This is a genomic window from Pleurocapsa sp. PCC 7319, assembly GCF_000332195.1.
Taxonomy (GTDB): domain Bacteria; phylum Cyanobacteriota; class Cyanobacteriia; order Cyanobacteriales; family Xenococcaceae; genus Waterburya.
In genome coordinates this window covers 2,816,665-2,932,007 of the sequence record NZ_KB235922.1, presented here as the reverse complement: position 1 = coordinate 2,932,007, position 115,343 = coordinate 2,816,665, and the positions used below count along the sequence as shown (strand labels likewise).

The following is a 115,343-nucleotide window of genomic DNA, read 5'->3' as shown; positions in this document are numbered from 1 at the left end:
AGCACATACGCAGCAATCAGTCCAATGTTTAGAGCTTGACGCTGTAATTTTGGATCTTCTACGCTTTTGGCGATCGCTGCTAGGGCGATCGCATTATCAGCAGATAATACTGCTTCTAATACCACCAAAATCAGCAGTATTAAATAGACTTCAACTCCAGCGTTAGTAAAATAATTAACTATGTTTTCCAGCATTCACGATATATTTTGTGTTTAAATATCAGATTTAAAATCTTCATTTTGTATTTTGTCAGGATCTGCAACGAGCCAAAATTAAATATCTATTAATCTCGTAATTTTCACCTATTTTCTTCTTAAGTTTCCTTCTTAATTATGTTGCATGTTGTTACAAGATGTTTCGCATGGGGTCGATTATGACGCAAATTAAGGATGGAATATCTTTTTATCAGATTAGAAGGAGTAAAATTACTATGCCCATTACAGACACTCAAATCTTTGTAGCTCTTATTGTTGCTTTGTTCCCTGGATTCTTGGCTATGCGCTTATCCTTAGAACTATACAAGTAGACTCTATCTACCATCTACCGAGCTATTTATAGCTAGTTAGTGTATTTTAGGGCGCTTCAGATTGGCAATAATCAATAAAAGTTGTTAATCTGGAGTCCTCAATAATTTAAAGCTTAAATAGTTCAATATGAATCCTGACAGGCAATCAGGCAAAAAAATTCGTCGTCAGAGCAAAAGTTATCGTTATCGTCGCAACCCATATCGAGGAATAGCTGCGGAAATTAGTCTCAAACTAATATTAAGTTGGATAATTGCTATTGGCGCGATCGCTTCTTTGTTTCGACTCTTACCTTATCATCTTTCTCAGCAAGCTAAGTTGAAAGAGCTAAGAATACAAGTCAATGAAACCGATGCTCGAGTCACCAAATTACGAAGACAGCTCAATCACAATTTTGATCCGCAACGAACTCAAAGTCTGATGGAGCAATATAGCACTTTAACTACTCCCAACCAAAGTCGTATTCACTGGCTCCCTGAAGAGAAAGAAAATTAAAGCTCGTATTTTGATTATAGCCTTTCTCAAATCAGTGAGGTAAAAATATAAACATAGTCAAAAACCCCTGTTCCCTGTTCCCCAACTCACCAAGGTGGATCAAATTAATACAAGAAACGCTATAAATATCAAACAATCAAATTCTTCATAAAATTTTTAAAGGACAAAGCAATTCATCTAACCAAGTCATTGCCTTTAGTCTATAGTTAGCAAGTTTTGGCAGAGGAGCTAAAATTTTAATAGCTTTCTGATAGTCAGCAACTGCACAATTCCAGTCTCCTCTCAAATGGTAGGCTCTTCCTCTTTCAAGGTAAATTCGCTCCAGAAGTCCCGAATTACCAATAATCAGCGCAATATCAAAATTCTCAATTGCCAGCTCATACATCTTTAATTCACGAAAGGTTATGCCCTGATTGATCCAAGCACGAAGATTGGTAGGATTAAGATCTAAGGCCAGGTCATAGTCGGCGATCGCTTCGGCTAAATCTCCTAAGGCTGCATGGCAGTTAGCTCGATTGTTATAAGCACTATCAAGATTAGGGTTGATTTCTAAAGCTTGAGTCAAGTCACAGAGAGCTTCCACAATTTGATTATTGCGAAAGTACATTAACCCTCGATTGTTATAGTCTGCTGCATTATCAGGACATAAAGCAATTAGTTGATCGAGAAGAGTAATTGCCAATACATAGTCCCCCTGAGAAGCTTTTTCTTTGACACGACACCGCAACTGTTGTTCAAAATTTAAGCAGTTGAAGTTAGATAGAGAACATTGAGATCGTGATGCTGGCGTCGATTCCTGAGACGACGATAAAGTTGCTGTTTGGTATTGTATTGGAGAAACAATAGGTTGATTAAAATCGGTTTTCATAGCATCAATTAAACCTTTTCTTGTAGATACTTTACTATCTAGCTGCATGACTCAGATATGCTGGTGTGTAACCAATCGAACTGTCTCATAATCTTGTAAGCTTAATCAATCAAGTTCGTGATTCTTTATACAGAGAATAATGACGAATAAATAGTTAAATGTCCTCCTGATAATCACTTAGATTAATCTTGAGTTTGTTATAATTTTTGAAACAAAATATTTGCTTTCATCACAATTCGCAATTAAGTGACGTTAAGCGGTTCGTTTTTGCACTACATTCGGTACATATCGATTATTTAATCTTTAAAGCTTAACTAGCTAGCGATCTAGTTGGCGAAAGACTTCTAGATTAAACTTTTAGATTGAATAGTGTAACCTAGGATAATCACCCTAGATGTACTAATAGAACCAAATCATTTAAAATAACTGTTTAATTATATGACTAATGCTACTTTGTTTGCTCAAGCGTCAGATTTATCTCAAGAAGATTATTGTGTTTTGGGTCTAGCCACCTGTTTTGTACGAGAAGACGGTGAAATAGAGCAGCTAAAAGTTTTAGAACCAATTCCTTCTGCTGCTCTGGAGGCAATTCTCAAAGGCATTCCTACGTCTTATGAACTAGCCTGTGCTAAGACTTTGGGTGAAATTTTCAGTGATGATACAGTTAATATTCCCTCAGAGTTGAACGTTGAGCCAGAAATTCGTTTGTGCGATCGCTTTGCAGAAAGAGTCGCTGCTGCAACTCGTACCTACAAAAGTCGTCCTGAAGCTAAGGAACATATTCCTTTAGGTACAGTAAATCGAGATTTTAATTACTCTTTAGAAAGAAAAAGAGTGCTTAATACTACTAATGTAGTCAGCACTGAGGATAATGTTAAGCAACATTCTCACACCCATAAAGTTCTCTAAGTTATCTCTAAACAAAAGTAATCAGCGATCGCTCTCTAGAATTCACCCCAGGCGATCGCTTTAGCTATAGTAATTCTGGCTAGGTGGTATCAACCAAAATAATTGAATTTCAACCAACTATTCCAATAACCAACCAAATAACTCGCCTAAAGTTAAGTGAAAAGCTTTCGCAAAGTCTGGCACGGGTAAAACATCTGTTGCCACTTCCAAAAATGCAGGTTGTTGCTTAGGAAAATAAACCAATACAGACTGTTCCCCCGGATCGATCAACCATCCCAACTTTGTTCCGTTATCTAAACAATGAAGAATATTTTTGGTCACTCTTGTTTGACTTTGATCGGGAGATAAAATTTCAATCGTCCAGTCTGGTGCAATTTGAAAAGAATCGCTGATCTCATCATTATCATCGCGAGAAATAGCTTTCCATGTAAATACTGTGACATCAGGTACAGTAGAACGTCCACCGAAAGTATATCTTAACTCTGGAAAAGCTCTGGCAATTTTTTGCGGTTTAAGTATGCTATTCAAAGCCGTTGTAAGTTCTCCTTGAATCGTACTATGTTTTCCTTTGGGCATTGGCTTCTGGATTACTTTGCCATCGATATATTCCCTTGCTGGTTTGGTTTCTGGTAATGCCAAAAAGTCTTCAAGAGTGATTAATTGAGATGGAGTCGTAACCATAGCTTTATTGGAGAATCTGGCTGATTTGATTTTATCGCGATCGCTTTCGTCAAATATATCTAGAGCATAGTTACGCCCAAAGTTAAGTAAATCAAGTTTGATTGGAGCTAATAGCTAATAGCTATTGGCTATTAGCTGGGGCTACGCCCCTTTATCGGTTTGATTCCTGCTAAATCGAGAATTTCAGGAATTAAGTCTTCTCGTTTAACTGCCATCAGATGTACTCCCTGACACATCGATTGAGCTAACTTCACCTGTTCGGCAGCAATTTTAATGCCTTCGTGTAAAGGTTTTTCGGCGTTGGCTAAACGTTGAATGATGGAGTCAGGTATATTGACTCCTGGGACATAATTGTTGATAAATCGCGCATTTTTAGCTGATTTTAGCAAAAATATCCCTGCAAGAATTGGTTTATTATCAACGCAGGCAATTTGGTTCATAAACTTGTCGAGTTTATCAAAGTCAGTAATCATCTGACTTTGAAAAAATTGTGCCCCTGCCTCTAGTTTTTTCTCAAATCTTCTTTGCAATCCCGACCAACTTTTGAGTTGCGGATCGACAGCAGCACCAGGAAATAGACTTAAAGCTTCATCGGGTAGGGGTTTATCATTAAAATCCACGCCGGTATTAAGCTTATCTATTAATTTGAGCAGCCTGACCGATTCTAGTTCAAAAACCGCCCGAGACTTTTTATGATCGCCAGCTTTGATCGGATCTCCTGTGAGTGCCAAAATATTGCGAATCCCTAAACTATATGCACCCATTAAATCGGCTTGTAAGCCAATACAGTTGCGATCGCGACAGGCTACTTGACATACTGGCTCAATACCATGCTGCAAGAGAATTACTGAGGCAGCGACTGAGGACATCCTTAATACGGCACGACTACCATCGGTAACATTAACTGCATGAACTCGGTTCTTTAACTTCGCCGCCACTTCCAACATTCTCGCTGGGTTTCCGCCTTTAGGAGGAGCGACTTCCGCTGTAACTAAAAACTTTTGGTCAATTACTGCTTGTCGAAAATTACTCGTCATTAGGATTACTAATTTTTGATTTTTAGTATATTAGTAAATTGAGCTATTGACATCTACAAAGGAGGCAAAAAACCCAGAGCATCTTTAACCCTAGTTAATGTCTGATTGGCTACAGAACTAGCTTGAGCCGCACCTTCTCGTAAAACAGAATTGAGATAATCTTGATTAGCCATTAATTCATGATATTTATCTTGAATTGGTTTGAGAGCTTCAACTGCAGTTTCTGTAAGTAAAGGTTTAAATTGTCCCCAACCCATATCCTGGCATTCTGCCGCCACCTCAGCCTTGGTTTTTCCAGCTAAAAGCTGATAAAGAGTAAGTAGATTATGACATTCAGGACGTTCTGGATCGTCGAAAGCTAATCCCTTAACTGGATCGGTCTTGCATTTTTTGATTTTTCTTTTAATGGCATCAGGTGGGTCTAGTAACTCGATTCGACTCAGTTCTGAAGGATCGGATTTGGACATTTTCTTAGTGCCATCTGTCAAACTCATTACCCTAGCTCCTTCAGTACGAATCATTGGTTCAGGTACTTTGAGAACCGGCTGTTTTTTCTTACCAAATTTGTCGTTAACCCGACCTGCGATGTCCCTAGTGAGTTCCAAATGTTGTTTTTGATCTTCTCCCACGGGAACTGTATCCGCATCGTAGAGCAAAATATCTGCTGCCATCAGTACGGGGTAATCGAGTAACCCAACGCCAACATTTTCTCCTTGCTTGACAGCTTTTTCTTTAAACTGAATCATTCTTTCCAACCAGTTTAGAGGAGTGACGCAGTTGAGTAACCAAGCTAGTTCGCTGTGGGCACTGACATGAGACTGAACAAAAATAGTCGAACATTCTAAATCAATACCACAAGCCAAATAAACTGCTGCTAAATTATAGGTATTTTGTGCCAAAGTTTTAGCATCATGAGGTACTGTAATAGCGTGTAAATCAGCAAAAAAGAAGAAATTATCATAATCTTGCTGTATTTCTACCCAATTACGAATTGCACCTAAATAATTGCCTAAATGTAAGTTGCCAGTGGTTTGAATTCCAGATAATACCCGCTTTTTACTCATGTTTTAGAAAAATTTTTGCCATAAATTATTTCCCTCTTCCTTACTGAAAACAAGGGAATTTTCTCATGATGATCAGTATTACATGATTTTGCATGGTTAACTAAGATCGTGCTCAAGGATATAAAAACTATAGATTTGGCTAAATCAGCAACGCCAGATTTTCAATGCTCAGTCGTTAATTGCCTAATAGCTTCAAATAATCCGATCGCCACACTCACGGAAAGATTTAAACTCCGCACATTAGGCTCGGCAATTTTAATCTGTACCTTATGGTCGCAAGCATTCATAACTTCTGGAGGTAAACCGGCGGTTTCGCGACCAAATAGCAACCAATCTGTCTCCTGATATTCACAGTCAAGATAATTGCTATTCCCCCGGACACTAAAGCCAATTAATCTACCTCCTTTTTGTTGATGTTGTTGCCAAAAAGCAGCTAAATTCTCGTGATAGTGCAAATCCACATAAGGCCAATAATCTAAGCCGGCACGTTTGAGATAGCGATCGCTAATTTCAAATCCTAACGGTGCAACCAGATGTAACTCTGTTTTAGTTGCGGCGCAAGTACGGGCTATATTACCGGTATTGGGAGGGATTTCAGGATGAACTAGAACAACGCGAACCATCTTTCTTCGGCAAGTGGACTCTCACTTTTAATGATGAGGGGAATTGCCGTCCTCCAATTGTGTTGTGTACAAGAATCTGGTATCATATTTGTAGTAACCTAATAGAAAAGGTTTTGTTCTACTGGCAAGCTGAAAAGCCTCTGCAGACGATGGTAGACGTATTTTCAAAGTAAGCTCAAAGGTATTACGCCTGAGAGTCTAGGGTTGTCTTGACAGTGCCAGGTTGTCTCTGGGGACAGAGAGAGAAGTAGTCTTAGAACTACCGCCAAGCCTCCGAGATTTTTAGGAATCTCCCACGTCTCGTAGTGAGAGGATGTCAATTAAATTCAGTAACCAGTAATCAGTAATCAGTAATCATCAAGCTATTAAAGCAGGTTGACACAATGCATATTCTAAATCTCTTTCTTGCCGGGCAATATTTTGAATATCTTGTTGAATAATTGCCGAGAGTTCCATACCCTGACGATGCAATTTCAACCACTGTTGGGCAGTACTTCCCTGACGGAGAATTTTTTTCAGGGGAGATAAGAAACAGCTAAAACCCCGTTTTTGGGCAATGGGATAAACTTGAGCGTAAATTTCGTCGATCCAATCTCGTGCCGTAATCTTGCGACCATCTTGCCAATGGCGCAGTTCAGCATCGAGACTATTGCGTGCTGCTGCTGTTTCATTTTCGTCAGTCAGAGCCACTAAATCCGCCGCTAAATCGTTGGTTGACAGGCGACTTTGTTGAAGAGGATCGAGTTCGGGATTAGCCATCATCTGCATAATTCTCGCTTCTAGTAGAGCCGTAATCGCCAATAAAGCCAGAGGATCGACCACTAAATCGCAAATTCTCAATTCCAAACGGTTGAGATTATAAGGACGGCGATCGCCATTAGGACGAACAGAACTCCAGAGATGACGTACATTACGCATTGTTTTGGCAGCTAACTGTTCTTCTGTCCAGCGAATAAAATGACTATGACTGTCAAACAAAGGAACATTTTGTGGAGTCTTAGGGAACATTTGCCAGCGTGTAGAATGATCACCTGTCACTTGACCATCAATAAAGGGGGAAGAAGCACTGAGAGCTAAATATAATGGAGCCTCAACCCGGACTAGACGACAGGCTTGCATCAATATTTCGGGGTCGCTAATGCCCACATTGATATGGATACTGGCAGTGACTACACTGGTGCCGTAGGTTTGTTCAATATAGCTGTGGTAAGGATTATTGGGATCAGAACGATAAAAGCGATCGCTTCCACCTAGAGACATGGTGCTACCAGGTATTAGGGTATAGTCTCCTAAGGTTTGCAAATAAGTCCTTAAAGTTTTTCTTGGTTTGAGTAAAGCACATAAAAGGCGATCGTAACCACAAAAAGGTGCAGTCGTATATTCAACGTTGCGACTATCAGGTTCTCGCACAAAACCATCTAAAGCTTGAACGATTTTATCTGACAGTCCAATGATTTTTCCATCTGGAGTGCCAGTGTACATTTCTACTTCAAAACCTTTAGACAGTAAACTCATCTTTTCTTGTTAATTGAATACTAGTTCAGCTGCAAATATGTATGAGTTTAATCTATTCTCGATTAAATCTAACAAGGAAAACTTACATAAATCGAAACTTTCAATAAAAAATCTCGATAGTTATCCACCACTTAGCACAACACATACGCTTAACAGTGTAAACGATCACAGAGGGTTGATAATCTAAAGACTATGATCCGAAAAATACACTTTTTATAAGTTAAGATTGCAAACTGATACCACAAAATAAATTAATAACAAAATTTTATGGCAACATTATTAGCAGCTCAACCCAAGAAAACTAGGTGCTATCAAACAGATCAACAGGTCAAGTATTTACACTTAGAAGCAGAAGTCGATATGCTACTTCAAAGATTAACCAAGTTAAAAGAACAAAAACAACTGTTAGAAGAAAAAATCTCTGATTAATCGCCGAGCCAGTCGATTTTAATTGCAGACTAGGTCTTAAGATAATCTAATGAGGATCTAAACAATCCTGACTCCAAAATCTAAGGAAGTAAATATGACAATACATCCTCAGCTAGCCCAAGCATTGGCTCAAAAAAATGCTCTTAAGGTAATTAGTGGCTTAAATAATTTCGATTCTGAGCGAGTATCAGCAGTGGTTAAAGCTGCCGAAGCTGGCGGGGCAACCTTTGTTGATATTGCGGCTGACCCTACTCTGATTGAGACAATTCGCAATTTGACCGTTCTGCCCATTTGCGTTTCAGCAGTTGAACCAGAATTATTCGTCAGTGCTGTTAACGCTGGTGCTGATTTGATTGAAATAGGTAATTTCGATAGCTTTTATCGCCAGGGAAGAAGGTTTGAAGCTTCAGAAGTTTTAGAGTTAACCCAGCAGACACGCTCGCTTTTACCTCACGTTACCCTTTCTGTGACTGTTCCCCACATTTTGGCTTTAGATAAGCAAGTTCAGTTAGCAGAAAAATTAGTCGATGCTGGTGCAGATATTATTCAAACTGAAGGTGGCACCAGTATTCACCCCAATAATCCAGGTATTAGGGGCTTAATTGAAAAAGCCGCCCCAACCTTGGCAGCAGCACATAGCATTTCTCATGCAGTTAATATTCCCGTACTATGTGCTTCTGGATTATCCAGTGTTACCGCGCCTATGGCGATCGCTGCTGGAGCATCTGGAGTTGGTGTTGGTTCGGCAATTAATCAGTTAGACAATGAAGTAGCTATGGTTGCTGCTGTTCGTAGTTTGGTTGAGGCTTTAGCTCAGCATCAATCATCTGTTTTGAATAGTTATGAATAGCCGACAGCTATCAGCTATCAGCTATCATCTATCAGCTCTATATTTCAGATAAACAATCTTTGAGCGCATAAGCGACCTGTTCCTGTTCGGCTTCGGAGATACCAGGAAATATAGGTAAAGATAGTACTTCGCGGGCAGCTTGCTCAACTATGGGCAGCTGCCCTTTTTGATAACCTAAATCCTGGTATACAGGTTGTAAATGAAGAGGAATGGGATAATAAATCATCGAAATAACACCTTTATCCAGTAATTGCTCACGAATTCTATCTCTTAGAGTTACAGAACAACTATCAGGGTCTATTTTTGAGTTTAGATGTTCGTCAATACAGATCGAATATTGATTCCAAACACTATCTCCTCCTGCTATCCCTTGAGGTAATTTAAGAGGGCTAATAGATTGCAAAAGTTCTTGATAATAATGAGCTGCTTTTCGTCGTTGCTCGTTCCAAAAATCAAGATAACGTAATTTAATTGTCAGAATAACTGCCTGAATAGCATCTATGCGACTATTCAGTCCAATGTAATCGTGACGATAGCGAGCAGGAGAACCATGTTCTTTGAGGATTCTTATTTGTTTGGCGATCGCTCGATCATTGGTTGTAATGGCACCACCATCACCACAAGCCCCTAGATTCTTAGTGGGGAAAAAGCTAAAACAACCTACATGACCAATGCTGCCAACTTTACGCTCTTCCCAAGCAGCGCCAGCAGCTTGAGCGCAATCTTCAATTACATACAAATTATGGGATTGGGCGATCGCCATTAACTCGGTCATATTTACAGGTTGTCCAAAAATATGAACGGGAATAATTGCTTTGGTCTGGGGTGTAATTACTTGCTTTACCCGATCTAAATCAAAGTTAAAAGTATTAAGATCAATATCAACAAATATCGGCTTGGCACCAACTCGAGTGATTACCTCCGCTGTAGCAAAAAAGGTAAACGGACTAGTAACCACTTCATCTCCTGCCTTGATATTCAAAGCTTTTAGAGCTAGAAACAGAGCATCTGTTCCAGAATTACAACTAACACATTCAGCAACATCTAAATAATTAGCAAATTGCTGCTCAAATGAGGTAACTGCTGCTCCGCCGACATAGCTCCCAGAGTTAAGAATTTCGAGAACTGCTAGATCGGCTTCTTCTTTAATATGTTCATATTGTCGAGTTAAATCGACAGGGGGAATTTTTTTCACTCGCTTAAATTAATAGTATTACTTATATAAGTAAAAATGATGATGTAATTTCAATATAGAGTAGCGCGAAATACTGAGATTTAGTTGGTCAAATTTGTCAATTTAATGATATCAATTGCCAAGATTAATCGAGATCTATGAGTCAACGAAAGGATAAGGGATAAAGGATGAGGAATGAGGAGTCGCTTTTTAGCCCATGTATTCATCCCTTAAGGGCGAAAGCCCTGGTAAAGTAAAATTATCCTGTTATGGACCTCTACTTTTTCTTCCGCAATAACATCATAAAGTTATGGAATCAGCAGAAAATCGAGAACAGCCTCAACCAGCTTATCAGCAGACAGGGAAATCCAGTAATCCTCCATCTTTATCAACAACCGAAACTTTCCAACTCTTAAACGATAGTCTCAACCGACTTGAATTATCAATCAAGAGAATGAGTAACCATTCCGCAACTGATTTACCTTTTTCTAATGCCAACAATACTTTCCAGAAAAATTTTAGTTTAGTTGCTCTTGGAGTTACAGCGATCGCCATAGTGGTCGCAACAGTATTTTGGTTATGGTTGCCACAACGACAAGTTTCTTTCTTCTCAATGCCTGAGGCAGCAGCAACAGAAATTATGCTCGATGAAGAGATTACGACTAATCCAGAACCGACCGAAACTTCGACAATTAGTTCTGACAATAGCATCAATATAAATACTGTGACGAAAGAGCAGCCAGTGGCAATAGAGTCAGCCAATCCTGAATTAGAAACTGCCGATGAAACCGCTATTCCTCAAGATTTAGTGTCACCAGGAAAATCCAAAAAACTGAATTTAGAGACAATTGAACCGAAGCTAACTTTTACTCCTGAACAAACCTTAATTGCTGCCTTGCAGACCAGGGTCGTAGAACTAACCAAAGACTATACTGAAAAATTTGTCAATTCAATTGAAGTAGATTTACCTAAAAGTAGCCTTTCCGTGGAAGTGAAAGATAATTGGTATGAACTCAAAGATTCTCTGCAAAATAAACTAGCCAACGACATTTTAAAACGCTCACGCAAATTCCATTTTGACAAACTAGAACTCAAAGATTCTCAAGGAACATTGGTAGCTCGTAATCCTGTAGTCGGCGATCAAATAATCATTTTGCAAAGTCATAAGAGCAATAAAAAACCGGCAACGGACGATTAACAATCAATTTATTTTGCCTTCATCCTTCATTTTTGCCCTCATCACTATAAACAGTACAATGTCTCTGGAGTAATTTTTAATAAGGATAAAGTAACAGGTGGTCAAAAAATTGAGTAACGAAATCTTGATTAGTCTTACTGTGGTTGCTATTTGCGGATCGGTACTGCTCTTTTCTGCTTTTATGGGCAATCGTCCCACACAACAAGCGATCGCCTCCGAAATACAACAGTCTACAGCCAATTCTCCCCAACTAATCGCTCAAAATAATATTTCAGAAGAGGAAAATAATTCCATGGATTTATCCAACGCTATCACCAAAGATTCCGGATTAAAATATATTGTGATCAACGAGGGTGATGGCGCATCTCCTCAAACAGGAGAAAATGTAACCGTACACTACACGGGTACTTTGGAAGACGGTAGTAAATTCGATAGCTCTCGCGATCGCAATCGTCCTTTTTCCTTCAAAATTGGTGTTGGACAAGTAATTAAAGGTTGGGATGAGGGCGTTGCCGACATGAAAGTTGGCGAAAGACGTACTCTGATTATTCCTCCCGAATTAGGCTACGGTGCTAGAGGTGCAGGTGGTGTAATTCCTCCCAATGCCACTCTAATTTTCGATGTAGAATTACTGAAAATCGGTTAAGTACTTAAATTAACGTGAGTTCGGAATTCGGAATTTGGAGTTAGGAGTTATGTTTTTCTTAACGAAACAATCAGGACTTTAGAGATCTATAAATTAAAAAGTTGCGAAATATTTAAGCTTTTTTGCTTTGTCGAACTCTTAGGAAACAAATTGTTTCTTTCAGACTTAACGAATCCAAATTCGTTGGACGCTCACGTTAAATTAAAATCTCAGTAGTGTTCTACTGTCCAGGTTGATCACTGAAAGTAATTAATACTAGTAATTAAAAGTTTTTGGCAGTGTGCTTAGAGTTATCAAACTGATAGCGTTGTTTATAGTTAGTTTTTCCATAAAGATTGAACGTAATTGTCGGTTCGTCGCTAACTGCTTCCACGCTATGAATGGCATCAGGCATAAACCCAATGATGTCCCCAGGTTGCAAGGTTTGCTCTCCGACTAACTCCAAACGATCGGGAAATTCAGTAGTGGGAGATCGTCGCCAAAAGCGGTTTTTTTCTGCCCCGTCTATTAATGCCACTACTCCCCAACTAGCATGATTATGAATGGGAGATATTCCCCCTGGTTGCCAGGCTACCATCTGGACGGTTAAAGGATATTCTGGTTCTCGATAGAGCATTTTTACTGACCAACCAGTTTTGGGTGATGGTTGATCGTATTCCATTTGTAACCAATATGAACTGGTTAGTAAATGTCTGACTAGAGGAATAATTGCTTTAAGGCGATCGCTATCGTTGGGAATACTGAGCAAAATGTCATCAATGTCAGTGAGAAAGCGATACAGTCTGTAAGGTTCTATGGGTAATGTGGTTTCTTGAGGATAATAGGCTTCTGTTTGACTGTCATTACGAACGATCCAGTTTTCACAGTCTGGGTTAGCTTCAATAATAGTTTTACTAGTATCAATTGAAGGATTTTGAGACATGATGTTTAGCAGGCTATTTTTGCGGGTGATTTTAGCTTACATATTTAGAATGATTTTTTCCTGAGATCGAGATCTTCTCAAGATTCTTAGATATAACCAATGTATCTCTCAGATAAATTTCATGTTCTGTGAGTTAGATGGTCGATGTCACACAATCGATCGCTTAGAACTCAACTAATATTATGCAACTTAAGTATATTGCTACAATTGCTACTGCTTCTATTTTAACTATTGGTGGTACTGCTCTATTTTCTGATATTTCTGTAGCCTCTGAATTTGATAGTACAACTTCCACTGTAATCGCTGGTAACCCCTGTGCGGCAGCTGACCCTTGTGCCGGAAGTAACCCCTGTGCGGCAGCTGACCCTTGCGCCGGAAGTAATCCTTGTGCGGCAGCTGACCCTTGCGCCGGAAGTAATCCCTGTGCGGCAGCTGACCCTTGCGCCGGAAGTAATCCCTGTGCGGCAGCCGATCCTTGCGCCGGAAGTAACCCCTGTGCTGCTGTCGATCCTTGCGCCGGAAGTAATCCCTGTGCGGCAGCTGATCCTTGCGCCGGAAAATAATTTTTATTCTTTAATGATTCGTTTCGACTAAACTCCCGTTGTTCAATTTGGTTCAACGGGAAATTCTAATGTTTTGTTATTTTTGTCTGCGTGAAGTGGTGACAGTCTTTCAAGTTGACACTCCCACTGCTTCTAGCTGTGGGATTCTTGATTCATCCCAAGATAGCTAGATCTGTCAAAGACACATCCCCACCAGAGCTTGATCCACAAGCAAACACGGTCTGCCCGACCGCTAAAATATTTAGTGCAGCATTTTGATCTCTCAAATTTAGAGAGCCGCAACTAGGACAAGTCCACTTTCTGCTCTCCAGTGGCAACTTATCTAAAACATGACCGCATGGATGACAACGTTTCGATGATGGAAACCATCGATTGATTGCTCCAATCTTGCGGTCATGCCACCCCGCTTTGTATTCTGTTAAACTTGACTAACTCCGAACTCCGAATTCCAAACTCGTTTCCTATCCATCATCTAAAAATTGACCGACTAGTAGTCTTTTCTGTCCAGCTTGGTGTCGATTCAAGTTAAGCTAAAACAATAGATAAATCAGTAGACACAAGTATTATTTATGAGGCTTCGTTTTTTAGCAGTACTATTAGTTTCTGGCCTTCTATGGCTAACTAGCTGGACTATAACTCCCACAGCAGAAGCAATGACTTCAATTAAGCTGTCTGATCTTTCTTCTGAACCTTGTGCGGGAGATGAGAACAAGGGAAGCGTTACTAGTGGTGATATCAGACCAGCTAACTGTTTTACTATTAGAGGTAAAGCTAAGAACATATCTGGCAAAACCGTAGTTGATGCAGACGTGTTTGGACGGATTTACGATGCAAATGGCAATCCCACCTTTGAGAATCGGGGGCGTGTCGGCACAATCGAAGAAGTGCCACCAGGAACAAGTGATTTTGAGATTAGAGTCAGTGTTCCTGCAAATCAACCAGCTCCTTTGAAGCTAAAACAGTTCAAAGCATCTGGATTTGCAGGAAAAGTTCGTCCTTACTATTACGATGATTTTGAGAGTGATTACTAAAATTAAAATCCACCGGCAAAAGATGCCGCAGAAAAAGATGCCAAAGAACTTTGAACAAATTGCAGTAGGATTAGTGCCAAAATAGCTGAAATATCAATCCCGCCTAATGGTGGGATGATCGAACGAAAGATATTTAGATAAGGATCGGTAATTGGGCTTAGGAAAGAAATAATTTGACCTGCCCATTCAGCAGTCTGAAACCAAGACAGCAAAATTCTGACGATCAATAACACCCAATAGATTTGCAAAAAGCTAATAAGACTAGTAATTACTAAATTCATAAATTTAATTAACTCCGAGGTGAATTTATATTGGATTGGTGTATTTATCTTAACTTTACTTATTCTAGAGGAAAAGCTATTAAGATTGAAATGTTGTCCTAGCTAGTGATTACCGACTATTATCTTTGAAATTCATTTTTATCAAAAAAACTTTTGACTCTTAACTGAGAGCTTGATTCCCTGCTTCAATTTGTCTAGTAACTGTTAATGCAGAGTAACTAACTCCCGCAGTTCCCTCTCCTGGGTGAGTGGAATCTCCTACTAACCAAAGATTTTTTACTGGAGTACGATTAGCAAAACCAAAAGGACCAAAAGTAGATATGCGTTGTCCTAATCCACCGACAATGCCCTTGGCTCTAGCAGTGTATTGAGCAAAAGTTCTAGGAGTTGCTGCTTCTGTATAGATAATATTTTCAGAAGTGAGATTAAAATATTTCCCTAAACGAGCGATCGCCTCATCAGTATACTTTTGTTTAATCTGGGCATAGATTTGCTCATCTTCCTGCCACCACAAATCGACATCGGTAAAGGAAGAAGCAATGATGGTTGCCTGCCCTTCTGGAGCGCGTCCATCTCCTGGTTTACTGACCGAAACAAACAGAGAATTATTTTCGCCAATGACTTCATCCTGATTATAGAGAAATTGTAGATGGGGTGAACAATCTGCGGGAATAGCCTCTCGTTTTACTCCTAGATAAACTACAAAAGCTCCTGATGGTTGAGTCAGTTTATCTACTCGACGTTGATAGTTGTTAAATGATTTCTCTTGAGCTGTTAGCTTAACTAGATTCTGAGCTGTAACATTCGCTACTACTTGATCGGCTTCTTCTGTCCAAGTTGCTCCAGTTTTTTGGTTACAGATACTTACCCCTGTAACCTTTCCCGATTTTGTGTGGATTTGTTCAACACTATGACGCATCAACAATTTACCACCATATTTTTCTAATCCCTCCACCAGGCGATCGCTCAATACCTGCATACTTCCTTGAAGATGAAATAAGCCTTGAGGTGCTTGGGAAACTGCTAACGCAGTTGCTGCATATAGTAGAGCTGTTTCGTCTGCTCCTACTTGAGAATAGAGCTTCAACTGAAGATCGAGAAAGGTTTTAAGTCGTCGATCTTGATGTAAGCCGTATAGCTTCAGGGCATCACCAACGGTCATTAAAGCAAAAGGCACGGTAATCAGAGTATCTGGTCTAACTGCCGAGACTAATTGCCACAAATCCCAAAGATTACGAGGGGGTAACACAGGGTCTCGTCCTTGAAAGCGCCAGCTAGCTTTAAATAAATGACTTAATAAATTCCAAAATGGCTCACTACCAGGGAACTGTCTTTGCCTTTCTTGCCGCCACTTATCAGGATCGCGCCAAACGTTAATTGGCTGAGATTCTCCTGGTAAAAAAACAGCACAAGCAGGATCGCAGTAAGTAGCAGTAGGTGGTTTAATATTTAACTCTTGAAAAATACGCTCATGTATTCCCCCAGTCTCTAAACCTGCCACTTGAGTTGCTCCCACGTCAAAAGTAAAACCCCGTCTTTTAAAAGTAGAAGCACATCCCCCAGGTACAATAGCTTGATCGAAAATCTTTACCTGATAACCCCGCTTGGCTAGCAGCGCTCCTGCTGTTAAACCTCCAATACCCGCTCCTACAACTATTACTCGGGATTTTTGCTTACTTTCTGGAGTATTTGTGGAGGGTGTACGGAGTTCAATTACCATAGAAGTTATTTGATTTATATTTCTTAATATTTGTTACATTTTAAAATAAAAAGCGATGCAGCGCATGGTGGTGGCTGCATCAAGAATTAATATTAAGGAACTTATTCCCAGAAAATTCGGAAAATAAATAAATTAGGGTTGTGTAGAGATACTTCTATTTTAGGACTCCAGCAAGTATATTTTTAACTTGGTCTCCGCCTTGATTTTGTACGAAAGACAAGATAATCGGCACAAACTTAGAAGCCATACCTGGATTCAAACCCAGTTGAGTAAAACCGCCAGCTAAAGCAGCAATATTTGCCAATTGACCGCTACTACCCATCGCACCAGCAAGACCACCTATTGCGCCAGCAAGACCACCACCACCAGCAGGGGCTTCACCAATAAGATTACTTACAGCAGGTACGGCACTAGCCAATTGAGCAAATTCGCCATCACCTAGCTTTTCCTGAGCCATTTTAAAAATCAGTCCGGCACCCCCTTTCGCTTGGCTTTCATCTACTCCCAAGCTTTGGGTTAATTGTTGAATCAGTTCCATAGGACATTAAACAAAAATTCATTCCCATTTATGATGCCAAACTACTAGATCTATTGAAAGAAAGAAATACTTAAAAAGAAACTAGATTTTTGATAAGTTTTAGAATGTGTCAAAATAACAATCAATTAATAAAGTTTCGATTAAATTTAACTAACTTAGGAACGTCTTATCAAAAAATTTTCATCTCTTTGGTTAGATGAATTTTGAACTATGAGCAATTCCTAATTTGTTTCAGTAAAATAATCTCAAATATAAATTTACAACCGGAGAAAATTATGAAAGTTAAATATCTTGGAACTTTGTTTGCTGCTTCTGTTTTAAGTCTAGGCTTAGTCACTTCTTGTGCAACTCCTTGTGCCGGAGAAACAGACGCTGGTGGTGAAGCAACTGAAGTCGATCCTTGTGCTGGCGTTGACCCCTGTGCTGGTGCTGACCCCTGTGCTGGTGCTGACCCCTGTGCTGGACAATAATAAATAATTCAGAATGGAAAACTTAGCAGAGGAATCTGGAGGATAAACATAACAGCTTAAACTTATCCCCATGTTTCCTTTTTTTTGTCAATCAAATAACATGAAGTTCAGTGTTTTTTCATTATTGGCGGTTAGACTTGACAGATGAAAGTGCTATAGAACAATGTTCTATCATTTTTGAGAATTGTATTAAAAATTCTAATCGTCAGTTATGAAACACTTAAATATTTTTAGTAGTTTTCTGTTGTTACTTGCCCTCACTGCTTGTTCTGAGGGTGGTCAGGTTTCTGTTGACGCTGATCGGCAATCCTCTAGCTCCAGTCAATCTGAGTCAACAACTGAACCCACAGTAATCGATTTAACCCAGGTTGGCTGTCAGTTCTTAGAGGTTGAATCGAAAAACTATCAATATCAACCAACTAGCGCTGAAGATTGTAAGAAAATCAATTCCGAAACCTTAGCCGCCAGAGAGTCAGAATTTAAATCCTTGGATCTAAAACCGGGAAAATATATTTTTCGCGTTACTAATTCTAATGTGCCTTATCAATTAGGTTTTTATCTTAGAGGAGAAGGACTTAAAAAAGTCAGCTTGCCTAAAGTTAGTGGTGGTGGCTTAACTCAAGGCACCACCAAGGATTACGAAATTACTCTCGCTCCTGGAAAGTATGTCTTTAGTTGTCCCTTAAACCCTACTCCTGATTATCCAATCGTAGTAAATTAGGCTGACAATTATGCCAAGTTTCAGAAAGTAGTGGGCTATAACTAATTTAGTTTCGAGAGCAATTGCATGAATGTTCAACGTTGGATTACCAGAAGAGAACCAAACTGGAAACGTTTAGATGGCTTACTACAGCAAGTAGAAAAAAAAGGGATTAAATCTCTTTCTGCAAGAGAAATTGAAGATTTAGCCAGCTTATATCGTTCAGTATCAGCAGATTTGGCTAGAGCTAGAACCAATAAGATTGGTAACATCTTAATCCAAGATTTGCAAAAGTTAACTTCTCGGGCTTATAACCAGATCTATCAGGGTTCACAACGGCAAGAATGGCAACAAGTCAAAGAGTTTTATCTCTGGGAGTTTCCCAAGGTAGTCAGAGAAACTTGGAAGTATACTGCGATCGCCACTGGAATTTTTGGGCTGATGGCGATCATTGCTTGGTGGTATGGTTGGCGAGATCCCGTATTTATTGACATTACTGTACCAGCACATCTGATTAAAAAGGTACAGGAAGATAGAGAACTATGGATGGGTTCAATTGTGGGGCTGGAACCTTTAGCCTCCAGCAATATTACCATTAACAATTTATCAGTTTCTTTTGGAGCGATCTCTGGTGGTATTACAGCAGGACTCTATACAATTTTTATCATGGCTTACAACGGTTTATCTATCGGTGCTGTAGCCACCTTAGTAGCCAAAAATAATCTGGCATATCCTTTTTGGGCATTTGTGTTGCCTCATGGCTCTTTAGAATTACCTGCAATTTTTCTGGCAGGTGGCGCAGGACTACTAATTGGTAAAGCGATGATTTTTCCTGGTAAGTATCGTCGAATTGACGCTCTCAAAAAGAATAGTATTAAGGCAGCACAACTTTTATTTGGGATTATCCCCATGCTAATTGTTGCTGGAACGATTGAAGGGTTCTTTTCTCCTAATCCTCTAATTCCTAATCCAATTAAATATTTAGCGGGAATTGGTTTGTTTTGCCTTTTGGTTTTATATTGTTCTCGCCAAAAAATATCTAATCATGAGCAATCAAAGTTTTCTTAAATATTTTGTGGCTATAGGGATTTTGTGCAATTTACCGTGGATAGTTGCAGCAGAAACCAAGGTAGACGAAACGAAGGATTCTCAGTCTCAGAATATAGATATTAACAGAAGATTATCTTCTCCATGGGAAAATGCCACCCTAACCCATACCTTAGAATCTCCAGTTAAAATCAACTCAATCAAATTTGGTCCTGATGGTCAGTTGCTAGCCAGCGTTGGCGAAGGTCAAATTACTATTTGGCAAGTAAACAGTGGACAGATACAGCGCATTTTGCCCGGTCATTACTCAACCGAACTAGGCATGGAAATTGCGCCAACGGCGATCGCCTTTAGTCCTGATAGTCGATTTTTGGCAACTGCTACCTGGAGTCAGGGATTATTAATTCCCGATAGCTCGATTGTGGTCTGGAATACAACTACAGGAGAGGAAGTTCTTAGTCTGGAAGCTCAAGCTGGGTGTCGACAAATTTTATTTGATGTTGAGGGAAAAATTATCTATGGTGCTTGTGATCTGGGAGTAACCGCCTGGAGTTTCCCCAAGGGAGAAAAGTTATTCAGTTTTGCTACTAAACACCCCCTAGAAGCGATCGCTCTTAGCCCTGATGGTCAAATAATGGCAACTGTGGATGCTAATGTCACAGGAGGAGAAGCAGGAGAACAAAGCAACAAAATTCTACTGTGGCAGTTAGCTCCAGAATCAATCACTTTATTCAATACTCTTGCGGGTCATGCTAACGACATTGCTCAGTTAGAATTTACTCGAGATGGCAAAAGGCTGGTTAGCAGCAGCTACGATGGCAAAATAAATGTCTGGAATTGGCAGCAGGGAAAAACATACAGGAATACTAATAATCTCTACAGCGATAATGGACTGTTTAGCCTTAGTGCCAATAGTCGTCTTATAGCAGGCAATTTTCATAACTCAGCGATGAGCAATCTGATTACAGGATTACCTCTAAGGAATGTAATCGCTAAACCCAAACGGGGAAAATTAAACCCTATTGCTTTTAGCCCCCAAGAGCGATTACTGGCGCAAGTGGAAAAGTCTCAAAAATTTACTGGTTACGTAATTAATCTCTGGCGAACTGATAGTACTCAAGCAAAAAAGTCACCAGGGAAGAGAAAGGGCTATATGCCTATTCCCATTACCGAACATTGGGGAAAACCAGAACAGTTTAGCACCGAAGAAACCATTGAACCCAAAACTGATAATCCGTCCTCAATCGGCAAAGCTCCTCAGGCGATCGCTTTAGCTGCTTTAGGTTTAACTGAAACTGTGGAATCTGAACAAGAACAAGTTGAACTAGACTATCCCAGCGACAACCTAGCGATCGTAACAATTACTCAAACTAATCTAGCTGATGATTCTGTAGCAGCTAAGCAATATTTAGTAGAGTTTGCTCCTTATGGCGATCAAGCCGATCAACAATGGCAGGTAGTATGGGCTGGTCAAAAGATTAAATGTCGAGCAAATCGCGGTCATCAAGACTGGGGTACAGATTTGTGCCAATAATAGTAAGGTTGATTATTTTGAGATAGCTTTATGCCGAAATATATTATGTGGGGTAGCTATTGCGAAAATGCTTTAGAAAAGAGAACACCCTATCGTCAAGCACATTTAGATGGTCTTACTAGTCAAAAAGAACGAGGAATATTGATTACTCTTGGTCCGACTAAAGATAATACCAAAGTTTTTGGTATCTACGAAGCTGATGATGAAGTTACTATCAGTCAACTAGTAGAGTCCGATCCTTATTGGCAGAATGGCATTTGGACTGAATACGAAATCAAAGAGTGGATTCAGGCTTTTTGATCGAGCCTTACAATTAATTAGAGAAGCTTGCCGACTACCACATCTCATGAGGGGCTGTGGGCGTAATCGCATTGCGCCCTTTATAAGCCCCGTCCCACGCTGACACGCTATCGCACTACAGACGTGGGGCTTCCCGCCGACAAAGCTAAAAAGCTTCTCTTGATTCTAATTAAACTTAATCCCGATCTCACCAGTGGCTACCAAAGAAAATAAATTCAATGCTGAATTATTAGAAATTAAAACTCTGATCGGCGATCGCTTCAATTAGATAGATCGCAAGCTCGATGAAACAAAAGCTGAGTTAAAACAAAGTATTACTGAAACGAAAGCTGAGCTAAAACAAGATATTAGCGATATCAAGGGAGATATCAAAGCTCTGCATGTTGAAGTTAAAGGACTAGAAAAACGGTTGTCCAATGTTGAAAATTCTGCCAGCAAAATTCCCTAAATTACTGGAAAATTTGGAGAGCTTAAGAATCGGAGGCAGACAGCTTTTGTTATTATCGCTGTTGTTTTACTAATAATACCGATTTAATAGGTCGCTTGATTTGATTACCTTCTTTGTCTACCCTGCCATAAAAAGTTTGACCGTTGTAGTAAAGAGAAGCTGAACTTCCCCCATCAAGATTCATCGCTTTTGTTGCCCCTAGACCAGATAAAAAATCAGCTAGTTCTGGTAGAGATATGCCTGAATTTAGAGGTTGATCGGGATTTTGTGCCACCATAGCCAATATTATGTCGCCTTCACCGGTAATAGCGATCGCACTCCTAGCATTTAAACTATCACTGCCAATCGCGTCTCGGATTTTTTCGTCATTCTGATAAGCAATAAAAGCCTCAGCTACAGAGGTATCAGTTGGTAATAAACCAGGTCCTCCTCCCAGAGAATCTAATAGTTCACAATTAGCTGGTACAGGTGCAGAGTGTAGCTGAATATCGTATTGTGTCTTTTCTCCACAACCATAGCGACGGAATTCAGCACGATTAAATATTTTTCCGAGATATGGCTTTAAATCTGGATTATCTACCAGTCTTTCATTGAAGCGGGGGTCGGCGACTATTTGTGATTGTTGACTAATAAATGAAGTAGTTTTTTGATTAATCGGATCAAAATAACCACCGTTAATGGCAGCAACTACCCGATCTGAGTCTAGTGTTACAAAATCTGAAAGAGATTGTAGTTCTCCTGATAGTCTAGGAATTACAGAATAGTTACTGTGATGGGGGATTGTAATTGTATGAATAGTATGTTGCGATCGCTCTATAACTTCATAACGAACCCGATCATTGGAAGTAGCTGAATTGACTGAGGATAACTTACTTGCATCTGCAAATAAGATTACGCTTAAACTAATAAACGCTAACAATATCCAGCCCGCTTTTTTCATACTATGATGCTCTCTTGATAGCTGCCACTTTGCCAGGATAATAAATCAAACCCACCCCAGCTCTATTTTTGCGTGTAACAATAGCTTTGGATGCAATCAAGTTCTTCAAACAAATTTGAATCATTGATATTGGACGATTAATTATTTTACTAATTTCTTTAACCGTAATACCAGTATTTCTAGATTGAATTATTTGCAAGATTTGTTCGTGAGTGCTGATACCTGGAGTAGCACTAATAATCTTTATTTCTATCACGGATTATATTCCCTTGAACATGGGACGGGGAGATGACCAACGGTCAGAGTAACCTATGGTTATAGCTATCTCCGCAGTTATATCTGCAATTTTTACTAATGACCAGAGTGATTATACCTAGTGCAATAATCTTCATCTAAGCTTCATCTGCTTGTATCTAAGTAATTTATTTACGAATATAGAAAAATATGATCCCAAACATAATCGATCGCTTGTTTGGCTTCTGCTAAGGGTAATACTTGACAACGATTATGGCGATCGCGTTTTAAAAGGGCAACTTGCTTGACAGCGTATGTAGTATCTTCGCTTCGTTTGATTTCAGCTTTGATTGCTGCCAAATTACGTAGAGGATTTTCAATATCGAAATCTATTTTCGTGCCCAACTTATCCTCCATCCAGGACTCAATGTGATCGTCTAGTTCTAAAGCTGTTAAGGGAGTATCACTAGTTAATAAATGATAATAAGCCAAAATAATTTCTTTACATTCTTCTTCCTCGGCAGCATCTATCAGGGAGTTGAACACACCACTATTGTTAGCAATATTACGATAAAAAAGAGTTTCTGTAATACTCTTTTGAAACTTGATTTGTTTACTTTTGTAGCTGGTATATTGTTTAAAAGCAAATCCTCCCAAGGTAACAACTAAAGACAAAATAGCAATTAATAATGGGGCAATATTGCGGACTTCTTCTTCTTGTACTTTTAATTCGTCAATTGGCTGATGTCCTAATGTAAAGTAAACTAAGACTCCTAAAATCAAGATTATCTGCGGTAATATTCTTAGTATTAAGGGAATTGCTGCCCCCAAAGCAGGTACTCCAAACAACAATCTATCTTTCCAATTCATACTCATTTTGACATTAGGAAAAATAAATTCTAAGTCTAATTTAGATAAATTCTTATAGAGGTAAATATAAATTTTGCCTGGTTTAAAATCAAGCTCTTCTTTGGCAGCTGGTTTATCTTGAAAATGTTTTTCCTCTTTAAACTTGATTAATAAAACTACTCGTTTATAAATATCAACTTCTTGCTCAACTTTTTTAAAAAACCACTTTTTAACTGTGATTTTTTCTGACGAATCGCCACGACAATAGCAAACCATATGGTCAAAGTCATTAAAATCTACTTCTGTTCTAAGATCGAAAATTGATCCTTCGCTTAAAGCTTGTTGTAAAGTTGATTTTGATAGAGGATAGTAGTTTGCTTGTTCTAAGATAGTTGTAAAAGTACTAATAAATTCAACTTCGTTTTCTCTAATACTTGAGCGAACATCTAATTGCTTTATTGGTTGATAGTTATCAATATCTGGATCGAAGGAAACAAAATTAAATTTTAAAGTTTCCAGAGAACTATGTAATTTAAAGTGATAATAAGCCGCTAAAATCTGGCAAAAATCACGAAAACTTTGTTGCTCTGCGATCGCAATTTTGCCGTCCGCAATACATAGCTCAACAATTTCCTGACGACTATAGGGAATAAATGCCTCTCGATCTTGATACACTGCCATTACGTCGTTGCTGATTTAAAGTGTGAACATCGATAATGATACCGCTCGTAGTTTTAAGCTGTAAGCTATAATCTATAAGCTTTTTGGAAATATTGATTCAGAGTAATGATATCAAGTATTAAGCGAATTAACTATGTATAAAGAACAGAAAGTATCAGAATTTGATGCTCAAATGATGCGAAAGTGTTTGCAGTTAGCACAGGGTGCAGCAGGAAAAACATCCCCCAACCCTTTAGTAGGTTCAGTCATAGTTAAAGATGGCAAAATTATCGGCGAGGGTTTTCATCCAGGAGTAGGTCAACCCCATGCTGAGGTTTTTGCCTTAAGAGATGCGGGAGAACAGGCTCAAGGTGCGACAGTATACGTAAATTTAGAACCTTGTAATCACTATGGGAGAACTCCTCCCTGTTCTGATGCCTTAATCAAAGCTAAGGTAGCCAAAGTAGTCACGGGAATGGTAGATCCCGATCCTCGCGTTTCAGGAGGGGGAATTAAAAAATTACGGGATGCGGGAATAGAAGTGATTGTGAGCATTGAAGAAGCTGCCTGTCGTCAACTCAACGAAGCATTTATCCATCGCATACAGCACCAACAGCCTTTTGGCATTCTTAAATATGCGATGACTTTAGATGGCAAAATTGCTTCTACTACAGGACATAGTGCATGGGTAACAGGAACAGCTGCCCGTCATCTTGTACATCAGGTCAGAAGTACTTGCGACGCAGTAATCATTGGCGGAAATACGGTTCGTAAGGATAACCCCAACTTAACTACTCATGGTGTTTCAGCACATCAACCCCTCAGAGTAATTATGAGTCGTAGCTTGGATTTACCCAGAGAATGCAACCTATGGCAAACAGATATTGCACCCACTACAATCTTTACCGAGTTTGACAGTAATTCCACACTGAAAAAAGAACTGATCAATAAAGGAGTAGTTATTATTACGGTTGCTGCACTCTCTCCCAAAATGGTGATGGAATATCTATATCAACAAGAACTATCTAAAGTTTTGTGGGAATGTGGCGGGACTTTAGCTGCTCAGGCGATCGCTGATGGCTCAATTCAAAAAGTAATAGCTTTTGTTGCCCCCAAGATCATCGGCGGAATAACAGCCCCATCTCCTGTAGGCGATTTAGGCTTAACAGCTATGACTGATGCACTGCAATTAAAACAGATGACAACGCAGGTAATTGATTCCGATATTGTGATTGAAGGATACTTGTAATTTATTCATTTGTCATAAGCTGATTTAATATCAAAAAAGGAATTTCTGGTAAGTGCCGATATAAAACTTTTAGATGATTAATTTATATATTGACCATGAAATACAAAGGACATACAGCTCAAATAGAGATTGATGAAACAGCAGGAATTTTATTTGGAAAGGTATTAGGGATTAAGGACTACCCCTGTTAAGGTGAGCGTTTGTACTAATGAAATATTCTACTATTCAACGAAATAATAGGGTTTTAGCAACTTGATATTCAAAACTTTCCTTGACAACATACGAAAAACTTCAAGATGAAACTTGCATTTTTTAGCGATCGCATCTTGAAACTCCTATAAATTCGAGGTAGTACATTTGCTCACCTTAACAGGGGTAGGATTAAGGACGTAATTACTTTTAAAGGCATTACTGTTGCCGAATTAGAGCAAGAATTTCATAATTCGGTAGATGACTATCTAGAATGGTGTGCTGAATTAGGAGAAGAACCAGACAAACCTTTTTCTGGCAAGTTACCATTTAGGACAACAGTTGAGCGTCATCGTAAAATTTATTTAGCAGCTAAAAAAGCCAATAAGAGTATCAATTCTTGGATGGATGATATCCTCGCAAAAGCTTTAAATTAGAAACTAAGAGTTGCTCGATTCCTGCTCTAGTTTCTGTTGGGTTTTAACATAGCTTTCCAATACTGCATTGATTCTTGATTGATAGCCTTTTTTCCCATTAGCTTGAAAATATTGAAGTACCGAGCTTTTTATTCGCAGAGTAACAGGCTGAGTTAAATCAGGAGTAACAATATGCGCATTTTGCCAAAAGTCATCATCTAATTCTGGAATATCAGAGTAGTCAATATTTTCATCAGAGAGAGCATCTAATTGAGCTTTTTGCTCTTGAGTTAGCTGAGGTTTATTGTTTGGGTCTGGAGTGTAATTAACGGTTGACATAGCGTTTGACTTCTTTTTTATTTGCTTTACGTGCTGAAATAAGGCGAATAATAGAAGAGCGCATAGTAAAAACGATAACGTATACACGCTTATCTATCTGAGCCAAAGTAATGTAGCGAGTTTCTCCATAATTATATCGATTATCAATGATAGTTAATCTGTTTTCATCATCAAATGCTCTAGTCGCGAAAGGAAAACTTACTATATGTTTTGCTTGATTACTTTCTGCTTTTTGCTCGTCCCATTGAAACATAAGTAAATATCAATACAAATTGTAAGTACAATTCTAAAATTATTTTAATTAAAAAAAGTCAATAGAAAGATAGCGCGATCGCTGATGGAGCAATTCAAAAAGTAACGGCATTTGTCGCCCCCAAGATCATCGGCGGAACATCGGCACCATCTCCTGTAGGCAATTTAAGCTTAACCACTATGACCGATGCTCTTCAATTAAAACAGATGACAACTCGTGTAATTGATTCGGATATTTTGATTGAGGGGTATTTATAAACTATGTCTAGTTAGATAATTGGATTTTTAACTATGAGGAATAAGTAAATAGACAAGAATACATATATTTTATTTTACTTTTATTTTTAACTTTATCCACCCTTCAAAGTTGAAGCATTTAAATTTAATTCACTTTATATAATCTACATTTAAATTAGTTAAAAGCTACAGGTAATAGATAATAGCTTTTTTATTAAAAGTATTTTGCCTGGAATTCATCCTGGCTTTATCTAAAAATCAGTGTCTTTACCAATTTACAGTCTTTGATTTTGCTATTTATATTGGGGTGGTAATAGTATAAACGGCGATAGTTATAAGGTATTGAAAAATAATTGTACTAAATACATATCTATTTTCTCCTTTTCAATGGCGATCGTTTAAATACTAACCAAGTATTTTTAGTTTTATATTAAATTAACTTTCCGTAATATGAAAAATAAAGAGTTTCGCAAACTTTTAAAAAAAAATAAATCTAATGCTGGTTTTACTCTAACTGAGCTGCTTGTTGGCTTGGTAATGAGTGTTTTTGTAATTGGTGCATTAGGCTTTGGCTTGATGCAGGTATTAAGATCTAGTCAAACTGAAAGTACTAAAATAGCAGCACGTAACGAAACTTCTCGCGCTTTAGAATTTATATCTGATGAATTAAGACGTGCCCAATCAATTGAAGTTGATATGACTAGTGGCAACATAAGCACCGTAGCTCCTAACTATACTGTGCCAACAGGAGGTACAGTAAGGTTAGCATTGGAAATACCAGGAACATCAGAAAGAGTAATCTATTCAGTTGCACCACCAAAAAGTGGGTCTCCCTGGAAAGGACCTTTAGTAATTTATCGCTGGGGTCCAGAATTAGATGCAAATGGTAACTATAGTACAACTGGTGCAGGACGTGTGGATAATCCCACTGGTTGGACTAACGAAGCATTAGTTGATAAAGTCGATGATACGGATCAAATTCAAGCCTGCGGTGGAAGCAGCACAACTTACCAAGGCTTCTTCGCCTGCGTAGTAGATGATGATGGAGATACAGATGCTGCTGGCAATCCTATAGTTGAAAATGCAACAGATACAGATGGAGATGGAGATATAGATGCTGATGATACTACAGATCTTAATGGAGATGGCAAAATAGACGCTGGAGATGGGGCAGACGTTGACGGAAAATCTATTACAGCTCAACTTTTCTTTGCTGGAGAAGTACTTGATAGTAGCTATTTTGCAGATACCCAAGCCGTAGCCAGAGCCAGAACTGCACCAGACAGTAATTCTGAGGATTTAGACTCTTACACCATGTCTCTCAAGTCACTAAATCCACAGTATGGTCGAGAAATTGGTCCTAATAGACCATGTTGGAAGGTAAGAAATGACTTTGGTGAAGGCATAAATCCTAGCTTTGATCCAAATGAAGCGTCTCCTAATCCAAATGCACTAAGCAATATATTTACCTGGATTCATGAAGAAAATAGACAACCACAGCCTTTAAAAACTGATACTACTAAACCATTTACCATGGTTGCTAGTGCCTTTGCAGCAGAAAATCCTAAAGGATCTAACTTTGGTGATACATGTCTTGCTAGAGGGAATAGATATAAACAAAAACTTGTATCTATTAACAATGATGGATCTAATCCTGTTTATGAGTACGTCGATGCAAATGGCAATGTTGTAACTAACCCCAATGAAGTTACAGCAGATGGGACAGAGGAAATTCATACATACGAACAAAAAGTTTGGCATACAATTGAGTTTCCCCAAACAGGAGATGATGCTACTGAAATAAGTCGCAAGCAAGCAACTTTCAATGGCGAAGCAACTGATAATGCTGATGTAAAAGGAGATGGTACCGTCTATATGTTTAGAAATGATAGTAATGTTCCAGACATTGGAGGCTATGATGTTGACGCAGATGGAAATTATGAACCTGCTGACGGCGATCAACCATCGATAAGAGAATTTTTACAAGACCCTAATGGAGATGGGAATACAAGTGATGCTTATGTTGACAGCAACGGTGACGTTATTTCTTCTAAACTTAAGCCCGATCAACGTATAGTTGCATTTGAAATAGGTCAAGATAATAATCTATTACCTGATGGTACAACAGCAAACCCTGGATTCGATTTGCAAGATAGTATGTTTATAATAACTTCAGATGCCTTTAAATCACCGTAATGACTAATAATGATCAATAGGCCTTTCTATCACTCTTTTTTCAAAACTTGTTTTTAATCTTCTTAAAATCGACTCAATCATTAAATCTTTGAGTCGATTTTAATTTTATGCTTTCTTAATCAATACTAAGACCATTACAGAAAGCGACGGGGAAAGCCCATTTCTTTTAGATGTGGGATGATGAGTCGCCCCATCGCTTGCTAATGGCTAATGGCTAATGGCTAATCGCTAATTGTCCCATTAGCAACGAACCCAAGTTTTGCTAGACTTAACCTGGATTAGGCGACGATGCCCAATTAGCTAATAGCACGAAATTCCACGTCATTTATGCGTGGGATGAGTTAAAAGTTTTACTGCTTCATGTTAATTAATTATATTTATTGATAAAAATCTAGAGATTTTTTTGAATGAAAATTAAATACAAAAAACTTTAGAATATCAAAGGTTTCAATTAGTAGATGGTTTACATTTACTAGCAGAAACAGAACCATTTTTACTCCCAGTATAGTTACCTGTTCTCATAATACCTAAACCCAGAGAAATGACAAAACATTTCTGATGATTAATTAAATTAGAAGATACTACAATAGTACCCATTTTAGTTGTATTTCCTTTATGGGAAAAAGAAATATTAGGAATTGAACCAGAAAGATTGGTTCTGATATCTACATTTTCATCTATCTTTCTGTTATTGAATATGCAATTAGAAGGGTCCGCAGTAATAATATTAGTATTTGGATTAATCTTTATGTCGCAACGTTTACCCTGACGCATTGCCATTCTTTGGGTTTCTCGAATAGCTCCCAAAAGCTGTTCTAATGAAACGTTAACTTTTGTGCGATTGAGTAATCCGAGAAAATTAGGAGATGCGATCGCAGCGACAATGCCAATAATTACAAGAACGGTCATCAATTCTATCAAGGTAAAACCGCGATCGCTCTTTCTTTTGATGTTATTCTGCATTGATAATTAAATACACAATAGAGTTATTTTTTAACTGGCATTGCAGGTAGAAGTCCCACTGTCAAAGTCTCCTGTTAAAATATTTCCTAATAAACCTTCTATTTGCACACATTTTTCGGTCGTAGTCAGAGGGTGAGATATTCTGATTATTCCCTCACTACTGCTATCGGTATTTCCTTTTCCAGAAAAAGTTATTTTGGTAATACCACCTGTATTAACCGATACGTCTACTGGTAAGATTCTTTTGCTTAGTAAACAGCCGTTATAGTAGCCAGCACTAACTGTCTCTCCAGTATCAGTACTTTCAACAACGTTAATTGTTTGTCTGGATTTGCCATCAATGGTTTCAGTAACAAATTTAATTTTGCAAATTTTTCCTCTGCGTATTGCTTGTCTTTGAGTCTCTTTTATTGCACCTTCAACTTGAGCTAAACCATCTTTAACACGAGCTTGATTGAGCATACCAAGTAAATTTGGAGCAGCAACACTAGCTATAACACCAACAATAATTACTGTTGTAATCATTTCAACAAGAGTAAAACCCTTATTGATCTTCTTACGGACATTGTAAAGCAACATCAGGTATTACCTCCACATAACGCTCTGCAATAACATCACCAGTGGGATTATCTGAGCTATCTAATTCTTGTACTTGATAATTAATTTTTAAAGTTCGATAGGGAGCGGTATTACTCCCATTACTTATATGATTGCGTGCCAATCTCAAAGTTTTTCCTACATTAGTTCCATCAGCCTTTTGGATAAGTTGAGCTGTTGGTAATGCTAGAGCATTAAGGTCATCCCATAAGTCTTTTGCATAGCCATTAGCATAAGCAGCAGGATTACACATATTATCGTGATCTTCGGCAATATTGCTAGCAAGAGTACTAACTTGTTCCAAATCTTCTTGGATTAGCTGATTAGCTCTTTGTTTCTCTTGGGCTTGAACTTTCATACCCATTGCTAACACAAAAGATTGCATAGCAACACTCACAAAAGCTAGTGCAATAATTATTGAGATCAAAATTTCTAAGGTTGTAAAACCCTGATTTAAAGATTTTCTATGTTTCAATTTAAATAAATACATCAAATACATTAGCTTATTCCACCTCCTCTCTTTCCCAATTAGTAGGACTGCTGGTTATTGGTCTAGGGGTTCTATTGGCAATAGTTGTATAAAATTTATATGAGGGTTCAGAACCAGTTGTAGTATCTGTTTGATCCCCCTCTATATTTACTTCTGCGCTTCCAGTAATATTAAAATTGTTTACCCAAACAGCACCGTTAATATTTACTCTTCCATTTCCTGCAATGTTCATAGTTGAGTTTGGAGCATGAATAAAGGCTTCGATGTTCGTTTCGTCACCTGAACTACCAGAGTCAATTGTAATTTGAGTGCTAGTATTACCATAAATTTCTAAATTATGAGAAGAAACATTGGAAGTAGCTTTATTAAAGTTGCCTAAATTAACTGTTCCGCCAGTATTTGAAATCGTTATATTATTTCTAACGTATAAAGTTACTTTAGCCGTGCCGTCGGTTAAAAGATCGTTATCATTGATAGTTAAAGTACTAATATCATATAAGAAGCGTCCTTGGTCATCACTAGAGGTTTTATTGTCTGGAGGAGATTGAGGTCTTGGCAATAAGACTTCACCACCTACTGTACTTATAGAACCAATTCCATTATTTGAACCATTTTTATTTGTATTGGGTATTGCAGGTATTGGGGGTGTAGCAGTAGACACTCCAGCAGGATCATCAATAATAGATGGAATGCTGCGAGGATCTCTAATCACATTGTTGCCATCAATATCAGCAGGCTTTGCACAATTGCTTCCAGCACCCGAAAAAACTATATTTTGTTCTGAATCGACAATATTTAAAGTTCCTGAATTATTTATCGCACCACTTCCTACCCAAAGTACAGGAGCAAAATTTTCCAAGTCATTAATACGTAAAGGAATTTCAACCTCAATTTGCGCTTCGCTATCATCTCTACTTCGACCTTGGATAGTTAAAATTCCTCTAGGATTGTAACCATTTGGACTGGTTACAGGATCATAAGCCGTATCATTATAGGTGAACGAATCAGTAGTATTAGCCAGATCATCATTAGGAACAAACTGACCATTATCGTTATCTGCTCGATTGCCATCATTGTCGTATACGTAGCTAACTAATTTATATTCACCAATAGTTTCATCCCCAGCTGTACCATCGATATTCTCATTTATTTCCCACCACTTAGTAGTATCGTTCGGAGCAGCAGCAGTACCACCATCTTCCCAACCTGTGGGAGTAGTCGCAATATTATCGCAAGTTTGCCCAGTTACATTAGCATTGGTAGTCCACTGATCGTGATTGTAGACAGTTAATATACGATTTTGATTGAGCAGTTCCCGATACTTAGTAACACCAACTTCTGCAACAGCCAAAGCATCAGAAGAACTGTTGAGCGAAATAGCATTGAGATTTTCTTCATTGGATTTGACAATATTTACCGTACCCAAAAGAACCATCACTAAACCCAAAGCAATTACCATCGGGAGAGTAAACCCTTCATCCCTGGTGCGACGTTGTAAAATAATTTTTAATAAAAAAAGTTTCATTTAAAGCTAAAACGTAAACAAAATATTGATTCAAGGCATAAAAATAAAAATTGCCTCACCTAAGTATTTTTGAGAGTACCCAGAAATACCTAATTAGCTATCAATGAAAACAAAAAAAACTACTTGGTGCGATCACTATGGTGAGCATCTATGGCACGACAATTGTTTATGTTTTGGTGTGATTGGTTATGGTTTAGCAGAAAGCGGAAGAAAAGAGATTTTTACTTTAATAATCACATCCCAAGTAATATTGATCGGTAGCGCGATCGGTGTTTACTTTGGCAAAAATTATTAGCTCGAGCAACAAGATGAGCGATCGCCAGAATATGCTCATAATAGACTTTTAGTCGTTCTGGCTTCAGAGACAGATTATTCCTAAATTATAGGTATTTAAGCACAAGTGATGAGTTGACAAAAATACTAGAAGTTATAATATCTTAATACTAGGGCTAATAAATGTTTTTCTCTGTCTCAAGCAGTCGCACTAGTTTAGATAGAAGCGAAAAACAAATATTTGAATCAAAAATAGTGTCTTAAATTTCATAATATTAAGGGGAAATCAAATGCTTGCGCTTTCATTAGCAACATTGCTGGTTGCGGCGATCGCACTGTACATCAGTTCTAAATTAAAAGATGAAGTATTTAAAACGGCAACTCGTTTTACATCCGTAACATTTTCCCTTGTCACTCTGTTCTGCGCGCCTTGGATCCTGAAATTTGCTTTGGTTGGTGTTTCACTGGCGATCGCTAGCTTAAATTCCTGGTCTACTGAAAATTTTAATTAGAAAGCAAATATTTTACTGGCAAATTTTGAGCTGTCATTCTACCAGTTTACTAACTGAGAATATATTTAATCAGACTTCGTTGCCAATAGTTGTAGCAACATAGACTTACATTGGGACATTCATTACTCATTACTCATTATTCATTACTTACGAGCAATCAAATAAATTTGTCCTAATACAATTTTGTACGGCCATAGCAGTGGTATCTGGTAATATTAAGAATTATTAACTATAAAATTACTTGTTTTTAGATATGAATTTGTTGTTCGCAGTAGCAGGTGAATTTCCTACTTATTTTGTCGCCGTATATGTAATTGGTTTTATCGCAGCCGTATCTATAGGATCAATTGCTTGGTATAACTCCAAACGTCCTGCGGGTTGGGAAAATGCAGAGCGTCCTGATATTGTCCCTAAAGTAGATGCAGAGCAAGATTCAAAAGGCGATAGTTAGACTAAAGTATCGTTCTTAATTGTTGAGGTATGCTTTTTAGATTAAGTCATACCTCAGAAACTGATAGAAATTAAGATTGGCATAATTGCAGTAAATCTAAAATAATTCTTTTATGAGCCAGTATTCCCGAAAATAATCGGCAACTATCTGTAGTGAAGATTCTAGCTCAGTGTCAATATCTATTTCTAAATCTTGGTTATAGATAGCACTGATAAATTTATAGATTAATTCAAATGTTATCCGATTGTTGCGCTCAATTGGCTTATAGTATCCATTTTTAGTATTATTGAGTTTAATTATTTCCTTACTGCCCACTGTTCCATTTTTGATGGGATCACTTCTCTCATCACGCCAAAGTAAGAATTTGATTTGGTCTTTAGTAGCGACAATTTCATTATAATTTTGAATCCGAGAAGTAAACTTACTACCTTTACAAGCACTGAGAAAGCCAATACAAAGGTTTTTATTAGTGATAACTATATGAGCAGGTAAAACTCGCTTACTAGGCAAAATATCCAACTCTAGATTAATGATTTTCTGAAAAGCTAGAACGATATCTTTGAGTTTTCCAGCATCTTTCTCATCGAGTAAAATTTCCGCTTCACTATATTCTTGTTCGAGAAGTCTTTGCTGAATTCCCAGATAATCAATAATTTTAGCATCCAGAGATTTTGGAACTAACTTAGAATCTGAGCTAACTGGTTCTGATGGTATAGCGGAAGCTGAATTGTGATTGTTTATTGCCAAAGAACTTTCTTCATTATCTTCATCTGAGTTGTCAACAAAAGTATTAAAAGCTTGAGCAATATTTTTAAGTAACTGCTCCAATCGATTTTGTTGAGATTCTAGTTTGCTTAATCTCGATAAAATTTCTGCTTGTGACTCATTCTCTCCTAAGTTGGCAATAGCTTTAAGTTTGCGATTTGGAAGAGGAATATTTTTATATTTATAACGAAAATATTCAGCAGCATTATTTAAGACTGCACGTATTGAAGGTTTATTGCTAATAATTTGCTCTATCTCTTGTGGTGTAAATAAATTTGCCAAATCTATTTTGGTCTCCTGAGCTTTTAGTTGCAGAATATCTTGGATATCTTTGGTTGATGGGGACTCCAAAATCACTTGATATTGAGCAATGCGATCGATAATGGAACCATCAAATGTTTGCTGTAGCTGTCGCCAACGATCGGCAAATAAATTAAAGATAATTAGGCTATGAGGTACTCTGGTGAAAATTTCTTTTACTGCTTCTCCAAAGTTAAGCAAGATATTACGATTGTGTTCTAAACCTAGCATTTCAAGCTGGTCAAAGACTATGATCAACGGTTCATTGAGCAAAGAAAGCTTGCCTAAAACTGCGATCGCTTCTAAAGAAAAATCTTCTTTACTAATCTCATCGTTCCAATTGCTTAAGCCAATTTTAGTTAATTCTTCTGCTTCTAATTCATCAGCAGCCAACCATTTCTTGACTAATTGTTTATAGTTGGGATCGGAGTAGCGACAAAATTTAACAATTCCTCGAATAATTTCTGGCGCATAACCTGCCGCACCATATTTATTGAGCCACCATTCATTGGTTATTCTTTCAATCGAATCCCAGCTATTCCTTCTAGACTGGGTTCCTGCTCCTCCTAATATTTCATATAGTTTAAGAGGATTATTTTGAATACTATCTAAAATAGCTTTGATTTTTTGAGTCTGATTATGACTAGATTGAATAATACCCACAAAAGTATTGGCCAAAAAATACTCTAACTGGGTAAATTTTGTTTCTGGTATCTGTTTATTTAATGATTCTAAAATGCAGCTGTAGGTATGGTACTTAATTGTAGTTGCATCATTAGGACAGGGAATAAACAACAGGCGATTAAGCTCTAACCTTTGTTTGGCTAAACGCATGATTAGATGAGTTTTCCCAGTTCCAGGTTCGCCAATGACTACTGCACCTTTACTTTGATGATTTTGATCGTATTTAATATCATCAATTACCGATTCTAAAATTGTATATTGAGAATGATAAATATTAGTATTGTCAGGATGACTTTGAAATGGATTATCAACCCGACTACTACCAAAGGGATTAATTGTTATAGAAGTTTGAGTCATATGCTGGTGAATGGCTAAGTATAGTTGGTAAGTAAATTGAGCATCATATCTGGCTGTATGAGCTTGTCGAGTATCAAAATACTGACGATCTACTTTTAAATTTAGCTTTTTGGCTAAATACTCTAAGGAGTATGAATAATAACTGGGAAAAGATTGTTGAGCTAATTGCAATGTACACTTTACCTGAGGAAAATTTTTTCCAGGTAAATTAGCTTTTTGGAAACTTTTTTTTAAAACTTGAAGATCATGCTTGGCATTATGAAATATCAGCAGTTTATGCTCAGTAATTTCTAAAAAATCTAAAAGTATATTTTTCAGAGGCTTGTTCTGGATGATGGGCTGTATATAATCAGAATATTCCTGATTTAAAGCCTCATATATTAATTTGCCGTCACTACCAATAATGGCAATTTCTCTCAAGTCTCTTGTTCCTTCTGTATCAATAACTACAAAATCCAATGGCTCAATTACATGCAAGTAATAGCATTTTATAACTATGTCTCATTCTCTAAGTCTCAAGTCCGAATCTCGCTGCTTTGATGGCACTGTTGCTTACTACGCTCATCATTCATCTAGTTGTGACAGTAAGATGAATTTTGCGGTTTATCTCCCTCCCCAAGTCAACGTGCAACCAGTGCCAATTCTTTACTATCTTTCTGGATTAACCTGCACTGAAGAAAACTTTATTACGAAAGCAGGGGCACAACGTTATGCTGCTGAAATGGGGATTATGTTAGTTGCCCCCGATACAAGCCCTCGTAATACAGGAATACCAGGAGAAGACGATACTTGGGATTTGGGCAGCGGAGCGAGTTTTTATGTAGATGCTACGGTTGAACCTTGGCAGAAGCACTATCAAATGTATAGTTACGTTACTCAAGAATTGCCTCAGTTAATTGCTGCTAATTTTCCAGTCAAACCGGAAAAACAAAGTATTTTTGGACATTCAATGGGAGGACATGGGGCATTAATTTGTGCTTTAAATAATCCTCAACAATATTTATCGGTATCTGCTTTTGCCCCCATAGCATCACCCATGAATTGTCCTTGGGGAGATAACCTTTTTACCGCATATTTGGGTCGGGACAAAGATCAGTGGGCAAAATATGATGCCACAGAACTAATCAAGCAAACTCAGTTAGACTCGACAATTCTGATCGATCAAGGCACAGCCGATGAATTTTACCAACAAAAGCAATTGTTACCGGAAAACTTTCAAGCAGCTTGCCAACAAGTAGGACAAAAGTTAAATTTACGCTGGCAGACGGGGTACGATCACAGCTACTTCATGATTAGTAGTTTTATAAAGGATCATATTCAGCATCATGCTCAATATTTAAACAAATAAATAGATGGGCTGATGAAATAAGTTAAATTAAATTTAAAAATTAGTACTTAAAAATCAGGCTAATTTCTTGATGAAAACTTTACCTAATTTAATTAATCATCAGTTAGTCTAGAACTAATTAATATACCTCCTTAATTAATTTTATTTGGGTGCTTTTATGTCTCAATTCATTACTTTTAAGCCTATAGGAGAAACCTTACAAGAGGCTGGATTAATAACTAGTCCCCAGTTGGATGTAGCCCTAAGAGATCAAATATATTATGAAGATATGCGCTTAGGAGAGATACTGGCTTTAAGAGGCTGGGTCAAACAAGATACTGCTGATTTCTTTGTTCAAGAATGGTTTAAGCTAGTCAATAAGCGCATCGAACATCCTATAGGTTTCTATCTACGAAAAGCGGGATTATTAAGCGAACAAGATATAAAAGTAATTCTTTTAGAACAACATAAAAGTTCTCTTCGTTTCGGAGATGTAGCGGTTAAACAAGGTTTAGTCAAGCAAGATACAATTAATTTCTTTCTACAAAATTTATTTCCTTCTCAACTCAAAGGCACTCGTGAGTACATCAAAATAAGACAACAAATGAAAAAAGAAAAGATTACCAATGATGATATTACTTATTGGGTCACATTAAGCTCAAAACATGTAACAAGCTTTTAGCTTTTTAGTTTTAAACCATAAGTTAAGATCTAATTCAATTAAGTTTCTTTGGTCAATACAAAGACATTTCCTTCATTGCCTCGACCAATTCGCATATCATGATCCAAGTAAGTAGTATCTAACCAGCCTTTTTGTTCTCCGCGATCAATTTTAAAATCTAACGGCAAAAACTTTTTGCCGGATTCTATTTGTTGGATTAATTTTCCTGGAGTTTTGTAACTTAATAGTCGCTGTAAACCGATAATAGAACGTTCAAACACTACGTTTACGCGAGATTCTGAAATCGGCTCAAAGCTTGCCGCAACGCTTACTAACCCCTCTAGCATTGGCAAGCCAACAATTTCAGCGATGTTATACACTTTAGCTTCTGATACTCGAATACATTGATATATTTGTCCCAACTTTAATAAGGGAAAACGGTCTAAACCCAGAATAGATTTGCTGGTGGTATATAGTAAGCGCCAATCACCATTTAATAAATCTTTTGATTCTAAGGGTTTAGGAGTAGGATTTGAGTCCTCTAACTGTTGAATTGCCGAGAGAACTCGAACATTATCAATTTCATTAGCCAGCAACCCACGATTTTTTCCAGCGATCGCTTCTAATAATTCTGCTTTATTACTCATAAATTTTTCTTAGCTCAAATCAATAACCCTAAACCTATTATTATTTTATAGACTTCTTCTACTTTATGAAGGGTCATCAAATTGAAAAAGCGATCGGAGAAATTTAAATTCTGCGATCGCTGATGATAGTGTATTTGAATCTTGTTGAACCTCAGTTCTAATTCAACGAAATATTCGCTAACCAAGGTTTATCTTGGGAATTTTCACTGGGTAAGGAACTAATATCAGTGTCATTTGAATCACCAGGAGTTTCACCAACTTCTTTAGAAACCTCAATTCCTGATTGCTCTAAAGTAACTACTGGAGTAGGAAAATGGTTCCAATCAATGTCTTTAACTAATACTTGACCGTTGGATAGGTATTGTCCCACCTCAACATAACGACTGGTGCTTTCTTCTGGTGCCTGTACAATAAGTTTTACTCGATCATTAGCTTTGTACAATCCAGAGATAATAACATTTTGAGCTAATGTAGGCTCAAATTCTGGCTCAGGAGGGTCAACAGACTTAGATTCGTTCTGGCTATCTATACCTTGACTTGGCTGACTTGGTTCGGCTCGTGGGGTACTATTTTGACTAGATCTATTTTCAGTTGAACGATTAACTTCTTCAACTTCTTCTTGCTCAATTTCAATGCGTGGAGTCAAGTTAACAATGGAAAAAGGATCTTGTCTGCCGCGAGCTATACTTCTGACTCTGACTTCAGGATTAGTTGCAGGAATCAAACCGGCAATTGCTTGAGCTGGTTCCGTTTCGTCTTCTAAATCAGCAAATTCTTCTTCAATTACATCAGTTTTCTGGTTTTGATTTTGGACAGCATTATTTACTGGAATAGGTTTGGCAGCATTTTCCTCTAATTCTTTTCGGGCATCAGAAAAGTCCGTAAAGAAGGAGCAACTTTCGGTTAGCAAAGCCACAGATCCTGCTAATAGCAATAATACAGTTTTATTCATAATAATTACTCAAGGTTCGATTAAGAATACCTCGTTAAATATGTAACCTAGCAATTCAGACTCCAACATAACAGTTGATTGAAATATCAGCCAGAGATGAGAAACTAAGAATTTTCTTGAGCCATTGATTTCTTAAGTAAATTCAAACCTTTCTTAAGTTGACGAGAGACAGTTACTACGCTAATACCTAACATTTTTGCTGTTTCCTTTTGAGTTAAATCGTGTAAAAAGACAAACTCTAAGACATTTCTCGTACGTTCTTCTAGTTCGGATAACGCTTGTTGTAAACGCACTCGATCTTCATAAACTAATTGAAAGCTACGATGTTTAGGATCGGCAACCAAATCGCACAAGCTAGTTTGATTCTCGTTATCATTATTGACTGAAATATCTAAGCTTAAAGGCTTACGATTTTGATAAGCTAGTTTAATATCTTGCCATTCCTTAATAGATACTTCTAGGTATTGAGCAATTTCTGAATTTGTTGGTTGCCGATTAAATTTTTCTCGGAAATTATGAATGAAAGTAATTGATTGTTGTCTTAATTCTAGCCAACGGCGAGGAATTCTTAGAGTACAACTTTTATCTCTTAAATAGTGTTGAATTTCTCCTCTAATATAGGGAATTGCGAAAGAGCTAAAAGCGTTACCTTTTTCGACATCAAAACGCTCTATCGCTCTAATTAATCCTATTGAACCAACTTGTAATAGATCTTCATAACTTTCATTACATTGATTCATCCAATGATAAGCCTCTTTCTTAACTAAACCAATGTTAATCTCCATAATCTGATTACGAACACTAGTTGTTTGATTTCTTTGATATTGCTGAAATAAGTGAAGGCTATCTAGTTTAATACTTTGATTAATACAAGCTGTCATTGATTTTTCCTGTATAGAGAGCAATATATGTTTTAAAAGCTAATAATTTACTCAAATAAAATGAATCTTTTGCAGATACATTTTCAGCTTATTCTTGACTCCCTATTAGAAACAACAGCATTTACACTATTCTTCTTTTATTAAGTTTTAATCAAGACCAGAATTACACTTAATGTTTTATTGAGGTTGTATGAAAATGCTTGTAGATTAGGTGTTCCCACCAATGATTTTAGTAATAATAGTTAACATTTAAATAAACATACCTAATTAGATTAAAATAAATTTGCTCAAAAAAATAGATTATTTTAGGCTAATTAGATTTAAATCAAATGCATTAAACATTTAATTAATAAAGTTATTTGGGTAGCTTATTTTGAACCGGCAAAATCATTTTTAGAATAAAAAAAGAGGCATATTGCCTCTTTTTTTATTAGCTTTTACTAAAAATTAAAAAGTAAATAAAATAGCTAAATTATGGATTGGTTATCATGCTACGCATTAAGCATTAGAATCAACTCTGCCATAAAAAATGCCACGTACTTTTACTTCTTCTGGCTCTTCTGCGCCTAAGTCAGTAGCAGAAGGTTGTTCGCTTTCAAATACACCAGCAATTTCCCCTGTTTCACTATCAATTTTGGTGACATTGAGAGACATTCTACCTTTGCGGGAAACAAATTCTTTGACGTTAGCTTTAGAAAACTCAGGATCATCTGCACGTCCAGGCAAAGCTACAGCGTTATCGTAACCACTAGCAAGACTACGTCCTTTAGGATCTAAGAAAACCTGTCCACGATAAGAGGGAACTTTGAATTCTCCTTCAAAATCAGTTGAAGTGTTGATAGAGTCGGCACTGGCTACAGTAGTACCAACAAATTGCTTCATTGTAAACAAGAAAGGAACTTCTTTACCACCAGGCAATAAAACTGTGGCTGGCTGGAAGTCAATTCCATCAAGTTCAGTGAAAGTCAGTGTACCATCAGCATTGGGTTCAACCGTGCCTTGAATTTGATCGAGACTAGAAGTATATCTTGTCAACAATTTGCCTTGAATATACTCAGCTTTCTGGCGTTTACTAACTGGTTCTTCTTTAACAAAATATTCCCTTGGTTCTAGGCACAAATCGCGAATGGTATATGATTCTCCGGCCTTAATTGGAATAGTACCTCGACTACTGTCAGGTAATTCTAAACAAGTATTTGCTATTCCAGTATTTAGAATATCGTCGTAAGTTAATTCACTTCTGCTTACATTACTAGTATCACTACAGGCTGTTAACACCCCTAAGCACAATGCCAGAAAGCCAGCAATAATTGTACGGTATCTCATAGTCAACTTCATTTTGTCAATTTTAGATTTAACATCGAGCGCGAAAGATGTCGAAAATAGGCTCTTCTTAAGAATTTAGCCATTTTTATAGATGCTTTCTACTCTACCAAATAAGGACTACTAATAATTCGAGTATTGCCGATTTTGACGATTAAAGTTTTTGATTATAATCTATTAGCTTTTAGCTATTAGCTTTTAGCTATTAGCTTTTAGCTACTTTTAAGCGACAAAAAAGTACCTCAGAATTTTGTCTGGTATTTTCTAAATCTATAAACACTAGTCGTAAAAAGCATATAATCACGGAGACTGATGGTTAGAATAACAAGGCGGTTTATAAACCGAGTAAATTCTTTATAAATTTAGACAAGGTTCATTTTTACTGTATTTGGCACATGACTCAAGATCAAGACATGAATTTTACTGGTTCAGATAGCGTTTTGGAAAACACCGCCCAAGATATTTGTGCCTTAGCAGAGAAACATCAGAACGATAGTCTATTTCTATTGTCTTTGTTACGTGATTTAGAAAAAATTCATCGTGAAATCCGAGTAAATTTTTTTGAAGCAGCTTTACCGCAAACCCGCAACGATTTATATCAATTTGTCAAAGATATAGAAGAGAAAGGTGGCTGGCCTTATATTGAGAGAATGAGGCTCAAAGATTTATTGCAGCGAATGGAACTTGAAGAACTCAAAGCGGGTTCCACCCTGAAAAAGTCAAATACCTTAGACCAGGAAAATAAATCTGAAGAAGTTTGAGTAATAAACATACTAACTGTAATCTATGTCAGGTTTTCAAACTACTGAGAAACAGTTAATCTGGAAAGTGTTATTTTAACTCATTAAATTCTTGATTTTATGGCTTTTACTGTTAATCCAATTAAGTTTGGTACAGACGGCTGGCGTGGGGTAATCGCCGCTGACTTTACTTTCGAGCGAGTAGCTACGTTAGCACCTTTAGCAGCTCAAGTTTTGGCTGAAAATTATGGTGACACTGCTGCTAATCGGACAGTAATCGTTGGCTACGATCGCCGTTTTATGGCAGAAGATTTTGCTCAAGTTACCGCAGAATCTTTGCAAGAAGCTGGATTTGATGTCTTGTTATCGGAGTGCTTTGCTCCTACTCCTGCTTTTAGTTGGGCAGCCAAGGCTCATAATGCTTTAGGGGCAATTGTGATGACAGCATCTCATAACCCGGCTGCTTATCTGGGATTAAAAGTTAAAAGTGCCTTCGGTGGTTCAGTACCTCCAGAAATTACCGAGCAAATCGAGGCGATGATCGGCAAGACCTTACCCCAAGCAGAAAAGCCAGGAAAAATAACGAAATTTGATCCTTGGATAAACTATTGTCAGGGATTGCAGCAAAAAGTCAATATTACAGCTATTAAAGAAGCGATCGCCTCAGACAAACTGAAAGTATATGTAGACGTGATGCATGGTGCTGCAGCTACAGGTTTAGAACGTCTTTTGGGCTGTCCTGTAGAAGAAATTAATAGCGATCGCGATCCTTTATTTGGTGGTGGCGCACCCGAACCCCTACCAAAATATCTTCCAGATTTTTTCCGTGCCATAAAAGAAGGAGCCAAGCAACACCCTGATAGCATTAGAGTTGGCTTAGTATTTGATGGTGATAGCGATCGCATTGCTGGTGCAGATGCCGCAGGTAATTTCCTTAGTTCTCAAGTATTAATTCCCATCCTGATTGAACACCTAGCACAGCGTAAAGGTTTTACAGGAGAAATTGTGAAAACTGTCAGTGGTTCAGATTTAATTCCCCGCCTGGCTAAACTATATGGACGCTCTGTTTATGAAACACCAATTGGTTATAAATACATCGGTGACAGAATGTTGAATGCTGAAGTGATGATCGGTGGAGAGGAATCTGGCGGAATTGGTTATGGTACCCATATACCAGAGCGGGATGCTCTATTATCAGCTCTTTATATTTTGGAAGCAGTTGTTGAGTCAGGAGAAGATTTGGGTGCTATTTATGCCCGACTACAACAGAAAACCAATTTTACAGCTCACTATGATCGTATTGATTTGCCTTTAGCTAGTATGGATGTACGTTCTAAATTATTGGAACGTCTAAAAAATGATACTCCTCAAGAAGTAGCTGGGATGACTGTTGTCGATTGCCTGGATGTCGACGGCTACAAGTTTAGGATGGATGAAAATACTTGGCTACTCATTCGTTTTAGTGGGACTGAGCCAGTATTACGTCTGTATTGCCAAGCTACTACTATGCCAGAAGTTCGTAAAATTCTTGAATGGGCAAGAGATTGGGCTAATTCGGTTTAATAAGCTTTTAGCTTTCAGCTCTTAGCCTCTGAGTAAAGATTTTTGTATTCTACGTTTGATGTGGATTAATAATGTCTTAATTCTGAACTATTCTGTTGTTAATTTATCCTTCAAAACTATATTTGTCTCTGGGGGAACTTTCCCCCAGACCCCCTGTTGGGGAAGTGACGACTTCCCCAAACCCTTCCTCGCGCATTCCCTTGCCCAGATAACGCTCCTGGGTAAACGTCTTACGCCGACGCGGGGTCGCTCGTCTTCGTAACTAAAGTTCAGTCAAGATATCTGCTTTCCTAGCTAATTCTTACTGGAAATGAAGAGTTTAATCCAGATAAGACGTATTCTGGAATGGGGCAGATAGTTAATCTATTTTTTGAGGTTTTCAGATTTATCTATGAAAAAGTTGGTTGTTGCTACGGGGAATCCAGGAAAACTAAAGGAGATGCAGGAATATCTCACGGATTTACCTTGGCAATTGGAGTTAAAGCCGGCGAACTTAGATATAGAAGAAACAGGAACTACTTTTATTGCTAATGCCCGTCTTAAAGCCTCAGAAGTAGCAAAAGCCTTGAAAAAATGGGCGATCGCCGATGATTCTGGTTTAGCAGTAGATGCTCTTGATGGTGCTCCAGGTTTATATTCGGCACGTTATGGTAAGACAGATAAGGATAGAATTAACCGTTTACTAGCTGAATTAGGCGAAACAACTAATAGACAGGCAAAATTCATTTGTGCAGTAGCGATCGCCAACCCTGATGGCAAGATTGTTTTAGAAACCGAGGGAATATGTCCTGGGGAAATATTATATTCTCCCCGAGGTGATGGCGGTTTTGGTTATGATCCAATTTTTTATGTACCATCTCAACAACAGACCTTTGCGGAGATGGCTTCAGTAACAAAAAGTGAAATTAGTCATCGTGGGGTGGCTTTTGCCCAATTAATGCCTCAATTACAAGAATTGTCCCGCAATGTTGCTAATTAACCAAATTCAAGCATGATTAATCCGAGCGATCGCTTGGTTGTTAAACCCCTCTAGAACTCCGATAGAATAGGGTTATTACTTCGCTAAGCTGATAGCTAAGAGCTAAAAACCGATTGATAAACAACACACAGCCTTAACTTGTCACAAATGCTTCGCTAGTATAAAGAGCAACCGTTTGTGATAATTGCTGGTTGAGTTGAGATATTTATAATGCGGACAATCGCGGAAATCAATGACAAGATTAGCCGGGGTCAGGTAGTTGCCTGGACCGTGGAGGAAGTCAAAACCAAGGTCGCCAAGTTGGGAGTTGAAGAGGTATTTAAACAGGTAGATGTTGTCACCACAGGAACATTTGAACCAATGGAATCTTCTGGAGCAATTATCAATCTGGGACACACAGATCCGCCAATTAAAATTCGTCAGTGTTGGCTAGATGGCATAGTAGCTTATGCTGGCTTTGGAGCGGTAGATCTCTATCTTGGGGCAACTGCCATGGCTGATTATAATCTCAATGAAACCGACCCTAACCTGAGGGAAGGAGTTCCCTGGGAAAGAGGAGGGGGGCATGTAATTGAAGATCTAATTGCTGGTAAATCAATTCAGTTAAAAGCGATCGGTCAAAAAACTGATTGTTATCCTCGGGCAATTTTGGAAAATACGATTACCAAAGATAACATCAATCAATTTTATTTATTTAATCCTCGTAATCTCTATCAAAACTTTATTGTGGGGGTTAATGGCGGCGATCGCCCTCTATATACTTATTTAGGACCATTGCTACCCAGATTAGGTAATGCCGTATATTCTAACCCTGGGGCAATATCTCCATTAATCAACGACCCAGAGCTAAATCTAGTCGGTATAGGCAGTAAAATCTTTTTGGGTGGTGGAATTGGCTATGTTGCTTGGGAAGGAACACAACATTTTCCACTCCAAAAACGTCTTCCAAATCTTACTCCAATTGGTCCTGCTGCTACGGTAGCTTTAATTGGGGATGCCAAACAAATGAGTGCGAGGTGGGTTAGAGGATGCTATTTCAAAAACTATGGTCCCTCTCTAATGTTAGGAGTAGGGATAGCATTACCTGTACTACAGGAGGAAGTAATACACAACTGTTCAGTTGTCGATCAAAATGTTGTTGCTCCGGTAATTGATTTTTCTATACCTCGACGAGTTCGTCCGACCTTTGGCTTAGTTAGCTATGAACAGTTGCAAAAAGGTCATGTAACCATTGATGGCAAACTAGTTCGTGTCGCTCCTCTAGCAAGCAAATATCGCTCGCGCCAAATCGCCCAGGAATTAAAACAATGGATTGAAACAGGGAAATTCACCCTGACTGAACCAGTTGCTCCCTTACCTAGGGATCGCACTTTTATGCCTCAGGATACCAACAGATCTATAGTCTCCTTAGATTGATTTGGTTGGGACTAGTGCATCTACCTAATTTTTTGTTTTCTTTTTCTGTAAAACTGGTCGTGCAGTAGGGCTAGGTTTGCTTGGGCGCGAAGACTTAAGCTGAATTTTTTTGCGGTTTTTTTTGAATTTTGGTTTACGCTTCTGAGCAAAGCCTAAGTCGGTGCCTTCTTCGATAATTAAATTTTCTCCTTCCAGACGGACTTTTAAATCCCAAAAACGTTTTAGCGGTTTTTCTCCAGGAATTCCCTGTAATTTGAGTTTGAAAAATTTGGGCTTATCTCCTTCCTTACGAGGAAATTGCTTGATTTTGACAATTACATGATTTTCCTCCGTGGAGTAGAAAATAACTTCTCCTCTGATCGAAAAATAACCGTGTTCGGCTTCAGCACCGGAAACTTCCTGCTCATCAGTATTTTGACTCAAAGTCTCTGGCTCCCATACACCCACGATTTGAACATGGAGACGTTCTTCCTGGGTCTTAGTTCTCGGATAAACTACCCACAAATGCTCTTTTTCCAGATCAAGATGATTTTTAATCAAACTGATAATGCGACCAAGTAAAACTGCCTCAATTTCTGCTCCGTCAGTAGTAACCAAGGTACCTTGAGTCATCTGTTCTGCGCTCTGTTTATACTTAGCCTTAATTAAGCCAATAGCGCGATATTGTCGTGGATGCGAAGGAGGGGGAATTGGTTGCTGTCTCTCTGGGGTAGACTGGGTTTCTGTATTGGATGGGACAGAATCTTGAGATTGTTTAGACATGATAGATTTGGTCGATTGATTGGCAACAGCGGAAGGTTTATTAGGATTCTTAAAGTCGTTTTTTTGAGCCAAATTCATAAGTCGATTTGATAGCGGAAACGTTACTCAATGTAAGAGAGATTAAGTTGCACAAGAGATCATATTCTATACTTTCATGGAAGTTAAGATAACCCTCAATTTCTATATGTTAGAGATTCCCACGGAACTTTTTTGCCGCAGTCTGTTACGATCGCTGACCGAAATAAAGTCTTGAGCCATTGGCTTCTATGTCTAGGATAAACGATACTAGAATCGGCATACAGACCAAAGTAATCAAATAAAGTATAGTCTGCAGATCGTAATTTAGTGTTAAGAGCATGAAAAAAAAACATAGCAGTTGGATTTATATCGTTATGGGAATAATGTTATTTTCCTTAATAACTGTTTCCGCTCTTCCTTTAGTAGGAAGTGTTGTTAGCGGAAAAGACTTGGCTAAGAATGCTGATAGCGAAGTAATTGTCCTCTCTCAACAAGAATTAACTAAGTTAGAAGCCGAAGCCTCTGGTTATCAAAAAGTTTTGGAACGAGAACCAAACAACGACACTGCCTTAAATGGTTTACTAAAAATTAGATTACAGCAAAAAGATATTCCAGGGGCGATCGCACCTCTAGAGAAATTAGCGAAGCTTCATCCAGAGCAAACAGAATATACAATTCTGCTAGCCCAAGCTAAACAACAGATGACAGATTATGAAGGGGCAGCTATGGCTTACAATCAAGTTTTATCTGGTCACCCTGGTGATATCTATGCCTTAGGTGGAATGACGAATTTATATGTAATTCAAGATCTGCCTGAAAGAGCGATCGCCTTGCTGAAAAAAACTATTAAATTGGCTGAGAATGACGATAGCCAAACTGCAACATCAATTGACAAAGAAGCAGTGGAACTTTTGCTGGGAGAACTTTATACCAATCAAGAACGATACGGAGAAGCGATCGCTCTCTATGATGAATTAAACCAAGCCAATCAAGATGATTTTCGTCCTATTTTAGCCAAAGCATTAGTATTAGAAAGACAGGGAGATTTCAAAGCAGCTAAACCAATTTTAGAAAAAGCTTATGTTGCTGCCCCAAGCGCATATAAAGACCAAATTGGGAATCAAATGGAGCAACTGGTTCAAGAAATCAAAGAAGCTGAAAAACTTCAAGATCGTGACTAAAGCATTATATAGTTAGAGATCGGCAAGTTATTAATTGAGAGCAGTTTGTGGAAAGGAAAAATCGAGAACCATTTGCCAGTTTGGCACTCTACCATCTGTTGAAGTGGTCGGTGGTTAGCCCTGCACTACATACTTACTTTAGGGTCAAAATACATGGAGCCGAAAAAGTTCCCCAGTCTGGGGGATTAATTGCTGTCAGTAATCATGCTAGTTATTTTGATCCACCAATTCTGTCTAATTGCGTTGGTCGTCCGGTAGCTTTTATGGCTAAGGAAGAATTATTTAAAATCCCCGTATTTAAGCAAGGAATAAAGCTCTACGGAGCTTATCCCGTCAAACGCAGTACGGGCGATCGCGCAGCTATTCGTGCAGCAATGACGGCAATTGAATCTGGGTGGATAGCAGCAGTTTTCTTACAGGGTACTCGTTCCGATGATGGCAGAATCACCGCTCCTAAACTGGGTGCTGCTTGGATCGCTGCTCAGGCTCAAGTACCTTTGTTACCCGTCAGTCTTTGGGGAACAGAAAAAATTTTAAGTCATGATTTCCCTTTACCGAAACCCATACCCTTAACTGTGAGGATTGGCGATGCGATCGCTCCTTCCAATTCCACCAGTAAAGAAGATTTACAGACTGTAACCAATCGATGTGCCACCATAATTAATTCTTTGCACGATTTAGGTAGGTAATCTGGATGAATATACTAGTTATCAGCTATCAGCCATCAGCCAATTGGGATATTTCAAAGCTTTACGAAGTTAGTACACTTTTTATCGCCTAAAGGGGGTTCGGCACAAGCACGAATTTCTATATCTTTGCCTGGAGCCATATCCGCATAATGTCTTTGCCATTGATCTACAGGAACAACCGCAGCTCCATATTTTGTTCCTTGACGATCCTCTATATAGTGAGTTGAAGATGGTATTGATCTACTCGGTTTAGGTAGCGACTTGAAGTTTACATCTCAACCTTTTCTTTTCTTCAATTTTCTCGTCGAGCTCACGTTTGTCAGATTATGCGAACAGAATCCTGATGCCGATCATTATATAAGAAGTAAAGTCCTGGCAGAGATGCTGGGACTGATTTACTAAAGTTGCTCAAAATCAGCAGCTAATAGTTAGAGAACCCACATTCTTTGATCTGGTTAATGCGGAAAGCAAATAAGTTTAGAACTTTTTCCATAAATTGGAAGGTATTGATAATTACTTAGCTTGTCAAGATTATAGATTTAATCAAAATTTTGCAATATCAAGCAGGCTTACTTGACAATAAATCAGCTATTTAGTGATAGCTTTTTGTATATGGTACTATCTTTTTCTGCTGAAAATATTATCAATTTTTTTTATTTTAGTCAAGATGATAATTAATTTGTTTTTGGGAATTATAAATATAACGAAACTAGAAAAGTTTGATCTTCAATAATATTTCTTATATTAGAAAAAATAGGAATATCACTCGTTTTCTTGTTGATATTTGGAAAAAAATATGAACAATAACTTGATTGCAAACAAGATTTTACCTGGTGTTTTTGCTTGTACAATGATTTGGGGGGCAAGTAATTCATCTACCATAGCTCAACCCAATTCATTTATTCACAAAAAAGATTTGCTCAATAATATTATTGCCAATAATTATAATTCTAAATCAACATTACCAAGTCAAGAATTGGTTGATGCTATTAGAAAAAATACTAGTAATCCCAACTATTCAAATGTTGAATATTCTGTTTTTGAAATTGACTTGAATAATGATGGAAACAAAGATGCTATCGTCTACGAAACAGGTCGCCATTGTGGTCAAGTGAATTGCCATCTCACTATTTTCTTAAACATGGGAAATAATTATAGACTTTTGGGTTCAGGAGCATATATTCTCCAAACTTTCAATTCTAAAGTAGCAATTTTGCAAGATAGCCATTCGGGGTGGATCAATATAGCAATGCCAGTTTTCAGTTTTAACCCCTTGGAATACGACAAAGTAAAAGGATGGATTACTTACAAATTCAACGGAACAGAATATGTAAAAAGTGGCACAACAAATTCAATCAATCAAACAACTATTGTGAATTTTGAAAATGCCAAGAAATTCAACTTAGCGGTGTCTGGTTCATCCAGTCAAAACACAGCTACTGAAAATAATCAGCCTGTTGCTAAAGGTTCAATTACAGGAAGTTTAGGTTATCCCTCAGAAGCTATTCCTGCTGCCAAAGTTTGCGCTCAAAGAGTAGATAACCCTTATCTTTTAAATTGTGTAAAAACTGAGTATAATCAACCAACTTATAAATTAAGTGTTACTCCTGGAGAATATTTCGTATTTTATACTCCTATTGATAGCGGATGGACAATTAAGCAACTCTATCATACTGCCGATAACACCAGAAGAAATACTACTAATAATCCTCAAACTGCAACTGTAGTCAAGGTATTGCCAGGACAAAAATTGGAAGGCATTGGTGTTGGTAACTGGTTAGCCTGTGAAGATTATAAATTTAATCAAAAATTTTGCATTATAAAATAGGCTTACTTGACTAAAAATAAGCTATTTAGCGATTGTAATATGATAAGTGCGATCGCTTTTTTGCTGAAAATATTATCAATTGTTTTTTTCTTAGTAAATATAATAATTCACATATTTTTGGGAACTATAAACACAACCAAATCAGAAAACTTTGGTCTTAAATAATATTTCTTGATTTAAAAAAACAGAAGTATTTCTCTTTTCTTGGTGTTAATACTTGAGGAAAAATACATGAAAAATAACTTGATTAAAAATCAGCTCATACTTGGTCTTGGTGCTTATGCAATGTTATTAGGACTAAACAATTTATCCGCTACAGCACAACAAAGAAAACCTACCACAGCCGAAATTCAACAGGCAAAAACTAATCTTAGTCAGCACGTACAGTCATTACGAAATAGTAGTATGAGTCACCGCGTAGAAGACTCTCGAACTCCACAACAAAAACAAGATAGAGATAGATTGGTTAATGCTTGGCAACAAGTAGACCCGCAAGTTACTCCTTTTGTAGGTAGTTGGAAAGGTTATGAAACAGTCTGGAATATCTATCCATCAAATAATAAAGGTCGTGTCTGTGTTGTTAGAAGAGAATTAGATGTCGTTACTCTAGATTTTGGTACTGTGGTTGATAATACTATTCATACCGAACAAGGTATGGTTTTTTTTAAGGAAGGTAATTATCTAGGAATTGGCACAATTGCTAATAACCAATTTAGACAGATTAACGATCTTCCACTTAACTCTCCAGATTCTCTAAAAGAGCTATATTCATTTAAAACTATCAACGGTTTACCCCCTTCTTCGAAAATTCTTAAATCATATGCCAAGGCTGATTGCACCGCTTCCTTCCCGAGCCAAAATTATGCTAAGCAAACAACTATTCAAGAATTAGCAGATGGTGACTATGTATATGGAGAAATACCTTATCCTGACGTTTATGGGATTCCATACACATCTTTTCGCAAGTCAGGCAATCTTATTACAGGTACCACCCAGTATTTAGATGGATTATATTGTTTTGAAGGAACAATTGAAAATAATACCTTAATTAATGCTACTACTTTCTCTCAGGCTGTTGGAACCAAGCCTGAAATAAAAAGAAATCAATCTATAAGTTTAAATGAACTGTATCACATTGATAACGCCAATACAGAGAATGTGATGCGGAGCGTCGAATATTGCATGACTGAAATTGCTCATAGCAGCACACCCTCTCCGCAACGCCAAATAAGAATCCCAGACTCATTTAAAGTTGCTTTAGACAATGGAATGAAGACAGAGTTAGTAAAAGGCAAAGATGGTTACTATACTTGGTTTGTAACAAATTACTTTGTATCGGGCACTTGTCTTGGTTTGAAAGAGAATAAAAACCCAGCGAAAGTACAACTTGCTACGTATAGTTGTAACTCCAAGAAGAAAGCTCGTACTTGGGAAATAGTAATGGCGAATAACAACACTGGCTTTAAAGTTAAGTTGCCAAATACTCCATACTGTCTTGCCGATAATGTTGGGATAGTAGACTGTAATAGCCCGAAAGCCACGGTTAAGGATTTAACTTCCGAACAATTAAATTCTTGGCGTTCTCAATGATAAATCTTCAGTAATTTAAGAATCTTACAGGCGATCGCTCTTCTCATCTGGCGATCGCTTTTCCTTAGTTAACACCAAAGCGATATCCCTTTCCGTATACGGTATGAATCAAAGGTGTTTCTCCTTTAATTTCAATTTTACGTCGCAACAAACGTACTAAAGCAGCTAATACATTACTGCTAGGTTGTTCTTCTGCTTGCCATAAATAACTATGAATCTCGTCATGAGTTAATAAGCGATCGGGATGCTGCATAAAATATTTTAACAGCTCGATCTCTTTTTCCGACAGGTCGATCGCTTTACCTCGGCGATAAACTACTTGATTTTCGATGTCTAATTCTAAATCTGCCACTTTTAGGCGATCGCTACTGCTAGTTTCTAAAGTAGAGCGACGCAATAAAGCTCTTACTCTGGCAAGTAATTCCCTCAGTTCAAAGGGTTTAACTAGATAGTCGTCTGCTCCGGCATCTAAACCATCAACGCGATCATCTACAGTATCTTTAGCAGTTAAAAACAAGACAGGAGTGGTTAAGGATTGCGATCGTACCTCACGACAAATTTCTAATCCTGATTTATGTGGAAGCATCCAATCTAAGATTAATAGATCATACTGATTTTGGAGGGCTAATTCCATGCCTGTTACCCCATTATCCGCAATATCAACCTCATATCCTTCTTGTAATAAGATTCGGCTTAAAGGATCGCTTAATTCGGTTTCGTCATCTACTAAGAGAATTTTCATATAATCAGCAAACCATTCCTGTCATCATCAAATAATACCTAAAATAATATTTGTAGAGATCAGAACAAAAGAAAAGACACTAGTTTGGTTATGCAATATCGGCGATTTGGTCGCACAGAATTACAGATGCCCGTTTTCTCCTGTGGAGGAATGAGATATCAATATAAGTGGCAGGATTTGCCCCAATCCCAAATACCCGAAGCTAATCAGCGCAATCTTGAAGCTACAATTCGTCGTGCTTTTGAGCTTGGTATTTATCATATTGAAACCGCTAGGGGTTATGGTAGCTCTGAGATGCAGTTGGGACAGGTATTACCTCAGTTACCCAGAGAAAAGTTGATTTTCCAAACTAAGGTTTCCCCCAAGCCCGATCCTCGAGAATTTCGCCGTCAATTTCAGCAATCTCTTAACTTTTGTCAATTGGAATATGTAGATTTGCTGGGGCTACATGGCATTAACAATAAAGAGATTTTTCACAATAGTTTGCGTCCTGGAGGGTGTTTGGATGAGGCTAAAAAACTCAAAGCTGAAGGCAAAGTAAGACATATTGGCTTTTCCACCCATGGTTCAACCGAAACAATTACTCAAGCGATTGAAACTGGCGAATTTGACTATGTTAATCTCCATTGGTACTACATAAATCAATGGAATTGGTCAGCTATAGAAGCCGCTCAGCGTCAGGATATGGGAGTCTTTATCATTTCTCCTTCTGATAAGGGAGGACATCTTTATAACCCTCCTCCAAAGCTCGTAGAATTGTGTCAGCCTCTTAGCCCTATGGTCTTTAACGATTTATTTTGTCTATCTCATCCTCAAGTACATACCCTGAGTTTGGGTGCAGCTAGACCATCAGATTTTGATGAGCATTTAAAGGTTTTGCCCTTATTAGATAAAGCAGATCAAATATTACCGCCAATCTTAGAACGTTTAGAACAAGAAGCGATCGCTGTATTAGGTAAAGATTGGCTGGATAATTGGCAAGTTGGTCTGCCTAAGTACGATAACACTCCTGGTAATGTCAATATTCCTGTAATATTATGGTTGCGAAATTTAGCTTTAGCATACGATATGACTGAATATGGCAAGGCACGCTATAACCTCCTCACAAATGCTGGTCATTGGTTTCCAGGCGCCAAAGCCGACAACATAGGGCAATTAAATCTTCAATCTTGTTTGACAGCAAGTCCCTATAAGGAGGTAATCCCTAATTTATTAAGAGAAACAGATCGTTTACTTGGAGGTACGACCGTTAAGCGTCTATCTCAAAGTTAATTAAATCTTATGCAAAGCAATTTTCACGAATTTTTTTTCAATTGTTAAACCCCGTCCACATTGAAAACTGGAGTTTTGCTGGTTAAATAAAGTTTGAGTTAAAAAAATCAAGAACAACTTGTTAATTGCTACTTGTTACTTGTTACTTTCTCGAACAGTTACATTTAAAACTACAGGTTTCAAACTAGATTCGGTTTAGCAGGCGGTATTGGTTACTAGTTAAATACCGTTTGATTGAATTTTAGCTAAATAATTGAAAAAACAGGAACTTATTGTCAAGAAATTAACTCAAAATAATTAGCAATCTTTTTGATACCAGCAATTGTCTCAATTATGTTAAATGTTAATTTGACTTTACCTAAATTAAATAAAATATATCTGCATATTGTATGTAGTAGTATATTGGCAACTAGCGGATTGTTAAGTGGCTTGATTCCTGAAGTATCAATGCATTCGTTATCTGTCTCTTTTATGGCTCATGCTTATGCTCAACAATTTACGCCAGAAGAAACAGAAAATTATGCTAGAGCAGGCTATCAAGTAGAGCTATTAAGAAGACAAGTCTATAAAGAAATTAAAAATATTATTAATGAACCACCACCAAATATAGTTTGTGATCAACAAGAAACTCTGCAAAACTTAAACTCAAATGTACGTAAAATTGCGGTTCGGTATTGTAATGAATCTCGGCAAATTGTTCAACAAAATAATTTGAGCATTAATCGTTTTAATGAGTTGAAAGCCTACTATGATCGCCGAGATGATTTTTACCAGAAGGTACAGAACATTTTGCTCAAAATCCAGAATTTAAATTAGTTATTTGAATTTAATTATCTTAATTTGCTTATCTAATATTTTTGAGACAAATTAAAAAGGGGTTCTTATAGTGTGAGTCAATTTAGATCACTAATAGTCAGTATATTCACTGAGATAATTTATAATTGGGATAATTTATGGTAGTCCCATTTAAATTGAAAATTACTGTAAATGGGCAGGCAATAGGGAATAAGCAACAGGCAATTTTTCTCTCATTTCATTTAAGATTGCTGTATAAGTTGATTTGACTAGTCAATCAGAGAAAAATGACCTTGACTTGTGTCATCTAGATGCTTGAAGTTAAGGTCATATAATTGAGGTCTAGAAATATATATCTATCTTAAGTCCTAACAGCAACCCTCGCTTCTTTTCTTTTTTTTAAAACTTGATGAGTGTAAACATAGAGATTGTCCTTAATATTGCAAGAGGACAACTGTTAAACAGGTCAAAAGAGAGCTATCTAGACGTTATAGTGAATCCAGATAACTACTATGTACTTAATGATGTTACGCAAATCAATGAGAAATCAATAGTTTGAACAAGGTATGAAAAAAAGAGCCAGAAACCCTTTTCCCTTTTTCCCTTAACCTTTCCCCAGTCTTAACAAATACATTAGTGCGTAACATCAGGTACTAAGTATATTTAATCGGATAATTTAGTTGATAATGGAGCCGAGCAGAGTCGAACTGCTGTCCAGACTGACTATTCACTTGCCCATTCATTCACAGGTTTAGCTCCTCTAATCCTCGGAGCAAGAACCATCACTTATCCCTGATGGTAGGATTCTCTAATAAAATCTTTTCCGCTTAGCCTACTAGAGAAAGCTAATTTGGAGCATCCGTTGGGGTTAATCTTCGATCCTTAACGGAGTCAAACCGAAGACAAGCAAATCTAAGTTAGATTTAGGCAGCTACTGCCACGCGCTTGAAGGATACGATGTTGTTTTTAGCATCTATATTTAAGTTTGAGTCTGTATTTACGAGATGATACTCACTCTCGACCTGTATCACGAGTCAGCTTTTGCCAACCTGTCGAAACCTTTACGGCCCCTTGTTTTGTTATCTATATTATTGTAGCTAATTTTCGTCACTGCGATCAGAAAAATGCAGACCAAAACATTAAAAAACATTGAGTAGATTTGTCAATACTATGGACGATAGCAAAATTCGTTTTACACTAGTAATTCTACTAACGCGTAATACTGACCTCCTAAACATATACAAAGTAAAAGTTAGTAAGATTTTGCTGTTTTAAATTTTCAACTTAGTATCTAAAATCTTATGTTTCCCATCAATCGTCCTCGCCGTTTACGCCAACATCCCCAATTGCGTCGCATGGTGCAAGAAACGGTAGTTACCTCTAGCGATTTGATTTATCCTTTATTTGCTGTTCCAGGTGCTGCTGTAGCCCAAGAAGTTAAATCGATGCCTGGAGTATATCAACTTTCGGTTGATAAAATCGTCGAAGAAGCCAAAGAAGTCTATGAGCTAGGCATTCCAGCCGTAATTTTATTTGGTATTCCTGAAGATAAGGATACTGAGGCTACTGGTGCATGGCATGATTGCGGTATTGTGCAAAAAGCTGCCACTGCCATTAAAGAGTCTGTTCCCGAATTACTGGTAATTGCTGATACTTGTCTTTGTGAATATACTACTCATGGACACTGTGGTTATTTGGAGACAGGGGATTTAACAGGACGAGTTCTAAATGATCCTACTCTAGAATTACTCAAAAAAACTGCCGTTTCTCAGGCGAAAGCAGGAGCTGATATCATTGCCCCGTCAGGAATGATGGATGGGTTTGTCAGAGCAATCCGAGAAGGCTTGGACGATGCTGGTTTTCAAGATACGCCAATACTTTCCTACGCTGCTAAATATGCCTCTGCTTATTATGGTCCTTTCCGCGATGCAGCTGAATCTTCTCCTCAGTTTGGCGATCGCCGAACATATCAGATGGATCCGGCTAATGGTACTGAAGCACTCAAAGAGATTGAATTAGATATTGCAGAGGGGGCAGATATGCTGATGGTTAAACCAGCCCTGTCATACATGGATATTATTTGGCGAGTTAAGGAAGCAACCAATCTACCCGTAGCTGCCTACAATGTTTCTGGGGAATACTCGATGGTTAAAGCAGCGGCTTTAAATGGTTGGATCGACGAGAAAAAAGTAGCTTTAGAGACATTAACTAGCTTCAAACGTGCAGGTGCCGATTTAATTCTCACTTATCACGCTAAAGATGCAGTTCGTTGGTTGAATGAATAATGATTGATATGATTTAAGTTTTCAGCTAAGACACATCATTCATCCTTTTAAGCTATTAGCTATTAGCTAATAGCTATCAGTTTTTAATTAAATGGATGATTAAAACTACTAGAAAACTTTCCAAAGTATTAATTTTATCTTGTCTTCCCATAGTTTCCAACTCATCGCAAATTGCGATCGCGGCTTGAATATCTCCTTGGTATAGCTTCTCTTTTAGTTTCAAAATCTCTTCCATTTTCGTTGTAGCCAGAGTTCAACTTAGATGTAACTTTAGAAACTTTAAGTCCCATCCAGTAATTAATACCAGACGGGACTTAAATTTTAATGATGACTATCGTTCAATTGGATCGTGGAGAATAATCAAAAGCTTAAAGCTTTACGCTTAAGACATTAGCACTATCAACTCCAGACGAATAACTAGTAATAGTTTATGCTTTAGCTGCTTGACGCTCTTTAGCTTCAGCAATTACCTCTTCAGCAACATTCTTAGGACAAGCTGCATAGTGAGAGAACTCCATCGAGAACTGACCACGACCAGAAGTCATAGTACGCAAGTCACCAATATAGCCAAACATTTCACTCAAAGGGGCTTCTGCTTTGATCCGAACACCCATAGGAGTAGAGTTTTGAGACTTGATCATGCCACGACGACGGTTAAGATCGCCAATTACATCTCCCATATGGTCTTCGGGAGTAAATACGTCTACATTCATAATTGGCTCAAGGATCTGAGGCGCAGCCTTGGGAATAGACTGACGATAGGCAGATTTAGCCGCAATTTCAAAAGCGATCGCGCTGGAGTCTACAGGATGGAAAGCACCATCTGTTAAAGTAACCTTCAAATCCACACAGGGGAATCCCGCCAAAACACCTTTTTCGAGACTGTTAGTAAAGCCTTTTTCCACCGCAGGCCAAAATTCTCTGGGAACATTACCACCAGTAACTTTGGACTCAAACTCAAACCCAGAACCAGGTTCACCAGGTGCAATAGTGTAATCAATTTTCCCAAATTGACCAGAACCACCAGACTGTTTCTTGTGGGTATAACTATCAGTGATTGTCTTAGTAATTGACTCACGATAAGCTACCTGAGGCTTACCTACTTCAACTTCAACTTTGTGGGTACGTTTAAGAATGTCCACCTTAATATCTAGATGCAGCTCACCCATACCTTTGATGATAGTTTCACCACTTTCATGGTCGGTTTCCACATAGAAGGAGGGATCTTCCTGAACCATTTTACTGAGGGCAGTACCCATTTTCTCGGAAGCACCTTTATTTTTGGGTGTAACTGCGATAGAAATCACAGGATCGGGGAATACCATCGGTTCTAAAGTTGCAGGCTCTTTGGGATCGCACAAGGTGTGTCCAGTTTGAACATTTTTTAGACCAACAATTGCAATAATGTCCCCTGCTTGGGCTGAACTAATTTCTTCACGAGAGTCAGCGTGCATTTCTACCATCCGACCAACACGTTCAGTTTTTCCTGTAGCAGTATCTAAGACAGATTCACCTTTATTCAGGGTACCCGAATAAATTCGAGTAAAGGTCAAGGCACCATAGCGGTCATCCATAATCTTGAATGCCAAAGCACGTAATGGTTTTTCGGGATCGACAATGGCATAGTTACCCGTTTCGTGACCTTCCAAGTCAATCTCGGGTTGGGGATTAACTTCTGTGGGGTCAGGCAGATAGTCAACAATCGCATCTAGTACTAGCTGTACACCCTTATTTTTGAAGGAAGAACCGCAGTAGGTAGGAAAGAAGGCTAGTTCCCGTGTTCCTTTACGGATACAAGCTTTTATTTCATCAATGGAAAGCTCTTCACCTTCTAGATATTTTTCCATCATGTCATCGTCTTGCTCGATCGCAGTTTCGATTAGCTGTTCGCGATATTCGGCTACCTTTTCAACCATGTCCGCAGGAACATCCTGAATTTCATAGTTTTCTGGTAAACCAGAATCATCCCAGATCCAAGCTTTTTCAGTTAGCAGATCCACAACACCGACAAAATCATTTTCGATACCGATAGGCAGAACCATTACTAAGGGAGTGGCAGCCAGAATGTCTTTGACTTGATTACAGACGCTATAGAAATCAGCACCGGTTCGATCTAATTTGTTGACGTAAATAATTCGAGCTACCTTGGAATCGTTAGCATAACGCCAGTTAGTTTCAGACTGAGGCTCAACCCCACCCGAACCACAGAACACACCAACACCGCCATCTAGCACTTTCAAGGAACGATAAACTTCAATAGTGAAATCTACGTGACCAGGAGTATCAATGATGTTTAACTGATGGTCTTTCCAGAAGCAGCTTGTAGCAGCAGACTGAATCGTAATACCACGTTCTTTTTCCTGATCCATGAAGTCAGTTGTTGCTTCTCCATCATGAACCTCACCGATTTTGTGACTTTTTCCAGTAAGTTTGAGGATTCTTTCAGTTGTCGTGGTTTTACCTGCATCTACGTGAGCGAAGATGCCGATGTTCCGATATCGAGTAAGGTCTTTCATTTTCGTTTATATATTTTGATTATTACAAACCTCGCGATCGCCATTAAGTGCTATTTAAGAGGTGGTGGACTGTTGCTTCCGTAACCGCTAGGGCTTGGATATCAACTGTGCTGGAATGTGTTATGCAGCCAATCTAATTGCTGATGGCAACAGTGCCAATTATAATGCTAATTGTTAAATAATGATAAGCTATATTGACTCCCAATTGGGGTTCAATTGAAAGAAGTAAGATCGTAATTCCCGAACTTTTCCAGAAATATATCTCTATCTGCTCTGTTTTAAGAGAAATTGATACTTGGGACATTTTTTAATACCAATGTCAGAGTTATCGTCAAAAATTGCAGTATTCTATTTGCTCAAACCATTACTTGCTGGTACTTAAAAACGATAGTTTTGTTGACCAATCCATAAACTTAGGGGAACTGCATTACCCCAGCGATCAACTTTAACTTCTACGACAAAAGCTCTTCTACCATCGGGTTGACGCTGTAATTTACTAATTTCTTGATTGATCTTGTCTCTCTGGTTTTCTGGCATATAGTAGGTTTCCAAGCCATAGGTAGCAGTTCGATAGCTGTCAATTTTTCCTTTGATAGCGATTCTATTTTCTGGAATGTTGCTCGGTATTTCTGAAGTTATTTCTATTGCTTGCCAGGGAAGTGGAGGAGTAGTTGAGCTAGGAGCAGATTGCAAAATCACATAAAATTGCTCCCCTCTGGTTAAATCTTTGCCTCCAGGAAGTTTTTTGAGAGCATCAACTTGGGAAATATCGTAACCAAGAGTCTGCGAATAACCCCGCAGAAAATCATAAGGATCTACGGGCATAGTTTGAATTACTGCTTTAGTGCCAAAATTATAGGTATAGACACTCCTGATAGGTATGAATAGTATCACTGCTAGTTGCAAGCTAAAAGGTAATAAAAATCGCCACAGAGGAAAATTCCTAGAAGATAGAGAATTAGTCATGTCTCTTATAGTTAGCTATTAGAAGAATTAAATCTACGTAAGTAACGCTCAAACCAAAGTCCTGCCAGAATCACTCCCGCACCACAACCAAAAAAAGCGATCGCTTTCAGAATTAAGCCTGTATTGTATTCCAACATCCGAGAAAATATTTGTAATGAAATTAAGATAATCCCCAGCCAAAAATTAAACCTTCGTCCTTCGATAACAGATTGACGAATTAAATTTAATCCCAATAAAAATAGCAATAAATTAAAAATTATTGTACCTAATTCATTTAGGGGACTAATACTGAAGTTAAACCACAGTAAGAAGCCTAAAATAATGATAATTATCCCGATGTAAGCAGAATTACGATCTAGTCTCCAGGATAAGTTATTATTTCTCCTCAATCCCAGCTTCCACCACGCCCAAATTGAGAAAATCACAAAAACAATCGGTGCAACCAACAATGACCAATATTCAAAATCTACAGCATAACTAGATTTTCCAGAATCCAAATTATCCCACCAAAAATTAAACGAGCCTAAATAGAAAAAAGAACCTAAATAAAAAATTGCCAGTTTACGATTAATTGAGTCAAAAGAAACGGCCAAATCAAGATTGGAAAATAGTAAAGAATCTCGATAACTCCAGAGAAATGCAGGAGGAAGAATAAAAACTAGTGGTGCGATTAAACTGTGAGCAGATAAACCAGAATTATCTAGATATTGCCACAAATTTATTTCTAAAGCCAAAGTAATTAAAACAAAACTTAGACCAAATAGCCAACGGGAGCGACAAAAGTATGCCAGAGGTATAAATAGCAAAGCAATGATTAAAGGCATTTGCTGTAATTCTTGCCCGAATAAATTACTCCAATCAGTAAAGTTCGCAATACCCGTCAAGTAGGCGATCGCCATTAAAATAATCGCTAGCAAACCTAAAGACTTCAATCTCAAACCAGATACCATTCCCCACACTCCTAAACCCCAAATAAAGTAGAGCAGATGGACTGAACCAGTCTGGTGAAACATTTGGGACATCAAGCCTATATTCGCTCCCATACTTAATGCTCCCAGAAGCAATAATCCCTGTCCTAGTCGTGATTTAGAATCTTTAGGCGATTGCCATAAATAGAATCCCGTACCGTTAGTAGCGATAAATATACCTAGCAGCAACAAAACTTTGATTGGTCTTGACCATGTTTGCCAGTTAGCAGCAACAAAGGTTATGACTCCCAAACCCAGGAGAATAAAACCTATGCCGATAACGATTAAGATAAAGCGATCGCGAGAAACTGATTCTAACTCTTCCAATCGATAACGAGTTGCCAACCGATCATATATTTCTGGACTGATTAATCCCTCAGCTTGCCATTGTCGAGCTTCTTGGCGTAATTGATATCTAAATTTTTCTGAAGCCATAATTCAGAAACGAATAATTTTCTAAATATAAGCGTGTCGGAACTACTGTACTATCATATAGTACTTTTTGATCTGTACAATTTTTTATTGATAAAAAAACAGCTTATGATACGGCTATCACAAACTTATATTGATTTACAAGAATTACTAATAAAGCCAAGAGAAAGAGTCAACTTTATCTTGAAATTTGTTCTCATTGCTAGTATTGGCAATCTGGCGATTTTTTACTTTTGTCGTTCCGCAATCAACCTTTTTGAGCGTGAAAATAATTTACTATCTTCTATATTTGGTGGATTGATTGTAGTTTTTATCGTCGGTTTATTTGTTGGTACATGCAGTGGTATCTTACAGCGGCTTACATTGCTCAAATATCTTAAGCGAGAGTGGATAATTGCGAGTGCGATCTCTGGTATCTATTTTGGAGTAAAAATACTACGCTCCTCTCTCAACACAATGATTGTTCTGTATTCCATTCAAAACACCACCGATCTGAGTTGGGTCTCAATTCTAGGTTTGGTCTTAGCCATTTTGAGCATTGCACTTTTAATTCTCCAAGGAGTTGTTCAAAAATTTTCTTTTAAAACCAATATTAAAGAAGCAAACTGGTTAATATATTTACCTCTAATTGCAGCTTATTTTTCTGGCTTTCAATATTTGGCGATCGCCATAATATTATGGTTTATTTTTAGAAAAAATATCAAAACTACTAAACAAATCATTTGCTATTTACTAGCCGTTAAGTCAATTGACTTGATAATGTTCTTGCCTATAATACTGAATTGGTTACCAATTAGTAATCAACTGCGTGTGACTTCAGTTTCTTTTATTTATCAAATATATCAATGGCTAGCTTTTCCTGACTTTGGTTATATTCAAAATATTTACACTAGTTTTTACAGCATAATCTCTTCAATTTTAATTTTTAGCACGATTCAAGGGGTAGGAATTTGTCTGTTACACCGCAAATATCCAGAGAAGTTTTTTAGTTTAGATAAATCTTCTATATTTGCTTTAACTACAGACCTGAATAGTTATGCTAATGTTCAGTCTACAATCAAGAAAATTAATTCTCGGATTAATAGCCTGTGGCAGGGAGATTTTAATTCTCCATTTGATTTGATATATTGGCTGGCAGTTCGATTAGATGGTTCGGTAATTGCTTATCACCCTATTAATCAAGTATCAAAAGATAATTTTATTAATACTCCATTAGATTTATTAAAAGAAGATCTTGTTCAACCATCTAATATCAATCTTGAAAAAACAGCAAAGTTACAGATAACTTTTTCACCTCCAGGAGCAATGAGAGTCAATTCTCTTTCAGGAATTCCTTTCAGCTTGTTGGTTGTCTGCACTTATATAATATTAATTGCAGTTAGCCTTATTTTGACTTTGAGCTTAGAAAAGATATTTTAATCAAGATTTTTAATAATTACGCTATTTATTTACGCATAACTTGACCGAAGTTTATCTTATAGCGGTTCTCGTATTAATGAGATACACCTTGGTGGAGTCAGGGAATAGGGAATAGGGAATAGGGGTTTTCAGGTTTTTGACTAAGTTTATATTTGTACCTCACTTATTTGAGAACCGCTATATTTGCCCTCAATTACTAATTATTGATTGAGGAAAAGCGATCGCTTTTGGTAAGAAACAAGATATTTTTAATTATCCTCTAGGATATGGCAACAACTACAACAACAAGCTTTTCTTTGGCTAGTTCAAATTTATCCTGCTAAAATCAATCTGATTTAATATTTTTGATTAATTTTAGAAAATTAATCGCACCACCAGAATATTTGTTCTATCTTGATTAGGGATGAGTGCAAGTGATAGTTAACTGATGTCAGAAATAAATAATTTACCGCCAGCTAATATTGAGGCGGAAGAGGCGATTCTGGGTGGTATTTTGTTCGATCCCGAAGCAATGACTAGAGTAGCGGAAAGAATAGTTATAGACGCTTTTTATGTCAAAGCTCATCAAGAAATATATCAGGCAGCGTTAACTCTCAATAGTAAAGGCAAATCGACAGATTTCATGTCTGTCAGCACTTATCTAAGCGATCGCGATTTATTAGAAAAGATTGGTGGGATCACTAAATTGGCACAGTTACTTAACCGTACTGTTTCGGCGGTTAATATAGACCGCTATGCCAACCTGATTATGGAAAAGTATATCCGTCGTCAGTTAATCACCGCAGGTCACGAAATCGTTGACCTCGGTTACGATAACACCATGGACTTGGAAAGTATTTTAGATTCAGCCGAACAAAAGATTTTCCGTCTGACCCAAGAAAGACCTCAGGAAGGTTTAGTACCCATTGCGGATACCTTGGTCAATACCTTTAATACCATTGAAGATTTGCACCAAGACACAGCTTTACCGGGTATTCCTTCGGGTTATTACGATCTTGATGCCATGACCAGTGGTTTTAGTCGTTCCGACTTGATTATTATTGCTGGTAGACCGTCAATGGGGAAATGTTTAGCAGCTAATTCGGAATTGGTTTGTCAAGATGGCAGCATGAGGACAATTGAAGATATCTATCATCGTCGTCAAGATTCTCTCTTAACTCTTCAACCAGACTATCGATTTGCTTGGACAAAGCCATCTAATTTTGTCGATGATGGAATTAAGCCTGTTTATCAGGTGACTACTCGCCTGGGAAGAAAAATCGTAACTACTTTGACTCATCCTTTTTTGACAATTGAAGGTTGGCAAAGTCTAGAAAAATTGCAATCAGGCGATCGCATAGCTGTTCCTCGTCAAATTAATGTGTTTGGGAATAAAATTATCTCCGTTGACAAAGTAAAACTTTTAGCATACCTAATTGGAGATGGTTGCTTAACAAAAACCTGCCCAGAATTTACTAATAATAATGAACTGTTGAGAAAAGACTTTTCTCAGGCGATTTCAAGTTTTAAGGGGCTTTATGTAAAAGAGTATGACTCTAATGGCACTAGAACAACATCAATCAAAGTAAGTAAAGATAAGGCTTTTCTTGATTGTAATCGACAAATATTTGCTAATAATTTACAGCAAGCTTTTAATAATCAAGATTGGTCTGTTAATCAATTTGCATCTTTACTAAAAGTAAACTCTTCTCTGGTTAGACTTTGGCTTAAAGGTTCTTGTGTTCCCAACAAAACAACTTTTGATCACTTATGTAATTTGCTCAGAGTCGAACCTCAAAATCTTGCACCATTTGGCATATTGGCTATTAGTAAAAATAGTCCTAATGCTCTGACCTTATGGCTAAAAGAATTAGGTTTATGGGGCAAAAATGCTCAAGCAAAAACTATTCCCCAACTTATTTTTACACTGCAATCCCCTCTCATAGCTTTATTTCTCAATCGTTTATTTGCCACTGATGGGTGGGCATCTGTCTTAAAAAGTGGACAATCCCAATTAGGTTATGCCACCGTCAGCGAAAAACTAGCTCGACAAATACAGCATTTGCTATTGAGGTTCGGGATTATCTCTTCTCTTAAAAATCGCTCAGTTAAATATAAGCAAGATCGTAGACAAGTATGGCAATTAGATATTACTGATGCCAGTTCCATCAAGACCTTTATCGATGAAATCGGCATCTTTGGTAAGGATGAAGCTACTAATGCCGTTCGTGAAGCAATCTCCAAAAGAAAATATCAGACGAATCGGGATCTAATTCCCGTAGAAATTTGGCAAGAATTAAAGCAAGCCAAAGGAGCAGAATCTTGGACGGCTTTAGCTAAACGTTCGGGAATTAAAGGATATAACAATATTCATGTAGAAAAAAAGGCATTATCCAGAGCAAGATTATTTAAACTAGCCTATGCTTTGGACAATATCCCTCTGCAAAACCTAGCCACTAGTGAAATTTACTGGGATGAGATTATCAGCATTGAAGCCATCGGCAAACAACAAGTTTACGATTTAACTATTCCCGAAACCCATAACTTTGTTGCTAACGATATCTGTGTTCACAATACTGCTTTTGCACTTTGTGTCGCTGCCAATATCGCTAAAGAATCCAAATTACCGATCGCTATATTTAGCCTGGAAATGTCTCGGGAACAATTAACTCAGAGATTATTATCTGGTGAAGCCAAAATTCCCAGTAACCGCTTACGTTCAGGTAGAATAGCTCAAAACGAGTATGATCCTTTAGTCGCTGCCGTTACCAGACTTTCAGAACTACCAATATTTATCGACGATACAGCTAACTTAACGGTAATGCAAATGCGATCGCAGGTGCGTCGTCTCCAAGCACAACAAAAAAATCCTCTGGGTTTAGTTTTGATTGATTATCTTCAATTAATGGAAGGCGGAGATAATGATAACCGCGTACAACAATTATCTAAGATGACTCGCTCTCTTAAAGGTTTAGCTAGAGAATTAAATGTGCCAATTGTGGCTTTATCTCAGCTAAGTCGTGGAGTCGAACAAAGAACTAATAAACGTCCTATGTTATCTGACTTGCGTGAAAGTGGCAGTATTGAACAAGATGCGGATTTAGTGATGATGATCTATCGTGACGAATACTATAATCCCGATACGCCAGATCGCGGTATTACAGAAGTTAGTATTGTTAAACATCGTAATGGTCCAGTTGGCACAGTTAAATTACTATTTAATGCTGAACTTACTAAGTTTGATAGTTTAGCTAAACCAAGCGGATACTAAAATTTATCACTTTATTTCTTTAACTTTCCTAGTTGCGTGGAAAGTCAATTTTTTTAGTGGCTAAAGCGATTGCTCTCTGAGCACCAGCAAGGGCGATCGCCTGAGGCAAAATATGATGCTCTTGTAATTGTATCCTGGCGTGTAGTGTCTCTAAAGTATCATCAGAGAAAACAGGTACAGCAGCTTGCATAAGAATCTTCCCGCTATCGACTTCCAGACTTACTAAATGTGCGGTACAGCCTGTAATTTTTACCTTGGCGGCTAAAGCTTGTTCTATAGCCCTGATTCCCTTAAAACTGGGTAGTAGACTAGGATGAATATTAATTATTTTCTCAGGATAGCCATTAATTAAAACTTGGGTCACAATCCTCATCCAACCAGCCATAACCACCCAATCCACACCATAGGCTTTTAAAACAGCGACAATTTCGTGGTCTAAACTTTCCCGCTGTTGATATTCTCTATGGTCAATTAGTACAGTGGGAATATGATATTTCTCAGCACGTTCTTTTACCTTAGCTTGAGGATTGTTATAAATTAAAACTTTGATTTCTGCGTTCAATTTCTCCTCAGCGATCGCCTGGGCTACAGCTTCAAAATTAGTTCCACTACCAGAAGCCATAACACCCAACTGAAGTGGAGGAGCATCATTAATTTTTGGTGAAGAGAATGATGACAGGCTAGGAGAAATTAATACTTCGCTAGAATCTTTTTGGTGATCTTGGATAACTGATTCTGTCATTAGTTTTGTCTTTGTAATATACTAATTTGTAGCTAATATTTAAGTGCGGTTAGCCTTCAGGTAGATTTTGAGAGCAGTTTATACTTTTATTGATGAGTTCATCATTATCTAACAGAAAAAGCAGTTTGAATATAGTATCGCTTTTTGCCGGTTGTGGAGGTTTGGATTTAGGCTTTACCAAAGCTGGATTTACAGTGAATTGGGCTAATGAATGGGATAAGGATATTTGGCAAACATACGAACTCAATCATCCTAATACCTATTTAGACCGTAGGGATATTAGACAAATTCTGTCGTTAGATATTCCTGATTGTATTGGTATCGTAGGGGGTCCTCCTTGTCAAAGTTGGAGTGAAGCTGGAAGGCAAAAAGGAATCCAAGATGATCGTGGTCGCTTATTTTTAGAATATATTCGGATATTACGGGATAAACAGCCCTTATTTTTCCTGGCTGAAAACGTTTCAGGGATGCTGCACAAAAAACATGAGGTTGCTCGTAATAATATTATTGCCGCATTTGAAGAAGCAGGATATGAGGTAAGTTTCCAATTGCTAAATTCTGTTGATTTTAATGTACCTCAACACAGAAAACGAGTCATTTTTGTGGGCTTTCGTCAGGATCTTGAAAAAGTATTTGATTTTGAGACAATTAATAAACAACAATCAATACTGACTCTTAAAGATGCAATCTGGGATTTGAGAGAATCAGCTTTAGCCGCTAAAGAAAAAAACCAAACTAATGCTCAGAATTGTCTAATCGCAAATCATGAATATGCTATCGGTAGTTTTTCTAGTATGTATATGTCTCGTAATCGAGTGCGTTCTTGGCATGAACCATCATTTACTATCCAAGCTAGTAGTCGCCACGCACCAATTCATCCCCAAGCCAACAAAATGATTAATATTGGTGAAGATCGATTTATATTTGATCCTAATTCACCTTACCCTTATAATCGTTTATCTGTTAGAGAATGTGCCAGGATTCAAACATTTCCTGATGATTTTATCTTTTACTATAAAAATATCAATGCTGGTTATAAAATGATTGGTAATGCTGTTCCTGTTAATTTTAGTCAAGCTTTAGCAACAGCAATTAAAGAACAATTACTATCTCACGAAACCGCTTACAGACAGCGGAATATCAAAGCTGTGCAACTAAATCTAGATTTGGATCTTACTTCTGCAAATTAACTAACATTATTTGATGGCTAATATTCTTCAAGCTATACACACTATTATTAGCAATGATATTCCAGATGTTGTCGATTTTTATCGTAGTAATAATAAAATAAATGCAGTTGGCGATGCTTTAGAGTTATTTATTAAGGATATTTTTGCCAATACACTAAATGAAATAGACAAAGTCAGAAAACAAGAAGCTTACGAAAGAGTTTTTTCCTATACTGGCAACGCTAATAACCCTCCAGATTTAATGCTGAAATTAGGGGATGCTATTGAAGTTAAAAAATTAAAGTCAGAATCAGCACAAATTGCCCTAAATAGCTCCTATCCTACGGCTAAACTATACTCTAGTAGTCAGATGATTACTAAAGCTTGTCGAGAATGTGAACAGTGGGACGAAAAAGACTTACTTTATGCCATTGGTTGTGTTAATCGACATCAACTAAGTTCACTCTGGTTAGTTTATGGAGATTGTTATGCAGCTAGCCCAGAAATTTATCATAATATTAAAACAAAAGTAATAGCTGGAATTAATCACAGTACTGGGGTTGAATTTAGTCCTACTAAAGAGCTAGGAAGAGTCAACAGAGTCGATCCTTTGGGAATTACTAGCTTAAGAATACGGGGAATGTGGCATGTTGAACATCCCCAAAAGGTTTTTGAATATTTAAATGTTTCAACCAACCGAAAAAATTCAAAATTTCGTCTATTTACTTTGATGTATGAAAAAAAATATTTATCTTGTCCTTTAGAAGATAGAGAGAAGCTGGAATCAATTGATAATTCAAGTTTACAAATTAAAAAGGTCAAAATTAGCTTTCCAGATAATCCAGTTAAGAGAATTGCTGCCAGGTTAATTACGTATCAAATATAAACAACCATGACTAAATCAAATTCTTTCTCTTCATGGCTAGATCAGGATACCTTTGCTGCTTGGCTATTTCTTGCCCCAGCACTGATCTTACTGGGTGTTTTTCTGTTTTACCCTATTGTTTATTTACTTTATCTCAGTTTTACCACTGGTAGTTTTACTGTCTCAGGAATTCAATGGGTAGGCGGGCGGAATTATTGGCGGTTATTTACTGATGCTGACTTTTGGCAGGTAATTGGCAATACTGCCTATTTTACAGTTGCCACCGTAATTCCGACGATTATAATTCCTTTAGGACTTGCCGTTTTACTTAATCGCTCTCTAGCTTTACGAGGAATCTTGCGCGCCGCTTATTTTATTCCTTCGATTACATCACTGGTGGCTGTCGGTTTAGCTTTTCGCTGGCTCTTTCAAACCGACGGGCCGATTAATAATCTTTTAATTCCATGGATTTCAAATCCTATTCCCTGGTTAAGTAGCACTACTTGGGCAATGCCAGTTTTAATTTTATTGAGCAGTTGGAAGCAGTTGGGCTTTAATTTGGTGGTATTTTTAGCTGGATTGCAGATTATTCCCCAATCTCGCTACGAAGCCGCAGAGCTAGATGGGGCAGATGCTTGGGCACAGTTCTGGTACATAACCATCCCCGGTTTAAAACCTACTTTGATTTTTGCTATTTTAACTACTGCTATCTTCACTTTAAGAAGTTTTGAGCAGGTTTATGTTATCACTGGAGGAGGACCGTTAAACTCTACCAACTTACTGGTTTATTATATTTACGAACAAGCTTTTGCACGTTTTGAATTTGGTTACGCTGCTGCTGCTGCTACCATTTTGTTAGCGATCGCTTTTGTGTTTGTTTATTTTTATCTACGTATTTGGAACACTAAATAGATTCCCATAAATTTAATAGCGACTTTTGGCATAAATACTGAAGATACTTTATAAAATGCTTCTTATTATAGATACTAGGTAGTCTTAAGGCTCAAATTATTTAATATTTAAAATTTTTTAGTACTTTTATTTATTAATCATCTAATTTTCTTATGTCTGAACTCGATAGTCTAAATTCTAAGTTAAAATCCGATCTACATTGTTTTCCCTCAATACTGACCCAACCATTAGGGCTGATTTTACAACAAGCCGATCTGGTATCATCATTTCAAATTGAATCCGCACTTCAAGATCAAATTCGACATCCAGATTTACGTATCGGCGAAATTCTTAGTCAAAAAGGTTTTATTAAAACTGAAACTGCTGATTTTTTTGTTCAAGATTGGTCAAAAGCATTAATTCAGCCAGATAAAAATGCTTTAGGTTACTACTTAAAACAAGCTGGTATTATTAATAGCGCAGAAGTTGAAGTTATTTTAGCAGTGCAAAGAGATACAGGAGTGCGTTTTGGAACGGTTGCTGTGTTTCAAGGATTTCTCAAATCGACTACCCTTGATTTTTTCTTGGCTAATCTTTATCCAGATGAAGTAAACATATCTCCTTTTGTTAATATGTATTCTCAGAGAAAATCTTTCCCCCCAATTGATAACCCACCGTTGTAACTGTCAACTTTTTAATTGATGGCTTGAGGAAATGCAAGGGTAAAGCGGCAGAGCCGCAGCTATAAGCTGTAAGCTGTAAGCTTATAGCCAATTAGAAGAGGCTTTAACCTCTCCTAATTGTAGACCACCAAACTTCGTTTGCTGGGGGCATTAAACCCGATAGCTATAAGCCCTTCGGGTACTCTTCGAGAAGGCTCCGCCAACGACAGTTTCTTCTTGATGAAGTTGTTCATGGGGGAAACCCCCGCCCTTATGCGAAGCGGTATCCTTTAGGGCGACAGTTCCTTCAAGCGGGACAAAGGCCAGGCGTATGGCCGCATCGTACCCCCTAAAGGGTTCAGCAGTGGCTTCAAGCGGGGGAACCCCGCCAACGCCCTGCTTCACCGCCAACGAACTGTCTCACTGTTAGCCGTTTACCAAGCGTAAACTTTAGAGCTTAAAGCTTAAGGCTTAGAGCTTAAAGCTTTTTAAGGTAAGGAAGATAGTTTAGAGATGGCGACAATATTCAATTCTTAGCTGCTTAACTATTACTTCATCTCCTTCTAAAAAACTATCACGACGAATTTCATCTAATCCTAATTCTTTAAACTGGGATAATTCTTCATCAGACATAGGCCACGGAGGTCCTTCTGGTATTGAATAGTTAGGCTCACGATGGCGAGTAATAACCAATAATTTGCCATTATCTGCTACTAGAAGAGCGATCGCCCTAATAGCCTGAAGTCTCACATCTAGAGGCAGAGCCTGAATATTACGACATTCATAAACTAAATCAAATTGCTTTTGCCAAGATGCTTCTAAAGCCAGTAAATCTGCTACTAAGTAGAGTTTGCTGAAAAAGTAATCGGAAAAATTGACAAGAATCAGCTTGTTTAAAAAATAAGTTTTTATGTTAGTAATTTGACTTTAATATCAGTTTTAATAATAAAAAAGTCAGTAATCGAGCCGAATTTATAGGTATTCAGAAATAAAGACAAAAAAAGACAGCTAACCTGCCTGAGCAGGGTGGAAAGATTGATAACTAAAAAAGTAACGGCAATAGAAGTTTCTGCTGTCTTTGAGAGTTTTGCCATGATACAGTTAAGTCCATAACGTCGTTTTGCTTGTCCGAATTTTCCCTCAATAGCATTACGAAATCTTTCATCATCTCTAGCTTGTTTTTTAGTTGATTTACTAACATTTTTAGGTGGTCTTCCCAATGGTGGTCCACTGATTCTAATACCTCGGTCTTTACACCAAGTTCGATTCTCTCTATTGCGATAAATTTTATCTACATGAACTGAGGATGGATAGTAGCCAGTGAAGTTTTTATAGGCTTCTACTTGTGTTTTTAAATCCCCTGATTCATTAAAGTTATCCCAACTCAAATGATCTAAAAATACATATTGGTCAAAACAGCTTACTGAAATTTTTGCTCCGAATTCCACAGTTTTTCCTGCTTTTCCTCTGACGATAGGACGGATATGAGGTTGAGTTATACTGACGATTCTATCGTCAATTCTGTTGGATTGATTCTCATACATCCACAATTGTTGACGATAAACTTCTGTAACTACCAACAACATTTTATATTGGCTTGGAGATAGACTACTTAAATCAGCCTCGGAATTAACTAAATTCTCTATGTGAGATAAATTTCTTTTGATGTATTGTAATTGTTTGGCGACTGCCGAGCTTCTTTCTTGTCGAGATGGACGACGTTTCTTCGCAACTTTCAAATAATCTTTTCTCGCTTTCTTTCTATAAGTCCTTGGCTTTTTTACTTTCTTTGTTTGACAAGTTTTATAAAGAGAATCTAGAATTTTTTCGGTTTGTCGTCTGGCTTGATTTAATATTCCCAAATCATTGGGATAACTTATATCCCCAGGAGCGCAAGTAGCATCTAATATTAACTTTCCTTGATTTTTAATTGATTTAACTTCTTCTTTTTCGTTTTTTTTCTGTTTCTTCCTCCTCTTTCTCTCGGAGATTATTTACCATTTTTATATTGATTTTATTAACTAAATCCAGGTCTATTCTTTCTCTAAAATAAACCATCATTGAGGCATCAAATGGGGCTTAATTGCTATAGTCTGACATCCCTAGAAAATACTGTAAATAAGGATTTTCCCTTATTTGCTCTACAGTTTCTCTATCGCTTATTCCTAATTTTTCTTTAATAATTAATGCCCCCAATGCCATCCGAAATGGTTTGGCTATTGCTCCCATTGTTTCTGAGAAATTTTCTGCATATTCTGACTCAAAATCTGACCAAGGAATTAACTCTGCCATAATTACCCATCGGTTTTCTGATGACAACTTACTTTCAAAGGGTAATTCAAAATTTTCTGGGGTAAGCTCCGACTGGCTAGTTTTACGGTACATTTGTTCTTGCTCAGATAAGTGCAAGGGTCTTTTACCAATTTTAGGGGTTTTTCGCCATTTTTACTTAACTTTTTTCTGCGCCTAAAATCCTTATAACCTTTATTGGCTCAAGGTTGTCAAGTTATTCAGCAAACCCTAAGTAAGTAACAGAAGAATTAGGAAATCTTTGTTTGCACCAAGCAATAGCCGTGGGAGCAATATCAAAAGCTGTTACTCGGTAGCCCAGATTAGATAAGATTTCAGCATCATCTCCTAAGCCGCAGCCAATAACCAAGGCAGACTTACCATCTACTTGACATGGGTATTTTTCTAGCCAATCCTGAAGATAAGGATGAACCGTATTCTTTGCCCAGGGAACTTGATTAGAATCACCTTCGGCTTCAGCGTATAAAGTTTCAAACCAACCTGAGGGGTTTTGTTGTCGTATAGATTCAGTAGCTAAGGATTTTACTTTTTCTTGTAATGTTTTAGGTTGCTGTTCAAACATAGAGTTTTATTGTTAAGAATGCTACATATCGAAATGTGAATAGTTAATTTTCCCCTCAAACTCTATCAAATTGGGGATGATATACATCCTTGAAAAAACGCTGATGTCTGGGAGCTAGTCTTTCCAAAACTTCAGGCGAAATACTGGGCTTATGATGACGGACGTTGATATGGTTATAAGCGCAAAAAATAGCGATCCTAGGATTATGGGGGTTTTGCCAGAAGTCTGCTGAATGACGCACGGCTTCAGAAAATATAATTAAAGAACCAGGAGGACAGCTATAACTTTCCCAAAGTCCCGAATTCCTGGTATCGATACTGGCAACTGGATTAGTACGTATATTATAGTTAGCTTTATGGCTGCCAGGAATAAAGCAAGTTCCCCCTTGATCTTGTAAAACTTCGGTTAATTCCCAAACTACTCGGGTCATGCCTGCGTAAATACGCCCATCTTGAAAATTGTAGGCATAGTTAGGATTAGTAGTAGGTCCGCCAGCATGAGGCTTCCATTCTCCCTCCCCCATTTCACGGTAGCTAAGAAAGACATCTTCTAAGCGAATCTTTTCTATATCTGGATCGATTACATCCAATAACACGTTCATTACTGCCGGATGATCGATTAGTTTGGCAAATGCACCGCCTGGCAAACAACGCTCTTGGGGAGGTAGAGACTCTGGTTCATTTTTCTGACGTAGAACTAATTCTTTGAGGACATTTACCTCATCCTCGTTCAATACGGCTGGTTTAACAATGTAGCCTTTGAGATCGAAAACAATACGGTCATGCTCGTTCACTTTTCCTCCTGAGAGAGCAGAGTAATTTTGAATCAGTTTTGTGGCTTTTTTAGCAGCTTTCTTCGCTTTAGTTTGAAATTTGTCTCGAAGTCGGGATAAATGGCTCATTAAATTAGAGGCAGTATCTAAATTGAAACATGTACAACAACCTTTCTCCTTTAAACTTTAGACTAAATGATGGTTGTTGCATACTTAAACTAAATTGAGTTGATTTTCTGAAGTAGCTAGGCAGAATTAAATGTCTATGAATCAGTAATTTTCTAAGCAATTTCTCAACTAAAATTCACTTTCATTCGTTTTGATGATAGCAGCATTCTATTTTCTAAGAAGCATAATGTGTTAAATAATGTAACCTTGGTTTTGTTTTCTATCGAAAATTATGTATTTGCTGAAACGGTATGCTCCCTTTGATGATTGTTAATGGACAATTGATAATTAACTATGAATAAATCTTTTTACCGATTTATTGCCATCTCTAGTGCGATCGCGATCGCTGGTTGCTCTAACTTAGCTACTTCTTCCCAGGTACAACTTCATCCAATTCCCCATAGGAAACTGGAAACTAAGATGGCGATAAATCAGCCCTGTGACTATCACGACTATGCTGAAGTATTACAATCATATGTCGATGAGCGGGGATTAGTTAACTATGAAGGCTTAAAAGCAGATAGACAGCAATTGGATCGCTTTAACAAGTCCCTAGGGAAAGTCACTCCAGAACAATACAATTCTTGGAATGAACCAGATAAAATTGCTTTTTTAATCAATGCATACAATGCTTTTACTCTACAATCTATCATTGACCAAGATCCGCTCAAAGATAGTATTAGAGATATACCTGGAGTTTGGAAAAAACGAACTTTTACTTTAGCCGGAGAACAAAAAACACTGGATAACATTGAACATGATATTCTGCGCAAAGACTTTAATGAACCTAGACTACACGTAGCTTTAGTATGTGCTGCTAAAAGTTGTCCTCCATTACGTAATGAACCTTATCTTCCCGAACAATTAGATGCTCAATTAGAAGATCAGACAGCCCAATTTGTCGCTAGTCCTCATGGTTTCCGTTTGGAGCAGCAAGCCCAAAAAGTTTATCTGTCCTCTATTTTTAAGTGGTATGGTAAAGACTTCGAAGAAACTTATGGTATTGATGATCAATTCGATGGTAATGCTAAGCAAAGAGCAGTATTAAATTATCTTAGTACTCAACTAAACCCTGAGGCTCGTCAGTATTTAGAAAATGGCGACTATCAAGTGGAGTATTTAGATTATGATTGGTCGTTAAATAAACAGTAGACTACCAATAGTACTATCAGTCACCAAGACAATTAATATAAGTCAGAATAAACTAGAAAGTCGATCTATTTTATTAAAAGTCTATTACTGTTGCTGAGCTACGCCCCTAAAATCAGACATAGTTTGTATTCAATCTTTAATAATTACAAAAAACAATAGATAAAATCATTTAGAAACACTGATTTTAAATATATTATTACTACTTAGTTCGTACTAAAATCAGTTTTTTGATTAGTCAAAGCCTTGTTTGTCAAAATTTTGGGTTGATGGTAGCTTGGCTTTTCTAAAATCAGCTATATTTTGGGTCAAAAGTTTCCGGTTTTTACTTAAACAAAACTACTGATATCTCACTAGTCATTTTAGTGCAGGCATCTTATTTTTTTGTGGCTATAAACAATAAGATACTTGCAAGATCATTGCCTCAGCAATTTTAGACTTCTCCCTGGTCATAACCCTAGGGAAGCAATTGTAAATATTCGGAGAAAGCTATCACAACATACTAAGAAATAAACTGTATATTAACTAGAAATTTACATATGTTTTGTTAAGCTGGCTCTAACTTGAATAAGTATAACAGCTTAATAATGCAAACTATAAAGTCAGTATCAGAGTCTAGAAGGCAGATTTCTGTTACTTCGAAATCGTCAAGCAGGTTCGTTGTACGCATTCCCACTTTGTTTATTCTAGCAATATTTGGTTTTGCTAGCGCGATCGCCCTGTCTTGGCTTTTGGGTAATAGTCATGTTACGGATTTATTTATTCAGTTACACCTCGTTCAAGAAAATCCTCCTAGTTGGCTCATGCCTCCTCAGTTGGATAACAAGTATTACTTATTACTCCCAACGTTGACTCTATTTTTTCTGGCTCAAGTTGTAATGAGACTATCTCCTCTGCCTAAGCCTTGGTCACGCACTTTAGTTGCAGGTGTTTTGTTTGCATTACTCGTACGGTATTTTTTATGGCGATCGCTATCTACTCTAAATCTAGCCAATCCAGTCGACGGTATCTTTAGCATTTTGCTGTTATTGATGGAGTTTTTAGCGATGGGTGGCACAGGTCTTCAGCTACTATTGCTATTTACTACTAAAAGCCGAGATCGAGAAGCAGATAAATACAGTATTGCTGTTAAGGAAAATCGCTACAATCCCTCGGTAGATATATTAATACCCACCTATAACGAGCCTGATTTTATTCTCAAGCGGACAATAATTGGTTGTCAGGCTTTAAACTACGCTAATAAAAGAATCTACGTTCTTGACGACACTAAAAGGCAGAGCGTTAAGCAGATGACTCAAGAATTGGGTTGTAACTACATCACCAGACACGATAATTCTCATGCCAAAGCGGGTAACTTAAATCATGCCTTAAAAAAGACAAATAGCGAGCTGGTTGTAGTCTTTGATGCTGATTTTGTGCCCACGACTAACTTTTTAGAACGTACTGTCGGCTTTTTTCAGAAGCATCAAGTTGCTTTAGTACAAACCCCTCAAAGTTTTTATAACAGCGACCCAATTGCCCAGAATCTGGGTTTAGAAAAAATTGTAACCTCCGAGGAAGAAGTTTTCTATCGTCATCTCCAGCCGATTAAAGACGGTGCTGGAAGCGTAGTTTGTGCAGGAACATCTTTTATAGCTAGGCGCAGTGCGTTAAGAGAAATTGGTTACTTTGATACGGAATCTCTCAGCGAAGATTACTACACAGGAATTAGATTATCTGCCAGAGGTTATGAGTTAGTTTACTTGGATGAAAAACTTAGTGCAGGTTTGGCAGCTGAAAGTGTTGCTGCTCATATCGATCAAAGATTACGCTGGGTTAGAGGCACTCTACAAGCTTTCTTTGTTAAATCTAATCCCTTAACTATTCCTGGTTTAAACCTTTGGCAAAGATTAGGTCATCTAGAGGGACTGTGGCACTGGTTTACTTGTTTACCCCGTGTCTTTTTCATTTTATTGCCCGTATTTTGCATTTTTGCCCGAGTAAATCCTGTACTAGCATCATCTTCAGAGATGGTCTACATTTTTTTGCCTTACTATGCGATGCAAATGACCATGTTTGCTTGGATTAACAAGCGATCGCGTTCTATTCTACTTTCAGATGTCTATTCGTTGGTACAGGCAATACCTGTTTCAATGACGGTAATTAAAGTTATGCTTAGTCCTTTTGGCAAAGGATTTAAAGTTACTCCCAAAGGAGTAGCTAGAGATCAGTTTAACTATAATTGGTCCTTAGCTTTACCGATGTCTATTTTGTTTGGGGCAACTCTAATTAGTTTTGCTGTAAGTTTATTAAATCCTCCAGAAGCTGGATTTAACTTGGGTCTGTATTGGAGCAGTTATAATCTATTGACTCTGAGTATCGCTTTGATGACTTTACTGGATTTACCTAAGCCTAGTTTCTATGAGTGGTTTAGCATCAGTCAACAGGTTAATGTGTTTAGCGATCGCCATATATATCAGGGTGTTACCCAAAAGATCTCAGAGGAAGGTTTAGAAATAGTTTTAGATCAATCAGCAAACTTAGCAACTGACATTCAGTTAGAGATTTTGCCTCAGGAACTATTTTTATCAGGTAAAATCACCCGTAGCTGTAGTCAAAATGGTTCATTGAGAGCAATTATCAAGTTTGATAATGTGAGCCTGGAGCAGCATCGAGAACTAGTTAAAATGCTATACTGCCGACCAGGTCAATGGCAAAGACGACAAACACCGGATGAGTTGCAGTCGGCATTAATTCTCTTTAGGTTGTTGTTAAGACCGCTAATGTTTTTGAATGCTAAAAAGGTAAGTCAGCTTAGGCTACAGTACTAAAACCATTCACTTAGTTTAAATACCTAGATAAATTCTACATAACCCCTTGAACAACATTACTAAAGGCATTCGATCTTTTTGAATTGCGATGACAAAACTAGGACGAGATTTTAGACGTTCAAAGTATGACTCAAGAGAAGGTCGTTTATTATTAAGCCATAGATGAGTAAATTTTAATTCCTCCAGTCGATGTAAAATAGCCGTCCATACTGTATCAGCCAAAGATTAAGTGGAACAGTTCGAGAGTCATAATAAATTTTTTGGTTAAGCGCGTAACATGAATAAAATTCCGACAATAATTAACCCCGATGCCAAAAATTGATTGACACTTAAATGTTCGCCAAAAAAGATACAAGCAAGAATTGCCGTAACTGCAATACGAATACCCGAAGCGACAGGAACAGCATTAGAAACAGGCAAGTACTGTAATGCTTTACTAAAGAGAATAAGATCGAGAATATAGCATGCGATTGCTCCTACAAACCAAGGAGAAATGACAATAGTAGAACCATAATTTATCAAGGCTATATTCGCTTGTTTGAGCAATAAATTTCCCCCACAAGTTCCCATTGTAGAAAGTCCTAAAAGCGTCCAACCATACCCAAGATTTGTCATGTCATTATCTCCAGATTAAATAACAACTGTTGTAATTTACAATTTATGACAACTGTTATGATAAGTCAAGAAGGTTATTTGAATAGACAAAATATTCGAGAACAATAATATGGGTAAAGACAACCGTCGTTCAGAAGTAACGGAAGCAGCTTGGCGAGTAATTATCAAAGAAGGACTTGATAAAACTAGTATGCGAGCGATCGCGAAAGAATTAGGCTCATCAACAGGGGTTGTTACCCATTATTTTCGAGATAAAAATGAACTAATGCTATTCGTGCTTGAACGAATCTTTGAAAATTTGCATGAGGAGATGGAGTCCTCTATTAAAGAGCAGCAGGGAATCAAGAAATTAGAACAGATGATTCTTGCAGCATTACCTCTAAAACCAAGGAGCTTGGATGGTTGGAAAGTTTGGGTCGCTTTTTTAGGGAATGCAATTGGACGAGAAAAACTGATTCTAGAACATCAAAAACGTTATGATTTTTTACGCCAAATTATTTCTCAAGAGTTAGCCGATTTACAAGCAGAAAAACTAATTCAAGCCGACCTTGATTTGACCCTTGAGGCTAATGCACTGATAGCACTTGTCGATGGTATTGGTACGGGAGTTGTGATAAATCCCCTTCAGTTTAGTTCAGAACAACAAATATATCTTGTGAAACGACATATTAAAGCTTTATTGCCAACATTTAGGAAATACTAAAATAACTTATTAATCGACTGTAATGCCTGGCATAGTAATAAAGTTTGGTAATTTTTTAAGGCGATCGCACCATTGATTGATGGCAGGATATCGATTTAACATCACACCACCTTCGGGAGCTAAAGCAATATAGGGAAAACAAGCAATATCAGCAATAGTAGGTTGTTCTAACGCTAACCACTTGTACTGAGTTAAGTGTTGTTCAAATATATTGAGCATTGACTTTGTTTTTTGTTGTGCTGTTTCTAAATCAATAGCAAAGCCAAACTTTTTTCCCCGTCTAGCATCAGCAGGACCACGGGCTATTTCGTTGGCAGCTGTTAATAGCCATTGAGTTACCTGTGCCATTTTTGCTGGATCGGCAGGAAACCAGGAATCATCACCATATTTTCTAGCTAGGTAAACTAAAATTGCTTGGGAATCTCGCAAAATCAAACTTTCATCTTCAAATACGGGGATTTCTCCCAAAGGATTTAATTGTAAAAATTTTGAAGATTTGTGTTCTCCAGCCATAAAATTAATGGTCACAAGTTCGTACTTGAGTTCCAATATTGATAAAAACAAACGTACTTTATAGCAATTTCCGGAAATCTCTAAGTTATATAATCTCATTTTTACTGTTCAATCCCTATTTCGCTGCACACCTCATAAAATGAAGTGTCTGGTGCTGTGGCAAATAATGGAGACATCTCTTGCAAAATTGCTTTGTATGCTTCAGTTTGATTATCTTGCATATCGTCAACTTTTTCCCAAATAATTACGGCAATCCCCTCATCTGTTCCTGGTTTTTGTAGTAGATATGCTCCTTTAAAACCTTTAGTATAGGTAGAAACCGCTTCTTCATATAATTTTTGCGCTTCGGCGAATCTACCAGATTTAAATTTACCAATCGCGACGTAAGCATATTTATGCTTTAGGAAATCGAGAAATTCTGACATGAGGCTTGACCTCCAAATTATTAATATTTAATGGCTAGTACCGAGAAATTCTATTTTTAGGCAATCAGTCGCACCATATACTTACGATTAACTCGCGTTATTAGTAATTTACGAAATATTTAAACAGTTTTTTAATCTCTTAGAGTGTTGCTAATATTTCTCCCTTTTCCCCTAATTCAGGATAAGGTTTCCCTTGACGACGATACATAGCAGCGATATTGGGATAACCCCATTCAAAAATAACTTGTTTGTAAGTTTCTGGATCGAGACGAACTTGATCGTACAGACCAGCTTTCAGCCTTTGACGTTGAGCTTCAAATAAAATTACTGCATTGGCTACAGATACGTTTAGAGACTGAACCATGCCTTGCATGGGAATCATAATATGTCTATCTACCAAATTAGAAGCCTCTTCAGTTACGCCCCATTTTTCCGTACCTAAAAGAATGGCAGTGGGTTGAGTATAGTCAACTTGACGATAGTCAATTGCTGTCTCACTCAAATGAGCCGCATATACTTGATGATTTTGCTCTTGCAGATATTTAATTGCAGTTTTAATGTCAGGGTGGGAGTGCAGCCGAACCCATTTTTCACTTCCCTGAGCAACTTGAGAAAAAGTTGGAGTGTCACTGTGACGGTTAACTGCATGGACGGCAAAGACTCCTACAGCATCACAGGTACGAATAATCGCTGATAGATTATGGGGTTTATGAACATCTTCAGTCAGGACAGTTAAATCTGGTTGTCTTTGGTTAAGAACTCGTTTTAGTCTTTCATATCTTCTGGGAATCATTTTGGTGAGAAATAAATAATTGCCAAGTAGACACTTTATCATTATTTTTTGATAACTATCTCAAGTAGCTCAAGTAGCTTAAATAGTTATTGGAGATTCGACATAAATAGTCGGTTCTTGCATCACAAATTCAATTTCGTATTCATTAAGCTGTTTGGATATAGTTTTATTAGCTAATTCTAAAAGTCGCTTTCGCAGTTGAATTGAGTTTTCTGAAGAACCAAGGATAAAAAATGTTACCCTAGCGCGAGTACCTGGTTTATCTTCTGGCTTAAATAGCTTGATTTTAGTGCTACCAGGATCGATGCCAAACAAAGCATCAGTACTTCTATTTACCACTTGTTCAACTAAAGCTTGTTCTCTTTCCTCCAAAATCTTGAGAAAATCCAGATAAAGCAGCACCATTACTTTTTTACCTCTGGAAATATTCTCAATGTCTAAATTAGCCAAAATGGAATTGGGGATAATTACTAAAGTGCTTTTAGCAACCGTCCTCAGTTTAGTTGAACGTATGCCAATTGATTCTATTCTGCCGTAAACATCTTCTGCTTGAGGATTGAGATTAACGCGAATATATTCTCCTGGAATAAACGGACGATCTAAGTATAGAACAATTGTTCCGATTAACTGTTCGATGGTTTTTTGAGAAGCAAAGACGATTGCCGCACCACCAATTCCTACCCCAGCAAGTAAGCCAAATAGATTAATATTTTGATTTTGAGCAAAAGTTACTACTGCTATAAAACCAATAATTACATTTACTATAGTTTCAAAAACCAGCAACATTTCGTCTATTTCTAAACCCATTTTGCGAATAGTATCGATACCATAAACTTGAACAAATTGGCGAAATAAACGGGAAACTAGCCAAGCAATACTGACAATTACCCCTAAGTCTAGAAAAAATTTAGCAATTTCATAGACTGCTTGATACTGGCGAATAAAATTGAGGCAAATAGAAATTAAGATTAAAGTCCCAGTAATCTTAATCAGCTTTTCGATGGGAGTAATTAACTTTTCATAAATAATCGAAAATGATTCTGGAGTTAACTTGCTAATTATCGCTTTAACTAAAGATGTAGTGTACCTTCCTGCCAAAAAAGAAAGAAAGACAAAAAATAAGAATGTACCCAGATTAAAGGCGTGTCTCAGTAAGAATCTCCTCGTTTCAGCATCAAGATTTAGCCAATCTTTAATGCTTTCCCAAATATCCATCATATACAGCTAAGTCTTTATATTTGATTGATGATTAAATTGTGATTGGAGAATCAATATTAATTGTTCTTTCTTCAAGGTCAAAAGCAATTCCATATTCTTTTAATTGCTTGGTAATACTTTGATTGGCAACGTCAAGTAATTGGCGACGCAGATCCATAGAAACTTCTCCAGAACCTAAAATAAAAAAGTTCACCTGTGCCTGAGTGATGCTTTCTTGATTATCACTAAGTAAATTTTTAAATATAACTTCAGTATTACGAGGATCTATGCCAAAAATGTCTTGAGTACTATCTAAAATAACTTGACGAATTAATGCTTTTTCTTCGTCAGGCATTGCACGATAAAAGGTTAAATAAATTAAAGAAATAACTTTTTTGGCTCCAGTCAAATTTTCAATATTTACCTGAGTAAGTACGCTATTGGGAATAATAACCAAACTACCTTTCCCTGAAGTTCTCACCTTAGTGGATCGCCAACCGATGGATTCAACTCTGCCAAAAGTTCCATCAACCAAATGGATATAGTCATCAACCACAAAAGGACGGTCTATATACAGTACAATTCCTGCCAATACTTGCTCAAGAAGTTTTTGGGAAGCAAATGCTACGGCTAAGCCACCAATTCCTAAACTGGCAACTAAACCCAAAATATTGATTTGATGAGTTTGAGCAAACAGAATGATAACACTTATAAAGATTACCGCATTGGCAATAAATTTGCCTAAAATTAAGAATTCTCCAGTAAGCTTGCGTCCTGTTTGAAAAGCTACATCTAGTAGATAGTTATCAAATAGCCGATTAAATAAACGAAAACCTAACCAAATAAAAATAATTGCGATCGCTAGACTAAAAAATATTTCTAGGAATGATAACCAACTGGGTATTGGTAAACTTAAAAGTATCAGATCAACCGTTGCCAAAGAAATTATTGTTATTAACCACTTACGGTCTGGTTTAATTGTTTTTTGATAAGCTTCTTGAACTTTAAATGATAATAAACGATCTAACTGAGTATTAATTAGCTTAAATAAGAGAATAAGACTAGCTAAAGCACTTATGCTCGCAAAAAACAATAACCCCAACAACAACGTAGTATCAATATTTGTAGTTTTCGCTAGTTCAGCATTCATTTAGTTAATGATTAGACCATATTTCCCTTTTTTAATGATAATTGTTGTTGTCATCTAAGTGATTATTTGTAAATAAAAAATAAAGGTGCAGGGTAGGTATAGAGACTAAAAGAAAGGGATCCTGGTAGAGGATCTTAAAATTTGTCTCTTAACAAAATAATATGCAATGTTTGATGCACAACAGCTTATCAAAAATCAACAATTAATCATCAGCCAAAGCCACAATTTTAAACCATATAATATTTGAATAATTAAAACTACAAGTTTCTAATTATATTTTGACGGGGATTAAACTGTTCTAATTCTCTTAACTTTTCGTATAGTTCTTTTTCTTCAGGGGTAATTTCTTTGGGCGTAAAAATTTGAATTTCTACAAGTTGATCGCCTCTAGCACCCGATTTATCAAAATAACCTTTATTCGCCAAACGCAATCTTTGTCCTGAGCGAACTCCATTGGGAACGCTTACCTTAACTAAACCATCAATGGTAGGAACTTCGATCGCACTACCTAAAATTGCTTCTGTAGGAGTCACAGGAATCTGGCAATAAATATTTCCCCCCTGAATATCAAAAAAGGAATGCCGTGCCACAGTAATCTTGAGGTATAGATCCCCACCTTCAATACCTTGACCTTTGAGACGAATACGTTGCCCATTAATCATTTCTGCTGGCATATCAACTTCCAAAGATCTGCCATCTTCTAAACGGATTTTCCTTTTCCCCCCTTTGTAGGCTTCATCCAAACCCAAGGTTAATTTGGCTTCAATGTCCCTACGCTTAGCTCGTGGCGAACTTACTACTCTCTCTCGTTTAGTTGTACCAGGGCGATAATCTTGAGTATCTACTCTGACTCGGGAACGTTCAGCGGTTCCATTTCTTGTCCCGGAACGATTATTGTTACGTCCAAAATTACTAAAAGAACCAGCCTTATTAATAAAGTTTTTACGACTGATAGATTGATCGTACTGAACTCGCCTAGTTTGATCCGATAAGACTTCGTAGGCTTCGTTAATATCCTTGAATTTTTCTTCCGCAGCTTTATTTCCCAGATTGCGATCGGGATGATATTTAATGGCTAATGTGCGATAAGCTCTCTTAATTTCATTACTTGGGGCATTTTTGGCAACACCCAGTATTTCATAATAGTTACGCACGTTCTGCATATCTCAGTTGTTGATTAGTGATTTGGTTATTAGTTTGAATGCTCAATCAGCATAAGCTATCGATTTAGAACCATTCATCATCGTCATCATCCCAATCGTTTTCATAGGGAATATTGCGTGAAGTGTTGCGACCATTGTAACGGTCTTGAGGAGGAAAATTGTCACGACTATTGCCACGATTTCTGGGGCTTTCTCTTCTAGTTTCATAAGCAGCAGGATTAGCGTAAGGGTCATCATAGCCAGGTCTACGAGGTTGATTAGCATAACCTCTGTTTCTATCACCGTAGTCATCATAACCCGCCGCAGGACGACGAGATGGACTGTCATAGCCATCATTCCAATCATCGTTATAAACAGGACGACGAGGCTCATTGCGATAATTTCCACTATAGTTATCGTACCCCGTAGTGGAGCGAGTAGCACTACGACCAGGGGGATAGCTATAATTATCACGACCACTATAGTAGTCAGTCTGACGAGGATCGTAAGAATAATCCTCATCGTACTTGTCGTCATCTCCTAAGAAGGTTTTACGAATTGCCCCTAAGAAGTCATCGTCTTCTTCATCTTCGTATTGCAGCCTAACTTCGCGGTTTAGTTCATAAAGAGTGTCTTGTAAGTCAGCTTCGGCTCGATCTAAACTGCGTTCATCATCTTGTTCTAAGCTTTTGAGAATTTCTTCGCACAATACATCAATGCGACGACGATAATAGTTAGCAAACTGACTGCCAAAATCCAAAGTTACTTCTTTAAGTTTACGCTGAGCTTGGTCAGTCAAGGCTTTAGCACGGTTACGTTTTTCTACCCTCTCTCTTCTAGCACGATCTTCCTCAGCGAATTTGTCTGCTTCTTGAATCATCCGGTTAATTTCCGAATCACTAAGGGTAGAAGCACCAGAAACCGTAATCCCCTGTTCTCTACCTGTGGTCTTATCCCTGGCAGTGACTTGCAAAATGCCATTGGCATCAATATCAAAAGATACTTGAACTTGAGGAACCCCTCTCGGTGCGGGGGGGATACCAGTAAGTTTGAATCTACCTAAGGATTTATTGCCACTTGCCATTTCCCGTTCTCCCTGGAGAGCGTGGATTTCCACTACTGTTTGATTATTCTCACCGGTTGAAAAAATATCGGAACGGCGCACAGGAATAGTGGTGTTACGAGGGAGTAGCTTTTTCATTACACCACCGATGGTTTCTAAACCCAGAGATAGGGGAGTAACGTCTAGTAGCAGAATATCTTTAACTTCATTAGTCATAATCCCCGATTGAATTGCCGCACCTATGGCTACTACTTCGTCAGGGTTGACGTTCTGATTGGGTTCCAGGTCGATATAACTACGGACTAGATCCTGTACCATCGGTATGCGAGTTGAACCACCGACAAGGACAACTTCATCGATATCTAGTGGACCAATGCCAGCATCAGAAATAGCACGTTTGAGGGGACGACGAAGACGACTAACTAAATCGCCACAGAGTTCTTCAAATTTGGCGCGAGTGAGCTTGATTTCAATGTGCTTAGGTCCATCTTCCGTGGCAGTGATAAAGGGTAAATTGATTTCGGTTACAGATAATTTTGATAGCTCAATTTTGGCTTTTTCTGCTGCTTCAGTAAGTCTTTGTAATGCCTGGCGATCGCTCTTTCTCAGATCTACCCCTTCTTGTTTAAGGAATTCTTCAGCTAACCAATCTACAATCCGGCGATCAAAGTCATTCCCTCCTAGTTGAGTATCCCCACTAGTAGCTCTAACTTCAAATACGCCATCGCCAATATCAAGTATAGAAACGTCAAATGTTCCTCCACCTAGGTCAAATACCATAATGGTTTGAGGACGACGCTGATCTAATCCGTAGGCTAAAGCGGCTGCGGTAGGCTCGTTAATAATTCTGAGTACATCTAGCCCCGCGATGCGACCAGCATCCCTAGTTGCCTGACGTTGAGAGTCATTAAAATAAGCAGGTACGGTAATTACTGCACCCGTAATTGCTTCTCCCAAATAGCGTTCCGCTTCCTCGGCAAGTTTACGTAAGATCATTGCCGAAACTTCTTCGGGGGCAAATTCTTTTTTGAGCTTGGGACAGCGGATTTTGATGTTACCCAACTCATCTCGCTTAATGGTGTAGGGTACTCGTTTCGATTCTGGCTGAAGTTCGGTATATAGCCGACCCATAAATCTTTTGACACCATAAAAGGTGTTTTCTGGATTTAAGACACTTTGTCGTCTGGCTAATTGTCCGACTACCAATTCGCCATCCTTATTAAAGCCAACTACAGAGGGAGTAGTTCGCATTCCTTCTGAATTGGCAATTACAATGGGCTTACCGCCCTCCATGACTGCTACTACGGAATTGGTTGTTCCCAAATCTATGCCGACTACTTTTCCCATGTGTGCAATGGTCTCCTAGAACCTGTCCCCAAGATATCTATATTACGAGGTTTTAATTCGCTTTGGCTGGTTAACACAATATAATATTCTTTTATATATTCTCTCTAGTTTACTTCAAGAAAACAAAGGCTAATAGCTAATCGTGAGACAGTTCGTTGGCGGGGTTCCCCCGCTTAAAGAAACTGTTGAACCCGAAGGGCTAACAGCTAATTGCTAGTCTTATAATTACTTCTTCAAATCTTACATATTTATTTTAATAACTATGATTTATCTTGATTCTGCCATTCTGGAAGAAGCTAAAGCAGCAGTAGATATGGGCTGGGTTAAGGGGATTACGACCAATCCTACTTTGTTAAATAAAAGTAATTTACCTCCCGAAGCTAATTTAAAACAACTAGCTGCTATTAGTCCCGGAGAACTATATTACCAATTGTGTGCTACCGATTTTGCTGGGATGGTTACAGAAGCCAGAAAAGCTGCTGCAATTATTGGCGAGCAGGCTGTTTTAAAAATTCCGGCGACGGAGTTGGGCTTTCGGGTAACAGCTCATTTATCAACAGAAATAGCTTGTTCCGTCACAGCCATTTATAGTCCAGCTCAAGCAGCGATCGCCGCTGAAGCTGGAGCCAAATATGCGATCGCTTATGTTAATCGTGCTACTAGGCTGTTAGGGGATGGTTTGGCTTTGATCAAAGAGATGTCGAATATACTCCAAGGAAGCAAAACCGAAATTTTAGCGGCTAGTATTAAATCTTCCCAAGAAGCTGCTGCCACACTACAAGCAGGAGCTCATCATCTTACAGTACCGATGTCGATCTTAAAGACCATGACGACGCATGAGTTATCGCAAAAAACAGTAGCTGAATTTTTAGAAAATGGAATTGGAATTCAAATTTAGTCAAGCATCGCAGAAATATGCATCCAGAATTCAAAGTTGACATACTAATTAGTAAAATCGCTATTAGCCGCTAATAGTCGCTTTCCAAAAATCAATTATTACGGGAAATATCATGCTACGCAAAATATTGAGCAGTTTGACTCGGATATGGAATAAATGGTCATACATTTTAATTAGTGGATCACTTGCGATCGCCATAATTGTATCTAATACTCATCCACTTAGATCTCAGATCGTCTCATCTTCTGAAGCAGTTTCCCCACCGAAAGAGGAACTTGTAGACTTAGAGAAATTTTCGGACATGGTTGCCAAATTAGAGGCGAAATGGGAAAGCGATTACGAAGGTTATTTTGACCGCAATTTCTCTAATAGATCTAGATCGGCAAAACAAATCGCCAAGCATTTGAAAGAAATTCAAGAGCAAATAAATATTCGACCAGCAGTAATCTGGGCAGTTCCCAAAGATGATTTTTTACAACTAATACTTATTACTCCCGAACAGCAATTTGTCACCAAAAAAGTTAGAGGAGCAGACCGCGAACGTCTAACCAGTATGGTCGAGCGCTTAGAAACAGGAATTGCTGACCGCCGTTCTCTGAAGTATTTACCTCCAGCAAGATTGATTCATCGATGGTTGTTTAAACCACTAGAGCCTTATCTGGAAGCCGAACAAATTGACACCTTGTTGCTTTGCACGGGTCCTACTTTGCGCTCTCTTCCCTTTGCTGCCTTACATGATGGAGAACAATTCGTCATTGAAAAATATAATTTAGCCCGTATTCCGGCATTTAATCTCACTGATACCAGCTATAAACCTAAGCCTGAGAAAAAGGTACTGGCGATGGGAGCCTCAGAATTTAAAGATTTGCCATCCTTACCAGGTGTCGAAGTAGAATTAGAGACAATTGTGCCGAAATTGTGGTCAGGGCGTAAAATACTCAATCAAGACTTTACGGTTCAAAATCTCAAAAATGCTCATCAACAGGGGGGTTTTGACATTATTCATATTGCTTCCCACTCTAAGTTTAAATCTGGTTCACCGGAGGATTCTTATATTCAGTTTGGCGATCGCAAAATGAGTTTAGATCAAATTGCCAGTCTAGAATTAGAGCTTCCTCCAGTTGATTTATTAGTTCTTAGTGCTTGTGAAACTGCCTTGGGAGATCACGATGCCGAGTTTGGTTTTGCTGGATTAGCGATGCAGGCGGGAGTCAAATCGGCTTTAGCCAGTTTATGGGCAATCAATGATTCGGGAACAGTTGTCTTGATGAGCGAATTTTATCAGAAACTTAAATCAATCCCAGTCAAAGCAGAAGCCTTAAGACAAGCCCAAATTAGTATGCTTAAAAAGAAAGTTTATGTGGAAGAAAATAAAGTTAAAGGCTCGGCAGTAGAGGTGAATTTGCCGGCATCTACTATCGAAACTCAATCGGAAAACTTCGATCATCCTTTTTATTGGGCAGGATTTACAATTATTGGCAATCCTTGGTAAAGCGGCAGAGCCGCAGCTATAAGCTGTAAGCTGTAAGCCAATTATAAGAGGCTTTAACCTCTCCTAATTGTAGACCACCAAACTTCGTTTGCTGGGGGCATTAAACCCGATAGCTATAAGCCCTTCGGGTACTCTTCGAGAAGGCTCCGCCAACGACAGTTTCTTCTTGATGAAGTTGTTCATGGGGGAAACCCCCGCCCTTATGCGAAGCGGTATCCTTTAGGGCGACAGTTCCTTCAAGCGGGACAAAGGCCAGGCGTATGGCCGCATCGTACCCCCTAAAGGGTTCAGCAGTGGCTTCAAGCGGGGGAACCCCGCCAACGCCCTGCTTCACCGCCAACGAACTGTCTCACTGTTAGCCGTTTACCAAGCGTAAACTTTAGAGCTTAAAGCTTAAGGCTTAGAGCTTAAAGCTTTTTAAGGTAATAGTTTCTGTCTCTTTTGAACTATCTCACTATCAGCTAGACAAAGAAAAAAGCGAACGCTGGTAAGGGCGAACGGCTGTTCGCCCCCTACAAATTCCGAACTCTAAACTCCAAACTCTTAGGGAACAAATTGTTCCTCTCCAGATATAAAGAATATAAATTCGTTAGATGCTCACGTTAGGCAGCTTTGGCCTCAGACAAAAGAGACTGAACATCTTCTGTTTTCATCCGTGCGCCCAAGCTAGTGACTAGCTTAGCGGAAGCAAGGGAAGCTAAAGACCCAGCTTCAGCAAAACTCATGCCATTAGTAATGCCGTATAAAAAAGCACCCGCATACATATCTCCTGCACCGACAGTATCAATTGCTTGGACAGGGAAAGGATCGATATTAATCAATTTCTCACCATCAAAAATTACTGACCCTGCTGCACCACGAGTAATGGCAAATCCTTTGGTCAAGGTTTTGAGATGAGCGATCGCCACATCTAGGTCATCAGTTTCCGCCATCAGTAATGCTTCACCTTCATTAGCAAAGAGGAAGTCAACCCCAGAACCAATAATTTCTAATAAGCCAGGTTTGAAAAATTTAACCATGTTTAAATCAGCTAGGGAAAAAGCTACTTTTCTGCCTGCCGATTGAGCAATTTCTCTAGCTTTAATTGCTGCTTGTTTGCTTTTTTCCCCACTAACTAAATATCCCTCAATGTAGGTGTACTTAGCATTTTTAATCGCTTCTGGAACTAATTCTACATCGGAAAACTCTCCTGAAATACCTAGAAACGTATTCATAGTGCGATCGGCATCAGGAGTAACAAACACCAAACATTTACCAGTTACTCCTGCTTCAGGAGTGTGATTTTTTAGGTTTGTAGCTACTCCACAATCTAATAAATCTTGAGTATAAAATTTCCCTGGTTCATCATCAGCAACTTTGCAAGAATAAAAAGATTTGCCGCCAAATTGACTAATTGCAATTAATGTATTGGCTGCAGAGCCACCACAGGAGCGTTTTTGCTCGTATTCTGCTAAATTGCTGACAATTTTATCCTGATCGGCTTCATCTAGCAAAGTCATTACGCCTTTATCAATCCCTAAATTTTGTAGAACCTCAGTTGAAACTTCAAATTCAATATCTAATAAAGCATTACCAAGGGCGTATACGTCATACTTGGTCATAAATTACCTCAGAGAAGCTACGGAACGTTATTCAATATAAATAATTTGCCAATCTGCAATCAGACTGACCTTTAGCAAGATAACATTTTAGAACTACAAAGCAAGGGAGTGTAATTAATTATCCCTGCTGCCACAGCACATTAATTAGTTACTCGGCTACATTTGGTAATGCTTTTAGGTGTAATTATTGGAGTTTTGTCTAGTATTACAAGAATGTATTGCAGCTATTATTACAATCTACCTTCAGGACCAGGGATGGTATTAGTAGCTTCAGTAATTTTCGTTTTAGCACTACTTTTTAGTTCTACCCAGGAAATCCTTACTAATCCTAGTATGAATTTTGGCAGCTCAATTTTTGTTAAATAATTAACAGGACTAATTAACAATAAGAGAAGCTAATATAAATATGCCTGTTTGTCACCAGATGTTATGCATGCCAGAAACAACCGCCTTATCTGGCTTCATTTGCATAAGATCTGATTCAATATTTTGTCTTCTATGTATTTTATAATACTCAATAGCTGATTTATATTCTGATTCAGAACCAACACATCTGTCACAAGTTATACCTTACTAAATAAGGACAATAATATTACCTTCATATGTTCAAAATGGACTTTTCAGACTGACTTATTTTGCTGTATAGTCAATATAAATAAAAGTTAAACTTTCTAGTCTAAAAAGAAAAACCCAAGTATTATCTTAGTTCTTAGTACTATATATTGTTGAAATATGAAAACTAGTTCTCCTTAAGTTTTATTTTCTATTCGAGAAGTTAATCAATTGAAAGTTATAGATGGCAAAAAAGATCTGGTTTTTAGCTGTTGTTCTTTTATTGAGCTTTTTAGTTACAACTAATTGGCAACAAATATCATCTACAGCTACAAGTAGTTTAAATGTAAAAGAAGATTATGAGCAGCCAATAGTTCTTGGCTATAGTAATTGGGCTGGTTGGTGGCCCTGGGCGATCGCTGAGTCAGAAGGATTATTCGCCAAACACAATGCTAATGTGGAGCTCAAGTGGTACGACAACTATTCTAAGTCGATGCAGGACTTAGCCGATGGTTATATAGACGCTAATTGTCAGACTCTTAACGATACCATTACTTTTGCTGAAGATGCAGTTAAAGGAGAAGTGGTGGTCTTGGTTAACGATAATTCAGCGGGCAATGACAAGATCATTGCAGCGAAAGGAATTAACGAGGTTAAAGACTTGAAAAATAAGCAAGTTGTCCTCGAGGCTGGTGTTGTTGATGACTTTCTTTTGACCTTGGCACTGGAAAAAGAAGGAATGTCCCGTAGCGATGTAAAAATCATTGATATTGAGACTGGTGCGGCAGCAGAAGCCTTTGCCGTGGGACAAGCTGACGCGGTGGGGGCGTTTCCTCCCTTTTGGCTCATAGCTCTCAAACGGGAGGGAGCCAAAGAAATAACATCCTCTAAGGCTTTTCCAGGGGCTATACCCGATCTTCTCGTAGTCACAGAGCAACTGATTGATAGTAATCCTGAACAAGTCCAAGCTCTAATTGATACTTGGTTTGATGTTCTGGATTTTATGGCTGTTAACCCTACTAGGGCGGATGAAATCATGGCTAAGAGAGCTAATGTGAGCTATGAAGAACTCCAGCTATTTAAAGCGGGAACTAAGATGTTTAATTTAGAGGAAAATTTTGAGGCCTTTGCAGATGGCAACAACATGAGACATATGCCATATGCAGCCCGTAAAATGACAAATTTTTTACAACATAGTCTCAAATCTATCGATAAAAAGCCGAATCTAGACGCAATATTTAATCAAAGTTTTATTAAAGCTTATGCCATCAACAAACAATAAAAAAAAAATTCTCTTGTAAAAAATCAGAAGCAAATTTGTCCTAAATGTGGTTTTGATAACAATACCTCTGCAGTCTACTGTGAAATTTGTTTTTACCCTTTAACTAATTCTTCCCCCATTACCGATAAATCTCCTACTGCACTCTCGAAACAGAACAAAATTCAGCAAAAATCCGCTCTTAATTTTATGGGAGAGCTGAAAAAACCTACTGTGCTATTCGGTTATGCAGTTTTAGGTCTGGCGATCGCTCTCTGGATTAATTACTTTATTTCCCGTCAACCCAGTCATATAACTATATCGAGAACGGGAGAGCATATTGCTTTATACGATTCTATGGAACAGGTAAGAAATGTTCCTAGAGGATTATTTAGCTATGGAGGTGCGTTGTATTTTGCTCCCCTAGTAGCCCATGGAATGAATGATTCTATGCAACAGAGTCATCCTTACTTTGAGCTGAGATACACCAAACCACAAAATCAAGACCAAAGTTACACTAAAGGTATTCAAATGTTACTCAATGGAGAACTTAGTTTTGCCTTTAATGGTCGTCCTCTAACAGCTCAAGAATATGCCCAAGCAAAATTGCAAGGAATAGAGCTACAGCAAATCCCGATCGCCATGGATGGCATTATTTTCTTCGGCAATAATCAGACTTCCGTTGATGGCTTAAGCCTAGATCAAGTCAAAGATATATTTAGGAGGAAAATTACCAATTGGCGACAATTGGGAGGGGAAGATTTGCCGATAACTCCCGTATTGCTAACTCCAGAAAATGTTGAATTACTAGGATTAAATAGCGTTTCGCAAATTCCTCAAGCAACTGAGTATGTCTCTAATTATACTCAAGCCTTGCGTAAAGTAATTGCCACACCAGGTTCAATCTCTTTTGCCTCCGCTTCTTTAGTCCAAAAGCAAAAACTAATTAAAATTTTTAACTTAGCGTCTGAAAATTCTACTAACTATATCAATCCGTTTACAGCAGGAAAAACCAATTTAAAACTTTTTAAAAATGGTACCTATCCTCTAACACGCCGTTTATTTATAGTTATTCGCCAAGATGGAACTCCCGATCAGTTTGCGGGGAAAGCTTATGCGGAGATGCTGCTCTCGAAAGAAGGACAAGAGATAGTTGAACTAGCAGGATTACTTCCCTTGTATGGAGGTAAATTAACACCGAAAAATAACACTATCAATTAGTTCACACTACTGAAAGTCTGCAAACTGAACATTCATGCGTTGGAGTGTCAACAGCTACATGATTTACTAGTGATGTACCTACACTGACCCTTCGGGTACAGATGTAGGCTTCTCCAAATCCCGAAGGACAGAGAGAACTTGCTTCAAGGTACTATTAGTAGTAGATGCGACTATTACTGGATTCCCTTTACGCCGTTTTAAAGTTGGAAACACATCCAGTCCAACCCTCTTGGTATTTATTCCAGCCGAGATGTCTCGGTCTACCAAAAGTTGATATTCTTCATCCCAATATTCTCTGATGCTGCAATCGGTAAAAACAAATTCATCTTTGTACGGCAGCAATTGAGATGTGTATTGTGGATTAACAGGTATTACCAAAGCACCAGCTTTCTCGGCTTTGAACTTCAGTATGTTGAAAAACTGACCAAAGGCAGCATCAGCCCAAGACTTATTTAGTCCTGATTTAGCTGACTGTCCATTAGGTAAAAACTTACCCGTCTCATCAGTTTTAACTTTATTCCTCCGACTCAACCCAGCAAGATTGAGTTGTTCATGAAAGAAAACTTTTTTGCCAGTATTAAGGAGAGCCTGGGCAGTATTGTAGGCATGATCTTTTCTAGCTCTCGCTATTTGCTGATGTAGCTTGGCTTCGCGCTTCGCCAGCTTACGACGAGATTTACTACCTCGTTTTTTTGTAGATTTACGCGCCTGAATCTTGGCTAGTTTGCCTTGAGATTTCCGAAATGACTTAAGACTAGGTAATTTAACGCCTTCGCTCGTAGCCAAATAGTCATTTTCATGAAGAACAGCGTCCATGCCCAATGAGTTATCCCAAGTAGGAGTAATATCGGGCTGGAAATCAGGAACAGAATCGTCTTGTAATCTTAGGTTGATGTACCAACCATCGACTTTCTTGATTACCTGAGCTTGCTTTAATGTTGCACCATCAACCAGTTGTCTATGATGTCGCACCTTGACCATACCTATTTTTGGCAAATTAATATGCAGCCATTTACCACCAACAGAACAAGAATGAAGCTTTACCCCGCTCATAACCATCGATCTGAAACGTACGCTTGTTTTGAATCTTGGTTTGCCCGAACGCTTACCGTTTTTGTCTCCCGATACGAAACGACTGAAAGCTAGTTTCACCCGTTTGCACACCTCTTGCAGAGTCTGTGAGGGAACAGAATTGAAGTCCAACAATTCACCACTCCAGCCAACAGAAACCAAATCTTTTTTGATTATTGGTAGCTGCTTTTTTTGCCCATAATATTCAGGTTTTTCTTTTAACTGTGGCAAATGACAGATTAATGGGCATCGGTCAGTGTAGCTACGATTCTTCGACCACCAATCAAACCTTTCTCTCAGTTGGCGGTTGTACCAGTACCGACAGATACGAAGCCAGTCATTAAGGACAAGCTTTTGTTCTGTAGTTGGTCTTAGTCGGTACTGGTAGTTGTATAGCAAAATTAGAGTTGTTTATTTTGATACACTGATATTAACATATTTATCTCCACCTATTCATGAAGAAAGATTTTGTATCAAGAGGGCGTTCTGTATCTGATTTAAAAGCTCATTTAGTTTTAACAACCAAATACAGACGTAAAGTTTTGACTGCGCCAATGATAGATAGGCTTCATGAAATCTGGGAATCTTTGTTGGATAAATTTGACGGCAAAATCGTTGAGTTCAACGCAGAGAGTGACCACGCACACTTGCTTTTTCAATACCACCCAGCAATACAATTAAGCAAACTGGTTAATAGCCTTAAAAGTATTTCTAGTCGTAAGCTGAGGCAAGAATTTTTACCAGAACTAGAGAAAACATACTATAAAAAGAAAGTGGTTTGGAATAGTAGCTACTTTCTCGCGTCATGTGGTGGAGTTACTATTTCAACACTGAGAAAATATATAGAAAATCAAGATTCTCCTATAGCTAGTCTATTACTGGCGATTCATCCCACACTCATTGCTGTCGTAATAGAGATGTGGGGCTTCTCGCCAACTAGCTAAAATACATATGTTCTCGACTGTAAAGGGGCTCATCGTGTTTTCCTGTTTTGGCGAGGATTTAACTGTGCTGAGGGTTGAGTTACTGGTGTCTAATCATGCTTTGTATAACTAAATCGAGAATTTTATCAAAATCAAAGTTATCAACCTGCGTTTGCAGTGCTTGCCTTAAATCAGTGTGTTCTGGGGGAATCTTTTGTATTAACTGACTAAGTAAATTCTTATCCAGGGATAATGCTGCTTGTTCTACTTGGCTCAACCACTCACTGGACATCATTTTGAGAGCATTAGCTGTAAATTTGAAATTGCTTGTGGTTGAGCAAGGAATTGGTTCGTAAATATACCGTACCCCCAGGTGCTGAGCAACTTTATCAAAAATGATGCTATCTGTGAATGGTTTACCAACAAAATCGTCACATCCGGCGGCTTGAAATAGCTTTTTCTCTTCCTCTAAAGTTCCAGCGGTCAGTGCCACAATCAGCGTATTTGTTGTTGTTTGAGGATAAGATCTAATTTGCTCAGTTGCCTCATAACCATTCATAATCGGCATTCTAATGTCCATCCAAATCATGTGAGGTTGCCAACGCAACCATATATCTACTGCTTCTTTGCCGTTAGATGCCTCTTGGACTTTAAAGCCCACTGGTTCAAGTAACTGCACCATGATTTGGCGATTAGTCTTAGAGTCGTCTACGATCAAAATTCGATACTCTGTCTGATTTGGTTCCAAACCAATAATTTTTTGAGGAGCAGACGGAATCTTTAATTCCTGCTTAATAATTGCTTCAGTCTCAATATCCAACCTGAAGGTTATACCCTGTTTTAAATTGTTATTTGTACTGACAGTAATGTCCCCTCCCATTAACTGGGCTAATTGATGACTAATGGGTAAACTTAGAAAACTGCCTTCAGGTGATTTTCGGTTTTGACAAGCTCTAGTCGAAGGAACAAACAAAGTTTCTAGTTCTTCAGGAGTAATCGGAAAATCCGTATTTTCTACTTCAAAATAAATGTTGAGCTTTTCTGAGGATTTTGGTTTGACTGATAGAACAGAGTTTACAGTAGTAGCGATACAAGCAACTCTAACAACTACTTCTCCTGCTTGAGTATATCTCAGAGAATAATCAATCAAATTAGTCAGAACTTGACGTAATCTGCGCTCATCCAAACAAATATACTGAGGCAAAGTGCCATGTCTAATTAGAGAAAATTCTAAGCCCTGATTATGAGCTTGGAACTTAATGCTCTTTTCCATACTGTCTAGCCAGAGAGGAAAATCAAAACTATTCTCTTCTAAAATCAAGCGGTTAGTTTCCAGTTTAGATAGATCTACTACATCGTTAATAACCGATAACAAGCGTTTGCCACTGCGATTAATAATTGCCAGATTTTCTTGTTGCGATCGCGTCATCGACGATTCCTTTTCCATAATCTGGGCAAATCCCAAAATAGCATTCAAAGGCGATCGCAAATCATGGCTCATATCCGCCAACAAAGAATTGTATTCATAATTGATATTGATTCTCGGGTCTAATTCAGTTATTCGCTGATTATTTAGTTGTAATTGACTAGCCAATTGTCTCAAGGATTGCACCAACACCTTAAATTCTGTTATAGGAGTATCGCTCAATGAGAAGCTAGATTTCCCTTGGGCAAGAACCGATGCTGTTTTACTTAAATTTTTAATCCCCAAGGTGATCCAAACGTAGATTACGATTCCCAAAAAATTAGCTGGCAATAAATAAACCAAATATCTCAATCTCTGTTTATTTGGCTCCGCTTGTGAATAAATACTTAACTCAGATTCAGGAATCGTCACGATTACCAGCCAATCGAAACCCAGTTCATCATCTCGCCAAGGAGTTATCTGTCCCAGAACACGCTGTTGCTTTTCCCCAAAACTAATCTGCTGAACATCCTCAATATCCGACAAATTGCTGAATCGCTGGTTAAGAGCGGTCAAAATATCTTGAGTTGCCGTGGACAACATCTTATCCTGCTGTCCGTGGTTACTGGCAATAATTGAACCATTTTTATCGATGATTATAGCCGTAGCTGAAAACCCGACATCAATTTGTTGCAAATACCTATTTACAGTTTGGGGAAGAAGTTGAGTTTTTTGCTCACGAGGAATAGTATGATTCGTTTCTAAATAATTATACAGGTATAAAAAGACACGATCTCTGATACTGGCTGAAGATTTATTAACGATACTATCGATCTTGTCGATATTTTTTTGTTCTTTGTCAACAGAAAAATATTCTATTATGCTGACTGTAGTCACAATATTAAGAATAAAGGGGATTATTATAACCAACCCCAGAGGAATAGTCTTTTTATCTAAAAATAGCTTATTTTTACGCTCTTTTAATTGTTTTATCTTCTTCTTGAACCTCATAATTATTTCGATAATTTGATTAAGAAAGTTGTTAAAAACATGTAATTACACTTACTAAACTTTTAAGTCGAATATTTTGAAGATTTTGTTGCTAAACGAGGTCAATTTTAAGCTTAGTTAGCTATATTTGAGTCCAATAACAGTTTAATTTTTGTTAATTAATATTTAAATTGACAATTAGCTGAAAACATTAGGATAAAAATTTTAGTTAAAAAAAAATACACACAGTGATATCAGAATTTATTGTCTGGTATAGGAACCAGAAAAAAATCACTAGTTATTTATCTTTTGAATTACTTATTATTACTAACTTGTTGCCGTCATTAAATTAATTGTCAAAGAATTACGTTTTAGAAAATTTATTCAATATAAAATATCAAATAATTTCTTTAATGAAAAAAAACGAATCAAATCGAATAATCAGAATAAATCATTCTTATGTTGATGTTTGACTGAATATAGATGTTAAAAACCACAATATATGCTTTTGATTTCTTGATTATTGCTTAAATTGCCTCATTTAGCTTAAAATCGATAACTTGAAGTCTTTTAAACTAAATGATAAATATTAACTCAAGATAACTAAGTAATTATACTGTAGTCAAATTCGTTGATAAATTCTAGCCAAGGGATTAGTAAATTTTATTAAATTGGTCAAAGATCAGTGAAATTACGGATGAGTAAAATTGCTGAGATGAATAAAATAACCTAGTTAATATACTGTTTATTGAGAATAGTTCATAAGTGATAAGGTTTTTGGACTGCAATTTTTGTTAACCAGGAATATAAATCTAGACCCTAGTAGACAGTCGTATATTCAAATCATCGTCTTGGTCGAAAAATTATTTTTGCTCCCAGCCAAATGATGCTTACTCAAGTGAATCCTGTCAGGAACCTTATTTCAAGCTCCCTCTGAATAGTAACTACATCTCTATAGTCGAAGTATATTCAAGTCTACCAGCTAAGTAAGCTAAAGCCCACTGACTGAGAAACTTGCTGACATGCCTACACGACCTATCGTCACAGAGATATGCTAACCATGAAAAATATTACCTATCAAGCCAAATTAAAAGATTTAGCCCTTTTAGTTCCAACCGAAAACTATAGCAACCCTGAATTAGCGTCAAGCCTGTTACAGTTTGGTGTTACTGCTCCCATAATTTTTACTAATGATGGTGTCAAAAGTCGATTTGGAATGAAGGAGTTGAAAGTAAAGGATGGCAAGAAACGATTGAACTTGGCTGCTTCTAACCCAGAAATTGGTAACTTATCTGCTCAAGTCATCTTGATTGAGCATTCGTCACTAGAACTGACTCCACCAACGACAGTGAAAACGTCTGTCCCGAAAAATGATAGCTATCTATATCAACACAGCTATAACTGGAAGAATGAAAAAAGAAATCTATCCGAATATTGTACAGCCAAAGAATTAGGAGCTAAGTACGGTATCAGGTTGCAATATCTAAATACGGTAATCCAAGGAAAAATAAAGTGTACACGAGGTTGGAGTTTAGTTCGCTCCTAACCGAGCCTTAATTTGTCGTTTTCAATGTTTCCCTTGAAGCTCGATAGTTAGCGTTTCGTTTGTAGACAAAAAATCGGAAATTATCTGGAGGGTAATTCGTCTCTAGGCTACCTTTGTTGAATAACAGTAGCTTAAGCGATTGCCCTCTTCTTGTAAAATTTAAAATTATTATTAGAGGAAAGTTTAGAAGAGAGTACTTTAATGAATCGGGTTTTAGTGCCAAACAAAAGATTAGCAAATTTTTTTTCTGAATTTTTAAGCAATTTGTTGGTAAATATTTCCTGAGAAACGTTAACATAAGTTAACAACGACTAAGTTACATAGAGTGATAGATATTAGTTTTCTAAAACAACCGTCATTTTAGAGTTAATGGTGAAATGCAAGAAGATATTATTTGTTTAGAGCAAACTCAGCCAGACTGAGAAAACATCCGCAAATAATCACAAATCTTCTTCTAGCCCGTTGAATCTTTTAAGAATGACAGGTTAACGCTCGCTAAAATAAACATAACGATTACTTAATAAGATTCTTGATCTTCAGCTAAGGGAGACTTTCAGAGTGAGTAAAGATAATAACAAAAAATGGCGCAACGCTGGGCTATATGTCTTGTTGGCCATAGTGGTAGTTGCTTTAGGTACTGCCTTTTTAGATAAACAACCTCAAGCGCGTCAAACTTGGGCATATAGCAAGTTGATCGACGAAGTTCAGAGTAATAAAATAGAAACTGTCAAAATTAGTGCCGATCGCACTAAAGCGCAGGTCATCGACCGTGAAGGTACACCTATTTTAGTTAATCTCCCTAATGACCCGCAGTTGATTGATATCCTGAGCGATAATGGTGTCGATATTGCCATTTTGCCTCAGAATGATGAAGGTTTCTGGTTTAGAGCCTTGAGTAGCCTTTTATTCCCAATTTTGCTGTTAGTTGGATTGTTCTTTCTTCTCAGAAGAGCACAAAGTGGTCCTGGTTCCCAAGCCATGAACTTTGGTAAATCTAAGGCCAGAGTCCAAATGGAGCCGAAAACTCAAGTAACCTTTGGCGATGTCGCTGGTATTGAACAAGCCAAGCTTGAACTTACTGAGGTGGTAGACTTCCTCAAAAACGCCGATCGCTTTACAGCAATTGGGGCTAAAATTCCTAAAGGCGTTCTACTTGTTGGTCCTCCTGGGACAGGAAAAACTCTCTTAGCCAGAGCTGTTGCTGGTGAGGCTGGAGTACCTTTCTTTAGCATTTCAGGTTCAGAATTTGTTGAAATGTTTGTTGGTGTGGGTGCTTCCCGTGTCCGAGACTTGTTTGAACAAGCTAAGGCAAATGCACCTTGTATTGTCTTCATTGATGAGATTGATGCCGTAGGTCGTCAACGTGGCGCTGGTTTAGGCGGTGGTAACGATGAGCGAGAACAAACTCTTAACCAGCTACTTACTGAAATGGATGGTTTTGAGGGGAATACGGGGATCATCATGATTGCTGCCACTAACCGTCCCGACGTTTTAGACTCAGCCTTAATGCGTCCCGGTCGTTTTGATCGTCAAGTAGTCGTTGATCGTCCTGACTATGCAGGTCGCCAGGAAATTCTCAATGTACATGCTAGAGGTAAGACTCTTTCCAAAGATGTAGATCTAAATAAAGTTGCTCGTCGTACTCCCGGGTTTACTGGTGCCGACTTAGCTAACTTGCTTAACGAAGCCGCGATTTTGGCTGCTCGTCGCAGTTTAACTGAAATCTCAATGGATGAAGTTAATGACGCGATTGATCGCGTGATGGCTGGACCAGAGAAGAAAAACCGTGTCATGAGCGAAAAACGCAAAGAGCTTGTTGCTTATCATGAAGCGGGTCACGCTCTAGTTGGAGCATTAATGCCAGACTATGACCCTGTACAAAAAATTAGTATTATTCCTCGTGGACGTGCTGGTGGTTTAACTTGGTTTACCCCAAGCGAAGATCGTATGGAGTCTGGTTTATATTCTCGTTCTTATCTACAAAACCAAATGGCAGTCGCTTTAGGTGGTCGTTTGGCAGAAGAAATTATCTATGGTGAAGAAGAAGTGACTACTGGGGCTTCCAACGACCTGCAACAGGTTACTAGAGTAGCTCGTCAGATGGTAACTCGCTTTGGCATGAGCGATCGCTTGGGTCCCGTAGCTTTAGGCCGTCAAAATGGAAATGTCTTTATGGGTCGTGATATCGCTTCTGATCGGGATTTTTCTAACGAAACCGCAGCAGCGATCGATGAAGAAGTTCGTAACTATGTAGATCAAGCCTACAGTCGTGCTAAGAAAGTCTTACTAGACAATCGTAATATTCTTGACCGTTTAGCAGAAATGTTAATCGAAAAAGAAACTGTTGAAGCCGATGAATTACAAGATATTTTGGCTAATAACGATGTGAAAATGGCAACTTTGGCCTAGGTTAAACTCATCTTGTTAGCTAATTTAGACTTTTAAAATGGCAGTACTCCTACTTCGAGTACTGCTTTTAATTTCAATAAGGGTCTTAAATTAAAATACTCAAGCTAAATTCAGATCTAGCAAAAACGATAGAATAAAAACTCATTTTTGAAGTCATGATCTTCATGAACGTGTTTAATTAACTGATATTCAAATAAATTTTGACCTAAAGCGATCGCTTCTTCGGTGGTAATCCCTTTAGTTTTTGTAAGCCAATCTACCAATTCCGAACCAATAAAGCATTGTCGATAAAGTTTCAGATTATACCAACGATTTTTAATTTCCACTCCATTATCTGCCTGTAGTTCAAGAGCTAGTGATTGAGCTTCTTTTAAAGATAATGGAGGGATTTCGTAAAGAAATCCATTTTTAACTATAATTTTTCCCTTACTAATCAAATTGTATAGGTTTAAGCTCGACTTTTGGGGATTTTCTCTCAACCAATTGTCAATTAAAGTATCTGCTTGCTCAAAAGGTATTTGATAACAGGCATAAAGCAGCATACTAGGAACTTTTTCATCTTGATAGGACATTTTGTCAATTAAAAAACTTGATATTAAACTGTGAATTAGTTGGTACGATTTTAGAATGCCCCTAATATCCTCAACTATTTACACATTAAGAATATTAAGCATAGACAACTTTAGGTTGCACTTAATATAAAAAATGTAAAATAAATTACGGATATCTATAAAGTTCATCAGCAGCAATTGGTTATATGAGTCAGGGAACATTGTTTGATAAAGTTTGGGATTTACATACCGTGGGCACATTACCCTCCGGTCAAACTCAACTATTTATTGGTCTACATTTAATTCATGAAGTAACCAGTCCTCAGGCTTTTGCCATGCTGCGATCAAGGAATCTTCAAGTCTTATTTCCCGAGAGAACAGTGGCTACAGTCGATCACATTGTTCCCACTGAAAATCAAGCTCGCCCTTTTGTGGATGTCTTAGCAGAAGAAATGATGCAAGCTTTGGAACAAAATACCAAAGATTATGGCATTAGGTTTTATAATGTTGGCTCTGGTAAACAAGGCATAGTGCATGTTATAGCTCCTGAGCAGGGTTTAACTCAACCTGGGATGACTGTTGCCTGCGGTGATTCCCACACCTCGACTCATGGTGCATTTGGGGCGATCGCTTTTGGAGTTGGCACTTCTCAAGTTAGGGATGTTCTTGCTTCCCAAACCCTTGCTCTGACTAAACTTAAAGTCCGCAAAATTGAAATTAATGGTCAACTATCTCACGGTGTTTTTGCTAAAGATGTAATTCTTCATATTATTCGTCAGCTTGGTGTCAAAGGTGGGGTGGGTTATGCCTACGAATTTGCTGGTACTACCTTTGAGGCTATGAGCATGGAAGAACGAATGACCGTTTGCAATATGTCAATAGAAGGTGGAGCGCGCTGTGGTTATATCAACCCCGATGAAACTACATTTTCTTACCTCAAAGATCGAGATTTTGCACCCCAAGGAGAAGCTTGGAACCAAGCAGTTAAGTGGTGGCAAAGTATACGTAGTGATGATAATGCTGTATATGATGATGTGGTAAGGTTTGATGCTGCTGAAATCGAACCTACAGTAACTTGGGGGATTACTCCAGGACAGGGATTGGGGATTAGCGATCCAATTCCTCTTGCTGATGACTTACCTCAAGACGAGCGCGCGATCGCCAAAGAAGCCTATCGCTACATGAAACTAACTCCCGGCAAGCCCATTAAAGGAACGAAAATAGATGTCTGTTTTATTGGTAGCTGTACCAATGGTAGGATCAGTGACCTGCGTGAAGCAGCCAAGGTAGCTCAGGGAAATCATGTAGCATCGGGAGTTAAAGCTTTTGTGGTTCCGGGTTCAGAAAGAGTCAAGCAAGAAGCCGAAGCCGAAGGCTTAAATAAAATCTTTGAACAAGCTGGATTTGAATGGCGTGAACCAGGCTGTTCCATGTGTCTGGCAATGAATCCTGATAAGCTCGAAGGAGATCAGATTAGTGCTTCCTCTTCTAACCGTAATTTCAAAGGTCGCCAGGGTTCATCCACTGGTAGAACTCTCTTGATGAGTCCTGCAATGGTAGTAGCCGCAGCAATTAAAGGTAAAGTTGCTGATGTACGGGAAATATAATACCTTTCTTAGAGGGGGATGTGTTTTCTACATTTGTTGTTCTCACGGTCGTCTTAAACTTTCGAGGTTTCCTCGAAAGACGCGACCTCATCTAGTTAATTTGGGGTGATACAAGAATTCATCGCTTTAGCGACGGGAGCGTCAATAAACTCTAAACCTTTGACAGATTAATTCTCCAGCAGCCATGCCTGACATTACTGATCCTTCTAATGTGGGGTCAACAAAGGCATCTCCTGCCATTACCAAAGGCAATTCTAATAACCCCAAACAAGATTCATTATAAAAAGTCTTAGGCGAGCTATAACGCCAGCGATGCACCTGATATTTAATTACGGGGGAATCTAAGTAATCGGCTGCTGCGGTAACTAATTTATAGACAATTTCGACATCATCACTATCCCAATAGTAATCACTAAACTTAGGAGTGGCAAGAAGAGTTATCGCATAACCGTCAGGAGAAATTCCTTTTTGATGATTATCCGCCAACCAAACTAAAGAATCATCTTCTAAACTTATCCCTCCTGGCGCAGGAATATTACTAGGTTTTTCTAACAGAGCTAAAACAACAATGCAGCTATCGTATTCAATTTGTTCTAAAGAGAATCTAATCTCCAAAGGTAGAGGTATAAAAGAAGCATCTAGTAAAGACAGAGATTCGGGTATGGGAGAAGTCATCGCTAGCATATCTCCTTGATATTGTCGCTCGCTCTGGGTTCCTATCAGCCATTTCTTTTCGTAGCTAAACTCAATGATTTTAGTGCTGGTATGAACATCCAAATTTTTCGCCAAATACTTGGCAATTTCACTCATACCATTGATACCACAGTAGCGAGGTTTTCCATCTACTTCTCCAAAACCCTGACACCATTCTTTAATCACCTTATGCTTTAGCCAATCATCTACCCAAACCTGAAATTGAGGATTTTTGACACTGAGATATTGAATGCCAGAATCAAATACCCCTTCAATCGACTTTTCCTGGCTAATGCGACGAGTAGCTAAACGTCCACCGATGTCTCTACACTGATCTAATAGTGTTACCTTAATTCCCCTACGCTGCAAAATAGTAGCGATAATTAATCCTGTAATATTACCACCGATAACAATGCAGTCAGAATTTATGATTTGTGGATTGCTACTAGACATTATTCAAGGTTTTGGCTTTAATTAGTGGTTATCTATTGATGTCGCCCGTTTCGATTCATGAAGGACTATGGGCATAATTGCATTACGCCCTTTGAAAGCTCCATCCCCTACTAAAACTAAATTAGTTTCTACGCTTACGCTACGAAATGATTTTGAAGGAGAATTCACACACACAATGTTAAATCATTTTTTAACTTACTCTGCTATTAATTGAGGCGATTTTGGGTATAGGTAAAAAAATGGGGCGTAGCAGGTTTTAGTTCAACATATTACTGTCAGTTCCTGACAAAATCGATCTCTTAGTTCGTCTATCGCCATTTCAAAATTTACCTGAATCCACTTAAATTCCAATTTCTTTAAATCATTTCTTCAATAAGCTTCCTAACTCTATCGTCAATATAATTATTAAGAGCCTTTAACACATCAAGCTATATTGTCATGAAAATCGATGATGATTGATGAAAAATCTTATATTTGGCTAAATAAATAAAGTTAAGATCTGATATTAAATTGAAATTCGCTCCATAAAATAAAAGAAGCTCAAACCTAAAGATAATTATCCTCATGAGCACTCCTTCAGCCGTATCTCAACCTGATGCTGTATACCCACCTGAGAAGCAATCCTCCTTGCTTGTCATTGTTTATGGCAATCCAACTTATGGCGACGATACTATTGACTGTGAAATAACTACTTTACTTCAAGGGTTAGAGTTGCCAAACGTTGAAGTTTGCACGGTAGAACAACTCACGCCAGAACTATCCTCGAAGTTAGCAAAAGTTGATTATGCCATTTTTGTCCATGCTTGCTGGATGACAACCGATCTGAAGATTACTGCCATAGAAGCCTGTGGTTTGCAGTCAGCGGGGTCATCGGCTCCTGGCTCTGGACCTTCCTGGCCTCCATGCTCCTTACTAGCTCTAACGCACTCCGTTTATGGTCATTATCCTCGCTCTTGGTGGGTGAAGATCGCCAGTCAAAACTTAGTAACGGGGCATCATCCTTCTCATCAGATGATTCACGACGATGTCGAGCAAATCAAGAATCTAATCCATGAATGTATTCAATCAGAATCTTAAATTGACTTGACTCAAACCAAATTTTTCCCCTCTCCTTGGGATTTGATTGAAACTTCATACATCAGAATAGTTACTGCGTAGAAGGTGACTCAAACTACACATCGATGTAATTTCATATAACTTCTGTCGGCGATCGCTATGCCAACAATTTTAGGAGTTCCCACTGTTGTTGTCGGAATTAATATGCGAGAAAAATCTGAACGAGATAAACGAAAAAGAATAGTTAATCTAATTCAGTACAAACAAATGGTTACGGTGGGTGAAGTAGCTAATCTGTTAAATATGCCTGGTAAAGAGGCTCGCGAATTGCTCAATCAATTGCACAACGAGGAAAGAATTGTTATGCGTAATCGAGATAGTGATATGGCTGTTGTTTATACTCCGATAAATTAATTATGGTAGAGTGCGCGATCATTTTAGGCAGCAATCAGGGTAACTCTTTAGATATCCTGCAAAAATCTCTCACAACACTAGAGCAAATTCCAAGTATCACCCTTAAAACTATTTCCAGTTGCTATCAAACTAAACCAGTTAGCGCAGTCGAACCTCAATCAGATTATCTTAATGGCTGAGCTTTATGGTCTGTCGAACAAACCCCTGAATAGTTCCTTGTCATTTTGCAAGCCATAGAATCCAGTTTGGCAAAGTAGAGGGCTTATGCGGGTAACTCTTCCAACGCAACTGTCTCACTATTAGCTATCAAAAAGAATATTAACCTGATTTCTACCTCGTTCTTTGGATTTATATAGGGCTAAATCTGCTCTTTTAAGGAATTGTTTGGGGTTATCAGTTACTTTAAATTGAGTTACTCCTATGCTGATTGTAACTTGAGTCACATACTCAAAAATATGACTTTCAATAGACTTTCTAATTCTTTCAGCTAAGGTCAAAGCGTCCTCACTACTCGTATAGGGAGCAAGGATCGCAAATTCTTCTCCACCTAGACGATATATCGAATCAGTAACTCTAATTTGTTGTTTGACTATTTTTACAACTTCAATTAATACGAAATCTCCCACATCATGACCATAGGTATCATTAACTTTTTTAAAAAAATCAATATCAAAAACTAAAACTGATAAACTATATTTATTTCTATCAACTCTAAGTATTTCAAACCGCAGCATTTCTTCCCATTTAAAGCGATTAAATGCTCCAGTTAATTGGTCTGTTGTAGCGATTTTTTTGAGATAATGAGAAAGACGTTCACGTTGATGGATTTCTTTGGAAAATATTTTTATTGTCTTATATATTTCTAATTCCAAATCTCCTATTTCATCTGATGAAAAGGTTCTGTTTGAAGCAGGAATAAAAAGATTTTTTTCAGTGATAGCTTTTCTAACCTCTGACATTTTTTGGGAAAGGCGAAAAATATTATTCTGAATATTACCATTAATAATCAAGCTCAAGAATATACTCAAAAGTAAAGCAATAATCCCTAAGAAAATATTGATCATCAAAAAAGTATGCTCGTGTTTTTCTACGACTTCCAATCTTCTGGAGGTGAATTCTTTGACCGCTTTGACTAAATTGATTACTTCACTATCAAATTTGGCATTTTTTGCGATCATCTCTTCAATAATATCAGCCTCAGGATAATTATTAGCATCGATAGCATTCGTTATTTCTAATATAATAGAATGCAAAGTATGACTCTCTTTTTGTACTGTTATTAAAGCACTGTTGATTTTTTGAAATTTAGCTTTGAATTCTGGATGGTCTTCTCGGTGACTTAATAATAGTCCTGTCCCTTGATTTATTTGTTTGTCTATATGTCCTTTAGTTGATTTTAACTTTTGTTTGATTTCGATATTTTTTTTAGTAGAAAGATTATTAATATTTTTATTTAGCCATAATAGTTCATTCATTGCAATCTGCAATTCTAGTTGATTAGATTCTATTTTGTTGTATACATCGGTAAGTGGTACATCTAGTTTGGCAATTTCTTGTAAATCATCTCTTATATGTTTTAGAGCAATAATTGAATAAATAATTATGCCCCAAACAATTAATATTAGAATACTAGATAAACCACCAATTTTTCTCAAAATTGTCCAGCGAAATCTTGAGTTGTGATTATTAATAATTTTGCTCATAGCTCATTATTATCATGCTATTAATCGCAATTGTAATCGATATTTTAGAAAACAGTTTTTATCAGTATTTTTGACTAATATGTCAAAATTATTTAATAATGTTTACTTGAAAATCTTCAAACAGATCGAGATTACAGCGAAATAAACTAATTGAGTGCGATAAAGTCATAAGTAATAAAGTTCCTAATTGACTCTTAATTCATGTCCTCTGAGAAGCATAGTAAATCCGAAAAAACTATCGTTACCGATTACCGCACAATAGATAGAGCTAAGCTTTCGCCCATGTATCATCACTACGTTGAGGTGAAAGAACAATACCCCAATGCACTATTGCTCTATCGAGTGGGAGACTTTTTTGAATGTTTTTTTCAGGATGCTGTTACTATTTCCCGGGAGCTTGAATTAGTTCAAACCAGTAAGGAAGGGGGAAAAGAAATTGGGCGTATTGCCATGACAGGAGTTCCCCACCATGCTTTAGAACGTTACAGCACAATGCTGGTGGAAAAAGGTTTTGCAGTGGCAATTTGCGATCAGGTGGAAGATGCCAAGATTGCTACGGCAGAAAGGCGAATGGTACGCAGGGAAATTCAAAAGTTACTTACCCCCGGTACTTTAACTGACGACGGGATGTTGCAAGCCCGTTGTAATAATTTTCTGGCTGCCATTGTAGTTGCTGGAGAGCATTGGGGTTTAGCCTATGCAGATATTTCGACGGGGGAATTTTTCACCACCCAGTCAAATGACTTAAATTCCCTAACCATGGAATTGCTGCGTTTACAGCCTTCCGAAATACTAATTCCCGCTAATGCTCCTGACGTTAATGGTTTACTGCGTCCGGGGGAGAAGTCTGAGTATTTAGCCGATCATCTACCCGATAATTTTTGTTATTCTTTGCGAGCGCAACAGCCATTTACTTTAGTCGAAGCTAGCCAAAGACTCAAAGATACCTTTCAGGTTAGTTCTCTCGAAGGAATGGGTTGTGCTCAAATACCTTTAGGGGTAAGAGCTGCGGGAGGTTTATTAGAATACGTCGAGGATACGCAAAAAGCCTATCAAGTATCATTACAGCCTCTACGCACCTATAGTTTGGCAGACTATTTGGTTCTCGATCATCAGACTCGTCGCAACTTGGAGATTACCCAGACGATTCGAGATGGTACTTTTCATGGTTCTTTATTGTGGGCATTGGATCGTACTAGTACGGCGATGGGAGGAAGAGCGTTACGGCGTTGGATGTTGCAACCATTAATTGATATTAAAGGAATTGCTGCTCGTCAAGACACAATTCAAGAACTGGTAGCTAACACCTCTCTGCGTCAAGATTTACGCTCTATGTTGCGTAAAATATATGACATCGAAAGATTATCGGGCAGAGTGAGTTCAGGGACAGCTAATGCGCGGGATTTATTAGCTTTATCTGAGTCCCTGGTAAAATTAAGCGATTTATCAGCGATCGCCTCTTATGGTTCTGCTCCTTATCTCAAAGCGTTACATCATGTTCCCCCAGAGTTAGAACAGTTAGGATTATACGTTGTAGAACGCCTAGTAGAATCTCCACCTCAGCAGCTTAAAGAAGGGGGGATAATTAAAGATGGAGTTGATTCCCGATTAGATGAAATTCGTCAGCGGCTAGAAGACGATAAAAAATGGCTCACTAACCTGGAAGTAACTGAAAGAGAAAGAATCGGCATCGCTAACATCAAAGTAGGCTATAACAAAACCTTTGGTTATTACATTAGTATGCCCCGCTCCAAAGCCGCTCAGGCTCCTGATAACTATCAGCGCAAACAAACTTTGACCAACGAAGAAAGATATATCACCTCAGAATTAAAAGAACGGGAGACGAGAATTTTAACTGCTAAGGATGACCTCAATAACCTCGAATACGATATTTTTACGGAATTAAGAGCCACAGTAGCGGAAAAAGCCCGAGAAATCCGTAGTATTTCTAAAGCCGTTGCGGCGATCGATGTTTTGGCGGGTTTGGCGGAAGTTGCTGTCTATCAGAATTATTGCTGTCCGACCATGGTTAAGGGACGAGAAATTAATATTATTGAAGGTAGACATCCTGTTGTCGAGCAATCCTTGGGAGAAGGCTTTTTTGTCCCTAATTCGGCTCAAATGGGTGCTGGAGATCCTTTAGAAAAGGGTGAGGTAAATCCAGATTTAATTATTTTGACCGGACCCAATGCCAGTGGCAAAAGTTGTTATTTACGGCAAGTCGGTTTGATTCAATTAATTGCCCAAATCGGCAGTTTTATCCCGGCTACGGAAGCTAAATTAGCGGTCTGCGATCGCATTTTTACCCGAGTTGGTGCGGTAGATGACTTAGCCACGGGACAATCTACTTTTATGGTGGAAATGAACGAAACCGCTAATATCCTGAATCATGCAACCCCTAAATCCTTAATTCTCTTAGACGAAATAGGCAGAGGTACAGCCACTTTTGATGGACTCTCCATTGCTTGGGCAGTAGCAGAATACTTAGCAACCGAAATACAAGCCAGAACTATCTTTGCCACCCACTATCACGAGTTAAATGAGCTGGCTTCGATTTTGACCAATGTGGCTAATTATCAAGTAACGGTCAAAGAAATGTCTGACAAAATTATCTTTCTCCACCAAGTTAGTCCTGGAGGAGCCGATAAATCCTATGGTATTGAGGCGGGAAGACTAGCGGGTTTACCCTCCTCCGTTATTTCCAGAGCCAAACAGGTCATGGGACAAATTGAAAAACACAGTAAAATTGCCTTGGGCTTACGGCAAGGAATTAAACAAGTCCAGCCCAAGAAAGTTCAACAAGCTCCAGGACAGGCGATCGAACAATTAGATATTTTTGAAGATTAAACTTTTATCGTTTAACCACCATATTTGGGAATTATAGTCACAATGCCTTTTAATTTCTGGTTGCCTAAATATGGATCAAGAGTTAATTATTAAAGCTTTAAAAAGTGCTTGTGGAAACAAGAATTTTCGATTTCAAGTCATTATTAAAGATTCTCAACTACATATTTATATCAACCGCAAACTTGAGCAACAGCCAGACTATTCATTTTTAACTAATATTATTGCTCAGGCGATCGCCAGCTTATCTTTTGATTCTCTCGAAGGTATCTGGTTACATAGCCGGAAGTTAGGAACAATTGAACCAGATTGGCAGACTTTTGTGGAATTAACCACAGATATTAATTCAGAGAATATTGATACCATTGCCAGTTCCCAAAACGAGCAAGACTCTCAGGATATTTTAGAAGATGATAGCAGTGGCGATACAGGTTTACTTCATTCCACGGGTATGTTTCACAGTAAACCTTTCAAGGAAGAAGATATTGATACATTTACAGCTAGAAACACAGAGACTGAGACTGTACCAACTAATAATTCCCAATCTGATCGCAACAGCCTAGCTCAATATTGTTTTGTCAGCAATAAAAAATTACTTACCTGCGAAATAATCGCTCCAGACAAGGAAATAATGCGCTTGGTCAAGTTTTTTCACCATTTATCCGATAATAATAAACAAAAAATCTTACCTGCTTTAGATGACTATTTCAAACTCGCCAAAACTACTGATATTGCCAATTTTGCTATCGGAGTGCAAAAGTGGTTTACACAAATCACGGATTTAAATGATGATGAAAAGCGTCAGGTATCTATTTGGCTGAGTCGCTATTGTTTTGATAGTTCGGCAACCATAGCAGAATTTAAAGCAATAGTAGCCAAAAATACAGCGATCGCTGCCACCAAAAAAAACAAGCGCAGTAATACTGAGTATAGTTTTACCCCTGCTAAATCTAATTCTCAAGCAACTGGGTCTAATGATACTCAATTAGGTAGTTTTACCTTAAAAAAATTTAAACTACCTCCTATTGCCCAAAAAATCGTACTACCTTTTGCCTGGACAATGGCTACAGTAGTTTTGATTATGCTGGGAATTTATACCAACAACTCAGACATCAAACTTACTTCGCCACAAATTCCTGCTCTCTGTATTAACACTATTGGTTCACAAAACTACTGCCGTTTAGCCGTTAATTTAGCTGGAGCCAAAATGATCAAACAATCATCTCCCAGTATTTTTCCCATGACTGAAGCAACAACAATAGCAGCTAACTATGGTTGTCAAAGATATGCTAACGTCAAGGCTGGTATATCTGGCAATATTGATCCTCGACAAACTCCCGTAATATCCAGCCACGGCGAACAAGTTTTTGCCCATATTTATGTTGTGCAAGCGCAACAGAAACGCGTTAATCAACCAGAGAATATACGTGTTGGCTGTGTTTACACTGTTGGTCAAAAAGAGCGATCGCCCGAACTACTGACAGCGGATCTTATTCCTCAAAAATGGCCGACAAAACATTATCAAAAATCAGCTGTCTCCAGGTCGAATCTTGCTTTTGGTATTTATACTAATCCCATTAATTTGGGCTTATACACTATTTTTGCCGCTATTGGTATTGCGATCGGCTCAAGGCTTAATTTGGGCATAAAAGTCAATCGTACTCAGACTATTTATCTGGTAGCTATAATTCTTGGCATAGTGCAACTAATCGCCGCGAATATACCCTTATTGAGCTTAGTTGCTAGTATTATTTTTCCCATCGTTATGATATTAGCGAGCAGTTTATTAATTAAAGATTTTCAAATCAACTGGAATTACGGCTACTTTTTTGTTACGTCAGGGATTTTAACTATTGTGGCAAGCCAATTTCTACTTTATGGGCTGTGTATTAGTTTCCTCAATAGTTTGTTCTAGCTAGCAATTAAAAACTAATAAATAGTTGATCGAACTCACACCAGGTTGTGATCGCGATCATCATCATTAAAGAAATCTTAGAGCATCTTGGAGAAGAGATAGAGCTATGCAACAGATATTATCTGTTACATATATCCCCCAGTTTGGTACCTGGGGGCTTTTTTTGGCGATTTCCAAAAGAGTTTAATTACAGTATTGACGACAATTATCACAACGATCGCATTTTAATCTCTGTGCTTCTCGACTAAAACCAAAAGCCTGTAGCAAATATTGCCAGCGACACTCCCTCGTTTTAAGATACTGTTGCATCTGTTGCTGATGACGTTTTTGTCTGGCAGCTAAATGATTTAAAGCGATTGAAGACGAGCGTTTTCGATAGTGGAAAGGATCTTGCCAGGATACCAAGCCTAAACTGTGCAAAATTCCTAGAGTAATTTCTCCTTGGG

Annotated in this window: 107 protein-coding genes, 1 other RNA gene and 4 pseudogenes (2 of these 112 only partly in view); 57 read left to right on the top strand and 55 right to left on the bottom strand. The window is 37.9% G+C overall.

Annotated elements, in window-relative coordinates; all coding sequences use genetic code 11:
* Positions 1-194, bottom strand: the start of a protein-coding gene (locus PLEUR7319_RS0117265) for a TerC family protein (protein WP_019506475.1). 508 nt of this gene lie to the left of the window's left edge; only the first 194 of its 702 coding nucleotides appear in the window; it begins with the start codon at positions 192-194; the stop codon falls past the left edge of the window.
* 236 nt (positions 195-430) lie between these two features.
* Here PLEUR7319_RS0117265 and psaM point away from each other — a divergent pair, with 236 nt between their 5' ends.
* Positions 431-526 (top strand): photosystem I reaction center subunit XII, encoded by a 96-nt coding sequence (gene psaM, locus PLEUR7319_RS40765; RefSeq protein WP_144054331.1) that lies wholly within the window; start codon positions 431-433, stop codon positions 524-526.
* A 127-nt stretch (positions 527-653) separates the two neighbouring features.
* Positions 654-1,019, top strand: coding sequence for a hypothetical protein (locus PLEUR7319_RS0117260; RefSeq protein ID WP_019506474.1), 366 nt, complete (start codon positions 654-656; stop codon positions 1,017-1,019).
* 145 nt (positions 1,020-1,164) lie between these two features.
* Here PLEUR7319_RS0117260 and PLEUR7319_RS0117255 read toward each other — a convergent pair whose 3' ends face one another.
* Positions 1,165-1,935 carry a tetratricopeptide repeat protein gene (locus PLEUR7319_RS0117255; protein ID WP_019506473.1) on the bottom strand — a complete coding sequence of 257 codons (771 nt, stop codon included), beginning with the start codon at positions 1,933-1,935 and terminating at the stop codon, positions 1,165-1,167.
* Between the two features lie 390 nt (positions 1,936-2,325).
* On the opposite strand from PLEUR7319_RS0117255, the gene PLEUR7319_RS0117250 reads away from it, so the two are divergent.
* The gene (locus PLEUR7319_RS0117250; protein WP_019506472.1) at positions 2,326-2,796 is read left to right on the top strand and encodes a hypothetical protein; all 471 of its coding nucleotides are present in this window, start codon (positions 2,326-2,328) and stop codon (positions 2,794-2,796) included.
* Positions 2,797-2,913: 117 nt separating this feature from the next.
* On the opposite strand, the gene PLEUR7319_RS0117245 is transcribed toward PLEUR7319_RS0117250, so the two are convergent.
* The 5 genes from PLEUR7319_RS0117245 to gshA form a co-directional block, all read right to left on the bottom strand.
* Positions 2,914-3,477: a Uma2 family endonuclease gene (locus PLEUR7319_RS0117245; RefSeq protein WP_019506471.1), complete on the bottom strand. Its 564-nt coding sequence runs from the start codon at positions 3,475-3,477 to the stop codon at positions 2,914-2,916.
* Between the two features lie 131 nt (positions 3,478-3,608).
* Positions 3,609-4,514, bottom strand: coding sequence for a methylenetetrahydrofolate reductase (locus PLEUR7319_RS0117240; RefSeq protein ID WP_019506470.1), 906 nt, complete (start codon positions 4,512-4,514; stop codon positions 3,609-3,611).
* A gap of 53 nt (positions 4,515-4,567) precedes the next feature.
* Positions 4,568-5,578, bottom strand: a complete 1,011-nt coding sequence (gene trpS / locus PLEUR7319_RS0117235; RefSeq protein WP_019506469.1) for a tryptophan--tRNA ligase — start codon at positions 5,576-5,578, stop codon at positions 4,568-4,570.
* 161 nt (positions 5,579-5,739) lie between these two features.
* Positions 5,740-6,201, bottom strand: coding sequence for a tRNA (uridine(34)/cytosine(34)/5-carboxymethylaminomethyluridine(34)-2'-O)-methyltransferase TrmL (gene trmL, locus PLEUR7319_RS0117230; protein ID WP_019506468.1), 462 nt, complete (start codon positions 6,199-6,201; stop codon positions 5,740-5,742).
* 357 nt (positions 6,202-6,558) lie between these two features.
* Positions 6,559-7,716, bottom strand: a complete 1,158-nt coding sequence (gshA, locus tag PLEUR7319_RS0117225) for a glutamate--cysteine ligase (protein WP_019506467.1) — start codon at positions 7,714-7,716, stop codon at positions 6,559-6,561.
* Between the two features lie 267 nt (positions 7,717-7,983).
* Between gshA and PLEUR7319_RS41660 the strand changes: the two genes are divergently transcribed.
* Complete coding sequence (locus PLEUR7319_RS41660) at positions 7,984-8,145, top strand: hypothetical protein (RefSeq protein WP_019506466.1); 162 nt, start codon at positions 7,984-7,986, stop codon at positions 8,143-8,145.
* Positions 8,146-8,239: 94 nt separating this feature from the next.
* Positions 8,240-8,995, top strand: coding sequence for a DUF561 domain-containing protein (locus PLEUR7319_RS0117215; protein ID WP_019506465.1), 756 nt, complete (start codon positions 8,240-8,242; stop codon positions 8,993-8,995).
* A gap of 37 nt (positions 8,996-9,032) precedes the next feature.
* Here PLEUR7319_RS0117215 and PLEUR7319_RS0117210 read toward each other — a convergent pair whose 3' ends face one another.
* On the bottom strand, positions 9,033-10,190 hold the full coding sequence (locus PLEUR7319_RS0117210) for a DegT/DnrJ/EryC1/StrS aminotransferase family protein (RefSeq protein ID WP_019506464.1): 1,158 nt from the start codon (positions 10,188-10,190) through the stop codon (positions 9,033-9,035).
* 289 nt (positions 10,191-10,479) lie between these two features.
* Between PLEUR7319_RS0117210 and PLEUR7319_RS38305 the strand changes: the two genes are divergently transcribed.
* Both PLEUR7319_RS38305 and PLEUR7319_RS0117200 read left to right on the top strand, forming a co-directional pair.
* Positions 10,480-11,367, top strand: coding sequence for a hypothetical protein (locus tag PLEUR7319_RS38305; protein WP_019506463.1), 888 nt, complete (start codon positions 10,480-10,482; stop codon positions 11,365-11,367).
* Positions 11,368-11,464: 97 nt separating this feature from the next.
* On the top strand, positions 11,465-12,013 hold the full coding sequence (locus tag PLEUR7319_RS0117200) for an FKBP-type peptidyl-prolyl cis-trans isomerase (RefSeq protein ID WP_019506462.1): 549 nt from the start codon (positions 11,465-11,467) through the stop codon (positions 12,011-12,013).
* Positions 12,014-12,275: 262 nt separating this feature from the next.
* Here the strand turns inward: PLEUR7319_RS0117200 and PLEUR7319_RS0117195 are convergent, their stop codons facing one another.
* On the bottom strand, positions 12,276-12,935 hold the full coding sequence (locus PLEUR7319_RS0117195; RefSeq protein WP_019506461.1) for a hypothetical protein: 660 nt from the start codon (positions 12,933-12,935) through the stop codon (positions 12,276-12,278).
* A 182-nt stretch (positions 12,936-13,117) separates the two neighbouring features.
* Between PLEUR7319_RS0117195 and PLEUR7319_RS0117190 the strand changes: the two genes are divergently transcribed.
* A complete protein-coding gene (locus PLEUR7319_RS0117190; RefSeq protein ID WP_019506460.1) occupies positions 13,118-13,498 on the top strand; it encodes a hypothetical protein in 381 nt (126 codons plus the stop codon).
* Between the two features lie 152 nt (positions 13,499-13,650).
* On the opposite strand, the pseudogene PLEUR7319_RS39505 reads toward PLEUR7319_RS0117190, so the two are convergent.
* A pseudogene (locus tag PLEUR7319_RS39505) lies at positions 13,651-13,902 on the bottom strand (zinc ribbon domain-containing protein); the annotation flags it as partial.
* Between the two features lie 165 nt (positions 13,903-14,067).
* On the opposite strand from PLEUR7319_RS39505, the gene PLEUR7319_RS0117185 reads away from it, so the two are divergent.
* The gene (locus PLEUR7319_RS0117185; protein ID WP_019506459.1) at positions 14,068-14,529 is read left to right on the top strand and encodes a hypothetical protein; all 462 of its coding nucleotides are present in this window, start codon (positions 14,068-14,070) and stop codon (positions 14,527-14,529) included.
* A gap of 2 nt (positions 14,530-14,531) precedes the next feature.
* On the opposite strand, the gene PLEUR7319_RS0117180 is transcribed toward PLEUR7319_RS0117185, so the two are convergent.
* The 3 genes from PLEUR7319_RS0117180 to PLEUR7319_RS0117170 all read right to left on the bottom strand — a co-directional run bounded on the left by PLEUR7319_RS0117180 (position 14,532) and on the right by PLEUR7319_RS0117170 (position 17,068).
* Positions 14,532-14,810, bottom strand: a complete 279-nt coding sequence (locus tag PLEUR7319_RS0117180) for a YggT family protein (protein WP_019506458.1) — start codon at positions 14,808-14,810, stop codon at positions 14,532-14,534.
* Between the two features lie 160 nt (positions 14,811-14,970).
* On the bottom strand, positions 14,971-16,530 hold the full coding sequence (gene crtD / locus PLEUR7319_RS0117175; protein WP_019506457.1) for a C-3',4' desaturase CrtD: 1,560 nt from the start codon (positions 16,528-16,530) through the stop codon (positions 14,971-14,973).
* A gap of 154 nt (positions 16,531-16,684) precedes the next feature.
* Positions 16,685-17,068: a DUF2780 domain-containing protein gene (locus tag PLEUR7319_RS0117170; protein WP_019506456.1), complete on the bottom strand. Its 384-nt coding sequence runs from the start codon at positions 17,066-17,068 to the stop codon at positions 16,685-16,687.
* A 275-nt stretch (positions 17,069-17,343) separates the two neighbouring features.
* On the opposite strand from PLEUR7319_RS0117170, the gene PLEUR7319_RS0117165 reads away from it, so the two are divergent.
* From PLEUR7319_RS0117165 to PLEUR7319_RS0117145, 5 genes are all read left to right on the top strand, one after another.
* The gene (locus PLEUR7319_RS0117165; RefSeq protein ID WP_019506455.1) at positions 17,344-17,538 is read left to right on the top strand and encodes a hypothetical protein; all 195 of its coding nucleotides are present in this window, start codon (positions 17,344-17,346) and stop codon (positions 17,536-17,538) included.
* Between the two features lie 211 nt (positions 17,539-17,749).
* Positions 17,750-18,259 carry a hypothetical protein gene (locus PLEUR7319_RS0117160; protein WP_019506454.1) on the top strand — a complete coding sequence of 170 codons (510 nt, stop codon included), beginning with the start codon at positions 17,750-17,752 and terminating at the stop codon, positions 18,257-18,259.
* 66 nt (positions 18,260-18,325) lie between these two features.
* A complete protein-coding gene (locus PLEUR7319_RS0117155) occupies positions 18,326-19,306 on the top strand; it encodes a stage II sporulation protein M (RefSeq protein WP_019506453.1) in 981 nt (326 codons plus the stop codon).
* Positions 19,284-20,819 carry a WD40 repeat domain-containing protein gene (locus PLEUR7319_RS0117150; protein ID WP_019506452.1) on the top strand — a complete coding sequence of 512 codons (1,536 nt, stop codon included), beginning with the start codon at positions 19,284-19,286 and terminating at the stop codon, positions 20,817-20,819. The genes PLEUR7319_RS0117155 and PLEUR7319_RS0117150 overlap by 23 nt, the downstream gene beginning before the upstream one ends.
* A gap of 30 nt (positions 20,820-20,849) precedes the next feature.
* Complete coding sequence (locus tag PLEUR7319_RS0117145) at positions 20,850-21,119, top strand: YciI family protein (RefSeq protein WP_019506451.1); 270 nt, start codon at positions 20,850-20,852, stop codon at positions 21,117-21,119.
* Positions 21,120-21,619: 500 nt separating this feature from the next.
* Here PLEUR7319_RS0117145 and PLEUR7319_RS0117140 read toward each other — a convergent pair whose 3' ends face one another.
* The 3 genes from PLEUR7319_RS0117140 to PLEUR7319_RS0117130 all read right to left on the bottom strand — a co-directional run bounded on the left by PLEUR7319_RS0117140 (position 21,620) and on the right by PLEUR7319_RS0117130 (position 24,271).
* Complete coding sequence (locus tag PLEUR7319_RS0117140) at positions 21,620-22,507, bottom strand: phosphodiester glycosidase family protein (protein ID WP_019506450.1); 888 nt, start codon at positions 22,505-22,507, stop codon at positions 21,620-21,622.
* 1 nt (position 22,508) lies between these two features.
* On the bottom strand, positions 22,509-22,763 hold the full coding sequence (locus tag PLEUR7319_RS0117135) for a hypothetical protein (RefSeq protein WP_019506449.1): 255 nt from the start codon (positions 22,761-22,763) through the stop codon (positions 22,509-22,511).
* 170 nt (positions 22,764-22,933) lie between these two features.
* Positions 22,934-24,271 (bottom strand): TMEM143 family protein, encoded by a 1,338-nt coding sequence (locus PLEUR7319_RS0117130; protein WP_019506448.1) that lies wholly within the window; start codon positions 24,269-24,271, stop codon positions 22,934-22,936.
* 133 nt (positions 24,272-24,404) lie between these two features.
* Between PLEUR7319_RS0117130 and ribD the strand changes: the two genes are divergently transcribed.
* Entirely contained in the window at positions 24,405-25,499 is a 1,095-nt protein-coding gene (gene ribD / locus PLEUR7319_RS0117125) for a bifunctional diaminohydroxyphosphoribosylaminopyrimidine deaminase/5-amino-6-(5-phosphoribosylamino)uracil reductase RibD (protein WP_019506447.1), read from the top strand.
* Positions 25,500-25,840: 341 nt separating this feature from the next.
* Positions 25,841-26,125, top strand: coding sequence for a type II toxin-antitoxin system HicB family antitoxin (locus PLEUR7319_RS43545; RefSeq protein ID WP_071592955.1), 285 nt, complete (start codon positions 25,841-25,843; stop codon positions 26,123-26,125).
* 3 nt (positions 26,126-26,128) lie between these two features.
* Here the strand turns inward: PLEUR7319_RS43545 and PLEUR7319_RS0117120 are convergent, their stop codons facing one another.
* Both PLEUR7319_RS0117120 and PLEUR7319_RS0117115 read right to left on the bottom strand, forming a co-directional pair.
* Complete coding sequence (locus tag PLEUR7319_RS0117120) at positions 26,129-26,443, bottom strand: BrnA antitoxin family protein (protein ID WP_019506445.1); 315 nt, start codon at positions 26,441-26,443, stop codon at positions 26,129-26,131.
* Complete coding sequence (locus PLEUR7319_RS0117115) at positions 26,430-26,696, bottom strand: BrnT family toxin (protein ID WP_019506444.1); 267 nt, start codon at positions 26,694-26,696, stop codon at positions 26,430-26,432. The genes PLEUR7319_RS0117120 and PLEUR7319_RS0117115 overlap by 14 nt, the downstream gene beginning before the upstream one ends.
* A 71-nt stretch (positions 26,697-26,767) precedes the next feature.
* Between PLEUR7319_RS0117115 and PLEUR7319_RS40760 the strand changes: the two are divergent.
* Both PLEUR7319_RS40760 and PLEUR7319_RS38300 read left to right on the top strand, forming a co-directional pair.
* Positions 26,768-26,953: pseudogene (locus PLEUR7319_RS40760) on the top strand (dihydrofolate reductase family protein); the annotation flags it as partial.
* A 429-nt stretch (positions 26,954-27,382) separates the two neighbouring features.
* On the top strand, positions 27,383-29,128 hold the full coding sequence (locus tag PLEUR7319_RS38300; protein WP_019506443.1) for a PilW family protein: 1,746 nt from the start codon (positions 27,383-27,385) through the stop codon (positions 29,126-29,128).
* A gap of 447 nt (positions 29,129-29,575) precedes the next feature.
* Here the strand turns inward: PLEUR7319_RS38300 and PLEUR7319_RS43295 are convergent, their stop codons facing one another.
* The 4 genes from PLEUR7319_RS43295 to PLEUR7319_RS0117090 form a co-directional block, all read right to left on the bottom strand.
* On the bottom strand, positions 29,576-30,091 hold the full coding sequence (locus PLEUR7319_RS43295) for a Tfp pilus assembly protein FimT/FimU (RefSeq protein WP_019506442.1): 516 nt from the start codon (positions 30,089-30,091) through the stop codon (positions 29,576-29,578).
* Between the two features lie 30 nt (positions 30,092-30,121).
* Positions 30,122-30,670 (bottom strand): type II secretion system protein, encoded by a 549-nt coding sequence (locus tag PLEUR7319_RS38295; RefSeq protein WP_019506441.1) that lies wholly within the window; start codon positions 30,668-30,670, stop codon positions 30,122-30,124.
* Entirely contained in the window at positions 30,648-31,073 is a 426-nt protein-coding gene (locus PLEUR7319_RS0117095) for a hypothetical protein (RefSeq protein WP_144054330.1), read from the bottom strand. The genes PLEUR7319_RS38295 and PLEUR7319_RS0117095 overlap by 23 nt, the downstream gene beginning before the upstream one ends.
* 118 nt (positions 31,074-31,191) lie before the next feature.
* The gene (locus tag PLEUR7319_RS0117090; protein WP_019506439.1) at positions 31,192-32,703 is read right to left on the bottom strand and encodes a hypothetical protein; all 1,512 of its coding nucleotides are present in this window, start codon (positions 32,701-32,703) and stop codon (positions 31,192-31,194) included.
* Positions 32,704-32,806: 103 nt separating this feature from the next.
* Between PLEUR7319_RS0117090 and PLEUR7319_RS0117085 the strand changes: the two genes are divergently transcribed.
* The 3 genes from PLEUR7319_RS0117085 to psb35 all read left to right on the top strand — a co-directional run bounded on the left by PLEUR7319_RS0117085 (position 32,807) and on the right by psb35 (position 33,939).
* Positions 32,807-32,998, top strand: a complete 192-nt coding sequence (locus tag PLEUR7319_RS0117085) for a hypothetical protein (protein WP_019506438.1) — start codon at positions 32,807-32,809, stop codon at positions 32,996-32,998.
* A gap of 268 nt (positions 32,999-33,266) precedes the next feature.
* Entirely contained in the window at positions 33,267-33,488 is a 222-nt protein-coding gene (locus PLEUR7319_RS0117080; RefSeq protein WP_019506437.1) for a hypothetical protein, read from the top strand.
* Positions 33,489-33,741: 253 nt separating this feature from the next.
* Entirely contained in the window at positions 33,742-33,939 is a 198-nt protein-coding gene (gene psb35, locus PLEUR7319_RS0117075) for a photosystem II assembly protein Psb35 (protein ID WP_019506436.1), read from the top strand.
* A gap of 96 nt (positions 33,940-34,035) precedes the next feature.
* On the opposite strand, the gene PLEUR7319_RS0117070 is transcribed toward psb35, so the two are convergent.
* Entirely contained in the window at positions 34,036-36,504 is a 2,469-nt protein-coding gene (locus tag PLEUR7319_RS0117070; protein ID WP_158441847.1) for an exonuclease domain-containing protein, read from the bottom strand.
* A 37-nt stretch (positions 36,505-36,541) separates the two neighbouring features.
* On the opposite strand from PLEUR7319_RS0117070, the gene fghA reads away from it, so the two are divergent.
* Positions 36,542-37,393 carry an S-formylglutathione hydrolase gene (gene fghA / locus PLEUR7319_RS0117065; RefSeq protein WP_019506434.1) on the top strand — a complete coding sequence of 284 codons (852 nt, stop codon included), beginning with the start codon at positions 36,542-36,544 and terminating at the stop codon, positions 37,391-37,393.
* A gap of 157 nt (positions 37,394-37,550) precedes the next feature.
* Positions 37,551-38,054 carry a hypothetical protein gene (locus PLEUR7319_RS0117060; RefSeq protein ID WP_019506433.1) on the top strand — a complete coding sequence of 168 codons (504 nt, stop codon included), beginning with the start codon at positions 37,551-37,553 and terminating at the stop codon, positions 38,052-38,054.
* Positions 38,055-38,092: 38 nt separating this feature from the next.
* Here PLEUR7319_RS0117060 and PLEUR7319_RS0117055 read toward each other — a convergent pair whose 3' ends face one another.
* The 4 genes from PLEUR7319_RS0117055 to PLEUR7319_RS0117040 all read right to left on the bottom strand — a co-directional run bounded on the left by PLEUR7319_RS0117055 (position 38,093) and on the right by PLEUR7319_RS0117040 (position 41,839).
* A complete protein-coding gene (locus PLEUR7319_RS0117055; RefSeq protein ID WP_019506432.1) occupies positions 38,093-38,680 on the bottom strand; it encodes a PAP/fibrillin family protein in 588 nt (195 codons plus the stop codon).
* A 157-nt stretch (positions 38,681-38,837) separates the two neighbouring features.
* A complete protein-coding gene (locus PLEUR7319_RS0117050) occupies positions 38,838-39,632 on the bottom strand; it encodes a hypothetical protein (protein WP_019506431.1) in 795 nt (264 codons plus the stop codon).
* 104 nt (positions 39,633-39,736) lie between these two features.
* On the bottom strand, positions 39,737-40,513 hold the full coding sequence (locus PLEUR7319_RS0117045) for an RNA polymerase sigma factor SigF (RefSeq protein WP_019506430.1): 777 nt from the start codon (positions 40,511-40,513) through the stop codon (positions 39,737-39,739).
* Between the two features lie 498 nt (positions 40,514-41,011).
* A complete protein-coding gene (locus tag PLEUR7319_RS0117040) occupies positions 41,012-41,839 on the bottom strand; it encodes a photosystem II manganese-stabilizing polypeptide (RefSeq protein WP_019506429.1) in 828 nt (275 codons plus the stop codon).
* 392 nt (positions 41,840-42,231) lie between these two features.
* Between PLEUR7319_RS0117040 and PLEUR7319_RS0117035 the strand changes: the two genes are divergently transcribed.
* From PLEUR7319_RS0117035 to PLEUR7319_RS0117020, 4 genes are all read left to right on the top strand, one after another.
* Positions 42,232-42,597, top strand: coding sequence for a hypothetical protein (locus tag PLEUR7319_RS0117035; RefSeq protein ID WP_019506428.1), 366 nt, complete (start codon positions 42,232-42,234; stop codon positions 42,595-42,597).
* A gap of 99 nt (positions 42,598-42,696) precedes the next feature.
* Entirely contained in the window at positions 42,697-44,139 is a 1,443-nt protein-coding gene (locus PLEUR7319_RS0117030) for a phosphoglucomutase/phosphomannomutase family protein (protein WP_019506427.1), read from the top strand.
* A gap of 391 nt (positions 44,140-44,530) precedes the next feature.
* The gene (gene rdgB, locus PLEUR7319_RS0117025; protein WP_019506426.1) at positions 44,531-45,118 is read left to right on the top strand and encodes an RdgB/HAM1 family non-canonical purine NTP pyrophosphatase; all 588 of its coding nucleotides are present in this window, start codon (positions 44,531-44,533) and stop codon (positions 45,116-45,118) included.
* 210 nt (positions 45,119-45,328) lie between these two features.
* Entirely contained in the window at positions 45,329-46,534 is a 1,206-nt protein-coding gene (locus PLEUR7319_RS0117020) for a homocysteine biosynthesis protein (RefSeq protein WP_019506425.1), read from the top strand.
* Positions 46,535-46,558: 24 nt separating this feature from the next.
* On the opposite strand, the gene PLEUR7319_RS35800 is transcribed toward PLEUR7319_RS0117020, so the two are convergent.
* Entirely contained in the window at positions 46,559-47,296 is a 738-nt protein-coding gene (locus PLEUR7319_RS35800; RefSeq protein WP_192816070.1) for a hypothetical protein, read from the bottom strand.
* A gap of 356 nt (positions 47,297-47,652) precedes the next feature.
* Between PLEUR7319_RS35800 and PLEUR7319_RS0117010 the strand changes: the two genes are divergently transcribed.
* The 4 genes from PLEUR7319_RS0117010 (at position 47,653) to PLEUR7319_RS0116995 (ending at position 52,602) form a co-directional block, all read left to right on the top strand.
* Positions 47,653-48,495, top strand: coding sequence for a lipopolysaccharide assembly protein LapB (locus tag PLEUR7319_RS0117010; protein ID WP_036798976.1), 843 nt, complete (start codon positions 47,653-47,655; stop codon positions 48,493-48,495).
* A gap of 47 nt (positions 48,496-48,542) precedes the next feature.
* Positions 48,543-49,184, top strand: a complete 642-nt coding sequence (locus PLEUR7319_RS0117005; protein ID WP_019506422.1) for a 1-acyl-sn-glycerol-3-phosphate acyltransferase — start codon at positions 48,543-48,545, stop codon at positions 49,182-49,184.
* Positions 49,185-49,980: 796 nt separating this feature from the next.
* The gene (locus PLEUR7319_RS0117000) at positions 49,981-51,012 is read left to right on the top strand and encodes a hypothetical protein (RefSeq protein WP_019506421.1); all 1,032 of its coding nucleotides are present in this window, start codon (positions 49,981-49,983) and stop codon (positions 51,010-51,012) included.
* Positions 51,013-51,243: 231 nt separating this feature from the next.
* Positions 51,244-52,602, top strand: coding sequence for a hypothetical protein (locus tag PLEUR7319_RS0116995; RefSeq protein ID WP_019506420.1), 1,359 nt, complete (start codon positions 51,244-51,246; stop codon positions 52,600-52,602).
* A 64-nt stretch (positions 52,603-52,666) separates the two neighbouring features.
* Here PLEUR7319_RS0116995 and rppA read toward each other — a convergent pair whose 3' ends face one another.
* Positions 52,667-53,344, bottom strand: coding sequence for a two-component system response regulator RppA (gene rppA, locus PLEUR7319_RS0116990; protein WP_019506419.1), 678 nt, complete (start codon positions 53,342-53,344; stop codon positions 52,667-52,669).
* Positions 53,345-53,434: 90 nt separating this feature from the next.
* Here rppA and PLEUR7319_RS0116985 point away from each other — a divergent pair, with 90 nt between their 5' ends.
* On the top strand, positions 53,435-54,616 hold the full coding sequence (locus tag PLEUR7319_RS0116985) for an aldo/keto reductase (protein WP_019506418.1): 1,182 nt from the start codon (positions 53,435-53,437) through the stop codon (positions 54,614-54,616).
* Between the two features lie 333 nt (positions 54,617-54,949).
* Positions 54,950-55,432: a DUF4168 domain-containing protein gene (locus PLEUR7319_RS0116980; protein WP_019506417.1), complete on the top strand. Its 483-nt coding sequence runs from the start codon at positions 54,950-54,952 to the stop codon at positions 55,430-55,432.
* A 663-nt stretch (positions 55,433-56,095) separates the two neighbouring features.
* Here PLEUR7319_RS0116980 and ssrA read toward each other — a convergent pair.
* Positions 56,096-56,482: a transfer-messenger RNA gene (ssrA, locus tag PLEUR7319_RS38920) on the bottom strand.
* Between the two features lie 230 nt (positions 56,483-56,712).
* Between ssrA and hemB the strand changes: the two genes are divergently transcribed.
* Complete coding sequence (hemB, locus tag PLEUR7319_RS0116975) at positions 56,713-57,696, top strand: porphobilinogen synthase (protein WP_019506415.1); 984 nt, start codon at positions 56,713-56,715, stop codon at positions 57,694-57,696.
* A gap of 76 nt (positions 57,697-57,772) precedes the next feature.
* On the opposite strand, the gene PLEUR7319_RS40755 is transcribed toward hemB, so the two are convergent.
* The 4 genes from PLEUR7319_RS40755 to PLEUR7319_RS0116950 form a co-directional block, all read right to left on the bottom strand.
* Positions 57,773-57,931 carry a hypothetical protein gene (locus PLEUR7319_RS40755; protein ID WP_019506414.1) on the bottom strand — a complete coding sequence of 53 codons (159 nt, stop codon included), beginning with the start codon at positions 57,929-57,931 and terminating at the stop codon, positions 57,773-57,775.
* A gap of 193 nt (positions 57,932-58,124) precedes the next feature.
* Positions 58,125-60,212: an elongation factor G gene (gene fusA, locus PLEUR7319_RS0116965; protein WP_019506413.1), complete on the bottom strand. Its 2,088-nt coding sequence runs from the start codon at positions 60,210-60,212 to the stop codon at positions 58,125-58,127.
* A gap of 378 nt (positions 60,213-60,590) precedes the next feature.
* Positions 60,591-61,178 carry a GDYXXLXY domain-containing protein gene (locus tag PLEUR7319_RS0116955; RefSeq protein WP_019506411.1) on the bottom strand — a complete coding sequence of 196 codons (588 nt, stop codon included), beginning with the start codon at positions 61,176-61,178 and terminating at the stop codon, positions 60,591-60,593.
* An 11-nt stretch (positions 61,179-61,189) separates the two neighbouring features.
* Positions 61,190-62,581, bottom strand: coding sequence for a DUF2157 domain-containing protein (locus PLEUR7319_RS0116950; RefSeq protein WP_019506410.1), 1,392 nt, complete (start codon positions 62,579-62,581; stop codon positions 61,190-61,192).
* Between the two features lie 105 nt (positions 62,582-62,686).
* Here PLEUR7319_RS0116950 and PLEUR7319_RS0116945 point away from each other — a divergent pair, with 105 nt between their 5' ends.
* Both PLEUR7319_RS0116945 and dnaB read left to right on the top strand, forming a co-directional pair.
* Positions 62,687-63,997, top strand: coding sequence for a hypothetical protein (locus PLEUR7319_RS0116945; RefSeq protein ID WP_019506409.1), 1,311 nt, complete (start codon positions 62,687-62,689; stop codon positions 63,995-63,997).
* 427 nt (positions 63,998-64,424) lie between these two features.
* A complete protein-coding gene (dnaB, locus tag PLEUR7319_RS0116940; protein WP_019506408.1) occupies positions 64,425-67,247 on the top strand; it encodes a replicative DNA helicase in 2,823 nt (940 codons plus the stop codon).
* A 28-nt stretch (positions 67,248-67,275) separates the two neighbouring features.
* Here the strand turns inward: dnaB and purN are convergent, their stop codons facing one another.
* A complete protein-coding gene (gene purN, locus PLEUR7319_RS0116935; protein WP_019506407.1) occupies positions 67,276-67,989 on the bottom strand; it encodes a phosphoribosylglycinamide formyltransferase in 714 nt (237 codons plus the stop codon).
* Positions 67,990-68,081: 92 nt separating this feature from the next.
* Here purN and PLEUR7319_RS0116930 point away from each other — a divergent pair, with 92 nt between their 5' ends.
* The 4 genes from PLEUR7319_RS0116930 (at position 68,082) to PLEUR7319_RS35795 (ending at position 71,597) form a co-directional block, all read left to right on the top strand.
* Positions 68,082-69,179, top strand: a complete 1,098-nt coding sequence (locus tag PLEUR7319_RS0116930) for a DNA (cytosine-5-)-methyltransferase (protein WP_019506406.1) — start codon at positions 68,082-68,084, stop codon at positions 69,177-69,179.
* Between the two features lie 13 nt (positions 69,180-69,192).
* The gene (locus PLEUR7319_RS0116925) at positions 69,193-70,044 is read left to right on the top strand and encodes an NgoPII family restriction endonuclease (protein ID WP_019506405.1); all 852 of its coding nucleotides are present in this window, start codon (positions 69,193-69,195) and stop codon (positions 70,042-70,044) included.
* A 6-nt stretch (positions 70,045-70,050) separates the two neighbouring features.
* Positions 70,051-70,935: a carbohydrate ABC transporter permease gene (locus PLEUR7319_RS0116920; RefSeq protein WP_019506404.1), complete on the top strand. Its 885-nt coding sequence runs from the start codon at positions 70,051-70,053 to the stop codon at positions 70,933-70,935.
* Positions 70,936-71,087: 152 nt separating this feature from the next.
* The gene (locus tag PLEUR7319_RS35795; protein WP_019506403.1) at positions 71,088-71,597 is read left to right on the top strand and encodes a hypothetical protein; all 510 of its coding nucleotides are present in this window, start codon (positions 71,088-71,090) and stop codon (positions 71,595-71,597) included.
* Positions 71,598-72,083: 486 nt separating this feature from the next.
* Here PLEUR7319_RS35795 and PLEUR7319_RS35790 read toward each other — a convergent pair whose 3' ends face one another.
* The 4 genes and pseudogenes from PLEUR7319_RS35790 to PLEUR7319_RS0116885 form a co-directional block, all read right to left on the bottom strand.
* Entirely contained in the window at positions 72,084-72,326 is a 243-nt protein-coding gene (locus tag PLEUR7319_RS35790; protein WP_019506402.1) for a hypothetical protein, read from the bottom strand.
* Between the two features lie 158 nt (positions 72,327-72,484).
* Positions 72,485-73,961, bottom strand: a pseudogene (locus PLEUR7319_RS40135) (IS5 family transposase).
* A 139-nt stretch (positions 73,962-74,100) separates the two neighbouring features.
* A pseudogene (locus PLEUR7319_RS35780) lies at positions 74,101-74,448 on the bottom strand (class I SAM-dependent methyltransferase); the annotation flags it as partial.
* Between the two features lie 55 nt (positions 74,449-74,503).
* A complete protein-coding gene (locus PLEUR7319_RS0116885) occupies positions 74,504-75,349 on the bottom strand; it encodes a phytanoyl-CoA dioxygenase family protein (protein WP_019506398.1) in 846 nt (281 codons plus the stop codon).
* A gap of 333 nt (positions 75,350-75,682) precedes the next feature.
* On the opposite strand from PLEUR7319_RS0116885, the gene PLEUR7319_RS0116880 reads away from it, so the two are divergent.
* Together PLEUR7319_RS0116880 and PLEUR7319_RS0116875 are read left to right on the top strand one after the other, a co-directional pair.
* Positions 75,683-76,540 (top strand): DUF547 domain-containing protein, encoded by an 858-nt coding sequence (locus PLEUR7319_RS0116880; protein ID WP_019506397.1) that lies wholly within the window; start codon positions 75,683-75,685, stop codon positions 76,538-76,540.
* 674 nt (positions 76,541-77,214) lie between these two features.
* On the top strand, positions 77,215-79,347 hold the full coding sequence (locus PLEUR7319_RS0116875; protein ID WP_019506396.1) for a glycosyltransferase: 2,133 nt from the start codon (positions 77,215-77,217) through the stop codon (positions 79,345-79,347).
* Between the two features lie 15 nt (positions 79,348-79,362).
* Here PLEUR7319_RS0116875 and PLEUR7319_RS42745 read toward each other — a convergent pair whose 3' ends face one another.
* Positions 79,363-79,569, bottom strand: coding sequence for a hypothetical protein (locus tag PLEUR7319_RS42745; protein ID WP_144054328.1), 207 nt, complete (start codon positions 79,567-79,569; stop codon positions 79,363-79,365).
* Positions 79,570-79,611: 42 nt separating this feature from the next.
* Positions 79,612-79,962 carry a multidrug efflux SMR transporter gene (locus PLEUR7319_RS35775; protein ID WP_019506395.1) on the bottom strand — a complete coding sequence of 117 codons (351 nt, stop codon included), beginning with the start codon at positions 79,960-79,962 and terminating at the stop codon, positions 79,612-79,614.
* 109 nt (positions 79,963-80,071) lie between these two features.
* Here PLEUR7319_RS35775 and PLEUR7319_RS0116865 point away from each other — a divergent pair, with 109 nt between their 5' ends.
* Complete coding sequence (locus PLEUR7319_RS0116865) at positions 80,072-80,665, top strand: TetR/AcrR family transcriptional regulator (protein WP_019506394.1); 594 nt, start codon at positions 80,072-80,074, stop codon at positions 80,663-80,665.
* A gap of 9 nt (positions 80,666-80,674) precedes the next feature.
* Here PLEUR7319_RS0116865 and PLEUR7319_RS0116860 read toward each other — a convergent pair whose 3' ends face one another.
* The 7 genes from PLEUR7319_RS0116860 to dnaK form a co-directional block, all read right to left on the bottom strand.
* Positions 80,675-81,277 carry a glutathione S-transferase family protein gene (locus PLEUR7319_RS0116860; protein ID WP_019506393.1) on the bottom strand — a complete coding sequence of 201 codons (603 nt, stop codon included), beginning with the start codon at positions 81,275-81,277 and terminating at the stop codon, positions 80,675-80,677.
* A gap of 2 nt (positions 81,278-81,279) precedes the next feature.
* Entirely contained in the window at positions 81,280-81,603 is a 324-nt protein-coding gene (locus PLEUR7319_RS0116855) for a hypothetical protein (protein WP_019506392.1), read from the bottom strand.
* A 139-nt stretch (positions 81,604-81,742) separates the two neighbouring features.
* Entirely contained in the window at positions 81,743-82,438 is a 696-nt protein-coding gene (trmH, locus tag PLEUR7319_RS0116850; protein ID WP_019506391.1) for a tRNA (guanosine(18)-2'-O)-methyltransferase TrmH, read from the bottom strand.
* 36 nt (positions 82,439-82,474) lie between these two features.
* Complete coding sequence (locus PLEUR7319_RS0116845) at positions 82,475-83,611, bottom strand: mechanosensitive ion channel domain-containing protein (protein ID WP_019506390.1); 1,137 nt, start codon at positions 83,609-83,611, stop codon at positions 82,475-82,477.
* A gap of 34 nt (positions 83,612-83,645) precedes the next feature.
* Complete coding sequence (locus PLEUR7319_RS0116840; protein ID WP_019506389.1) at positions 83,646-84,743, bottom strand: mechanosensitive ion channel family protein; 1,098 nt, start codon at positions 84,741-84,743, stop codon at positions 83,646-83,648.
* Between the two features lie 257 nt (positions 84,744-85,000).
* Positions 85,001-85,906, bottom strand: coding sequence for a DnaJ C-terminal domain-containing protein (locus tag PLEUR7319_RS0116835; protein WP_019506388.1), 906 nt, complete (start codon positions 85,904-85,906; stop codon positions 85,001-85,003).
* Between the two features lie 64 nt (positions 85,907-85,970).
* A complete protein-coding gene (gene dnaK / locus PLEUR7319_RS0116830) occupies positions 85,971-88,295 on the bottom strand; it encodes a molecular chaperone DnaK (protein ID WP_019506387.1) in 2,325 nt (774 codons plus the stop codon).
* Positions 88,296-88,557: 262 nt separating this feature from the next.
* On the opposite strand from dnaK, the gene PLEUR7319_RS0116825 reads away from it, so the two are divergent.
* Positions 88,558-89,193: a transaldolase family protein gene (locus PLEUR7319_RS0116825; RefSeq protein ID WP_019506386.1), complete on the top strand. Its 636-nt coding sequence runs from the start codon at positions 88,558-88,560 to the stop codon at positions 89,191-89,193.
* 112 nt (positions 89,194-89,305) lie between these two features.
* Entirely contained in the window at positions 89,306-90,685 is a 1,380-nt protein-coding gene (locus tag PLEUR7319_RS0116820; RefSeq protein ID WP_083892501.1) for a CHAT domain-containing protein, read from the top strand.
* A 602-nt stretch (positions 90,686-91,287) separates the two neighbouring features.
* Here PLEUR7319_RS0116820 and PLEUR7319_RS0116810 read toward each other — a convergent pair.
* Positions 91,288-92,286, bottom strand: coding sequence for an adenosine kinase (locus tag PLEUR7319_RS0116810; RefSeq protein WP_019506384.1), 999 nt, complete (start codon positions 92,284-92,286; stop codon positions 91,288-91,290).
* A 162-nt stretch (positions 92,287-92,448) separates the two neighbouring features.
* On the opposite strand from PLEUR7319_RS0116810, the gene PLEUR7319_RS35770 reads away from it, so the two are divergent.
* From PLEUR7319_RS35770 to PLEUR7319_RS35765, 3 genes are all read left to right on the top strand, one after another.
* Positions 92,449-92,652 carry a metal ABC transporter permease gene (locus tag PLEUR7319_RS35770; protein WP_256380643.1) on the top strand — a complete coding sequence of 68 codons (204 nt, stop codon included), beginning with the start codon at positions 92,449-92,451 and terminating at the stop codon, positions 92,650-92,652.
* 430 nt (positions 92,653-93,082) lie between these two features.
* Complete coding sequence (locus tag PLEUR7319_RS0116800) at positions 93,083-94,120, top strand: ABC transporter substrate-binding protein (protein ID WP_019506382.1); 1,038 nt, start codon at positions 93,083-93,085, stop codon at positions 94,118-94,120.
* A 186-nt stretch (positions 94,121-94,306) separates the two neighbouring features.
* Positions 94,307-95,317 (top strand): PstS family phosphate ABC transporter substrate-binding protein, encoded by a 1,011-nt coding sequence (locus PLEUR7319_RS35765; protein WP_019506381.1) that lies wholly within the window; start codon positions 94,307-94,309, stop codon positions 95,315-95,317.
* A 78-nt stretch (positions 95,318-95,395) separates the two neighbouring features.
* Here PLEUR7319_RS35765 and PLEUR7319_RS0116790 read toward each other — a convergent pair whose 3' ends face one another.
* Entirely contained in the window at positions 95,396-96,787 is a 1,392-nt protein-coding gene (locus PLEUR7319_RS0116790; protein ID WP_026102398.1) for an RNA-guided endonuclease TnpB family protein, read from the bottom strand.
* Between the two features lie 56 nt (positions 96,788-96,843).
* Here PLEUR7319_RS0116790 and tnpA point away from each other — a divergent pair, with 56 nt between their 5' ends.
* Complete coding sequence (tnpA, locus tag PLEUR7319_RS0116785; RefSeq protein WP_019506380.1) at positions 96,844-97,332, top strand: IS200/IS605 family transposase; 489 nt, start codon at positions 96,844-96,846, stop codon at positions 97,330-97,332.
* Positions 97,333-97,411: 79 nt separating this feature from the next.
* Here the strand turns inward: tnpA and PLEUR7319_RS0116780 are convergent, their stop codons facing one another.
* On the bottom strand, positions 97,412-99,727 hold the full coding sequence (locus PLEUR7319_RS0116780) for a response regulator (RefSeq protein ID WP_019506379.1): 2,316 nt from the start codon (positions 99,725-99,727) through the stop codon (positions 97,412-97,414).
* 1,039 nt (positions 99,728-100,766) lie between these two features.
* Between PLEUR7319_RS0116780 and PLEUR7319_RS0116775 the strand changes: the two genes are divergently transcribed.
* Positions 100,767-101,252: a hypothetical protein gene (locus tag PLEUR7319_RS0116775; RefSeq protein WP_019506378.1), complete on the top strand. Its 486-nt coding sequence runs from the start codon at positions 100,767-100,769 to the stop codon at positions 101,250-101,252.
* A 558-nt stretch (positions 101,253-101,810) separates the two neighbouring features.
* The gene (gene ftsH3, locus PLEUR7319_RS0116770; RefSeq protein ID WP_019506377.1) at positions 101,811-103,661 is read left to right on the top strand and encodes an ATP-dependent zinc metalloprotease FtsH3; all 1,851 of its coding nucleotides are present in this window, start codon (positions 101,811-101,813) and stop codon (positions 103,659-103,661) included.
* Positions 103,662-103,777: 116 nt separating this feature from the next.
* On the opposite strand, the gene PLEUR7319_RS38280 is transcribed toward ftsH3, so the two are convergent.
* A complete protein-coding gene (locus tag PLEUR7319_RS38280) occupies positions 103,778-104,233 on the bottom strand; it encodes a DEP domain-containing protein (RefSeq protein WP_019506376.1) in 456 nt (151 codons plus the stop codon).
* A gap of 185 nt (positions 104,234-104,418) precedes the next feature.
* Here PLEUR7319_RS38280 and leuC point away from each other — a divergent pair, with 185 nt between their 5' ends.
* Positions 104,419-105,819: a 3-isopropylmalate dehydratase large subunit gene (leuC, locus tag PLEUR7319_RS0116760; RefSeq protein WP_019506375.1), complete on the top strand. Its 1,401-nt coding sequence runs from the start codon at positions 104,419-104,421 to the stop codon at positions 105,817-105,819.
* Positions 105,820-105,960: 141 nt separating this feature from the next.
* Here the strand turns inward: leuC and PLEUR7319_RS0116755 are convergent, their stop codons facing one another.
* Complete coding sequence (locus tag PLEUR7319_RS0116755) at positions 105,961-106,965, bottom strand: NAD(P)/FAD-dependent oxidoreductase (RefSeq protein WP_019506374.1); 1,005 nt, start codon at positions 106,963-106,965, stop codon at positions 105,961-105,963.
* A gap of 564 nt (positions 106,966-107,529) precedes the next feature.
* On the opposite strand from PLEUR7319_RS0116755, the gene PLEUR7319_RS35755 reads away from it, so the two are divergent.
* From PLEUR7319_RS35755 to PLEUR7319_RS39490, 3 genes are all read left to right on the top strand, one after another.
* Complete coding sequence (locus PLEUR7319_RS35755) at positions 107,530-108,042, top strand: hypothetical protein (RefSeq protein WP_019506373.1); 513 nt, start codon at positions 107,530-107,532, stop codon at positions 108,040-108,042.
* Between the two features lie 138 nt (positions 108,043-108,180).
* Complete coding sequence (locus PLEUR7319_RS0116745) at positions 108,181-108,435, top strand: DUF742 domain-containing protein (RefSeq protein WP_019506372.1); 255 nt, start codon at positions 108,181-108,183, stop codon at positions 108,433-108,435.
* A gap of 2 nt (positions 108,436-108,437) precedes the next feature.
* Complete coding sequence (locus PLEUR7319_RS39490) at positions 108,438-108,614, top strand: 2-amino-4-hydroxy-6-hydroxymethyldihydropteridine diphosphokinase (RefSeq protein WP_019506371.1); 177 nt, start codon at positions 108,438-108,440, stop codon at positions 108,612-108,614.
* A gap of 120 nt (positions 108,615-108,734) precedes the next feature.
* Here PLEUR7319_RS39490 and PLEUR7319_RS38275 read toward each other — a convergent pair whose 3' ends face one another.
* A complete protein-coding gene (locus PLEUR7319_RS38275) occupies positions 108,735-110,138 on the bottom strand; it encodes a GGDEF domain-containing protein (protein ID WP_019506370.1) in 1,404 nt (467 codons plus the stop codon).
* Positions 110,139-110,339: 201 nt separating this feature from the next.
* Here PLEUR7319_RS38275 and mutS point away from each other — a divergent pair, with 201 nt between their 5' ends.
* Positions 110,340-112,985: a DNA mismatch repair protein MutS gene (gene mutS, locus PLEUR7319_RS0116730; protein WP_026102581.1), complete on the top strand. Its 2,646-nt coding sequence runs from the start codon at positions 110,340-110,342 to the stop codon at positions 112,983-112,985.
* Positions 112,986-113,055: 70 nt separating this feature from the next.
* On the top strand, positions 113,056-114,897 hold the full coding sequence (locus tag PLEUR7319_RS0116725) for a hypothetical protein (protein WP_019506368.1): 1,842 nt from the start codon (positions 113,056-113,058) through the stop codon (positions 114,895-114,897).
* A 183-nt stretch (positions 114,898-115,080) separates the two neighbouring features.
* Here the strand turns inward: PLEUR7319_RS0116725 and PLEUR7319_RS0116720 are convergent, their stop codons facing one another.
* Positions 115,081-115,343, bottom strand: the 3' portion of a protein-coding gene (locus PLEUR7319_RS0116720; RefSeq protein WP_019506367.1) for an ATP-dependent DNA helicase RecQ. Its footprint extends 1,189 nt past the window's final position; the window shows 263 of its 1,452 coding nt (coding positions 1,190-1,452); the start codon falls outside the window, past its right edge; the stop codon is at positions 115,081-115,083.

Coding starts and splice junctions, on each gene's coding strand:
- psaM (WP_144054331.1), top strand. CDS start 431: ATGCCCATTACAGACACTCAAATCTTTGTAGCTCTTATTGTTGCTTTG.
- PLEUR7319_RS0117260 (WP_019506474.1), top strand. CDS start 654: ATGAATCCTGACAGGCAATCAGGCAAAAAAATTCGTCGTCAGAGCAAA.
- PLEUR7319_RS0117255 (WP_019506473.1), bottom strand. CDS start 1,935: ATGCAGCTAGATAGTAAAGTATCTACAAGAAAAGGTTTAATTGATGCT.
- PLEUR7319_RS0117250 (WP_019506472.1), top strand. CDS start 2,326: ATGACTAATGCTACTTTGTTTGCTCAAGCGTCAGATTTATCTCAAGAA.
- PLEUR7319_RS0117245 (WP_019506471.1), bottom strand. CDS start 3,477: ATGGTTACGACTCCATCTCAATTAATCACTCTTGAAGACTTTTTGGCA.
- PLEUR7319_RS0117240 (WP_019506470.1), bottom strand. CDS start 4,514: ATGACGAGTAATTTTCGACAAGCAGTAATTGACCAAAAGTTTTTAGTT.
- trpS (WP_019506469.1), bottom strand. CDS start 5,578: ATGAGTAAAAAGCGGGTATTATCTGGAATTCAAACCACTGGCAACTTA.
- trmL (WP_019506468.1), bottom strand. CDS start 6,201: ATGGTTCGCGTTGTTCTAGTTCATCCTGAAATCCCTCCCAATACCGGT.
- gshA (WP_019506467.1), bottom strand. CDS start 7,716: ATGAGTTTACTGTCTAAAGGTTTTGAAGTAGAAATGTACACTGGCACT.
- PLEUR7319_RS41660 (WP_019506466.1), top strand. CDS start 7,984: ATGGCAACATTATTAGCAGCTCAACCCAAGAAAACTAGGTGCTATCAA.
- PLEUR7319_RS0117215 (WP_019506465.1), top strand. CDS start 8,240: ATGACAATACATCCTCAGCTAGCCCAAGCATTGGCTCAAAAAAATGCT.
- PLEUR7319_RS38305 (WP_019506463.1), top strand. CDS start 10,480: ATGGAATCAGCAGAAAATCGAGAACAGCCTCAACCAGCTTATCAGCAG.
- PLEUR7319_RS0117195 (WP_019506461.1), bottom strand. CDS start 12,935: ATGTCTCAAAATCCTTCAATTGATACTAGTAAAACTATTATTGAAGCT.
- PLEUR7319_RS0117190 (WP_019506460.1), top strand. CDS start 13,118: ATGCAACTTAAGTATATTGCTACAATTGCTACTGCTTCTATTTTAACT.
- PLEUR7319_RS0117185 (WP_019506459.1), top strand. CDS start 14,068: ATGAGGCTTCGTTTTTTAGCAGTACTATTAGTTTCTGGCCTTCTATGG.
- PLEUR7319_RS0117180 (WP_019506458.1), bottom strand. CDS start 14,810: ATGAATTTAGTAATTACTAGTCTTATTAGCTTTTTGCAAATCTATTGG.
- crtD (WP_019506457.1), bottom strand. CDS start 16,530: ATGGTAATTGAACTCCGTACACCCTCCACAAATACTCCAGAAAGTAAG.
- PLEUR7319_RS0117170 (WP_019506456.1), bottom strand. CDS start 17,068: ATGGAACTGATTCAACAATTAACCCAAAGCTTGGGAGTAGATGAAAGC.
- PLEUR7319_RS0117165 (WP_019506455.1), top strand. CDS start 17,344: ATGAAAGTTAAATATCTTGGAACTTTGTTTGCTGCTTCTGTTTTAAGT.
- PLEUR7319_RS0117160 (WP_019506454.1), top strand. CDS start 17,750: ATGAAACACTTAAATATTTTTAGTAGTTTTCTGTTGTTACTTGCCCTC.
- PLEUR7319_RS0117155 (WP_019506453.1), top strand. CDS start 18,326: ATGAATGTTCAACGTTGGATTACCAGAAGAGAACCAAACTGGAAACGT.
- PLEUR7319_RS0117150 (WP_019506452.1), top strand. CDS start 19,284: ATGAGCAATCAAAGTTTTCTTAAATATTTTGTGGCTATAGGGATTTTG.
- PLEUR7319_RS0117145 (WP_019506451.1), top strand. CDS start 20,850: ATGCCGAAATATATTATGTGGGGTAGCTATTGCGAAAATGCTTTAGAA.
- PLEUR7319_RS0117140 (WP_019506450.1), bottom strand. CDS start 22,507: ATGAAAAAAGCGGGCTGGATATTGTTAGCGTTTATTAGTTTAAGCGTA.
- PLEUR7319_RS0117130 (WP_019506448.1), bottom strand. CDS start 24,271: ATGGCAGTGTATCAAGATCGAGAGGCATTTATTCCCTATAGTCGTCAG.
- ribD (WP_019506447.1), top strand. CDS start 24,405: ATGTATAAAGAACAGAAAGTATCAGAATTTGATGCTCAAATGATGCGA.
- PLEUR7319_RS0117120 (WP_019506445.1), bottom strand. CDS start 26,443: ATGTCAACCGTTAATTACACTCCAGACCCAAACAATAAACCTCAGCTA.
- PLEUR7319_RS0117115 (WP_019506444.1), bottom strand. CDS start 26,696: ATGTTTCAATGGGACGAGCAAAAAGCAGAAAGTAATCAAGCAAAACAT.
- PLEUR7319_RS38300 (WP_019506443.1), top strand. CDS start 27,383: ATGAAAAATAAAGAGTTTCGCAAACTTTTAAAAAAAAATAAATCTAAT.
- PLEUR7319_RS43295 (WP_019506442.1), bottom strand. CDS start 30,091: ATGCAGAATAACATCAAAAGAAAGAGCGATCGCGGTTTTACCTTGATA.
- PLEUR7319_RS38295 (WP_019506441.1), bottom strand. CDS start 30,670: ATGTTGCTTTACAATGTCCGTAAGAAGATCAATAAGGGTTTTACTCTT.
- PLEUR7319_RS0117095 (WP_144054330.1), bottom strand. CDS start 31,073: ATGCAATCTTTTGTGTTAGCAATGGGTATGAAAGTTCAAGCCCAAGAG.
- PLEUR7319_RS0117090 (WP_019506439.1), bottom strand. CDS start 32,703: ATGAAACTTTTTTTATTAAAAATTATTTTACAACGTCGCACCAGGGAT.
- PLEUR7319_RS0117085 (WP_019506438.1), top strand. CDS start 32,807: ATGAAAACAAAAAAAACTACTTGGTGCGATCACTATGGTGAGCATCTA.
- PLEUR7319_RS0117080 (WP_019506437.1), top strand. CDS start 33,267: ATGCTTGCGCTTTCATTAGCAACATTGCTGGTTGCGGCGATCGCACTG.
- psb35 (WP_019506436.1), top strand. CDS start 33,742: ATGAATTTGTTGTTCGCAGTAGCAGGTGAATTTCCTACTTATTTTGTC.
- fghA (WP_019506434.1), top strand. CDS start 36,542: ATGTCTCATTCTCTAAGTCTCAAGTCCGAATCTCGCTGCTTTGATGGC.
- PLEUR7319_RS0117060 (WP_019506433.1), top strand. CDS start 37,551: ATGTCTCAATTCATTACTTTTAAGCCTATAGGAGAAACCTTACAAGAG.
- PLEUR7319_RS0117055 (WP_019506432.1), bottom strand. CDS start 38,680: ATGAGTAATAAAGCAGAATTATTAGAAGCGATCGCTGGAAAAAATCGT.
- PLEUR7319_RS0117050 (WP_019506431.1), bottom strand. CDS start 39,632: ATGAATAAAACTGTATTATTGCTATTAGCAGGATCTGTGGCTTTGCTA.
- PLEUR7319_RS0117045 (WP_019506430.1), bottom strand. CDS start 40,513: ATGACAGCTTGTATTAATCAAAGTATTAAACTAGATAGCCTTCACTTA.
- PLEUR7319_RS0117040 (WP_019506429.1), bottom strand. CDS start 41,839: ATGAGATACCGTACAATTATTGCTGGCTTTCTGGCATTGTGCTTAGGG.
- PLEUR7319_RS0117035 (WP_019506428.1), top strand. CDS start 42,232: ATGACTCAAGATCAAGACATGAATTTTACTGGTTCAGATAGCGTTTTG.
- PLEUR7319_RS0117030 (WP_019506427.1), top strand. CDS start 42,697: ATGGCTTTTACTGTTAATCCAATTAAGTTTGGTACAGACGGCTGGCGT.
- rdgB (WP_019506426.1), top strand. CDS start 44,531: ATGAAAAAGTTGGTTGTTGCTACGGGGAATCCAGGAAAACTAAAGGAG.
- PLEUR7319_RS0117020 (WP_019506425.1), top strand. CDS start 45,329: ATGCGGACAATCGCGGAAATCAATGACAAGATTAGCCGGGGTCAGGTA.
- PLEUR7319_RS35800 (WP_192816070.1), bottom strand. CDS start 47,296: ATGTCTAAACAATCTCAAGATTCTGTCCCATCCAATACAGAAACCCAG.
- PLEUR7319_RS0117010 (WP_036798976.1), top strand. CDS start 47,653: ATGAAAAAAAAACATAGCAGTTGGATTTATATCGTTATGGGAATAATG.
- PLEUR7319_RS0117000 (WP_019506421.1), top strand. CDS start 49,981: ATGAACAATAACTTGATTGCAAACAAGATTTTACCTGGTGTTTTTGCT.
- PLEUR7319_RS0116995 (WP_019506420.1), top strand. CDS start 51,244: ATGAAAAATAACTTGATTAAAAATCAGCTCATACTTGGTCTTGGTGCT.
- rppA (WP_019506419.1), bottom strand. CDS start 53,344: ATGAAAATTCTCTTAGTAGATGACGAAACCGAATTAAGCGATCCTTTA.
- PLEUR7319_RS0116985 (WP_019506418.1), top strand. CDS start 53,435: ATGCAATATCGGCGATTTGGTCGCACAGAATTACAGATGCCCGTTTTC.
- PLEUR7319_RS0116980 (WP_019506417.1), top strand. CDS start 54,950: ATGTTAAATGTTAATTTGACTTTACCTAAATTAAATAAAATATATCTG.
- hemB (WP_019506415.1), top strand. CDS start 56,713: ATGTTTCCCATCAATCGTCCTCGCCGTTTACGCCAACATCCCCAATTG.
- PLEUR7319_RS40755 (WP_019506414.1), bottom strand. CDS start 57,931: ATGGAAGAGATTTTGAAACTAAAAGAGAAGCTATACCAAGGAGATATT.
- fusA (WP_019506413.1), bottom strand. CDS start 60,212: ATGAAAGACCTTACTCGATATCGGAACATCGGCATCTTCGCTCACGTA.
- PLEUR7319_RS0116955 (WP_019506411.1), bottom strand. CDS start 61,178: ATGACTAATTCTCTATCTTCTAGGAATTTTCCTCTGTGGCGATTTTTA.
- PLEUR7319_RS0116950 (WP_019506410.1), bottom strand. CDS start 62,581: ATGGCTTCAGAAAAATTTAGATATCAATTACGCCAAGAAGCTCGACAA.
- PLEUR7319_RS0116945 (WP_019506409.1), top strand. CDS start 62,687: ATGATACGGCTATCACAAACTTATATTGATTTACAAGAATTACTAATA.
- dnaB (WP_019506408.1), top strand. CDS start 64,425: ATGTCAGAAATAAATAATTTACCGCCAGCTAATATTGAGGCGGAAGAG.
- purN (WP_019506407.1), bottom strand. CDS start 67,989: ATGACAGAATCAGTTATCCAAGATCACCAAAAAGATTCTAGCGAAGTA.
- PLEUR7319_RS0116930 (WP_019506406.1), top strand. CDS start 68,082: ATGAGTTCATCATTATCTAACAGAAAAAGCAGTTTGAATATAGTATCG.
- PLEUR7319_RS0116925 (WP_019506405.1), top strand. CDS start 69,193: ATGGCTAATATTCTTCAAGCTATACACACTATTATTAGCAATGATATT.
- PLEUR7319_RS0116920 (WP_019506404.1), top strand. CDS start 70,051: ATGACTAAATCAAATTCTTTCTCTTCATGGCTAGATCAGGATACCTTT.
- PLEUR7319_RS35795 (WP_019506403.1), top strand. CDS start 71,088: ATGTCTGAACTCGATAGTCTAAATTCTAAGTTAAAATCCGATCTACAT.
- PLEUR7319_RS0116885 (WP_019506398.1), bottom strand. CDS start 75,349: ATGAGCCATTTATCCCGACTTCGAGACAAATTTCAAACTAAAGCGAAG.
- PLEUR7319_RS0116880 (WP_019506397.1), top strand. CDS start 75,683: ATGAATAAATCTTTTTACCGATTTATTGCCATCTCTAGTGCGATCGCG.
- PLEUR7319_RS35775 (WP_019506395.1), bottom strand. CDS start 79,962: ATGACAAATCTTGGGTATGGTTGGACGCTTTTAGGACTTTCTACAATG.
- PLEUR7319_RS0116865 (WP_019506394.1), top strand. CDS start 80,072: ATGGGTAAAGACAACCGTCGTTCAGAAGTAACGGAAGCAGCTTGGCGA.
- PLEUR7319_RS0116860 (WP_019506393.1), bottom strand. CDS start 81,277: ATGAGATTATATAACTTAGAGATTTCCGGAAATTGCTATAAAGTACGT.
- PLEUR7319_RS0116855 (WP_019506392.1), bottom strand. CDS start 81,603: ATGTCAGAATTTCTCGATTTCCTAAAGCATAAATATGCTTACGTCGCG.
- trmH (WP_019506391.1), bottom strand. CDS start 82,438: ATGATAAAGTGTCTACTTGGCAATTATTTATTTCTCACCAAAATGATT.
- PLEUR7319_RS0116845 (WP_019506390.1), bottom strand. CDS start 83,611: ATGGATATTTGGGAAAGCATTAAAGATTGGCTAAATCTTGATGCTGAA.
- PLEUR7319_RS0116840 (WP_019506389.1), bottom strand. CDS start 84,743: ATGAATGCTGAACTAGCGAAAACTACAAATATTGATACTACGTTGTTG.
- PLEUR7319_RS0116835 (WP_019506388.1), bottom strand. CDS start 85,906: ATGCAGAACGTGCGTAACTATTATGAAATACTGGGTGTTGCCAAAAAT.
- dnaK (WP_019506387.1), bottom strand. CDS start 88,295: ATGGGAAAAGTAGTCGGCATAGATTTGGGAACAACCAATTCCGTAGTA.
- PLEUR7319_RS0116825 (WP_019506386.1), top strand. CDS start 88,558: ATGATTTATCTTGATTCTGCCATTCTGGAAGAAGCTAAAGCAGCAGTA.
- PLEUR7319_RS0116820 (WP_083892501.1), top strand. CDS start 89,306: ATGCTACGCAAAATATTGAGCAGTTTGACTCGGATATGGAATAAATGG.
- PLEUR7319_RS0116810 (WP_019506384.1), bottom strand. CDS start 92,286: ATGACCAAGTATGACGTATACGCCCTTGGTAATGCTTTATTAGATATT.
- PLEUR7319_RS0116800 (WP_019506382.1), top strand. CDS start 93,083: ATGGCAAAAAAGATCTGGTTTTTAGCTGTTGTTCTTTTATTGAGCTTT.
- PLEUR7319_RS35765 (WP_019506381.1), top strand. CDS start 94,307: ATGGGAGAGCTGAAAAAACCTACTGTGCTATTCGGTTATGCAGTTTTA.
- tnpA (WP_019506380.1), top strand. CDS start 96,844: ATGAAGAAAGATTTTGTATCAAGAGGGCGTTCTGTATCTGATTTAAAA.
- PLEUR7319_RS0116780 (WP_019506379.1), bottom strand. CDS start 99,727: ATGAGGTTCAAGAAGAAGATAAAACAATTAAAAGAGCGTAAAAATAAG.
- PLEUR7319_RS0116775 (WP_019506378.1), top strand. CDS start 100,767: ATGAAAAATATTACCTATCAAGCCAAATTAAAAGATTTAGCCCTTTTA.
- PLEUR7319_RS38280 (WP_019506376.1), bottom strand. CDS start 104,233: ATGTCCTATCAAGATGAAAAAGTTCCTAGTATGCTGCTTTATGCCTGT.
- leuC (WP_019506375.1), top strand. CDS start 104,419: ATGAGTCAGGGAACATTGTTTGATAAAGTTTGGGATTTACATACCGTG.
- PLEUR7319_RS0116755 (WP_019506374.1), bottom strand. CDS start 106,965: ATGTCTAGTAGCAATCCACAAATCATAAATTCTGACTGCATTGTTATC.
- PLEUR7319_RS35755 (WP_019506373.1), top strand. CDS start 107,530: ATGAGCACTCCTTCAGCCGTATCTCAACCTGATGCTGTATACCCACCT.
- PLEUR7319_RS0116745 (WP_019506372.1), top strand. CDS start 108,181: ATGCCAACAATTTTAGGAGTTCCCACTGTTGTTGTCGGAATTAATATG.
- PLEUR7319_RS39490 (WP_019506371.1), top strand. CDS start 108,438: ATGGTAGAGTGCGCGATCATTTTAGGCAGCAATCAGGGTAACTCTTTA.
- PLEUR7319_RS38275 (WP_019506370.1), bottom strand. CDS start 110,138: ATGAGCAAAATTATTAATAATCACAACTCAAGATTTCGCTGGACAATT.
- mutS (WP_026102581.1), top strand. CDS start 110,340: ATGTCCTCTGAGAAGCATAGTAAATCCGAAAAAACTATCGTTACCGAT.
- PLEUR7319_RS0116725 (WP_019506368.1), top strand. CDS start 113,056: ATGGATCAAGAGTTAATTATTAAAGCTTTAAAAAGTGCTTGTGGAAAC.